Here is a 114,649-nt window from a genome sequence, read left to right as displayed (position 1 = left end):
GCAACTGCATATCCACGGCGCCAACGGATCTGCGCCGGAGCACAACAAGCGGGCGCTGCACTACATCTCGACCGGCCAGGTTCCCGTGAAGGACTTGATCACCCGGCACATCGCGCTCGACGAGGTTCTCGATGCGTTCTCGATCGTCCAGAACGGCGAGGCCATCAAGGTGACGGTGGAGCCCAGCGCGGTTCTCGTCTGAGTCTCAGCCGCCGACGGCAGCGATATAGCCGCCGATCGCCAGCCCGCACAGAACGGCACACAACCCCAGCGTGCCGACGGCAAATGGCCAGGCGCGCAGGCGCTTCACCAGCCGGATGACGGTGACGACCGTGCCGGCCAATGCCACCACAATGGCCGCGATGAATCCCGCTGCCATGGCGTTGATCCCGGCGTCGATGTGACACGTCGCCGGCGGACAGTAGTCGGTGAACGCCAGCGCGAACACCGCGAAGAATGCCGCCACGCCGCCGCCGACGTAGGTGAGCACCAGCGCGCTGATCGACGCGGCGAGGTCCCCGCTCGAGAGCGGGGGCTTGGCCGGTGGCGGCGCCGGATAGCCGTAGGTCATGGCGGGATGTTATCCGCGCCGAACGTGAGCGTGTGTGCGAAAAATCGGCAGAAGTTCGCACACACGCTCACGCTCGACGCTCGAATTTGACGCACATGCCAACCCCTGCGGGGCGGATGTGCGTAACCTTCGGAGCTATGCGGCACTACTACACCGCCGAGCAGATCCGCGCGGCCGAGGCGCCGCTGTTGGCTTCCCTACCCGATGGCGTGTTGATGCGCCGCGCGGCCTACGGGCTGGCGACGGCGATTGCCACAGAACTCAAAACCCGCACCGGCGGCGTGAGCGGGCGCAGCGTCTGTGCGGTGGTGGGCTCGGGGGACAACGGCGGCGACGCGCTGTGGGCGGCCACCTTCCTGCGCCGCCGCGGTGCGGCCGCAACAGCGGTGCTCCTGAACCCGGACCGCGCCCACCCGAAGGCGCTCGCAGCATTTCGGAAAGCCGGCGGCCGAGTAGTTGAAAGCATTCCGCCGTCAACCGTTTTGGTGATCGACGGCGTCGTCGGCATCGGCGCCAGCGGGCCGCTCCGGCCCAATGCCGCGGCGGTCTTCGACGCCAACACCGCGCCCGTTGTCGCCGTCGACCTCCCCAGTGGTGTCGACGTCCAGACCGGCGCCGCCGACGGCCCCCATGTGCACGCCGCGCTGACCGTCACCTTCGGCGGACTCAAACCCGTACACGGACTGGCCGACTGCGGACGCGTCGAACTCATCGACATCGGACTCGACCTGCCCGAACCGGCGTTCCTCGGATTCGACGCGCACGACGTCCGCGCCCGCTGGCCGGTGCCGCACCCGTCGGACGACAAGTACAGCCAGGGCGTCAAGGGCGTGCTCGCCGGGTCGGCGACCTATCCGGGTGCGGCGATCCTGAGCACCGGCGCCGCCGTCGCCGCGACCTCCGGCATGGTCCGGTACGCCGGCTCCGCACACGCCGAAGTGGTGTCGCACTGGCCGGAAGTCGTTGCGGCGCCGGATGTGACGGCTGCGGGGCGGGTCCAGGCGTGGGTGGTCGGCCCGGGCCTCGGCACCGACACCGCCGGCGACGATGCGCTGCGGTTCGCGCTGGACACCGACCTGCCGGTGATCGTCGACGCCGATGCGCTGACCTTGTTGGCCGCCGACCTCGACCTGGTCGCGGACCGCGCGGCACCGACGGTCTTGACCCCACATGCCGGTGAATTCGCCCGGCTTGCAGGACATCCGCCCGGAATCGACCGGGTAGCCGCTACCCGCGAACTGGCCGAACGGCTGGGCGCCACCGTCCTGCTGAAGGGCAACGTCACCATCATCGCCGACGCGGACGGCCCCACCTATCTCAATCCCGCCGGCCAATCCTGGGCTGCCACAGCCGGATCCGGCGACGTGCTGTCCGGCATCATCGGCGCGCTGCTGGCCTCGGGCATCGCACCGGGCGAGGCCGCCGCCATGGCGGCCTTCGTCCACGCCCGTGCAGCGGGCCTGTCTGCAGCGGACCCAGGCCCCAACCCCGCGCCCACATCGGCGCACCGCATCCTGGCCCATGTCCGGGCCGCCGTCGCATCGCTCTAACCAAGGGGGAATCAGTATGTCGCGCAAGCATGTTCATGGACCGACCATGAGCCCGGCCTACACCGGGCGGTTGTCCACCGCGCCGGTCCCGTCGCTGCGACTGCCCGACGACCCGCTGGACCCGCAGGCTGCCTACCGCTTCATCCACGACGAGCTCATGCTCGACGGCAGCTCCCGGCTGAACCTCGCGACGTTCGTCACCACGTGGATGGACCCCGAGGCCGAGAAGCTGATGGCCGAGACGTTCGACAAGAACATGATCGACAAGGACGAATACCCGGCGACCGCGGCCATCGAGTCCCGCTGCGTGTCCATGGTGGCCGACCTCTTCCACGCCGAAGACCTGCGCGACGATGACCCGGCGTCGGCCTGCGGGGTCTCGACCATCGGTTCCAGCGAGGCCGTCATGCTGGCCGGCCTGGCTCTCAAATGGCGGTGGCGCGAGAAGGTCGGCGACTGGAAAGGCCGCACCCCCAACCTCGTGATGGGCGCCAACGTCCAGGTGGTGTGGGAGAAGTTCTGCCGCTACTTCGACGTCGAGCCGCGGTACCTGCCGATGGCCGAGGACCGCTACGTCATCACCCCGGAGCAGGTGCTCGCCAATGTCGACGAGGACACCATCGGGGTGGTGGGCATCCTGGGGACCACGTTCACCGGTGAGCTCGAGCCCATCGCTGAGATCTGCGCGGCGCTCGATCAGCTCGCGCAGGAGAAGGGCCTGGACATCCCCGTCCACGTCGACGCCGCCAGCGGCGGTTTCGTGGTGCCGTTCCTGCACCCGGATCTGCACTGGGATTTCCGGCTGCCGCGGGTGGTCTCGATCAACGTCAGCGGCCACAAGTACGGGCTGACGTACCCCGGCATCGGCTTCGTGGTCTGGCGCAGCAAGGAGCACCTGCCCGAGGACCTCGTCTTCCGGGTGAACTACCTGGGCGGCGATATGCCGACCTTCACCCTGAACTTCTCTCGGCCCGGCAATCAGGTGGTCGGCCAGTACTACAACTTCCTGCGCCTCGGCCGGGCCGGCTACACGCAGATCATGCGCTGCCTGTCGGACACCGCCCGGTGGATCGGCGACGAGCTGCGGGGCAGCGAACACTTCGAGGTCATCACCGACGGCTCGGCGATCCCGGTGATCGCGTGCCGGCTCAAGGGCAAACGGCCCTACACCGAATTCGACGTGTCGCACGCGCTGCGTGCCTACGGCTGGCAGGTGCCGGCGTACACCATGCCCGAAGGTGCGACGGACATCGCAGTGCTGCGTGTGGTGGTGCGCGAGGGCTTCTCGGCGGACCTGGCCCGCGCCCTGCGCGACGACCTGATCACCGTGCTGAACAGCCTCGATGAGCTCAAGCCGAAAGGCCAGTTCGACGACGTGCAGCCGTTCGCCCACTAGCGGGCGAACCTGAGCTTGTGTTCCAGATCTCCCGAAATCGTGGTGCACAAGCTCAGGCTCGACGCGCACCGGAGCGCGTCTGGGAGAATCGGAGGCGATATGAGCTCGCCCGATCCTCAACCTGCTGCCCAGGCCGTCATCGACCTGGGCGCAATTGCGCATAACGTGCGGCTTCTGCGGGAACGCGCAAGCAGCGCCGCGGTGATGGCGGTGGTCAAGGCCGACGGTTACGGGCACGGTGCGCCGCAGGTGGCGCGTGCCGCCCTGGCGGCCGGGGCCGCCGAGCTCGGCGTCACCAACATCACCGAGGCACTGGCGCTGCGGCAGGCCGGCATCACGGCGCCCGTGTTGTCGTGGCTGAACCTGCCCGGCACCGACTTCGCCCCCGCGTTGGCCGCCGACGTGCAGGTGGCGGTGGCGTCGGTCCGCCAGTTCGACGACGTGCTCGACGGCGTGCGCCGCAGTGGTGCGCCGGCCACACTCACCGTCAAGGTCGACACCGGTCTGAGCCGCAACGGCGTCAGCCCCGCCGAGTACCCGGCCCTGCTCGACGCCATCGCCCGGGCCGCCGCCGACGGCGCGGTACGCCCCCGCGGCATCATGAGCCACCTCGCCTGCGGCGACGACCCGCAGCACCCGATGAACGACACTCAGGCCGAGCGCCTCACCGCGGCGCGGAAACAGGCTGCGGCGGCCGGCGTGCATTTCGAAGTGGCGCATCTGGCCAACTCGCCCGCGACCCTGACGCGGCCCGATCTGCATTTCGACGTGGTGCGGCCGGGTATCGCGGTCTACGGCCAGACGCCGATCCCCGCGCTCGGCGATTTCGGCCTGCGGCCCGTGATGACGCTGAAATGTCCTGTCACCGCGGTACGTTCGATCAAAGCCGGCGACGGAGTGTCCTACGGACACACGTGGATCGCCGACCGCGACACCACCGTCGGGCTGATCCCGCTCGGCTACGCCGACGGCGTGTTCCGCAACCTGAGCGGACGCATCGACGTCAGCATCAACGGCGCCCGGTACCGCAACATCGGCCGAATCTGTATGGACCAGTTCGTCGTTGACCTCGGACCCGACGGTGCCGGTGTCAAGGTCGGTGACGAGGCGGTGCTGTTCGGCTCGGGCGCCGCCGGTGAGCCGACGGCGCAGGACTGGGCCGAACTGCTGGGCACCATCAACTACGAGGTCGTCACCAGCCCGCGGGGCCGGATCGCCCGGACCTATCGCGAGTCGACGGGCTGACGTCCATGAGCGACAACAGGAATGCCCGGTGGCTGGCGGGCATGGCCGGGCTCACGGCCGTGGGGTCGGTCGCGGGGATCAGTGTCGCCCGCTCGTTGCGCCGCCGTGGTGGTGAAGACCCGTACGCGGGTGAGGATTTCACCACGCTCGACGCCGACCGCGGGTACGTGGTGACGGCCGCCGACGGCGTGCCGCTGGCGGTCCGCGAGGTCGGCCCGAAAGACGCCCGGCTGACGGTGCTCTTCGCGCATGGTTTCTGTAACAGCATGGGCTCCTTCCACTTTCAGCGGGCCCGGCTGGCCGAGCGGTGGGGCGATCAGGTCCGCATGGTGTTCTACGACCAGCGCGGGCACGGCCGGTCCTCGGCCGGTCCGGTCGATTCGTACACCGTCCCGCAACTGGGGCAGGATCTCGAATCGGTCATGCGGGTGATGGCGCCGCGTGGTCCCGTCGTGCTGGTCGGCCACTCGATGGGCGGCATGACGGTGCTGTCCCACGCCCGGCAGTTTCCGCACAACTACCCGGCCCGGGTGTGCGGCGTAGCGATCCTCGCCTCTGCGGCACAAGGGGTTACCCGTTCGCCGTTGGGCGAGGTGCTGCAGAATCCCGCGCTGGAGGCGGCGAAAGCGGCGGTGCGGTTCGCGCCCGGAGCGGTCAGTGCGGGCCGTGGTGCGGCGAAGGCCGTCATCGGCCCCGTGCTCAAGGCCGCGTCGTTCGGCGACGACGCAGTCAGCCCGTCGGTGGCGCGGTACGTCGAGAAGATGACGCACAACACGTCGATCCGCACGACCGTCGAATTCCTGCACGCACTCGAAACCCACGACGAGGCCGGTGCGCTGCCGGTCCTGCAGCACGTGCCGACCCTGATCGCCTGCGGCGACCACGATCTGCTCACCCCGCTGGCCAAGTCCCAGGCGATGGCCCGGCAGTTGCCGAAGTCCGAGCTGGTGATCGTCGAAGGCGCCGGGCACATGGTGCACATGGAGCAACCTGAACTGATCAACGAGGCGCTGGAGCGCTTCGTCGAGCACGCCACGCCGTCACGGCTGGTGGCGCTCACCCGTCATCTGCGTGGAAAGGCCAAGCGCAATGGATGATTCGCACGGCACCGTGCACCTGCCGACCGAGGCCGACACCATGGCCCTCGGCGCCCGGTTCGGCGCCGAGCTCAAGGTCGGTGACGTCGTGGTGCTGACGGGTCCGTTGGGCGCCGGGAAAACCATGCTGGCCAAGGGCATTGCGCAGGGCATGGATGTCGACGGCGCGGTGACGTCGCCGTCGTACGTGCTGGCCCGGGTGCATCCCGCCCGCCGCGCCGGACACCCCGCGATGGTGCACGTCGACATGTACCGACTGCTCGACTCGGGCAGTACCGACCTGCTCGGAGAACTCGACTCGCTCGACCTCGACACCGACCTCGACGACGCCGTGGTGGTCGTCGAGTGGGGCGAGGGTCTGGCCGAGCGACTGTCGGCCAGCCATCTGGACATCCGGTTGGAACGCGCCGACGACGACACCCGTACCGCTGTCTGGCATTGGAGCCGTGGATGATTCTCGCCATCGATACCGCCACCCCGGCCGTCACCGCCGGTGTGGCACGGCGTACCGCAGCCGGCGTCGAGGTGCTGGCCGAACGGATCACCATCGATGCCCGCGCGCACGCCGAGCAGTTGACGCCCAATGTGATTGCGGCCGTTGCCGATGCCGGTATCACGTTCGCCGACCTGGAAGCCGTGGTCGTCGGGTGCGGGCCTGGCCCGTTCACTGGGCTGCGCGTCGGGATGGCCACCGCGGCCGCGTATGGGCAGGCGCTCGGCATCCCCGTGTACGGCGTGTGCAGCCTGGATGCGATCGCCCCGGCCACTCCGGGAGAACTGTTGGTGGTCACCGATGCCCGTCGCCGCGAGGTCTACTGGGCGCGGTACCGCGACGGCGTGCGGGTCGACGGACCGGCGGTGAGCGCCGCCGCCGACGTCGAGCCCGGTTCGGGTTCGGTCGCCGGCCCGGCCGCGCAGGCCGCGCTTTTCCCGTTGCCGTCGCTCGAGGTCGAGTACCCGACGGTGACCGGACTCGTGACCGCCGCCGTCTGGGATCAGCCGCCCGCGGCGCTGGTGCCGCTGTACCTGCGCCGTCCCGACGCGAAAACCCTTGCCGAGCGGGGACTCTCGTGACCATCGAGTACGGGCCCCTGACGGTCGGCGACGCCGACCGGTGCGGCGAGCTGGAGGCGATCCTGTTTCCCGGCGACGACCCGTGGCCGGCAGTCGCCTTCATCCGCGAGCTCGACTCGGCACACAACCACTACGTCGCCGCGCGGGACGGCAAGCTCCTGGTGGGGTATGCCGGCATCAGCCGGCTGGGCCGTAAACCGCCGTTCGAGTACGAGGTACACACCATCGGGGTCGATCCGGCGTACCAGGGCCAGGGCATCGGCCGCGAGCTGCTGGACCGGCTGTTGACCATCGCCGACGGTGGCACCGTGTTCCTGGAGGTGCGCACCGACAACGAGCCGGCGATCGGCCTGTACGAAAGCGTCGGGTTCGTGAAAATGGGCGTGCGCAAACGGTATTACCGGATCAGTGGCGCGGACGCGTACACCATGCGGCGGGACGCACATGTGAGCAGCGTGTCAGGCGACGCGGACGTGAGGAGCGAGTCAGGCTCATGACAATCATCTTGGCCATCGAAAGTTCCTGTGACGAAACAGGTGTCGGCATCTGCGAATTGGCGGACGACGGCACTGTGACGCTGCTGGCCGACGAGGTCGCTTCCAGCGTCGACGAACACACCCGCTATGGCGGCGTGGTCCCCGAGATCGCCTCGCGCGCGCACCTGGAGTCGTTGGGGCCCACCATGAGCCGGGCGCTGGCGACCGCCGGCATCGAGCGGCCCGACGTCGTCGCGGCGACCATCGGGCCCGGCCTGGCCGGGGCGTTGTTGGTGGGGGTTGCTGCGGCCAAGGCGTATTCGGCCGCGTGGGGTGTGCCGTTCTACGGCGTCAACCACCTGGGCGGGCATCTGGCCGCCGACGTCTACGACCACGGCCCGCTGCCCGAGAGCGTCGGTCTTCTGGTGTCCGGTGGCCACACTCATCTGCTGCATGTGCGATCCCTGGGTGAGCCGATCGAGGAGCTCGGCAGCACCGTTGATGACGCGGCGGGCGAGGCCTACGACAAGGTGGCCCGGCTGCTCGGGCTCGGCTACCCCGGTGGCCGCGTGCTCGACGAACTGGCCCGCCAAGGCGATCGGAACGCCATCGCGTTCCCGCGCGGCATGACCGGCCCGCGAGATGACCCGTACGCCTTCAGCTTCTCCGGCCTCAAGACCGCCGTCGCCCGCCACATGGAGAAGCACCCCGACGCGTCGCATGCCGACGTCGCGGCCGGTTTCCAGGAAGCCGTCGCGGATGTGTTGACCCGCAAGGCCGTTGGCGCGGCCACCGACCTGGGCGTGTCCACGCTGCTGATCGCCGGGGGAGTGGCCGCCAATTCGCGGTTGCGTGAGCTGGCCGAAGAACGTTGCGCTGAAGCCGGTTTGACACTTCGGGTGCCGCGGCCGCGACTGTGTACCGACAATGGGGCCATGATCGCCTCGTTCGCGGCGCACCTGATCGCGGCGGGAGCCAAGCCGTCGCGTCTCGACGTGCCGAGCGACCCGGGGCTGCCGGTGGTGAAGGGCCAGATCGCGTGAGCCTGCAGGACGCCGCGGACAAACTGGAGATCACCGAGCTGCTGTACCGGTACGCCGAACTGATCGACGCCGGCGACTTCGACGGCGTGGGAAAACTGCTGGGGCGCGGGAACTTCATGGGCGTTGCCGGCGCCGAGGCCATCGCGGCGCTGTTCGCCAAGACCACCCGTCGTTTCCCTGAGCACGGGAACACCCCGCGCACACGGCATCTGGTGCTCAACCCGATCGTCGAGCTCGACGGCGACACTGCCCGCGCGCGGTCGACGTTCTGCGTGGTGCAGCAGACCGACACGGTGCCGCTGCAGCCCATCGTGGTTGGCCGCTACGCCGATACGTTCGCGCGCGACGAGACGGGTTGGCATTTCACCGAACGTGTTGCGGATGTGCAGATGGTCGGCGACGTGTCCGACCACCTGAACATCTCGCTGCAATGAGCCCCAACCTCACCCGGCATCTGGGCCTGCTGCAGATCTCTGCCGCGAGCGTGTTGTGGGGTACCGGTGGCTTGGTGGTCACCGTCATTCACGACCGGAGCGGCCTGGGCGCGATGACGGCCAGCGCCTGGCGAATGGCACTCGCGACGGTCGCGCTGGTGACTTTCATTGCGGTCACAGGCCTTGCCGGACAAGCGATCACGATGATGCGGTCGCGTCCGGTGGTGCCGATCGTCGTCGGCTGCGGTACCGCCCTTTATCAGGGCCTCTATTTCGCCTCGGTGCTGTCCATCGGGGTGGCGGTCGCCACCGTTGTCGCGCTGGGGCTGTCGCCGATCCTGGCCTCGATCTGGCAGCACATCCAGGCCCGGACCGCACCGTCGCTGCGCGAGATTGCGGTGCTCGCTGCCGCACTCGTCGGGTTGTGCCTGGTCACGTTCGGCGGCGCACCGCTTGAACGTGGCGGCGGTGCAACCAACTTCACGGCCGGGCTACTGCTCGCCATCGCCGCGGGCGCCACCTATGCGGCCACGACGATTCTCGGGCACCGGCTTGCCAGCCGGACCGACCCCGTCGTCATCGCCACGTGCACCACGACTGCCGGCGCGGTGGCGCTGGCACCTCTTTTCCTCGTGGCTTCTCTCAACGGCGAGCCGGTTGTCCCGTCGGACCCGACGTCCCTGGGGCTACTGGTCTATCTCGGCGTTTTCACGCTCGCGCTGTCGTATGGACTTCTCTACGCCGGTCTGCGCACCACGTCGGGGGCAGCCGCGACCGTGGTGACCCTCGTCGAGCCAATCTCGGCTGCGGTACTGGCGGCGGTGCTGCTGGGGCAGCAGCTCACCTGGATGTCGGTGGTCGGCGCGATTCTGATTCTGGGGGCCGTCGTTGGGCTGCCCGCAGGCCGGGACGTCCCTGATGGACGTCCCGACCCGGGCGTTTAGTCGGCCGCTAAGCGTCGTTCGCGGCCGGCGAGAGCGGGATGAGCGGCAGCCGCAGCGCCCCCGGAGCGCCTTCCGGCACAACCGGTTTGATCGGCGCGACAGCGTCCACCCGACGATAGGGCTGCCCCTGCTCGGGGCGCAGATCGTCCTCACCCTTGTTGGGCCACATGGCCGCCGCACGCTCGGCCTGGGCGGTGATGGTCAGCGACGGGTTCACCCCCAGGTTCGCCGATACCGCCGACCCGTCAACAACACTCAGCGTCGGGTAGCCGTAGACCCGGTGGTACGGATCGATCACCGCGTGCTCGGCGTCCGAGCCGATGGCGCAACCGCCGAGGAAATGCGCGGTCATCGGGATGTTGAACAGCTCGCCCCACGTACCGGCCGTCACGCCGTCGATCTTTTGGGCAACCCGGCGGGTCGCGTCGTTTCCGGCCGGGATCCACGTCGGGTTGGGCTCGCCGTGCCCCTGCTTGCTCGACAAGTGCCGGCCGCGCAAACCCCGTTTCGTGAACGTGGTGATCGAGTTGTCCAGGTTCTGCATCACCAGTGAAATCACCGTGCGCTCACTCCAATTGCCCACCGTCAGCACCCGCAGCAGCGCGCGCGGATGCGTCACGGCCAAGCCCAGGGCCTTCAGCCAGCGCGGCCACCGGCCACCGCCATCGGTCATGAGGGTCTGCAACAGGCCCATCGCGTTGGAGCCCTTGCCGTAGCGCACCGACTCGATATGGGTGTCGCTGGTCGGATGGAACGACGACGTGATCGCCACGCCGCGCGTGAGGTCCAGCGCCGGGTCGACCTTGTATTTCATTGCGCCGACGATGGATTCGGAATTGGTGCGGGTGAGCACACCGAGCCGGTCGGACAGTTGGGGCAGGGTGCCGCTGTCCTTCATCTTGTGCAGCAGGTTCTGGGTGCCCCAGGTGCCGGCGGCCAGGACGACGTGCCGCGCCGTGAAGGTACGACGGTTCTTGCGCAGGGTCCGGCCAGTGCGCACGGTGTCGATCTCCCAGATGCCGCTCGGACTCTGCCGCACGGAAGCGACCGTCGTCAGCGGATGCACTGTGGCGCCGGCATTCTCGGCCAGGCCGAGGTAGTTCTTCAGCAGGGTGTTCTTGGCGCCGTAGCGACAGCCCGTCATGCAGCTGCCGCATTCGATGCACCCGGTGCGGTCCGGTCCGACACCGCCGAAGAACGGGTCGGGCACGGTCTTGCCGGGTTCGCCGAAGAACACCCCGACCGGCGTCTGGACGAACGTGTCGCCCACGCCCATGTCCTCGGCGACCGCTTTCATGATCTCGTCGGCCGGGGTCATACTCGGGTTGATCACCACCCCGAGCATGCGCCTGGCCTGGTCGTAGAACGGCGAGAGTTCGTCGGACCAGTCGGTGATGTGGGCCCACTGCGGGTCGTTGAAGAACGTCGCCGGCGGCTTGTAGAGGGTGTTGGCGTAGTTCAGCGACCCGCCACCGACGCCCGCCCCGGCCAGGATGACGACGTCGCGCAGCATGTGGATGCGCTGCACGCCGAAGCACCCCAGCTTGGGCGCCCACACGAACTTCCGGACGTCCCAACTGGTTTTCGGGAACTGGTCGTCGGTGAACCGGCGGCCGGCCTCCAGAACGCCGACGCGGTAGCCCTTCTCGGTCAGACGCAAGGCGGTGACGCTGCCCCCGAACCCGGACCCGACGACGATCACGTCATAGTCGGTGTTGGACATGTACTTCTCCTCAGTTGAAACGGCTGGTTTCGTCGTCGACCATGTCCATCGCGATACGGCGGGCCCGGATCGCGGCCCGGTCGGCCTTGACGTTGATGTCGCGCCGGCGGCCGCCGGGTTCGTCGAGCCGCCGCTGGATCGTCTCCAGGATCGTGGCATTGCGGATGGCCCACTCGTGGAACATGATCCGCAGGTACTCGGTGATGGAGTCCTCGGCGCTGTCGTAGTTGCGGGCCAACTGCAGGAAGACGTGCGTCGCGCCGGGGGATTCGGGCGTGAATCCGTGAATTCGCAAGAGTTCGTACGACTTTCCATCGATGACGTCGATGGCGTAGTGCTGCGTATGCAGCGCGGGTGAGACGAACGTCCCCTCTTCACGCCGGACGGCGACCGTCTCTTCGGGCAATCCGGTGATCGCCGACTCCCACGGTGCCAGGCGACTCGGCTGAGTCACCCGGGTATAGGCCACGGAGCGTTCGGAGATTTCGACCTCGTTGAGCGGCGGCAGCTGCTGAATATCCGGCGGCACCATCTCCGGACGGGTGACGAAGACGTCGGTCAGGTCGAGGTAATGCTCATGCAGCAGAAGGTAATTTGCCTCGACGCGCAGGACCTCGGTGGAGCCGGTCCAGCCGGTCCCGTCCAGGTACCACGGCACGCGTGGCGGTGGACGCAGGGCCGCGGCGCGCGGCTCGCCGAGCCAGATCCAGACGAACGGCGCGGTCTCGACGACCGGGTACGCCGGCACCCGGGCCCCGGGCGGCACGTTCTCCTGCGAGGGCACGTCGGCCAGACAGCCGTCGGGGTTGTAGCTGAAGCCGTGATAGCCGCAGACCACTCGGTCGCCGTCCAGTCGGCCCTCCGACAGGGGATAGGCGCGGTGCACGCAGCGGTCCTCGAGGGCGACGACTTCGCCGGACGCGCGGCGGTACAGGACCACGTGCTTGTCCAGCAGACGCCGGGCGAGCAGTCCTTCGCCGACCTCATCGCTGAGCGCGGCCACGTACCAGCAGTTCAACGGGTAGTTGGTTCTCATAGGTCGAGCACCAGCCTTTCGGACCGGGAGCGCGAGACGCAGATCATGATGGTTTTGTTTTCCGCTTTCTCCGAGTCGTTGAGCACGGAGTCGCGATGATCGCCGATGCCGGCGATGATTTCGCATTCGCAAGTGCCGCAGACGCCTTCCATGCACGACCCCAGCACGTCGAGGCCCGCTTCTTCGGCGACGTCGTAGATCGTCTTGTCCGACGGCACGGTCAGGGTGATGCCGGACCGCTGGCATTCGATCTCGAACGTGTCGAGGGCGTCGGCCGGTTCCTCGATGGTCTTGGCCGAGAAGCGCTCGAGGTGCAGGCTGCCGTCGGGCCAGGACTGGCAGCCCTTCTCGACTGCGTCCAGCAGGCCCTCGGGCCCACAGCAGTAGACCAACGTCTCGTCCTGCGGCGCCGCCAGCACCGCCGCCAGCTTCGTCCGGAAAGCGTCGCCGTGCTCGTCACGCGCACAGACGGTCACGCGGTCGCCGAAGCGCTCCAGCGCATCCAGGTACGCCATCGACGAGCGGGAGCTGCCGCCGTAGATCAACTGCCAGTCGGCGCCCGTGGCCTCGGCGGTCTCGATCATCGGGAGCATCGGCGTGATGCCGATACCGCCCGCGACGAACTGGTAGCGCGGCGAATTCACAAGCGCGAAGTGGTTGCGCGGCCCGCGCACCCGGACCGTGGTGCCCTCGTGCAGCTTGTCGTGGACGTACTGCGAGCCACCTCGGCTGTTGGGGTCGAGCAGGATGCCCACCTGCCACTCGCTGCGGCTGGCGGTGCTGCCGCACAGGGAGTACTGCCGCGTCAGCGACGGCGACATGACCAGGTCGATGTGAGCGCCGGGGGTCCACTCGGGCAGGTCCGCGCCGGACGGGTCGGCGAGAGTCAGCGTGACGACACCGTCTGCTGACTGCTCGCGCCGACGCACCTCCAGGTCGACCTCGACTTCCCGGTATGCAGCGTTACTCACAGTGCCCTCTGTTCTTCGCCCGAGCGGCTCATCGCCGCGCGCCGGACGGGGATCGACTTGTACTGGTTCAGGAACAGCGCCCGCACTCGGGTGGGATCGCCGTCCAGTGTGAGGTCCGGGAACCGGCGGACGGTCTCCTGAATCCACAGCTTCAGTTCGAGGCGCGCCAGGTTGGCGCCGAGGCAGAAGTGCTTGCCGCGGCCGCCGAAGGCCTGGTGCGTGTCCGCCAGCCCCTCGCGGGTGATGTCGAACTCGTGCGGATTCTCGAAGACGGTCTCGTCCCGGTTGGACGCCAGGTACCACAGCAGCAGCCGGTCGCCTTCTTTGATCTGCTTGCCGTGCAGCTCGAAATCGGTGGTCGCGGCCCGGCCCATGAAGGCGAAGGCGGGCGCGTAGCGCAGGCCCTCCTCGACCGTGGGTTCGAGCAGCTCCGGGTTCTCCTGCAGCAGGATCAGCTGATCCGGGTTCTGCATCAGGGCCAGCATCGTCGCGCTGTAGGTGGCGCGCGTCGAGTCGTTGCCGGCGGTCATGAGCAGGGCGAAGAACGTGGCCATCTCGAGTTCCGTGAGCTTCTCGCCGTCCACTTCGGCGTTCATCACCGCGGTGATCAGGTCATCGCGCGGGTTGTCTCGCCGCTGAGCCATCTGGTCGTTGAGGTACGTGATGATCTCGCCGACGATGGCGCCGGCGTCATCCCACTGCTTGCGGATTTCCGGGTCCTCGAACGCGCTGAACACATTGGTCCAGTAGACGAGGCGCTCGTCGTCCTCGGCGGGCGTCCCGAGCATCGAGCCGATCACCCGGGCCGGCACCGGCCGGGCGACGTCGCGGACCAGGTCGAAGCTCTCACGGTCGGCCACGCTGTCGAGGACGTCGTTGATGATCTGCTTGATGGCCTCTTCGTGGGCCGCGACGCGTTCGGGCGTGAACGCCTTGATGACGAGGGCCTTGAGTCGGTCGTGTCGCGGCGGGTCCATCGAAATCAGCTGCAGGCGCTGGATATCCAGCGGTACCCCGATGTCGTCGACGTTGAAGATGCCGCGCTTCTCGGACGAGAACGTGCGATGGTCGCGGCTGACGGTGCGCACGTCGTCGAAGCGGGTGATGGACCAGAAGCCGCCTTCGCCGGGGACAGTGCGCTGCGGGCTGTAGTGCACGGGGTCTTCGCGTTGCATGCGGGCGAACAACTCGTACGGCGGACCGTCGTCCCACACCGCCGGGTCGGCAAGGTCGACGGCGGCGAGGTCCACTTCGGTTGCGGCGGCAGTAGTCACGTTGCCCTCCTCGTTGGTCTGATGTTTACGAAAGCTATTCATCGCGGCCGCCGCGATCGACGTCTCGGGACGACCAACTCTCGGGGCGTTTGCGGAGCGTCGTTGTCGTGCGGCGACAAAGCCCGATTTGCAGCAACTTCGGGGCCTCGTGATCTACGGTCAGTTCATGCCGGAAAGACGCGTCGATGAGGGGAGCGTCGTCGCACGCGCAGCACAGATCATTGGCGCGCTCGACGGCAAGTTGGGCGACATCACACAGTCGATCCAGAAGATTCTTCTGACCGAGATCGCAGAGCTCAGCGACGATGCGCAGCTGCTCGAATTGCAGGCGCACACCGTCGCGGCCAACGTCGAAACGGTCTTCGCCTCCATTCGGCACCGGATTCCGATCCAGGACGTCGTACCGCCGACGGAGTCGCTCGAACACGCGCGGCGGATGGCCCAGCGTGGGGTGTCCGCAAACGCGGTGGTGCGCGCCTACCGGCTGGGCCACCAGGAAGTGATGAACTTCGTGCTCGACGAGATCGCCGACTCGGACATGGATCCGCGGTGGGGCCTCGACGTTTTCAAGTACTTCCAGACCGTCGCGTTCGGTTACATCGACTGGATTTCGCAGCAGGTCCTCATCACCTACCAGCAGGAGTACGACCGCTGGGTGGAGAACCGGAACAGCATGCGGGCGCAGCGGGTTCGGGCCATTCTCACCGCGGCCAGCGGCGATGTCGACGAGCTCACCGAGGAGATCCGCTACCCGCTGCGGCGCGTGCACCTGGCGCTGGCGCTGTGGTACCCCGATGACAACGGCGGCGACGAGCTCGTCCGCATGGAGCGGTTCGCGAACCATCTCGCCACGTCGCTCGGCACCCATGAGCCGCCGTTGTTCCTGTCGGTCGACCACCTCACCGCGTGGGTCTGGCTGCCGTTGTCGGCGCAGGGCGCCGAGGGCGCGTCGGACCGGATCCGGGAATACGCCGCGACACAACAGGATTCGCCATGGATCGCGCTGGGCAATCCGTTGCCCGGCATCGAAGGGTTCCGGCGTTCGCACGAGCAGGCAGTGGACGCCCGCGCGGTCGCGGTCGTGTCGGGCTCGGCCGACCGGCGCATCACCGCGGCGAGCGACCCAGGGCTACCCGTCGCCACGCTGCTCGGCGACAACGTCGGATCCGTCGGCGCCTGGGTGGCCGAAATCCTGGGCCCGCTCGCGAGCGACACCGAGAACGACGAACGGCTGCGCGAGACATTGCGCGTGTTCCTGCGGACTGGGTCGAGTTTCAAGGCCGCCGCCGACGAAATGCACCTGCATTCGAATTCGATCAAGTACCGGGTGAACCGCGCGATCAGTCGCCGGGGCACGCCGATTGTCGACGATCGCATCGAGGTCGAGGTCGCATTGCTGCTCTGCCACTGGTTCGGTCAGGCCGTTCTGAACTGACAATTCGTCGTTGCGGGCCCATTTGTGGACCGTCGACAACGCGTGCCCCGGGTGCGGTACGAACTTTGGCTGTTTGCGACGTAGTTCGCTTGCGCTGCCGTCAGTAGTTTTTGGATCACTGCGAAACGCATATCAGCGAGCCGGTCCTTTGGATAATTACTCGCACAGTCCGACGGAGGCGAATAATGGGCGACGATCCAAAATCCGACAAAGCGCGTGGTGCATCGCCCTCCGACGATCACGGTCAAGATCAAAGCAGTAATCCCTTGGGCGCCATAGTCGATCCGCTCACCAAGCTGGGCATCGACACCGCCCGGGACATCGCGGCCGCCGTGCAATCGACCCGGGCTGCCGCCGGCGATCTGCTCAAGGTCGTCAATATTCTGAGTCGGCTGCCCGGACGCGAGACGCACCCGGCGCCGGCAGCCATTGCGTCGCCTTCGGAAGTCACCGAGGACAGCGACGATATTGACGATGATGACGAAAATGCCGCTGCCGCAACCGCAGTGCTGCCCGTCGTGGCGCCGGACGCAGCGCCGGCCGAGAACCCGGGACTCTTCGGCGGCCTCAAGCGCGCCGCGGAGTCGGCGCTGAATCCGGCCGCCGTCATCGGCGTTGCTGTCACGCCGGTGCGCCGCGTGATGGGCTCCGGCGACGCCGCCAAGAAGAAGCCCGAACACCGCGACGGGGACAAGAAGGCCGAGAAGCACGACAGCGACGCCGACCTGCGCCACTGGGGCGACGACCTGATTGCCAAGTCGCAGAAGCCGACACGTAAACAGGCGCACCGGCATCCGGCATTCGGCCAGATCCTCAGTGAGCTTGCGCCGGACGAGGTTCGGATGCTGCGCTTCCTGGCCGTCGCGGGCACCCAGCCGTCCATCGACATCCGGACGAAGACGATGTTCCAGGTCGGCTCCGAGCGGCTCGTCAGCGGCGTGAACATGATCGCGGACATGGCCGGGTGTCGTTGGCCGGAGTCCGACCAACGCTATCTCGCGAACCTCAATCGTCTTGGCCTGGTGCGCTTTTCGTCTGAGCCAGTGGCCGACTACCGGCGCTATGCGCTGCTCGAGGTGCAACCACGCGCACTCGAGGTGACCGAGGTGATACCCAAGACCATCAGCGTGTACCGCAGCATCTATCTGTCGGAATTCGGCGAACAGTTCTGCGAGGTCTGCATCGACACCGACGGCTACAACGCCGGGGGATGGGCCACTGATGAGCGCGGCGACAAGATCATCGGGAAAGGTCCGCCAGATCTCGCCGCGCACAAACCCAAGCACTGATCCGACCCCGACAAGCCCAGGGATATTTCATGACAACGCTCGCCGCCGGGCCCTTTCTTGATTGGGAGGAGCTCACCGGACAATCGAAATTCGTCGTCGACATCATCAGCGTGCCGATCTTCAGCGCGATCGCCGGCTTGATCACCAACTGGACCGGCGTCATCATGTTGTTCGCGCCCGTCCGGTTCACCGGCTTCTATGTGCCAGGCTTGAAACGGATATTTCCCTTTCTGCCCCGCAAGGTCCAGATTCTGCCGACCTTTGCACCCAACGGAATTCTGGGTTTTCAGGGATTCATCCCGTGTCGCGCCGAGAAGATGGCCAGCCTCATCGTCGACACCTCGATAGCCCGGATCGGCAAGATTTCGGACTTCTACGAACAACTCAATCCCGACAAACTCGCGAAAGCCATTGCGGTGGCAGCCAGGCCGGATATCGGCCGGCTGACCACCGAGATCATCGAGGCCCGACATCCGCAGATGTGGCGGTCGCTCCCGCAGCCGTTGAAGGACGAGGTGCTGCAGACCGTCGACGCCGAGTTGCCGACCATCTCCAAGCGGGCCTTCGCCAAGATCGGCGAGAACATCGACCAGCTGCTGAACGTCAAGCTGATGACCGTCAACTTCCTGCGTCGCAACCCGGAAGTGTTGCGGGACATCATCAAAGGCATGGCGGTGCCCGAGCTGCGCTTCATGGTGCGCGTCGGCGCGCTGGGCTTTCCGTTCGGTGTGCTGCTCGCGCTGTGGCTGTCGCTGATCTACTACTCCAGCGATGAGGCGCGCGAACACGCTGCGGCCCATGGCGGTTTCGCCATCCACCTGCCGGGGTTCCTCGACTCGATCCTGCATTTCCTGCCGACCTGGCTGTGGGTGCTCGGCGGGGCCGCGGTGATCGGCATCGTCGTCAACATCATCGCGATCAAGGTGGTGTTCGAGCCCGGCGAGCCACAGCCACGCTACAAATACCTCTGGAAGCAAGGGCTTTTCGCGAAGCGGCAGCACCAGGCCGCCCACGAACTCGCCACGATGCTGTCGTTACAGGTCCTGACGGTCAAGAACTTCGCGCACGAACTGCTCAACGGTGCCAGCGCGGACAAGACCCGCGCGCTGATCCAGTCCGCGGTCGGAGAAGAAGCCGAGCGCATCCTGGGTCCGTACCTGGTCGTCGCCCGCAACTCGTTCGGAGTCGTCGATGTCGAAGGACTGCAACGTGGCGCCGGGGACAAGCTGGTCGATTTCGCCCCGAGCGTCCTCTACGACCCCGGGTTCAACAAGACCCAGGCCAAGAAGATCGAGACGTTCGCGACGGAGAAGTTCCGGGCGCTGCCGCCGGACAAGTTCGGCGAGATGCTCTATTCGGCCATCGAGCAGGACGCCTGGCTGCTGTACGCCCACGGCGGACTCCTGGGCATCCTCGTCGGCGCCGTCCACATCCTCGTCTTCGGTGCCTGACACCCCGACCGAAAGGGCCGCCATGGCGTCCTATTCCAGAATCGTCGTCGGCACCGATGGGTCCGACGAGGCGACCGACGCGGTCAGCGTCGCCGGCGTGGTGGCGGCCGGCCTCGGTGCGCCGGTCACCGTCGTCACCGCGTGGAAGCCGAGCGTTTCGGTACCGGGCGGACGGGAACAGCCGTGGGCCGATCTGACGGCCGAGGGCGCCGACGTCGATCTCACCGCGCTGGGCGTCACGACGATCGAGAAGATTCCGGTGAAGGGCAGCGCGTTCGACGCCCTCGTCGACGCCGCCGCGCAGACCGAGCGGCCGCTGATCGTGGTCGGTGCGGCGGGTCTCGGCCACACGTCCAGCAGGTTCTGGGGGAGTACCTCGAACGAACTGTCGCACCACAGCCCCGTCGACGTGTTGTTCGTGCGCAAGCCGGTCGCGGCCGTACAGACGATCGCCCTGGCCACCGACGGCTCCGACACCTCGGTGCGTGCGGTCCGTGCCGGGTACGACCTGGCGGCCGCACTCGGCGCCCGGCCGATCCTGGTCACGGTCGCCGGCGACCCCGCTGCGGCCGAGGAGACGCTGAACGCCGTCGAAGGCCTACTGGGAATCACCGGCTCGTTGGAGCGGCTGGCGCTGGTCGGCGACCCGGCTGACGTGCTCGCGGCCGCCGAATACGACGTCGTCGTGATCGGGAACCGGGGCATGGCGGGCTTCGCCCGCGTTCTCGGATCGACGGCCAACACCATCACTCATCGGGCGACGTCCAACCTGCTCCTGGTCAACACGTCACCGGCGGCTGAGTAGCCTGCTGTTTCAGCCCACAGCGAGTTCGCCGAATCCGGCACTGCCCCACCCTTGAGCGCTAGCACTCGCGTGTATAGAGTGCTAGGTGGCACGCGGCCAACCGCGCTCCGGCACCCGCGACGACGGTGTGTGGTCAGGACGCTTGCCGAACAACCTGGCATCCGGGGATTGGCCCTGGATCGACATACCAACCAAGTGGAGGGCTTCCATCGTGGCAGTCAACATCAAGCCACTCGAGGACAAGATCCTCGTTCAGGCCAACGAGGCCGAGACCACGACCGCTTCCGGTCTGGTCATCCCTGACACCGCCAAGGAAAAGCCGCAGGAAGGCACCGTCGTCGCAGTTGGCCCCGGCCGCTGGGATGAGGACGGCGAGAAGCGGATCCCCCTGGACGTTGCCGAGGGCGACACCGTCATCTACAGCAAGTACGGCGGCACCGAGATCAAGTACAACGGCGAGGAGTACCTGATCCTCTCTGCCCGCGACGTGCTGGCTGTCGTTTCCAAGTAAGCATTCGTGTCCCGCCCCGGAAATCCCCGTGCCCGCACGGTGATATCCGGGGCGGTATGCGTATCAGCGAAAGGCTCTAATGAGCAAGCTCATTGAATTCAACGAAGCTGCGCGCCGGGCCATGGAAGCCGGTGTCGACAAGCTCGCCGACGCAGTCCGCGTGACCATCGGCCCGCGCGGCCGGAACGTCGTGCTGGCCAAGGCCTTCGGTGGCCCGCAGGTCACCAACGACGGCGTCACCATCGCCCGCGACATCGACCTGGAAGACCCGTTCGAGAACCTGGGCGCCCAGCTGGTCAAGTCCGTCGCGACCAAGACCAACGACGTCGCCGGCGACGGCACCACCACCGCCACCGTGCTGGCCCAGGCCATCGTGAAGGCCGGTCTGCGCAATGTCGCGGCCGGTGCCAACCCGATCGCGCTCGGCGCGGGCATCTCGAAGGCCGCCGACGCGGTGTCCGAGGCCCTGCTGGCCGCGGCCAAGCCGGTGTCCGACAAGACCGCCATCGCCCAGGTCGCGACCGTTTCGTCGCGCGACGAACTGATCGGTGAGCTGGTCGGTGAGGCCATGACCCGCGTCGGTGCCGACGGCGTCGTCACCGTCGAGGAGTCCTCGACCCTGAACACCGAGCTCGAGGTCACCGAGGGCGTCGGCTTCGACAAGGGCTTCCTTTCGGCGTACTTCGTCACCGACTTCGACTCCCAGGAAGCCGTCCTCGAGGACGCGCTGGTGCTGCTGCACCGCGACAAGATCAGCTCGCTGCCAGACCTGCTGCCGCTGCTGGAGAAGGTCGCTCAGGCCGGCAAGCCGCTGCTGATCATCGCCGAGGACATTGAGGGCGAGGCCCTGTCGACCCTGGTCGTCAACGCCATCCGCAAGACCCTCAAGGCCGTCGCGGTCAAGGCGCCGTTCTTCGGTGACCGCCGCAAGGCGTTCCTGGAGGACCTCGCCGTCGTCACCGGTGGCCAGGTCGTCAACCCCGACGTGGGTCTGACGCTCCGTGAGGCGGGCCTCGACGTGCTGGGCACCGCCCGCCGCGTCGTCGTCACCAAGGACAGCACCGTGATCGTCGACGGTGGCGGCACCGCCGAGGCCATCGACGGCCGCAAGGCGCAGCTGCGCAGCGAGATCGAGGCCTCGGACTCGGATTGGGACCGCGAGAAGCTCGAAGAGCGCCTCGCCAAGCTGGCCGGCGGCGTGGCCGTCATCAAGGTCGGCGCTGCCACCGAGACCGACCTGAAGAAGCGCAAGGAAGCCGTCGAGGACGCCGTCGCCGCCGCCAAGGCTGCGGTGGAAGAGGGCATCGTCACCGGTGGTGGCGCCGCTCTGGTCCAGGCTCGCACCGCTCTGGACGGCCTGCGTGGCTCGCTGTCCGGCGACGAGCTGATCGGCCTCGAGGTCTTCTCCTCGGCACTGTCGGCCCCGCTGTACTGGATCGCCACCAACGCCGGCCTGGACGGTTCGGTCGTGGTGAACAAGGTGTCCGAGCTGCCCCTCGGGCAGGGCTTCAACGCCGCCACCTTGACCTACGGTGACCTGCTGGCCGACGGCATCGTCGACCCGGCCAAGGTAACCCGGTCCGCGGTGCTCAACGCCGCTTCGGTGGCCCGGATGATCCTGACGACCGAGACGGCCGTCGTGGAGAAGCCGGCCGAGGAAGCCGATCACGGGCACGGCCACCACGGTCACGCCCACTAGGTAGTTGCAACGAAACGCCCCCGGTCCTGTTGGGCCGGGGGCGTTTTCGTGTTTTGGGGCGGTCTCTGCGAATAAGCCTCGCTCCGCACAACTTGCGCCGACCTTGAACGCCTCGGCTGCGTGATGCGGGTTGTAGGTCGACGCGAGCGTTTCGCCGGCCCACGCCGCCATCTCGTGGTTATTGCTGTACAGCCACCAGGACGGCTTCCCAGCCTGGGTGCTTGACAAGTAACCAAATCAACTGCGCTGCAAAAGGTTACGCACTTGGGCGACGCGGTCTGTTTTCAACAGGCGGAGCCGAATCGGCGGGCTGTGCGCCATAGCCTGGCAGGAGCGTCAGGGCGACGTCTATAGTCCCAATCGCGTCTCCTGTTGCGGCTTTTCCGCTTGTGCTGCAGGGCCTTCTGTTTGCCGGTAATTTCTGTGAAGTTCCGTGCCAGCCACTCGCGTGCCTGTCACAATCTCGTCGTGGCATGTGGGGGAGTGGCGCGTGGGTAGCTGGGAAGTACCGACGTTTGTGGTCACGACGGCGAGCGCCGTTATCGCGTACCTAGCTTGGCAGCACCCAGTTTCGCCGGAGAAGCCGACTCCGGCGGCTTCAAGCCAGACCGCGCAGGCCGCGCCAAATAGTTGGCCGGCGTCGCCTCCGCCGCTGGTAACGGGGGCGGACATTAGCCAATCTCACCAGACCTGCGACAACGGATATTCGAACGGCGGCGTGCGGGCTGGTCGAGGCACCGTCGAGACCTCGTGTCAGTTCGTCAGGAACGTACTCAACACGTATGTGTCGACGGGTGGGCTGTCGACGAGCTATCGAACGCTATCGGTACCGGGCGCCGTCAGCTGTACCACTGTTCCTGGCGCAGTGTGCGACGGTGAGAACTTCCGTATGAACTGCCAAAGTGACCAACAGTGGGTCTCGTGCAGGGGTGGGCGCAATGCGATCGTCTGGCTCTGGTGACCAGTCCCGGTTGCTGATCAGGTGATCGCAGTAGCTCCAGCTCACAGCGCACCACTTCGATGGCTTCCAACGCCTTCGGATCATCCGGGTCCATGCCTTAGGCGCGGATCGCTTCGCGTTCGATTTCGTCCGTGCGGATTTAGAAGAGGCCTGAGCGTCGTGGACAAGGCGGCTGAGGAAGCCGATCACGGGCACGGCCACCACGGTTACGCCCACTAGGTAGTTGCAACGAAACGCTTCCGGTCCTGTTGGGCCGGGGGCGTTTTCGTGCAAGCGCCGGCCGACGGAGCGCTGTCAGCCGAAGACAAGTTGTCGCTGCCCGAGCGCGGCGACGCCGTCATGTGCGAAACCCGCCCAGAGGAAACGCATCTGACGCCCGAGGTTCTCGTCGACGGTGCGCGGCTCAGGGCCGAGCATCGGAGCGTCCGTCCACGCGCCCACTGCGCCCAGGAGTAGCGGAAGCTCGATGCAATGGCAGGCGCCCAGTGGCGCTCGCGGTGGTGCCCAGTCGACTCGGAAGGTCGCCGATCGTCCACCCGCTCGCTGCCAGGTCTGCGCCAGATCGATTGCCGGCCTGCCGAATTCGGTGCGGGTCAGGTTGCGCGCGATCACCGCGGCGAGCGCCGTGCCGAGCGGTCCGAACCGTTGGAGGCGGGCGCCGCGCGGATCCATCGACACGAAAGGCCGGCCGTCGTCGCGGGTGTAGCCGACCAGGATTTCGACACGCCTAGCTGCGTCGGCGATCTGCGGTTCGAACTGTTCGGCGGAAACCAGCGGTGCGTGACCGAGAATCGGTGCGTAGGCCATCATGCCGAGCCGGCCGAACGGCTGGGCGGCCACCAGTGCGGCAACCTGCGCCTCGAGCAGCTGCTGAATGTCGGCCTCCATGGCCGGGACGCCCGCCAACGACGCCAGCGCCGCGTTCGTCATGGCAGCGGCCAGGGCGGACCGCTCACGCGGCAGGCCGAGCGGTGCGCTCTGCAGGATGGCCCGGGTGAACAGGCCGGCTGTCTCCGGGCACAACATCAGTGACATGACGGAATCTCCGCCGGCTGATTGGCCGAACACCGTGACGCGCTGGGGATCGCCGCCGAACGCCGAGACGTTGTCGCGAACCCATTGCAGCGCGCAGATCTGGTCACGCAGCCCGAGGTTCTGTGTGTGCGGGTCGTGGATGTTCAAGTACCCGAAGATGCCGAGCCGGTAGGTGACGGTCACGACGACGACCCGACCCTCGGCCACCAGCGCCAGCGGGTCGTACTTCGGGGATTCACCGCCTCCCGACACGTAGGCACCGCCGTGGAACCACACCATCACCGGCAGTCTTTCGGCATCCGCCGGTGCGAAGACGCTGAGCACTTGGCACTGCTCGCTGACCGGGAGGCAGTCGACCACAGGGCCGGTGACGGGCTGCAGACGCGATGGCAGTTGAGGACACGCGGGCCCGCGCTCGGTTCCGTCGATCACCTCCGCGCCGGGAGAGACCACTTCCGGGTCGGCGAACCGGTCGGCGCGGGCATAGGGGATGCCGCGCGCGACGACCATGCCGTCGTTTTCGATCGCCTGCAGGGTGGTGCCGCCGATGTCGATGCGCTTGGCCGCCATCGGCTCACAATATGAAGGACCCCCGATCCGTGCGGATCGGGGGTCCTTGGTCGGCCGGTCAGAACGCCTGGTCGACGAAACCGTTGCTGGTGTTGGCGTTGTCGTGGTTGTCGACGCTGTAGTGGGGACCGATCGGGGTTCCGGTGGTGGCCTGCGCGGGGACGGCCAGACCCAGGACGGCGGCGGTCATGCTGGATGCGATCAGAGTGGCAAAGCCGAACTTCTTCATTTTGAACCCCTTTTTCGGTTGTTGTGGTGCTCTGATGGTTGAAACCGGTTGTGCGGCAGTGCCATTCCGATCGGCAGGATTTGATGCACGGTTGGCAGAATTAAGTCTTTTGTGACGGACGCGGTAGCCGTAGAGAGAATATCTGCGATTTGCCTGCACCGTCCTCACCGCCGGCGCGATGCTCTGCGTCAGAGGAGGGCGACATGACCGAGACGCCGCCATCGCTGTACCGGCGGCTGGGCGGCTACGACGTGATCGCGGCGATTATCGACGACATGTTCGCCTTGTTGCGAGCGGACCCGGCATTCGCGCGTTTCGGGTCGGGCCGCAGTACCGATTCCCACCTGCGGACCCGGCAGTTGCTCGTTGATCAGATGTGCGAGCTGACCGGCGGGCCGTGCCACTACATCGGCCGTGACATGGTGACCTCCCATGCGGGACTGGCGATCTCGGCCGCGGAATGGGACGCCAACATGAAGCACGCCGACGCCGCGTTGCTCAAGAACGGCGTGCCCGACGCCGAAAGAGCGGAATTCCTGGCGCTTTTCGAGCGCTACCGCGGCGACATCGTCGAATAGCGACTGGGCGGCTGGGGTCGTCCGCGCATCCTGACACAGTGTCCTGCTGAGAGCGTCCTCGAGGCTATATACGCTCAGCGACGCTCTCAGAGTGACGTTGTGATCGAGCCACGATCTCCTTCCGGCGGAACTCAGTTACGGCAGGCCCGAGTCTCCGCTATTTTCGCCCAATGGACGCGCAAGTGGTGCGGTGCTGGGTGCAGCAGCGGCATGCCCAGCTTCATATGCGCAAGTGGATGCTGGAGTTCGACGACGCAGACTCCGAACGCGAATTTCGGGCACACGACGACGCGAACGGCCTGCGGGCGGCGACCTTCGCTCAAGTGGTCGGCGTCCTGTTCACCATCGTGTACGCGGGCGTGGACTTCCTTGTCCTGCACGGTTTCGTCCCAGGAGCCCTCATCGTCCGCGCGGTCACCATCGGCATCTTCCTGCTGGGGATCGTGGCGGTCCGCCGGATGCGGACGCTCCAGGACCATCTGCAGGTCGCCGCTGTCGTACAGCTGACGATCGTCCAGGTGCTGCTCGTACCGGTGCTCGCCAGTGTCGGAGATTTCCCGACCCAGTACCTGATGACCTCGGCCACCGTCACGCTGCTGGGCGCAGTCGGCCTGTTGCGGCTGCGGATGCACGCCGCGCTGGCCAACACCGTGGTGTTCGTCGTGGTGTGCCTGGAACTGCCGAGTGCCCGGGGGAACCTGGACGAGCTCGGCACGATGGCGCCGCAGATCGCCGGTCTGGCCGCGATCAGCGTGCTGATCGCCTTTGCGCTGGAGCGGCTGCGGCGCATCGACTTCCTCCGGCAGCGTGAGGTCGAACAGGAGCGAGCCCGGACCGAGGAGCTGCTCTACAACGTGCTGCCGGCACCGATCGCGGACCGGCTGCGCGACGGCGCGCTGACGATCGCCGACTCGGCGCCCAGTGTCAGCGTGTTGTTCTCCGACATCGTGGGCTTCACGCCGCTGTCCGAGACACTGACACCCGAGGCGCTGGTTCAGCTGCTGGACACGATGTTCCGTGCCTTCGACGAGCTCTGCGACCGCCGCGGCATCGAGAAGATCAAGACGGTCGGTGACGCCTACATGGCGGTGGCGGGCCTGCCCAATCCCGACGAGGACCACGCCGCCTCGATGGCCGAGCTGGCCCTCGATATGCAACGCACCGTCACGGGGCTGTCATCGAACTGGCCGAGTCCTATCTCGATGCGAATCGGCATCTCGTCGGGTCCGGTGGTCGCGGGCGTGATCGGGCAGCGCAAGTTCATCTACGACCTGTGGGGCGACACCGTGAACACGGCGAGCCGCATGGAGTCCAGTGGCCGCCCGCACCGCATCCAGGTATCCGCGTCCACGCACGCGCTGCTGGCGCACCGCTACGCATTCAGCGACCCGCAGGTGGTCGAGGTCAAGGGCAAGGGACGCATGACGACGTACTTTCTGGAGGGTGCTCGCTGATGAGTGAACCGCTGCTGCTTCACCACCGCGATGACCGTGGTGTCGTGACGCTGACGCTGAACCGTCCACAGGCCTTCAACGCCCTGTCCGAAGTGATGCTCACGGAACTGGGGGAGGCCTTCGCCGCGCTGGCAGGCGACGCGACGGTGCGGGCCGTCGTGCTCGGGGCATCCGGCAGGGCTTTCTGCGCCGGTCACGACCTCAAGGAAATGCGCGCCGAACCGTCGCTCGAGTACTACCAGGACCTGTTCGCCCAGTGCACGGCGGTGATGCTGGCGATCCAGCGGTTGCCGGTCCCGGTGATCGCGCGGGTTCAGGGCCTGGCGACCGCGGCCGGCTGTCAGCTCGTCGCGATGTGCGATCTCGCGGTGGCAAGCCACGACGCCCGCTTCGCCGTCAGCGGCATCAACGTCGGATTGTTCTGTGCCACACCGGGAGTCGCGCTGTCGCGCAACGTCCCGCGGAAGGCCGCCTTCGAGATGTTGGTGACCGGGGAGTTCATCTCGGCGGACGAAGCCAAAGTCCTCGGACTGGTCAACCGGGTGGCGGCCCCGGAGGCACTCGACGACGAGGTCGAGGCGATCGTCGCGAGCATTGTCGCCAAGCCTGCCGTTGCCGTCGCGATGGGCAAGTCGTTGTTCTACCGCCAGCTCGAAGTCGGGATCGAAGCCGCCTATACGGACGCCGGAAACACGATGGCCTGCAACATGATGGACCCGAGCGCACTCGAAGGCGTGCTGGCGTTCATCGAGAAACGCCCAACCAAGTAGTTGACGGCTCGGCCGCCCGCGGCGCACTGTGATGTGAGTCATATTTCTATCTGGACACATCGGGGCAGAGAGGCGGCCGCTCGTGACCACGAAGGACAAGTACACGGAAGTGCCCACGCCGTACTCCTGGGACGTCGCGAGCGGCGGGGACGCACGCTTCACCTGGGAATATGACGATGGCCGTGGGCGCCTGCTGAACCTGTACCAGAAGGGCAAGGACAAGCAGTGGGACGCGCAGTCGCGTATCGACTGGTCGCTGGATGTCGATCCGATGAACCCGATCGGCCTGCCCGACGAGTTCCATCCGCTGTTCGGCAGCCCGATGTGGGAAGCGGCCGACGAGAAACGCCGCGCCGAGATGAAGCGCCACTCGCAAGCCTGGCAGTTCTCGCAGTTCCTGCACGGCGAGCAGGGGGCGATGGTGTGTGCGGCGAAGATCGTCGAGGTCGTCCCCGATCTCGATGCGAAGTTCTACGCGGCCACGCAGACCATGGACGAGGCCCGGCACGTCGAGACGTTCTCCCGGTTCCTGCAGGAGAAGGTCGGTCTCGTCTACCCGATGAACAAGAATCTGAACCTACTGCTGGAGGACACCCTGCGGGATTCGCGCTGGGACATGCCCTACCTCGGTATGCAGGTGCTCATCGAAGGACTCGCGCTCGCCGCGTTCGGGGTACAGCGCGACTTGGCGGCGCCCGGGTCGTTGGCCAAGCAGGTACTGGCCTACGTGATGCAGGACGAGGCCCGGCATGTGGCGTTCGGCCGAATCTCGTTGAAGGACTACTACTCCGGGATCACCGAAGCGGAGCGGAGCGAACGCGAAGAGTTCGTCGTCGACGCCTGCTATCTGATGCGGGACCGGTTCCGCGGCGAAGAGGTCTTCGAGACCCTCGGGCTCGACGTCAAGGCGTGTGCCGAGTGGGTCGATACCTCGGCGCCCATGATGAAGCAGTTCCGCGCGCATCTGTTCAGCCGAATCGTGCCCATTGTCAAGGACATTGGGCTGTGGGGGCCTAAGGTGCAGCAGGCGTTCGCCGATATGGGCGTGCTGGACATGGCCGGCTTCGACATCGAGTCGATGATGAAGGCCGACGAGGATCAGGCCGAGGCGCTCGACAAGGCCCACGCCGAAATGGCTGTCCGGGCAGCCGAAGTCGACGAGATCATCACGCAGGCAGCGAGCTAGCCGGCCGCAACGACGTGGTGACGTGCACCGACGAGGTCAACGTCCGGTGCACGGGACAGCGTTCGGCGATGGCGAGCAGCTTCTCCCGCTGATCGTCGTCGAGGTCGCCGATCAACTGGATGTCACGATCGATGTGGTCGACCATGCCCTGTTGCGTCTCGCACTCGGCGCAGTCCTTGGCGTGAATTCGCGAGTGCTGCAACGACACCCGCACCTGCTCGAGCGGCAGTTCCTTCTTGTCGGCGTACATCCGGATGGTCATGGATGTGCACGCGCCCAGGGCGGACAGCAGGAGGTCATAGGGCGACGGTCCCGCGTCGTCACCGAACGGACGTGGCTCGTCGGCGATCAATCGGTGCCCGCCGGCGATGATCTCCTGCGTGTACTTCCCCGCGCCGCTCTCGGCGACGGTGACGGTGCCTTCGGGCGATGGTGTTGTCATGCCGACAAGGCTAACGGGCGGCCTCGGACAGCGGGGCCAGGATCAAGCGGCAGGCCAGCTGAATTTCGTCTTCGGTCTCGTCGGCGGAGATTCGCCCGTTCATGCTGGACTGCAGGATGCCGTGCCACGTGTGCTGGACCAGTCGCATCAACGAAATATCTTGTGGCCCTGGATCGTCCACGCCGCAGATGGTCAGCAGCATGCTGCGGACCTGGCGGTCGATGTGCCCCACCTCGGCCACGGCCGTCGCATCGGCGGTGTTCAGTGAATTGAGCATGGCTGCGGTCAGGTGCGGTTGGCGCAGCATCGGACGGGTGGCGCGCGACAGCACGTCGAACACGCGGTCGGCCGCGGTGCCGGCCGGGGCCTTCCGACGGTCGATACCCTCCTGCATCCGGTCCACCCGGTCGGCCATGAGGCCGACGAACAAGTGGGTCTTGGACGGGAAGTAGCGGTACAGCGTGCCGAGGGCGACCCCGGCCGCGCGGGCGACTTCGTTCATCTGAACCTGGTCGGCGGGCTTCTGCGCGGCCAGGGCCGCGGTGGCCTTGAGGATCGCGTCGCGCCGCTGCTGCTGCACGGCGGAGCTGGGCTCGGCGGCCGGGCGGGGTTCGGCGATTCTTGCCAAGGTGCAGCTCCTTTTTGGGTCTGGAGCGAATTCTAGTTGTTCGGTAGAGTCCCGAAACTGAAATTGATTCTAGTTATCTTGGAGGTCTGGACATGCCACGCTTCACCCGCGACGAGCTGATGGCCGCGCTCGATCGCTACACCAAGGTCGTCGAGGTCTGTTCGAGCACGGGGGACTGGGCGCCGTTCGCCGATCTGTTCACCGAGGACGTCCACTACATCGAGCACGCCTACGGCGAGATGCACGGCCGCGAGGCGGTGCGCGAATGGATCGTCGGTGTCATGAAGCCGTTCCCGCACATGCGATTCCCGCACACCTGGGTCGCGATCGATGAGGAGAACGGCGCGATCGTCACCGAGATCATCAACGCCCTCGACCACCCGACCGAGCCGGACAAGGTGTTCGGTTTCCCCAACATCACCCGCCTCGTCTACGCCGGGGACAACCTGTTCTCCTCGGAGGAGGACGTCTACAACCCGGTCCGGGACGCGCCGCGTGCCGTCGGCGAGTGGCTGCAGGCCGGCGGTGTCATGCAGGCCGAGCCGATGGCCGCCAAGCATGGCTGACGCCGTGAAGCTCATCTACGCCCTGTGGGGCTCGGGTCTGGACACCGCCCTGCATTCGACGCAATTGCACGTGCTGTTGCAGGCGGCGGGTGTGAACCGGTTGCAGATCAACGTCGACGATGCCGACGTGGAGGCCGCCATGTTGCGCATCACCACCTTCGACAACCCGGTCCCGGCGGTGGTCAGCGTGTGGACCGATGCCGGCGTCGATCCGGACCCCATCTCCGATCTGCTGGCCGCGATCTCTCAGCGCAGCGCCGGCTGGGAGGTCGAGGAGACGGTGCGGCTGGAACCGCCCGTCGTGGAAAACGGTGTCCGGACAACGGCCTTGGCGCAGCTCGGCTTCCTGCGCATCCCGGCGGACCTCGACCCGGCCGACTGGCTGCAGATCTGGCAGGGGCAGCACACCAGCGTCGCCATCGACACGCAGGACACGTTCGGCTACGTGCAGAACCGCGTCCTGCGGACGGTGCATGGCAGCGAGCGGGTCGACGCCGTCGTCGAGGAACTGTTCCACATGGCGGCCATGACGGATGTGCACGCGTTCTACGGCAGCGGGGGAGACGACGAGGAACTGCAGCGGCGGATGACGCTCATGGTCGAGAGCGTGATGCGCTTCGGCGCCCACACCAACCTCGACTCGGTGCCGACGAGCAGGTACTGCTACGCGCTCTAGGCGCCGTGTATGAGGTCGCGGATGTCGCCGTCGACGGATTCGTCTGCCACGAAAAGCAATTCGTCGCCGTCCTCGAAGTGATCGCCGGATTTGGGCACGATGATCCTGCTGCCGCGCTGCACCGTCACCAACAGTGTGTTCGGCGGCAGGGTCATGTCCCCGATGGTGCGTCCGATCAGCGGGCTGTCCGGCGGCAGCGTGAACTTCGTCAGGTTCGCGTGCCCCTGACGTAGCCCCATCAGCCGTACCAGGTGGCCGACGTCGATGGCGCCCTCGACGCCGGCGGCCATCGCGTGCGGTGTGGACACCGCGACGTCGACACCCCAGTCGTCGGTGAACAACCACTCGTTGGCGACGTTGTTCACGCGCGCCACCACCCGCGGGACGCTGAACTCGGTTTTCGCCAACAGCGCCATCGCGAGGTTCGCCTTGTCATCACCCGTCGCGGCGATCACGACGTCGCACATCTCGATGCCGCATTCCTCGAGCGAGGCCACCTCGCAGGCGTCGGCCCACAGCCAATCGGCCTCGGGCACCGTGTTCGGCTCGTATTTGCGGATATCGCGTTCGATCAGGAGAACCTTGTGCCCGTTCGCGACGAGTTCTTGTGCCACCGACCGGCCCACCGCGCCGGCGCCGCCGATCGCCACGCGCATGCCCCGGGTGCTCACGCAGTCATTGTCGCCTACCGTCGCCTCCAGCGAGTTCCCAGATACATTTGCTTCGGCCGCACACCGGAATGGGGGATTGATGACGCTCGAGCAGCTGAACCGGGTGCTGCTCGTCGGAGCGCTGGTGCTGTTGGCGAGCATCGTCGCCACGCGGCTTGCGACCCGCGTCGGCCTGCCCAGTCTGCTGCTGTTCCTCGGCCTCGGTGTGCTGGTCGGGGAAGACGGCATCGGGCTGCGATTCGACGACGTCGCCCTGGTCCGGGACCTCGGGACCGCGGCGCTGGCGATCATCCTCATCGAAGGTGGTCTGACCACCAAGTTCAGCGACGTCCGCAAGAGTTTGGCGCCGGCCGCGGTCATGGCCACCGTCGGCGTGGCCGTCAGCACGGCCGTCACCGCCGCCGGCGCGCATCTGCTGTTGGGCATGGACTGGCAGCTGGCGCTGCTGCTGGGGGCCATCGTGTCGTCGACCGACGCCGCCGCGGTGTTCTCCGTGCTGCGCGTGCTGCCGTTGCCCCGGCGGCTGGCGGGTCTCCTGGAAGCCGAGTCCGGTCTGAACGACGCACCCGCCGTCATCCTCGTCCTGATGTTCAGCGTGGTTCCGCTGGCCTTCCATCCGGTGCACGGGCTGCTCGATCTGGTCTACGAGCTGGCGGTCGGTGCGGCGATCGGCCTGCTGTGCGGCTACCTCGGGGCCGTCACACTGCGCCGCATCGCGCTCCCGGCGTCCGGGCTGTATCCGCTCGCCACGTTCGGGCTGGGCACGGTGGCCTTCGCGGCCTGCGGGGTTACGCACGCCAGCGGATTCCTCGCGGCCTACCTGACCGGCCTGGTGCTCGCGAATTCCGGGCTGCCGCACCGCGCGGCCACCCGGTCATTCGCCGAAGGGCTGGGTTGGCTGGCCCAGATCGGGCTGTTCGTCCTGCTCGGCCTGTTGGTCACGCCCAGCCAGCTCGGTGACGATCTGGTGCCGGCCGTCGTCATCGGCCTGGTTCTGCTGTTGTTGGCCCGGCCGTTGTCGGTGGTGTTGTCGCTGATCGGCTTCCGGGTGCCCTGGCGGGAACAGGCATTCCTGTCGTGGGCCGGGCTGCGCGGCGCCGTGCCGATCGTGCTGGCCACCTACCCGATCGTCACCGGAGTGCCGGACAGTCAGCGGCTGCTGAACATCGTGTTCGTGCTGGTGGTGGTGTTCACGCTGGTGCAGGGGCCGAGTCTGAAGCCGATCGCGCATCGGCTCGGGCTGATCCGTCGCGACGTCACCCGCGAGATTCAGGTGGAAGCGGCGCCGCTGGACGTGCTCGACGCGGAGCTGTTGACGCTCACGGTGCTGCCGCAGTCGCGGCTGCACAACGTGACGGTGCTGGAACTGCGGCTGCCTGATCCGAGCGTGATCACCCTGATCATCCGTAAGGGCAATACCTTTGTGCCGCAGCCCGACACGCGTCTGGAAGCCGGTGATGAGTTACTGATCGTCAGCACCAGCACAACGCGCGAGGCCACCGAGCGCAGACTGCGCGCGGTGAGCCGTCGCGGGAAACTTGCCTATTGGTTCGATGAATACGGTGAGCCGGACTGACGGCTGCGATTACTGCGCCGAAAACCGCATTCCAGCAGCGATAGTTCGGGGAACGCCCCGCTGGGATGCGGCTTCGGTGGATATGGACTACGACGCGCGGCGGATGCCCCGCTTCAGCAACAGTTCGCGCTCACCTTCGCTGAGCCCGCCCCAGATGCCATACGGTTCGCCGACGGCCAGGGCGTGCGACCGGCATTGAGTGATCACCGGGCAGGCCCGGCACATTTCCTTGGCGCGCATTTCACGCTGGGCCCGAGCCCGGCCACGCTCGCCATCGGGATGAAAAAACACCGCTGAGTCGACGCCACGGCAAACGCCGTGCATCTGCCAATCCCACATATCGGCGTTGGGTCCGGGAAGCTGCTGAGGCTGTGGCATTGGGAACGACTCCTCCCCGCGCATCCATTTTGGAAATCTGTGGATACGCGTTGATCTGCAAATGACCCGAGAACTTGTCGCCGATGACAACTCGTGCACACAAAGTAGAAGGATTCGGCAAATTCCGTCAATAGCCGCGCTCTGTGCGAAACCCCATAAGCGCAGGTCAAGAATTTACATCACGTTCATCTGCGCGATGCCTTGGAAACGAAACAGGTGGTGGCGATATTGGCGGAACCCACCTGTTTCGGCAGTTCGCGATAGTTCGCCACGTCTGTCAATATGTGGCGGAATTGGAAGTCGTTGACATGCTGTTAACACGGCCAGCATTAATTATTAACCAAAGCTCCCGAGCTCGCACGGCGAGAGAAGGCGGCCATGCGAAGGTGCGGCATTGATACCGTGCTGACTCGATGACCGCAACCGGTACCAGCACGGGCACTGTCGACCCGCCAGCCGTCCATCTGTATGACGCCGCTTTTGGCAACAACCTGCCGTGTTGGCCGCTGCCCGCGGCCCATTCGGCCGACGAACTGTGGCTGCGTGCCGTGGCCGCCGGCGGTCAGGGTCGGTACGCCGCCGCCACCGCCGATCTCGACGCCGTCGCGCGGCGCGGTCGCGGTCCGTTGCTGTCGCTGGCGCACAGCACCCGCGCGTCGTTTCTCCGGCAGCTCGGTTGGCATCGCGTCGCTCGGGTTGCCGACGGTCGGGCGTGGGCCCTGGTCGGCCATCAGCCCGATGCCGCCGAGGCACGGGCCGACGCCCTCGTCGGCCTGGCCGCCGACGCTCTTGGCATCGGCCGCTTCGCGGTGGCGCAGCGGTTGCTCGAGCGGGCCGCGGGTGACACCGACAACAGCGGGGTACCGCGTCAACGGGTTCGGCTGGCCTGGGTGAGCGCCGAGTTGGCCATGGTCAGTGGTCGGGGCGACGACTCCGTCGCCCACGCCGAACGTGCCCGCGAGCTCGTCGGCGACCTCGGCTCGCCGCGCCACGCCGTGAAAACCGACGTCGTGTATTCGGCGGCACTGTGCAGCGCCGGCCGGTTCGACGAGTCCCGCCGCATCGCCGACGCCGCCCTGGAACGCACCCAGCAGTTCGGGTTGGTGCCGCTGACCTGGGCATTGGGCTGTTTGTTGAGCGATATCGGGAGCGCCGGGCACAGCCCGGAGGCGATGGCAGAGATCCGTGACGCGGCGGCCGCCACCGTGCGCGACCGCGGCGGGCGATGGGCGGGATGAATCTGGTAGCCCACACCAGTCATTACTGTTGTCCTGACATACCAACCACGGCACTGCCTCGTCCGTAACGCTGGAGATTGCGCCCACGATGACATTTTCGGGAGATGGTCTCGATGCTGTCGTTGCTGATGCAGTTGCCGGCAATCGCGACGCGCTCCGCAAGGTGCTGGAAACCATCCGCCCGATCGTCGTTCGGTACTGCCGTGCGCGCTTCGGGGTCGGCGAGCGACAGGGTGTTTCCGCAGACGATGTGGCTCAGGAGGTGTGTTTAGCTGTGATCACGGCGCTGCCGCGGTACAAGGACCAGGGACGGCCGTTCCTGGCTTTCGTGTACGGCATTGCCGCTCACAAGGTTGCTGACGCGCATCGTGCCGCCGGCCGCAACCGCGCTGAAGCCACCGACAATCTGCCGGACCGCCCCTCGACCGAGCTGGGCCCCGAACAGCTGGCCATCGACGCCGACTCGGCGGCCCGGATGAACCGCCTGCTGGCCGTGCTGCCCGAGAAGCAGCGCGAAATCCTGATCCTGCGCGTCGTCGTCGGCATGAGCGCCGAGGAGACCGCCGAGGCCGTCGGCAGCACCGCCGGCGCGGTCCGCGTCGCGCAGCACCGCGCGTTGGCGCGGTTGAAGACCGAGATCGGTTCGACGGAGCGCGGCCATGCCTGACTCCGGACAATGGCCGCCGGGCGGCGGCGACCCCTCGCTCAACGAGATTCGACGCGTCGACCGATTCTTCGACGCGCTCGCCGCCGACCAGCACGCGTACTCGACGGATTCCACCGAAGCCGAGCTGGCGTTCCTGCTCGCCGACTGGCGCGACAGCATCCGCGAACCCGCGGTGACGACGCCCGTCACGGCCCGCGACGCGGTCGCGGCGCTGCAGAACGGGTTGCACCGCAAGGAATCTCGGACATCGCTGACGATCGTCGGCTCGGTCGCGGCCGCGCTGCTGTGCCTGGGTGGCTTCGGCACCGCGATCTACGCTGCCGGCCCGAACTCGTCGCTCTACGGCCTGCACACGGCGATGTTCGGCGCCGAAAAGGCCAGCCGCGACGACCAGGTGATGCTGGCCGCGCAGACCGAGATGCAGCAGGTGCAGCAGCTGATCGACAACGGCCAGTGGCAGCAGGCGCAGGAGAAGCTCCAGGCGCTGAGCCCGACCGTGCAGAGCGTCGACGCCCCGGAGCACAAGCAACAGCTGATCCAGCAGTGGAATGCCTTGACCTACAAGGTGGTCGAGCAGAACCCCGCGGCGACGCTGCCGCCGCCGGGAGAGCCGATGCCGGTCCTGCCGTCCTCGCCGCTGACCCTGTTGCCGGTGCCGGTGGTGGAGACGACGTCGTCTTCGACTTCGTCGTCCAGCACGTCGACGACCACCTCGTCGACCACTTCGTCCACGACGGCCACCTCGACCGACACGTCCACGACGTCGAGCAGTACGTCGACCTCGCCGTCGGAGTCGACGAGCACGTCTTCTTCTACGAGTGCGGCGTCCCCGACAGAGACGGCCGGTTCTTCGTCGGCGAGCAGCTCGTCCGTCACCTCGGCGACGTCGTCCTCGGTGTCGACGGCCACCTCGGCGTCGGTGCCGTCGTCGACCGCGACGGCGACAGCGACAGGGACTTCGCCCGCCACAGTGCCCTCGAGCGAGCCCGTCGTCACCAAGCCGCCCACGGCGACTGCCACACAGACGGCCACGGTCGCGCCGTCGACGCAGAACCCGGCGCCCGCGCAGACCGTCACGACCGTTGCCCCGACTGTCGAAGTGCCCTCGGTGACCACACCTGCACCGACAGCCCCAGCTGTGCAGCCCACCGTGGCGCCGACAACGAAGGAAGCGCAGCCCGAGCCGACGCGGGAGCGGTCCGTCGTGACGACGACGCAGGCCCCGTCAGGATCGGGACGCGGAGAGCACTGAGGTTGTTCGGCCGTTGACTCTGTAGTCACGGCTCTGTCTACTCGGCCTTTTGTGCCCTGAGTGCAGGGTCAACGGAATTCGGCCGGGTTCGGCTGTTGAGCCTGTAGTGGGGGTGCTGGTTACTCGGCCATTTGTGCCGTCAGCGCGGACTCAACGGAATTCGCCGGGCCTCGGCCGTTGACTCTGTAGCCACGGCTCCGCCTACTCGGCTTTTTCGCCCTCAGCGCAACTTCAACGTGGCCAGACGTGACATCCAGCACGTCAACAGAAAAAATCAGCGGTAGCCGTCGTGCTCCGAGGTCGCCTCGTTGAGCGAGGCATCGGCATAACCGCGGCAGTAGTCCCACGTCACGTAAGCATCAGGCTCGGGATCGTAGGCCGGCTCGTGGGGACGGACGGTGCCGTCGACCAGCAGCTGCAGCAGGTTCGCCCGCAGCATGTCCCAGTCGTGGTAATGGTCCTGCTGACACTCGTCGCAACAGACGACGAGGCCGCGAATGCCTTTGTGTGCCAACAGTGTTTCGTACACTGCCAGATCGGCGAGATCGGCCTCGACGGCCATGCGTTCCTGCGGGTCCAGGGGTTGTCCGGGCTCCAGCGCATCCAGAACGGCCGACGGGTCCATGGGATCGTCGGCGAACGGGTCGGGTGGCAAGCCCGGCGGCAGGTGGTCACGCACAGGTCCACCCTACTTATCACCCCCGACGATGCGCCAGCCGTTACCCCGGCGAGCCGCCACAGAGTGGAGTTCGTTGCACGCAGTCTGGGCCGATAGGATGGCTTTTTAGTTCCACGACTGTGTCTGCCCTGGAGGCCCCACCCATGTCGATCGCTGAAAGCAGCGTTCCCATCTCCGTTCCGGTGCCGACCGGCGGTGACGATCCGACCAAGGTCGCGATGCTCGGGCTGACCTTCGACGACGTCCTTCTGCTGCCCGCGGCGTCCGACATCATCCCGGCCACCGCCGATACGTCCAGCCAGTTGACGCGCAACATCCGGCTGCGGGTGCCGCTCGTCAGCTCGGCCATGGACACCGTTACCGAGTCGCGGATGGCCATCGCGATGGCTCGTGCCGGCGGCATGGGCGTGCTGCACCGCAACCTGCCGCTGAGCGAGCAGGCCGCACAGGTCGAGACCGTCAAGCGGTCCGAGGCCGGCATGGTCACCGACCCGGTCACCTGCTCGCCGAGCAACACCCTGGCCGAGGTCGACGCCATGTGCGCCCGCTTCCGGATCTCCGGCCTGCCCGTCGTGGACACGACAGGGCAGCTCGTCGGCATCATCACGAACCGCGACATGCGCTTCGAGGTCGACCAGGACAAGGCCGTCGCCGAGGTGATGACCAAGGCTCCGCTGATCACCGCCCAGGAGGGCGTCTCGGCCGAGGCCGCGCTGGGCCTGCTGCGCCGGCACAAGATCGAGAAGCTGCCGATCGTCGACGGACACGGCAAGCTCACCGGGCTGATCACCGTCAAGGACTTCGTCAAGACCGAGCAGTTCCCGCTGGCCACCAAGGACAGCGACGGCCGTCTGCTGGTCGGTGCCGCGGTCGGTGTCGGTGACGACGCCTGGACGCGCGCCATGACGCTGGCCGACGCCGGTGTCGACGTCCTGATCGTCGACACCGCGCACGCCCACAACCGTGGCGTGCTGGACATGGTCGCCCGCCTCAAGAAGGCCGTGGGCGAGAAGATCGAGGTCGTGGGCGGAAACGTCGCCACCCGGTCCGCCGCTGCCGCGCTGTGCGAGGCCGGCGCCGACGCCGTCAAGGTGGGCGTCGGGCCCGGCTCCATCTGCACCACCCGCGTCATCGCCGGTGTCGGCGCTCCGCAGATCACCGCGATCCTCGAGGCGACGGCCGCGTGCCGGCCCTACGGCGTGCCGGTGATCGCCGACGGCGGCCTGCAGTACTCGGGCGACATCGCCAAGGCCCTGGCCGCGGGCGCGTCGACCGCCATGCTCGGCTCGCTGTTGGCCGGTACCGCCGAATCGCCGGGTGACCTCATCTTCGTCAACGGCAAGCAGTTCAAGAGCTACCGCGGCATGGGGTCGCTCGGCGCCATGCAGGGCCGCGGTCAGGGCAAGTCCTACTCCAAGGACCGCTACTTCCAGGACGACGTGCTGTCCGAGGACAAGCTGGTGCCCGAGGGCATCGAGGGGCGGGTGCCGTTCCGCGGTCCGCTGTCCACCGTCATTCACCAGCTCACCGGCGGTCTGCGGGCTGCCATGGGCTACACCGGTTCGGCCACCATCGAGCAACTGCAGCAGGCGCAGTTCGTGCAGATCACGGCGGCGGGCTTGAAGGAAAGCCACCCGCACGACATCACGATGACCGTCGAAGCACCGAACTATTCCTCGCGCTAACTGACAGGGAAGTCAAAGAACACATGCGTGACATGGTCGAAATCGGCATGGGCCGGACCGCTCGTCGTACCTACGAGCTGGACGACATCAACATCGTGCCGTCTCGGCGCACCCGCTCCAGCCAGGACGTTTCGACGGCCTGGCAGCTGGACGCCTACCGGTTCGAGATTCCGGTCCTGGCGCACCCGACCGACTCGCTGGTGTCGCCCGAATTCGCCATCGAGATGGGCCGCCTCGGTGGCCTCGGCGTGCTCAACGGTGAAGGCCTGATCGGCCGTCACCGCGATGTCGAGGACAAGCTCGCTCAGGTGGTCGAACTGGCGGCCAAGGAAGACGACCCGTCGGCAGCCGTCCGGCTGCTGCAGCAGCTCCACGCGGCCCCGCTGGATCCGGAGCTGCTCGGCGCCGCCGTGGCGCGCGTCCGGGAAGCAGGCGTCACCACCGCGGTGCGGGTGAGCCCGCAGAACGCCCAGGCCCTGACGCCGACGCTGGTCGCGGCCGGGATCGACCTGCTGGTCATCCAAGGCACCATCATCTCGGCCGAGCGCGTCGCCTCCGACGGTGAGCCGCTCAACCTCAAGACCTTCATCTCCGAGCTGGACGTGCCGGTGGTCGCCGGCGGCGTGCTCGATCACCGCACCGCGCTGCACCTCATGCGCACCGGCGCGGCCGGCGTCATCGTCGGCTACGGCTCGACCTATGGCGCGACGACCAGCGACGAGGTCCTGGGCATCAGCGTGCCGATGGCGACCGCCATCGCCGACGCCGCCGCCGCGCGCCGCGAGTACCTCGACGAGACCGGCGGCCGCTACGTGCACGTGCTGGCCGACGGCGACATCCACACCTCGGGTGACCTGGCCAAGGCCATCGCCTGCGGCGCCGACGCCGTCCTGCTGGGCACCCCGTTGGCCGCTGCCGCCGAAGCGCCTGGTGACGGCTGGTTCTGGCCGGCCGCGGCGGCGCATCCGTCGCTGCCGCGCGGCGCGCTGCTGCAGGTCGCGCTGGGTGAGCGGCCGTCGCTCGACCAGGTCCTCAATGGCCCGTCCGACGACCCGTTCGGCTCGGTCAACCTGGTCGGTGGCCTGCGCCGTTCGATGGCCAAGGCCGGGTACTGCGACCTCAAGGAGTTCCAGAAGGTGGGCCTCACCGTCGGTAGCTAGTACCGGCGGTAGCGAGTTAGGCATACCTTGGTAGCTGGTTACCGAGCGGTAGGTCCATACTTCTGCCATGGAGCCTGACTACGACGTCTTGATCATCGGCTCGGGTTTCGGAGGCAGCGTCAGCGCCCTCCGGCTCACCGAGAAGGGTTACCGCGTTGGAGTGTTGGAAGCCGGCCCCCGGTATTCCGACGCCGACTTCGCAAAGACCTCGTGGGACCTGCGAAAGTTCTTGTGGGCCCCCAAGTTCGGTATGTACGGCATCCAGCGGATCCACCTCCTGCGCAACGTCATGATCCTGGCCGGTGCGGGTGTCGGCGGTGGTTCGCTGAACTACGCCAACACCCTCTACATCCCGCCGGACCCGTTCTTCAACGACCCGCAGTGGAAGAACATCACCGACTGGCGCGCCGAACTGATGCCGCACTACGAGCAGGCGCAGCGCATGCTCGGTGTGGTCAAGAACCCGACGTTCACCGACGCGGACAAGATCATCAAAGAGGTCGCCGAGGACATGGGGTGCGCCGACACCTTCGTCGCGACGCCCGTCGGTGTGTTCTTCGGACCGGACGGCGAGAAGACGCCCGGCAAGACGGTCCCGGATCCCTACTTCGGTGGGGCGGGCCCGGCCCGCACCGGCTGCATCGAGTGCGGTGAATGCATGACCGGCTGCCGGCACGGTGCCAAGAACACCCTGGTGAAGAACTACCTCGGCTTGGCGGAAAAGGCTGGGGCACAAGTACATCCGCTCACCACGGTCACCAGCTTCGAGCAGCGCGGCGACGGGCTGTGGGAGGTGTCGACCCGACGCACCAACGGCAAGGTGCGGCGCGGCAAGCGGACCTTCACCGCCAAGTACCTCATCGTGGCGGCCGGCACCTACAACACCCAGAAGCTGCTGTTCAAGGTGCGCGACACCGGCAAGCTGACCAAGCTGTCGGACAAGCTCGGCGTGCTGACCCGGACCAACTCCGAGTCGATCGTGGGCGCCCAGACCCGCGAAGTGCCCACGGACATGGATCTGACGCACGGCGTGGCCATCACGTCGTCGATCCACCCGACGCCCGACACCCACATCGAACCCGTGCGGTACGGCAAGGGCTCCAACGCCATGGGCATGCTGCAGACGCTCATGACGGACGGCGCCGGCCCGCAGGGCACCGACGTGCCGCGGTGGAAGCAGTTCCTGGACCAGGCCGGCGAGGACCCGCGTGAGCTGATCCGGCTGCTCAACCCCAAGCGGTGGAGCGAGCGCACCGTGATCGCGCTGGTGATGCAGCACCTCGACAACTCGATCACCACGTTCACCAAGCGCGGACCCGGTGGCATCCGCATCATGTCGTCCAAGCAGGGCCACGGCGAGCCCAACCCGACCTGGATCCCGGTCGGCAACGAGGCGACCCGGCGGATGGCCGAGAAGGTCGGCGGCATCGCCGGCGGCACCTGGGGCGAGCTGTTCAACATCCCGCTGACTGCCCACTTCCTGGGCGGCGCGGCGATCGGCGACAGCGCCCAGACGGGCGTCATCGATCCCTACCACCGCGTCTACAACTACCCGACGCTGTTCGTCACCGACGGTGCCGCGATTTCCGCGAATCTCGGTGTGAATCCATCACTTTCGATCGCGGCGCAGGCCGAGCGCGCGGCGTCGCTGTGGCCGAACAAGGGGCAGGACGACGCACGTCCGGCACAGGGTGAACCCTACCGGCGGATCGAACCGATCGTGCCGGACCGTCCCGTCGTCCCTGCCGATGCTCCCGGCGCGCTGCGCCGGCTCCCGATCACCCCGGTTTAGCAGGGATTTGTGCACGATTTTCCGCGCTGACCGCGGAAAATCGTGCACAAATCCCCGGGGCTCAGGCGGTGTTGAACCGCCGGTGTGTGGGCGCCCGGCCCGGTGGTTGCGGCGGTGGGGGCAGTAGCGACTGCCGCGGCGTGACGTCGACGACGGTCGGCTCGCGCGTACTCAGTGTGAGGTCGGCGCCGGCATGCCGGATGGCCAGGGTGGAGTCGGGGCCGTCGCGCAGGGTGTACGTCACCTCGCTGTGCGTCGCATCGACAGTGATCCGAAATTCCCTCCATCGCAACCGAAACCGGAGCCGGGCCAGGCTGTCCGGCAGCTGGGGGTCGAGGGCGAGGACGCCTTCGTCGTCGCGCAGACCACCGAAACCCGCGACCAGCGCGATCCAGGCACCGGCGAGCGACGCCATGTGCAGCCCGTCGCGGGTGTTGTGGTGCAGATCGCGGAGATCGATCAACGCCGCCTCGTAGGCATAGTCGTGCGCCAGTTCCAGGTGGCCGACCTCGGCGCACATCACCGCCTGCGTGCACGCGGAGAGCGACGAATCGCGGACCGTGCGCCGCTCGTAGTAGTCGACGTTGTGCGCCTTCTGCTGGGCGGTGAAGGCGTGGCCCTGCCACTGCATCGCCAGCACCAGGTCGGCCTGCTTGATCACCTGCGCCGGATACAGCCGCACGTACGGGTGGTGCAGAAAGAGGGGATAGGCAGTGTCGGACGAGAACTCCCATTCGGCGAAGGTGGTGAAGCCCTCGCACTGCGGATGCACGGCGAGCTCGTCGTCGTACGGGATGTGCGCGGCGGCTGCGGCGTCACGCCAGGCGGCGGTCTCCTCGTTGGTCACGCCCATGGCGTAGGCGTTGTCGGGGTGCCGCGTGCATGCATCGGCGGCGACTCGCAAGTTGTGCGCCGCCATCAGATTGGTGAAGACGTTGTCGCGCACCATCGCGGTGTATTCGTCGGGACCGGTGACGCCGTCGAGATGCCAGATGCCGTGTCGGTCGTGGTGTCCCAACGACATCCACAATCGCGCCGTCTCGACCAGCACGGTCAGGCCGCAGTCGAGTTCAAGGGATTCGTCCCCGGTGGCGTTGCGGTAGCGCTCGAACGCCATCGCGATGTCGGCGTTGACGTGCCACGCCGCGGTACCAGCCGGCCAGTAGGCCGAGCACTCGGGCCCGGATATGGTGCGCCACGGGAAGCTCGCGCCGCGCAAACCCAGTTCGGCCGCACGGCTTTTCGCCAACTCCAGGGTCGAGGCGCGCCAGCGCAGCGCGTCGGCGACGGTATGCGGTTTCGTGTACGTGAGCACCGGGAGCACGAAACCTTCGGTGTCCCAGAAGGCGTGACCGTCATAGCCGGTTCCGGTCAGCCCCTTGCCGGCGATGCCGCGGCATTCGGCGCGCGCACTGGCCTGCAGCACGTGGAACAGCCCGAACCGCACGGCCTGCTGGCAGTCGGGGTCACCGTCGACCTCGACGTCGGCGCTGTCCCAGAAATCGTCGAGGTAGGCGCGCTGCAGATCCAGCAGACCCTGCCACCCGCTGTAGTGCGCGCCGGCCAGCGCACCGGCGACCTGGTCGCGCAGCGCGGGCCGGGACCGCAGACTGGACCAGCCGTACGCCAGGTATTTCACGATGCGCAGTTGTTGCCCCGGTCGCAGCCCGCAGATCACGGTGGTACGCGCCAGATCTGGGCGTGCGTCGGTGCTCACCTCGACACGGCCCGGGACCTCGATCTCGTGGTCCATCGCGGCGGCCATCATCAGGCCGCTGCGCTTGGTCTGGTGGATCAGCAGGGCGCTGTGTTGGTTGTGCTCGTGGTGGATCGGCTGCAGTGGATTGGCAAGGGCCGACGCGACGCGGGGATCCCCGGACGTCTGCGGCTGGTCCTCATTGGCGACCAACTCCGATTGCACTGTGACACGGGCGAATTCGTCGATGGCCTCGACGATGTACTCGATGGCCGCGACGCTGCGCTGGGCCAGTGAGACCAGCCGAACCGACGTGACCCGCACCTGTTTTCCGGCCGGTGACCGCCAGTGCACGGTGCGTGAGAGAGTGCCGGCACGCAGATCCAGGATTCTCTCGTGGTCGATGAGTTCGCCGTATCGGACGTCGAATGGCTCGTCGTCGACCAGCAGGCGGATGATCTTGCCGTTGGTGACGTCGACGATGGTCTCACCGCCCTGCGGGTAGCCGAATCCGCTTTCGGCGTACGGCAGCGGCCGGGTTTCGTAGAACGAGTTGAGGTAGGTGCCGGGCAGTCCGTGCGGTTCCCCTTCGTCGAGATTTCCGCGAAAGCCGATGTGCCCGTTGGACAATGCGAACACCGACTCCGACTGCGCCAGCAGGTCGAGGTCCAGTTGGGTCTCGCGGACCTGCCATGGCTCGACGGGAAATGATTCCTGGGTGATCATCGGCGGCCTACAGCAGCTCGGCCAGGTCGCGGACCACGACGTCTGCGCCGCTGCTGCGTAGCTGCGCGGCTTGATCGGCTCTGTCCACTCCGACGACGTAGCCGAATCGGCCGTTTCTGCCCGCCGCGACACCGGCCAGCGCGTCTTCGAAGACGGCGGCCGCCGCCGGTTCGACGCCCAATAGTTGTGCCGCCCGCAGGAACGAGTCCGGTGCCGGTTTTCCTGCGATGTGCTCGTCGCGCAGGGTCACGCCGTCGACCCGCTGCTGGACGAACCGGGACAGGCCGGTGACGTCGAGCACCTGACGGGTGTTGGCGCTCGACGACACGACCGCGACGCCGAGCCCGGCGGCGGCAACCGCCTCCAGATATCGCCGGGACCCGCTGAACGCCTCGATACCGTCGTCGTGCAGGACCTTTTGGAACATCTCGTTCTTGCGGTTGCCCAGACCGGCGACGGTCTCGGCGTCCGGCGGGTCGTCCGGGTTGCCGTCGGGGAGGTCGATGCCGCGGCTGCGCAGGAACGAGCGGACGCCGTCCTGGCGCGGCTTGCCGTCGACGTACTGCAGGTAGTCGTCGTGGCTGTCGAACGGGACGAACGGTTCGCCGTCACGTTCGGCGCGGTGCCGCAGGTAGTCGTCGAACATCGAGTTCCAGGCCTTTTTGTGCACGCTCGCGGTGTCGGTCAGGACGCCGTCGAGGTCGAACAGGCAGGCGTGCACGGCGTCGGGGAGACCCAGCATGGTTGCTCTTTCGGTCGGGAGCGGTTCTGCTGTGTCCTTTCCCGCTTTTCGGCGCGGTTATGCCTCGTCGCTATGCCGCACTGATGATGCGGCTGGGCGTGCCGTGGATGTCGACAGGGACGTCGCCGGTCAGCGTGACGCGGTGCATCAGCCGGTGCTGGCCGTCGTAGTCGTCGACGGCGCGGTGCTGGGTGGCCCGGTTGTCCCACATCGCGACGTCGCCGGGCTGCCAGTTCCAGCGAACGGTGTTCTCTGTCATGGTGATTCGTCGCTGCAGCAGTTCCAGCAGGGCAGCCGACTCGTAGCTGTCCAGGCCGACGAAGCCGCGCACGAACTGCCCGGCCACCAGGGCGCGTTCACCTGTCTCCGGGTGGACGCGCACCACCGGGTGCTCGGTGCGGAAGTCGGGCTTCTGGAACTCGGCCTGGTAGCCCTTCTGCTCGTCGGTCAGGTGGGTCGTATCCACGGTGACGTCCTTGAGGTAGTCGAACCGGTTGGAGTGCACGGCCCGCAGGTTCTCCACCAGCGCCTTGAGCGGCGCGGGCAACGCCTCGTAGGCCGCGACGGTGGAGGCCCACAGGGTGGAACCGCCGTAGGTCGGCAGCGTGACGGCCCGGAGCACCGATGCCGAGGGGTAGTCGGGCATGAACGTCACGTCGGTGTGCCACCGGTTGGCCTTGCCGTACTCCGAGTCGATCGGGGTGATCTTGGGTGCACCGGCGCGCTTCATCGAATGATGGCCGACCAGATCACCCATCAGTTCCCCGAAGGCCTGCTGCTGCGCGTCGTCGAGGTGGTCCTGGCCACGGAAGAAGATGACCTTGTGTTCCAGCAGCGCGGCGCGAATCTCGGCGACGGTCTCGGGGGACAGGTCACCGCCCAGCCGCACGCCGTCGATGACGGCACCGATCTTGCTGGTCAGTTTGGTGGCGTTGAGCATGACGTTCCTTTCGGGCAAGACGGCTGTAGTCAACTGACTACAGCACGTGGACGCTAGTGTAGCCACATGACTACAGGTGTGCCAGTGGGTCGCGACGAGGTTGTCGCGGCCGTTCTCGAGGCCGCATCGGAGCTGTTCGCCGCGCGCGGTCCCGCGGCCACGTCGATCCGGGACATCGCCGCGAAGTCGAACGTCAACCACGGGCTGGTGTTCCGGCACCTCGGCTCCAAGGAAAAGCTGGTCGGAGCGGTGCTGGACCACCTGGGGCAACGGCTCAAAGAGCTGATCGACACCGATGCACCGGCCGACGTGATCGACGCGGCGGTGGACCGGCAGCTGCGGGTGATCGCCCGGGCCGCGCTCGACGGGTACCCGGTCGGGGAGCTGCAGACCACGTTTCCGAACATGGCGCGCCTGCTCGACGAATTTCTGCCCCGGTACGCCGACGAGAATCAGGCCCGGCTCGCGGTGGGCAACATCATCGCGCTGCAACTCGGATGGCGCCTGCTCGGGCCATTCCTGCGGTCCGCGCTGGGGCTCGGCGAGATGACCGACGACGACGTCCGCACCGCGGTCGGCGCGGCCGCCGAGCGGCTGGCAGAGCCGCCGGCCGCCCACCACTAGACTGAGCGGGTGCAAACACCAGCTTCACAGCCCGTTCTGGTCATCGACTTCGGTGCGCAGTACGCGCAGCTGATCGCCCGCCGGGTCCGCGAGGCTCGGGTGTTCTCCGAGGTGCTGCCGCATACCGCGACGGTCGAGGACATCAAGGCCAAGAACCCGCAGGCCATCGTGCTGTCCGGTGGCCCGTCCAGCGTCTACGAGGAAGGTGCGCCGCAACTGGACGCGGCGATCTTCGATCTCGGCGTTCCGGTGTTCGGCATCTGCTACGGGTTCCAGGCCATGGCGCAGGCGCTCGGCGGCACCGTCGCGCACACCGGCACCAGTGAGTACGGCCGGACCGAACTGAAAGTCGCCGGCGGCGAACTGCATTCGGGCCTGCCCGCCACGCAGCCGGTGTGGATGAGCCACGGCGACGCGGTCACCGCGGCGCCCGCCGGTTTCGACGTCGTGGCCACCAGCCCGGGCGCGCCGGTCGCCGCCTTCGAGGACCGGGCCCGCAAGCTCGCCGGCGTCCAGTACCACCCCGAGGTGATGCACTCCCCGCACGGCCAGCAGGTGCTCAGCCGGTTCCTGCACGACTTCGCCGGCATTGGCGCGACCTGGACCGCGGCCAACATCGCCGACCAGCTGGTCGAGCAGGTGCGCGAGCAGATCGGCGACGGCCAGGCCATCTGCGGCCTGTCCGGCGGCGTCGACTCGGCGGTGGCGGCCGCGCTGGTGCAGCGCGCCATCGGTGACCGGCTGACCTGTGTGTTCGTGGACCACGGCCTGCTGCGCGCCGGCGAGCGGGAGCAGGTCGAACGCGACTTCGTCGCCGCGACCGGTGCCAAGCTCGTCACCGTCGACGAAGCCGACCGCTTCCTCGACGCCCTGTCCGGGGTGACCAACCCCGAAGGCAAGCGCAAGATCATCGGCCGCGAGTTCATCCGGGCGTTCGAGGGCGCGGTGCGCGACACCCTGGGATCCAGCGAGTCCGAGATCGAATTCCTGGTGCAGGGCACGCTCTACCCGGACGTCGTCGAATCCGGGGGCGGCACTGGTACCGCCAACATCAAGAGCCACCACAACGTCGGCGGCCTGCCCGAGGACCTGAAGTTCAAGCTTGTCGAGCCGCTGCGCCTGCTGTTCAAGGATGAGGTGCGTGCCGTCGGCCGCGAGCTCGGCCTGCCCGAGGAAATCGTTGGGCGCCAACCCTTCCCGGGGCCGGGTCTGGGTATCCGGATCGTCGGCGAGGTGACGGGTTCGCGGCTGGACACGCTGCGCCGCGCCGACTCGATCGCCCGCGAGGAGCTCACCGCGGCCGGTCAGGATCAGAGCATCTGGCAGTGCCCCGTGGTGCTGCTCGCCGATGTGCGCTCGGTGGGTGTGCAGGGTGACGGGCGGACCTACGGGCACCCGATCGTGCTGCGTCCGGTGTCCAGCGAGGACGCCATGACGGCCGACTGGACCCGCGTGCCTTACGAAGTGCTGGAACGCATTTCGACCCGCATCACCAACGAGGTGCCCGAGGTGAACCGCGTGGTGCTGGACATCACCAGCAAGCCGCCGGGCACCATCGAGTGGGAGTGATCTCCCTCCGCTGACGGGTGAGGCTCAGCGCGCCGGGTCGCCCCGCCACGCGAAGCTGTTGACGTACTGGCCCATGTCGAGGGCCAGCTGCAGGCCGACCGCGGACGGCTTCCCGGAGCCGAAGTCCGGTCCGAAGCGGTGGTACGGACCTGAGGCCGCGGCGATCAGTGCCAGGTCGTTCTTGACGGCGACGAGCACCAGCAGCCGCATCCGGGAGTACTGGCGGCTCGCGCCCTGCGGATACCAGTCGGCGACGATGCCGTAGCCCGTCTGGTAGCCGACCATGGCGTTCGGAATCTCGTACGCGGTCTTGGCATCCGGATAGGTCGCCTTGACCAGTTCGGCCGCAATGTCTTTCGGTTGACGTCCGGTCGCGGGCCGGCTGAACAGCTGCAGCATCCCGCCGTCGCCGGCGAGCAGTTTGGCCAGCACGCCGTGGTCGTCCTTGGTCACTTCGTACGCCGATCCGGTCGCCGGGTAGGCGACGCTGAACGAGCCGTCGGGTGCGGTGAACCGGGGGTTGATGGTCACCGGCTGGCCCATGGGCGGATGGCCGCATTCCGGCGGGCACACGTACCGTACGGCCGGCTTCTCCAAGAGCCCGGACACCCCGACCAAGAGTGCGGCCACCACCACCGCGGCGAGGACGAAGATCAGTGTCACCTGAACGCGTTTCGTGGTCCGGGTCGGCGTCGTCGCGTAGGCAGGGGCGTGCAGCGAGTAGCCGGGGAGGAGTCCCACCGTCAAGCTGTCGGCGGGTGCCGGGCGGTCGGTGCGCTGGCTCTGCCGCGCGGCCCGTGACGATGCCCGGGTGGCGGCGCCGCAGGCCGCACAGAACGGGGCGTCGGGCACCACGTGGCCGCACTGGGTGCACAGCAGCGGCTCGTCCATGTTGTAGTCGTCGTGGGCCTCGTGCAGCAGCGCCAGGTGCAAACCGACGCGCAACGCCAGCAGCGCCACGAGGGTGAGCCCGAAATACATTGCCAGCTGGACGAACTGGGGCAGCTGGACCGCGTCGATCAGGCCGAGCAGGGCATAGACCACGGCGACGATCACCGCGATCAGGGTCAGCGTCAGCCGGACGTAGCCGCGATGTTGGTGCGCCTTGTTCGGTGGCCGGGTGAACCACAGCGCCGCACCGATGAGGCCGCCGACGGTGGCGGCGATGATGGGGGTGGCCAGGCCGCGGATGCCGGCCTCGACCAACAGGCCCTGCAGCGGGCGGTCGCGGTTGACCATGCCGGTGCCGAACTGTGGGGCCAGCCGGGTAAGGGTTGCCGCCGCGGTGAAATAGATGGCTGCGTGGGCGCCAATGGCATAGCCGTGCAAGGCTTCTCGATGGCCGGGCCGGACCAGGCGGATCACCAGTGTGGGCACCTGCATCAGCAGTAGGCCACCGAGCGTGGCGCCGAGGCCGGTCCGCAGCATGCGGGCCGCCGCGATACCCGCGCCAAGTGGGATGCCGTACGACCGGGCGGCCACCGCTCCGGTGAGTAGCGCCCACCCGACGCCCAGGGCGACGGCGAGACCGGCGGTCAGCCAGAGGTTGCCCCGCGGTGCGTCCTGGTTGAATTCGGATTCCCGGAGATAGATTCCGAAGATCACGGGCAGCCCGAGGACGGCGACCGCGACGAGCGCGCCGGGCAGGCGGAGCATCGCGGTGGCGACCAGGGCGAGCACCAGGGCGACGAGCCCGAGCATGAACGACGTGCGCGACCGCGGGGACAGGTGCGGGAACAGCGAGCTGGTGATCGACAGGCGAAGCAGATGCTGGCCGGGGGCGGCGCTGAACGACCGCGCGCGCAACCAATGCGGTCCGTCGTGGCGGTGTTCGCTCAGCGGCGCGCCGCACAGCCCGCAGTACTCGCCGGCCGGGACGTCCAGCTGGCAGACCTCGCACTCCATCATCGGCCGGTCTTCGAGCTGGGTGGTCATTGCGTCACCTTCTGCAGCAACAACAGGTTTTCCGCCAGGTTCTCCACGTTCGGGGTGCCGAGGCCGCTGACCAGGTCGTAGCCCGGGCCCGCGGTGTCAACGGCGTTGCCGCCCAAGGTGATATCGCGGAATGCCGGTCGTGGGGCGCCGGTGGCGATCCGATACAGCAGCGGGTTGAGCGCACCGATCGGACGTCCGCCGTTGGCGGTGAGGTATTGCGTCATGACGGCCGTCAGCCCGGCCCAGATCGGTGCGGACTGCGAGGTGCCGCCGCCGACGACCACCTCCTTGTCCACCACGATCCGTACGCCGGTGTAGGGATCGGCGACGGCCGAGATGTCCGGCGTCATGCGCTTTCCGGCGCTGCGCTTCGGGTCGACCTGGTTCGCCGCGGCCGCCTGCCAGCGTGGCTGCTCGAACAGTGTGGAAACCCCGCCGCCGGTGCCCTGGGAGAGCGGGACGTTGAACCAGGCCTGTTCGTCCACCCACCTGCCGTCGGCGTCGGTGGACAGGGTGCTGCCGCCGACGTTGGTCATCTCGGGCAGCGACGCCACCGAATCCAGCCCGATGTCGGCCGGGCCGGGAGGAGAGTCCCAGTCGTCGCCGCCCTTGCACTCCAGTCCGGCCAGGTCGCCGCTGGCGTCAAATGCCGAGGTGCCGTGCGATTCTGCGGCGGCCAACGCCGAGCGGACGGGTGCGAGGTCGGCCGCGGTGGTCAGTTTGTCGCAGCCCCAGCCGATCGACAGGCTCCAGATCGCGCCGGGGAAATCACGGTCGGTCTGCTCGAACAGCTCACCGATCTTCACGTACGCGCCGTCGCCGGTGACCGTCGGACGGGCGTTGACCACGACCAGTCGGGCGTCGGGGGCGATGGCATGGATCACCTCGAGGTCCATGGTGGTCTCGCCGCGCTCGTCGCCGGGTTGCCCGCCGATGAGGGTCGGAGTGAACTTGGGTAGGCCGAAGGTGGTGGAGAACTGGTCCAGGTCGGCTTGGTCGTAGCCGTTGAAGGCGAAGACCACCACCGTGGTGCCCTTGCCCGTGTGGCCGGCGGCGCTCAACTTGTCGGCGTGGTAGGCGCTGAGCAGGTGGCTCGGGGTCAGGCCGCGTTCCGGGACACCCTGCGGCGGGTCCTGCGGTGCCGAATCGTGGTGCGGGGTGTAGCTGAGGATCCGGCCCAATTCGGCGACCGTGCCTTGTAGTTCGGTGGGGAGCTGGGGTTGCTGCGGCGCGGCGTAGAACTCCTGTCCACGCCGGCCGCGATAGTCGTGCACCTCGACCCCGAAAGCGGCGCCCATCCGGTCGGGGGCGCCTTCGACGACGGCCCAGTTGTCGCCGGGGCGCCAGCGCACCGAAAGGCGTTGCAGCTCAGCCCAATTGATCAGCGCGTCCGGTCGATGGTTCGCATCGAGCGTGGCGGTGAGCTGGACGCGCTGCGGATGGGCGGGCCCAAGATCTGTCGAGGAGGCGAGCAGCGACGCAAAGGGACCGTCGATGGTGCCCGACGGTTGGTCCGGCGCCGCGGTCGGCCGGCCCGGGGTGGGCAGGTTGATGACCACCAGCGTCAGCGTGGCGGCAAGTACCAGGGCAACCAGCCATCGCCGGTGTGGTGTCCGATTCGGCGGTGGCATGTACCAACGGTAGCGCGAACTCGGATTCTGCTGGGCCGGTAGGCAACCCGGGCCAGTTGTCAGTTGCGGTGCGTGCCCGGTGTGGCGGTGGGCGCCGGGTTGGCGGTGACCGACGGGGTGAACAGGTTGCCGCCGCCCGGGCTGATCGACTTCTCGGTCGGGGTGACCGCCGATGTGGTCGTGGTGGTGGTGGTGGTCGACGACGGCGTCTCGGGGGCCTTCTTCTCCTCGCCGCAGCCGGCGGTGAGGCCGATCATCGCGATGAGTGCGGTGCCTCCCGCTGCGGCGGTGACGCGGTGGACCAGACGATTCGAACGCATGATGCATGCCTTCCACTAGCGCAGCGGTCCACCAAGCCCCGAGCGGGATTTCCGGACCTATTCCAGTTACGAGCGTACAGGTCAGAACGCTGCGATGGCGGTGTTGTGGGTCACCGGCGGCTTGACCGTGTCGGTGGGTGGGTGTTTACTCACGGTATCGAACAAATATTCGAATATTGACAGTGTCCGATGGTGCGGGAGGTGTTGTTGTGGCGGCTGTGACCAGTCTGGCGAATAGCCGGATTGACCGCGCTGACCAGCTGGAACAACTCCGGCGCAAGATCGCCGAGATGTCGGGACCGGCGGGTTTGCGCGGCCGGGACCGGGGGCGGACCGAGCCGGCTCCGAAGGTTCCCGAAAGTTTGCTGGAACCATCGGATCCGCAGTCTGAGCTGCTGCCTGACGTGTTGCCCCGCGGCACGGTCGCGGTGCTCTCGGGGGCCCGCTCGCTGCCGTTGCGGATGGTGGCCACGGTGACGGCGGCCGGTGGGTATGCGGCCATCGTCGGTCAGCCCAAGGTCGGGCTGCTGGCCGCGGTGGAGATGGGGGCCGACCTGGAACGCATCGCGCTCATCCCGGACCCGGGGCCGGACCCGGTGGAGGTGGCCGCGGTGCTCATGGACGGGCTCGACCTGGTGCTGCTCGGCCTGGGCGGCAAGTCCGTTCCGGCCGGCCGGGCGCGGGTGGTGGCGTCCCGGGCCCGGCAGCGCGAGTGCACCCTGCTGGTCACCGACGGCGACTGGCCCGGGGCGACGGCCCGGCTGGAGGCCAGGGTCCGCGGGTACGAGGTGGTCGGCGCGGGCGCCGGGGATCCGGTGCCGGGGTGCGGACGGATCGGCCGGGTGCGGCTGGACACCCGGGCCCGCGGCCGCCCGCTGCGAGCGGTGGGTGGCTGAGATGTCCCGGGTACTGGCCATCTGGTGCATGGACTGGCCCGCCGTGGCGGCGGCAGTGGCGGCCGGGTTGCCGGTGACCGAACCGGTGGCCGTCACTCTGGCGAACCGGGTGGCGGCCTGTTCGGCGTCGGCCCGGGCATCGGGCGTCCGAAGGGGATTGCGGCGCAGGGAGGCTCAGGCCCGCTGCCCCCAATTGCACGTCGCCACCGCCGATCCGGCGCGGGACGCCCGTCATTTCGAGGGGGTGACGGCCGCGGTCGACGAGGTCGTGCCGCGCGCGGAGGTGCTGCGGCCGGGGCTGCTGGTGTTGCCGGTGCGTGGCGCGGCCCGGTATTTCGGATCGGAGCAGACCGCGGCCGAGCGATTGGTCGACGCGGTGGGTGCAGCGGGGGTCGAATGCCAGGTGGGCATCGCCGACCAGCTGCCCACGGCGGTCTTCGCGGCCCGGGCGGGACGCATTCTCGCGCCGGGTGAGGATGCGCAGTTTCTCGCCGGATTGTCCATCCGGCAGCTGGCCACCGAACCGAGCCTGTCCGGCGAGGGCCGGGAAGAACTGGCGGACTTGTTGTGGCGCATGGGTATCCGAACCATCGGGCATTTCGCCGCGCTGTCGCGGACCGACGTGGCGTCCCGGTTCGGTACCGATGCCGTGGTCGCGCACCGGTTTTCGCGGGGTGAACCGGCGCGCCGCCCGTCCGGGCCGGAGACACCGGCGGATCTCGATGCCGTGATGGACTGCGACCCGCCGATCGACCGGGTGGACGCGGCGGCATTCGCCGGACGCTCGCTGGCGGGCCAGTTGCACCGCAGCCTGGAGTCCGCCGGGGTGGGGTGCACCCGGCTGGCCATCGATGCGGTGACCGCCAACGGTGAGGAACTGCAACGGGTCTGGCGGTGCGCCGAACCGCTGACCGAGGACGCCACCGCGGACCGGGTGCGGTGGCAGCTGGACGGTTGGCTGACCAGGCGGGGACTGGGCGGCGTCGGACCCACCGGTCCCATCACGGTGTTGCGGCTGCATCCGGTCGAGGTGGTCTCCGCCGCGGCGTTGCAGTTGCCGTTGTGGGGATCGTCCGGGGATGACGACCGGATGCGCGCCCGGCGGGCGCTGGTGCGGGTCCAGGGTCTGCTCGGGCCGGAGGCGGTGCAGGTGCCGGTGCTCAGTGGTGGGCGAGGGCCGGCCGAGCGCATCACGCTGACCCCGCTGGGGGATGAGGTGGTGCCGCTGAATGATCCGACCCAGCCGTGGCCGGGGCGCCTGCCGGAGCCGGCTCCGGTGGTCCTGCTGGATGATCCGGTGGAACTTGTTGACGTACGCGGTGATTCGGTTCGGGTGACGGACCGGGGCATGTTCTCCACCGATCCGGTGGGGCTGACGGGTTCGGGGTATCGCGGGGCGCTGCGCTGGTGGGCGGGGCCGTGGCCGGTCGACGAACGCTGGTGGGACCCGGAGCGGGGGAAGGGCCGCACGGCACGGGCTCAGGTGTTGATCGGGGACGACGGGGAGAGTCGTGCGCTGCTGCTGTGCTACCGGCAGCGGCGGTGGTACGTGGAGGGGGTTTATGAATAGGCCGCGCTGCAGTTCGAACCATGGAGTTCCTGGGCGGGGCAGCACCCAGTGGTCGCCGATCGCTTCCTATGACGAATGTGCAGGTTTCGTTCGATATTTCGCAGGTCCACCGTCCGAAGCTGCACATTCGCCGTAGCACCCCTCAGGGACGGGTGGACTGTGGCGCCGCCGGAAGTACCCGAACCAAGCGGCATCTTCGAGGCCTGCTGGAAGAACAAAAAAATTATGGTTGTGCACAACTGAATTGTGGGCTACAGTTCTTCACGTGGACGCACTCACCTTGGATCGCCAACTCTGCTTCGCCTTGTACTCGGCGTCGCGAGCGATGACGGCGGCCTACCGGCCGATCCTGACCGAGCTGAACCTCACCTACCCGCAGTACCTCGTGCTGCTAGTGCTGTGGGAAGAGGATCGGGTCACGGTCGGGCGCCTGGGTGAGCGGCTGCAGCTGGATTCGGGGACTCTCTCACCGCTATTGAAACGGTTGGAAGCCAATGGATTCATCCGTCGTGAACGGTCGCTGCAGGACGAGCGTCAGGTCGAGGTGACCCTGACTCCGGCCGGCCGCAAGCTCGAAGGAAAGGCCCAGTGCATTCCCCAACAGCTGGGCGCCCGGATGGGCATCACCGAGCGGGAAGCAACAGACCTGCGCGATGCGATTCACCGATTGACCGATGCGCTCACCGCATCGCACTGATTTGCCGACGCAACCCGCGTCACTGGCACCAACCACCACAAGGAGATCGACATGAAGACGCTGTACACCGCAGAAGCCCTGGCCACCGGCGAAGGTCGCGACGGCCACGGCCGCACCTCCGACGGCAAGCTGGACCTGGACCTGGCCATCCCGAAGGAGATGGGTGGCAGCGGCAACGGCACCAACCCCGAGCAGCTGTTCGCCATCGGCTACGCCGCCTGCTACCACTCGGCGCTGCGTCTGGTCGCCCGCGAAGCCAAGGCTGATGTCACCGATTCGTCTGTGGGGGCCCGGGTTTCGCTCGGACAGCTGGACAACGGCGGATTCGGCCTGGCGGTCGAGCTGGAGATCACCCTGCCCAACCTGGAGCACGACGCCGCGCAGGAGCTGGCGGACAAGGCCCACCAGGTCTGCCCCTACTCCAACGCCACCCGCGGCAACATCGACGTCAAGATCACCGTCACGGACGACTGAACTTCCGCCGCCGACACATTCGCGAGCAGACGTAAAACTGTCGAATTCCGTTGGAAAATGACAGTTTTACGTCTGCTCGCGGAGTCGTCTGAACACCCCTCATAGCTTGGACGCGAAGGCCCCGACCCGCTCGATGAACCGATCGAAGAACGCCACCGGGTCGACCTCGATGCCGATGTGGGCATTGGGCTGGCGTCCCCAGTGCCCGCGCCAGTCGGCGACCGTCATGCCGCGCGTCAGCGTGCCCAGCAGTTCCACATCGACCGTCGCCTGCTGGTACCGGACGATGTCCGGGTCCAGCGCGACGGCCGCCGCGAGCGGATCGTGCAGGTGTGCCAGATAACCCTCGCCCTGGTCGAAATGGAACTCGAAGTAGAACCGCATGGCGTCTTCCAGCACCCGGATCAACGGGTTGGACGACGATGACCGCGTCCCACGATCGTCCAGCACGCTCATCGGGGACGACGGTCCGCCCGCTGCGGTCGCCAGCCGGCTCAGCAGTGACGGCGTCATCGCAACGTTCTCGGTCAGGTTGAGCCCCAGCACAATTGGCAGGTGGGCCGGGTCCTCCAGACCCCACGCCGCGCCCCAGACCGAGAACACCTCAGCCGCGGCCTCCGGGTCGACGCTGATGTTCCACTCGGACACCGGCGTGGTGTTGCCGCGGTAGTCGAAGGCCCCGCCCATGATCACCAGGCGTCGCAGCAGCCGGGGGAGCGACGGTTCCTGCCGCAGCGCCAGCGCGAAGTTGGTCAGCGGGCCCGTGACGAGACCGATCAACTCGCCGGGGTATTCGCGGGCGGCCTGAATCCAGGCCTTGGCGGCGTCGTACTCGGTGAGCACGCCACCGGTCTCGGACTCGGCACTGGGCTCGGGCAGTTCCGCATAGCCCAGCCCCTGCGGACCGTGGGTGTCCTCGGCGGTGCGCAACGGCGCGACCAGCGGGACGCTCGAGCCCCTGGAAACCGGGATGGGGCCGACACCGCACAGCTGCAGCAACCCCAGGTTGTTGACGCATACCTGGTCGACGGGGACGTTGCCCGCGGTGGACGCAATGCCCACCAGCTCGGCGTCGGCGCTGGCCAGCAGGTAGGCCAGTGCCATCGCGTCGTCTACGCCGGTGTCGACATCGGCAAAAACCGGCTGCACCCTGGCCTGGCCGGCGGGTAGTAAGCCCCCTGTCATGTCGCCAACCCTAAATGGCCGCGCGGGAACGGGCAGTCCGATCGCGGGCTCAGGGACTGTTATCTATATCGCGCCATCGGGGAATGCGATGACCGACACAAAACGGATCGGCAGCCGGATCAGCCGGGTCGGTCCGTGGACGCCCTCGCCGTCGAACTGCAGTGAATCGCCGGGCTCGAGCCGGTACTCGGAATGGCCATGGCCGTAGTCCATGACGCCGTCGAGCATGTAGATGAATTCGGTCCCGGGATGCTGGAACAGCGGGTAGACCTCACTGTCCTCGTTGAGCGTCACCATCAGGCATTCCAGGCGCTTGTGCTCGCCGCGCAGCCCGCCCAGCAGTTCGTATTCGTGGCCGGCCTGTGAGCCGCTGCGGACGATCGGGGTGCCCTTGCCGGCTTTGACGAACGACGCGGGCCGTTCGGTGTCGGCGCCGCGGAACAGGTATGTCACCGGTACGTCGAAACCCTTCGACAGCAGCGCAAGGGTGCTCAGCGAGCAGGATGTCTGGGCGTTCTCCACCTTGGAGAGCATGGCCTTGGAGATGCCGATGCGGGCCGCCATCTCGCCGACCGACAGACCCGAATTGTGGCGCAGCTGACGAACATTGCGCGCGATGGCGACCTCGAGCTCGAGTTCTTCGACCTTGTCGTCGGGCCGTCGGTTACGGGTGGTGCCCGCATTGCGAAGTAGCGTTTCGTCGTTCTCCACCTGTCAACCGTAACGCATCAACGTCCACTGTCAGTAGACGACGCGCGTTGGGATCCGTCCGCGCCGACTGGGTCTGGAGGAGATGCTGCAGGCTGTCGGCCAGGGCGACCGAGCCGGCCTCGGCGTCGGTGCTCTCGACAGCTTCGGAGGGCGCGTGGGAGACGCCGGTTGGGTTGCGCACGAACAACATTGCGGTGCTCACATGGTCCTTCAAGACCCCGGCATCATGCCCCGCGCCGGTGCCCAGTATCGGTGCGTCATCGAGCGTGGCGCTCAACCCGTCACGCAACGATGAATCGAAATCAACAGTGGCGCTGAATGATTCCTCGGTCATGGTGACACTGCAGCCTTCGCCGAGGGCGGCGGCGTTGGCGGCCTCCGCGATCTCGTGCACCAGGAACTTGGTCACCGCGTCCTCTGGGTGACGTACGTCCAGCCAGAGGTCCACGCGGGAGGCGATGACGTTGGTACCACCGGGCACCGGGACGATCCGGCCGACGGTGGCGCGAGCGCCGTTGATGGCCCGCGCCTGTGTCTGGACTGCCGTGATCAGCCGGGCGGCGGCCACCATGGGGTCGGCCCGGTCCGCCATGAGCGTCGTGCCGGCGTGGTTGCCCTCGCCGGTGAACGACAGCCGCCACCGGCCGTGGCCGAGGATGGACGACGCGACGGCCACCGGCCTGCCCAGGTCGATCAGCCCGCGGCCCTGTTCGACGTGGAGTTCGATGAATGTTCTGATCCGCCCGAGCGACTCGGGGTCGGGCCCGAGATGCGCCGGATCGATTCCGGCGCAACGACTTGCCTCGGCGAATGTGGTTCCGCTGCTGTCGGTCAGTGATCGGGCCCGGTCCGGGTCGATCGCTCCGGTCAGCAGCCGCGAGCCCAGGCACGCGACGCCGAACCGGGAACCCTCCTCCTCGGGGAACACCGCGATGGCCCGCCGCCCGCCGACACCGCGGGCGGCCAGTAGATCGAAGGCGACCAACGCCGACGCCACCCCGAGCGGCCCGTCGTAGGCGCCGCCGCCGGGCACGGAATCCAGGTGACTGCCGGTGACGACGGCGTCGTCCCCGACGCCGCCCGACCAGGCCCAGATGATCCCGTTGCGGTCGGTCTCGATGTCCAGGCCGCGCTTCGCCGCGTGCGCGATAAACCACGACCGCAGGTCGAGCTCGGCGGTCGAATAGACGGGCCGGGTGTAGCCGCCGCGCTGGTTGTCGACGCCGGTGCCGGCGATCTCGGCAAGCAACGAGGTGACGGTGTCAGGCATGAAAGATCCTTCTTGACAGAGAGATTCAGGGTGACGTGATCAGCGCATCTCGCCCGCACCGACGTACGGGTGCAGGCTGTTGAGCGGCTTGCCTTCGGCGAACCGTTCCAGCCGGAAGTCCGTGGCCGGGATGTCGGGATCGGTGCTGTCACCCTCGAACACCAGGTCCGCAACCAGCTCGCCGACCGCCGGGCTGATCTTGAATCCGTGGCCGGCGAAACCGGCCGCCAGGAGCAACCCGTCGACCCCGCCGATCGGCGCGATCACCGGATTCCAGTCCGGCGGAACGTCATACACGCCGGCGTACGTGTGGGTCACCGCCGGCTCGGGGAAGCCGGGGAACCGGTGCATCACCTTCTCGCCGTAGGCCAGGACGGATGCCTCAGCCGCGACATTCGAGTAGTTGTCCGGGTCGACGAACTTCTTCTGAAAGTCAGCGTGGTCGCTGTTGCCGACCAGGAACTGGCCGGAGCCTTCGACGCGGCAGTACTGCAGGCTGATCAGGTCGGAGATCACCGGCAGGTCCGGCAGTGGTGTGCCGGCGTCGACGATCAGCAGTTCCGATCGATACGCCTCGATGGGAAAGTCGATGCCCATGGCGGCCAACAGCTTTGCCGACCACCAGCCGTTGGCCACGATCACCAGATCGGCGTCGATGAGGTCACCGTTCTCCAGCATGACCCCGGTGACCTTGTCGCCGGCTGTCACGACGCGGGCGACGGGCGTGTTCTGCCGAATCCTGGCGCCCGCCGCGCGGGCCGTCTGTCCGAAGTGCAGTGCCAGCTGGGTGGCGTCGGCGAATCCGCCACGTGGCTCGTAGGAGGCCAGTGCCACATCGGAGGTTTCGAGCATCGGCCACAGCTTCTGCAGGGTGTCGGTGTCGATCAGTTCGACCTCGACGCCCAGCGATTGGTGCATGGCCGTGTTCGCACTCAGCGCATCGACGTTGTCCTCACCGACCAGCACCGCGTAGCCGACCTGACGGAACCCGACGGCGTCTCCCATCTGTTCGATCACCGGCAGGCTGCGCCAGGCCATTGCGGCGATCGATGGCACACCGTAGTGGGCGCGAACGATGCCCGATGATTTTCCGGTTCCGCCGCTGGCCAGCTGATGCCGTTCCAGCACAAGGACATCCGTGAGCCCGCGCTGGGTGAGGGAGTTCGCGATGGACAGACCGATGAGGCCGCCGCCGATGATCACGGCTTTCGACGCCATCAGAAACCACCTGCCGCGGAGTGGCCCGGAATCCACGACGTCCCGGCCAGCGGCACCCGTGCCATGGCGGCGGCTTCGATGGACACGGCGACCATGTCTTCGGGCTCCAGGTGGGTGACGTGCGCCTTGCCGCAGGCGCGTGCGATGGTCTGTGCCTCCATGGTCAGCACCCGCAGGTAGTTGGCGACGCGGCGGCCGCCGTCGACCGGATCCAGTGCCTGCTGCAGCACCGGGTCCTGCGTCGTGATGCCGGCCGGGTCCTGGCCATCCTGGAAATCGTCGAAAAAGCCTGCCGCCGAGCCGAGTTGGGCGTACGCGGCCTCGTACCTGGGGTGGTTGTCGCCGAGCGCGATCAGTGCGGCGGTGCCGATCGCGACGGCGTCGGCGCCGAGCGCCAGCGCTTTCGCGACGTCGGCGCCGGTGCGGATACCGCCCGAGACGATCAATTGCACGCCGTCGGGCTTGCGGTGCACGCCGAGCTCCTGCAGGGCCTGCACCGCTTGCGGTACCGCGGCCAGGGTCGGGATGCCGACGTGTTCGATGAAGACCTCCTGGGTGGCCGCGGTGCCGCCCTGCATCCCGTCGACCACCACGACGTCCGCGCCGGCGTGTACCGCGAGTTTGACGTCGTAGTACGTGCGCGACGCGCCGACCTTCACGTAGATCGGCTTCTCCCAGTCGGTGATCTCACGGAGCTCGTTGATCTTGATGGTCAGGTCATCGGGGCCGGTCCAGTCGGGGTGCCGCGACGCCGAGCGCTGGTCGATGCCCTGCGGCAGATCGCGCATCCCGGCGACGCGTTCGGAGACCTTCTGGCCCAACAGCATTCCGCCACCGCCGGGCTTTGCGCCCTGGCCGAGCACCACCTCGATGGCGTCGGCGCGGCGTAGGTCATCCGGATTCATCCCGTACCGGTTCGGCAGGTATTGGTAGACAAGGTGTTTGGAGTGGCCGCGTTCCTCAGGCGTCATGCCGCCGTCGCCTGTGGTGGTGGACGTACCCACTTCTGAGGCACCGCGCCCGAGCGCCTCCTTGGCCCGTCCGGACAGCGCCCCGAACGACATGCCGGCGATGGTGACCGGGATATCCAGGTGCAGTGGGTATTTGGCATTCCGTGCGCCCAGCACCACGTCGGTACCGCACTTCTCCCGATAGCCCTCGAGGGGGTAGCGCGACATCGAGGCGCCGAGGAAGAGGAGGTCGTCGAAGTGGGGGAGTGCGCGCTTGGCGCCCCAGCCGCGGATGTCGTAGATGCCGGTCTCCGCTGCCCGGTGGATGGCGGCGATGGTGGCGCGGTCGAAGGTCGCGGACTCACGTAGACCGCGGTTGGCGCGGTCGTCTGCCGAGAAGGTCATGAGCTGGCCTCAATCAGTAGGAGTTGTGTACTTGGAAGTGATAGAGGTTGCGTGCCGAGCCGTAGCGCCGGTACGTGGCCGGGTCGTCGTCGTAGCCGGCCGCCTTGAGCAGGCCCGCGAGCTCCTCGAGGTGTTCGGCCTCCATCGGCTTCTCGATGCAGTCCGCACCAAGGGATTTCACTTCTCCTCGGACGTACAGCCGGGCCTCGTAGATCGAGTCACCGAGGGCGTCACCGGCATCACCGCGGATGACGATGCGGCCCTTCTGCGCCATGAACGCGCTCATATGGCCCACCGAGCCACCGACGACGATGTCCAGCCCCTTCAGCGAGATGCCGCACCGGGCGGCGGCATTGCCGTCGATGACGAGCAGGCCGCCACGCCCCGTGGCGCCCGCCGATTGCGATGCGTCGCCGGTGACGTGGACGACACCGCTCATCATGTTCTCGGCCAGACCTTGTCCGGCATTGCCGTTGACGGTGATCTCGGCCTTCTGGTTCATGCCGGCGGCGTAGTAACCGACGTGGCCGTGGACCGTGATCTCGACCGGCGAGTTGACCCCGACGGCGACGTTGTGGGCGCCCTGGGGATTGGTGATGACGAACTGGCCGTCGATGCCGTCGGCGTGCAGGGCCGCATTCACGTCACGCAGACTCACGGCCGAAAGGTCGAAAGTTGTTGGTGCGTCGCTCATGCCGGCACCGCCTCTCGGCTCCAGGCGTAGACCACTTCGGGTTCGGGCTCCCAGATGCGGGCGTCCTCGATCCCCGGAAGATGCGCCAGGGCGCGGAATTCCGATGCCATGGCCACCCAGTCCGTGGTTTCGGCGATCACCGCGGGCTTGCACGCGATGGCGTCGCGCACGATGGCGAAGCTGTCGCTGTTCGAGACCAGCAGCGTGTAGAAGCCGTCGAATGTTGTTGTCAGATCGGTCAGTGCCTGCTCGACATCGGAGCCCGCGGCCAGCTCGTGGGCCACGAAGCGGGCACCGACCTCGGTGTCGTTCTCGGAATCGAATTCGACGCCGGCGGCGCGCAGGTCGCGCCGGATACCGGCATGGTTGGCGAACGAACCGTTGTGCACCAGGCACTGATCCGGGCCCACCGCGTACGGATGTGCCCCACTGGGCGTCACCGCCGATTCGGTGGCCATCCGGGTATGACCGACGCCCTGCCAGCCCTGTGCACCGGCCAGCCCCCAATTCCCGACCAGCGAGGTGGGCGTGCCGACGCCCTTGAGCACCGCCACATCGGTGCCGAATCCCCCGACGAGGGCATGCGGGTACACCGCCTTGGCCGCCGCGAGTAGTGCCTCGGGTGTCGTGGACGCCGACACCAGATACGTCACATCGCGCGCGATGACGGTGATTTCGGCGCCCAGGCGGGCGCCGAGTGCTTCCGCGACCTGTTCGCGTGACTCGCCGACCTCGATCAGCGAGATGGTGCTCTGCCCCGGCGGTGACCACTGGGGGTCGCCATACACGGCGATCCCCGCGGAGTCGGCGCCGCGCGCCTCCATGGCGGTCAGCATGCCGGCCAACAGTTCACCCAGCCTGGGATAGAGCTCGGGGTTGCGCAGGTGCAACCCGACGATTCCGCACATGGTTGTACTGGTCCTTTCTCGTCGCGGCCCGATGTTGTTGGCCGACAGAGGTTTTGTTGCCGTGCTCAGAAAGCGGTGAGGTAACGCTCGTGTTCCCACGCGCCGACCGCGGAATGCCAGTCCCAGAACTCGGTCTTCTTCAGACGGGCGAAATAGGCGGCGACACTGGGGATATCGGTGTTGGGCGGGATGGCGGCATCCAGCGCGCCGGTCATCACCTCGTCGGTCTCCAGGCGTTCGATCGCGTGCAACAGGGTGGCGGGGAGGCGTTCCTGTTTGGGTCCCGTGCCCAGGGCGCCGGGGTCGGCGGCCCGTTTGATGCCGTCCAGTCCGGCGGCGAGTGCGACGGCCGCCGCCAGGTACGGGTTGGCCGAACCGTCGGCTCCGCGCATTTCGATGCGACTGCTGTCCGGGACGCGCACGTAGTGGGTGCGGTCGTTGCCGCCATAGGTCGGAAAGCGCGGCGCCCAGGACGCACCCGACGCCGTCGAGATGGCGCCGGTTCGCTTGTAGGAGTTGACCGTTGGCGCGATCACCGCTTGCATGGCGCATGCGTGATCGAGGATGCCGGCGATGAACGAGTACGCGGTCGCGGACATCGCGAGGCCGCGGTCGTCCTCGTGGGGCTCCGTGGGGAACACCGGGGTGCCGCCACTGGTGAGTGACATGTGCATGTGCAGGCCGGATCCGGTCTTGTTCGCGAACGGTTTCGGCATGAACGTGGCGATCATGCCGCGCTCAGCGGCCATCACGTTGAGCAGGTAACGCAGGGTGATGACGCGGTCACAGGTGGTCAGCGCCTCGGCGTAATTGAAGTTCTGTTCGAACTGGCCGGACCCGTCCTCGTGGTCGTTGGCATAGTTGCCCCAGCCCAGACCGTTGATGGCAGTGCTGATCGATGACAGGTGGTCGTACATCCGGGTGACACTGCGGGCGTCGTAACACGGTTGGGCCGCGGTGTCCTGGTCATCGGCCGGAACCAACGCGCCGTCGGCGTTCCGCTTGAGTAGGAAGTACTCGACCTCGGCGCCGATCCACGGTTCGAATCCGGCGTCGGCGGCCTGCTGGATCATGGCCTTGAGGATGTTGCGCGGCGCGAACGGCCACGGCTCGCCGTTGACATGCGGATCGCAATGCACAAGGGCCAGGCCCTCTTTGACGAAGGGGATCGGCGTGAACGACGCAGGATCGGGCATGGCGACCAGATCGGGGTCCTTCGGCTCCTGGCCGATCGCGCCGACCGCGTAGCCGGCGAACCCGACTCCGTCGGCGGCGAGTTCGTCGACCGCTTCGACCGGCACCAGCTTGGCGCACGGCTTGCCGTTCAGGTCGACGAAGAGCGCGAGGATGAACTTGGTTCCCGCCTCTGCGGCCAATTCCGCAAGTGTGTTGGGCTTCGTCATGCCAACTCCCGACTACTGATAGGAATCATCGTTTCTTAATAGTAGACACGGCGGCGTTGGGGATTGCAACAGCAGCTACGTAACTTCGGCGTTACGAGGTCGTTCACAAGTTTGTTACCCGCACCATATCGTCTACGCAAAGAAAACATTGTCTACTGAGCAGAGACGGGCATAGCGTGTGCCCACGAACCTGCGAGGAGGCGAAATGGACACCGGAACAACAGCATTCATGCTCTGTTGCATCATTGGGCTCACGATCATGATCCCTGGGCTGGCCCTGTTCTACGGCGGCATGGTCAGTGTGAAGAGCTCGACCAACATGATGATGATGACGTACGGCGCCGTGGCGGTCGTCGGAGTGCTGTGGGTGTTGTTCGGCTTCTCGATGACATTCGGTACTTCCTACGGTGGATTCGTCGGGAGCTTCACCGAATTCGCGGGGATGAAGAACCTCCTGGACCCGATGACCACCATCAACGGGCTGCCCGTCAGCTTGTTCGCGCTGTTCCAGGCGCTCTTCGCGGCGCTGACCGTGGCCATCGTCTCGGGTGCCGCGGCCGACCGGATGAAGTTCGCCGCCTGGATGACCTTCGCGACGGCGTGGGCGATTCTGGTCTATTTCCCGGTCGCCCATTGGGTTTTCGCGGTCGACGGCGTCGTCACGAGTGACGCCAAGGGTGGCTGGATCGCCAACAAGCTGCACGCCATCGACTTCGCCGGCGGCACGGCGGTCCACATCAACGCGGGCGCGGCCGCGCTCGCGGTCGCGCTGGTGCTCGGCCGGTCGGCCACCTGGTCGTCACGTAAGCCCCACAACGTGCCGCTCATCCTGCTCGGTGCAGGTCTGCTGTGGGCCGGTTGGTACGCGTTCAACGGTGGATCGGCGCTGTCCGCCGGCAAGCCGGCGGCGATCGTGATGGTCACGTCGTTCGTCGCGACGTGCGCGGCCACGCTGGGCTGGCTCCTGGTGGAGAAGTTCAAGGACGGCCACGTCACCGGCATCGGCGCTGCCTCCGGCGCCATCACCGGTCTGGTCGCCATCACTCCCGCGTGTGGCGCCGTCACCCCGGTCGGCGCCATCTTCGTCGGCTTCATCCCGGCGGTGATCTGCCCGTTCGCCATCGGGCTCAAGCACAAGTTCGGCTATGACGACTCGACCGACGTCGTCGGTGTCCACCTCGTCGGTGGCATCGTCGGCACGCTGCTGATCGGCTTCTTCGCCAGCTCGGGTATGCCCAACGGCGTCAACGGACTGCTGTACGGCGGCGGCGCAGACCTGCTGCTCAAGCAGGCCGTCGCCGCGGGGTCGGTCCTGGCCTACTCGTTCACGGTGGCCCTCGTCATCGCGCTTGTCATCAAGAAGATGATGGGGCTGCGTATCTCGGCGGAAGAGGAGGAAGAGGGCATCGACTCGACGCTGCACCGGGACCCGGCGTACGAATTGGTCTGACCTCGATACCGCGACACCTGGTCCGAGCCCCGTTGCTGGGACCAGGTGTCGCTGTCTGTGCGGTACCTACCAATGCACACCCGGGATCAGCCGCACCGCGGTCTTGACCGGCCGGGGCACCCGGACCTTGCCGGCCGCGAGGGGCCGCTTGGGCCGGCGCGGGTTGCGTGGGCGTTCCGGACGATCAACCGGCGGCGGGGTCTCGGTGACACCGCGGGCCGCCGCCGAATCCGGGTAGCCCAGGTACAACTGGTGCAGCACGCGGCGAGACAGCTTGGGCGTGAAGTAGTTTCCGAGATCGCCCAGTGTGCCCATCGGGGTGTCGATGCGGGCCGGCTTGTCCACCAAACCGCGCACCACCATCGCCGCCGCGTGTTCGGCGGTGATCGGCGGCACGGGATTAAGCCGCTTCGACGGCGCGATCATCGGAGTCTGGACCAACGGCATGTGGATGTTGGTGAACGTGATGTGGTCCGAAAGAGTCTCGGTGCCAACGACTTCCGAGAACGCGTCCAGAGCTGCCTTGCTCGGCAGGTACGCGCTGTACTTCGGGCTGTTGGCCTGCACCCCGGCGCTCGACACGTTGACCACGTGACCGAACCGGCGTTCGCGCCAGTGCGGCAGCAGAGCCAGCGTCATCCGGACCGCGCCGAAGTAGTTGACCGCCATCACGCGCTCGTAGTCGTGGAAGCGGTCGGTCGAGTTGACCACCGAACGACGGATCGAGCGGCCGGCGTTGTTCACCAGATAGTCGACGTGGCCGAACTGGCCGAGGATGTCCTTGACGGTGTGCTCCACCGAACTGCCGTCGGCGACATCGCACGTGAAAGCGTAGGCCTCGCCGCCGAATTGGCGAATCTCCGTAACCAGCTCGTCGAGGGCGTCAGCGCTACGGGCCAAGGCGAACACCCGCCCACCGCGCTCGGCGACCGCGACGGCCGAGGCCCGGCCGATACCGCTCGAGGCACCCGTGATGATCACGTTGCGCCCGACCAGCGGGCCGCGCGGATCGTCCCGGCGAGCCCGGTCCGGGTCCAGGTGCTCGGCCCAGTAACGCCACAGCTTCGGTGCGTACGAAGCGAATTCGGGCAGCACGATGCCGGTGCCCTGCAATGCCGCCACAGTGGCTTCGGAGGCGAACGACGGCGCCAGATCGACGACGTCGAGCACCTCACCCGGGATGCCCAACTGGATGGCCGCCATGTTGCGCAGGACCTTGGCCCGCCCAGTGGCCTTGAGCACCGGGGCGGCCGTCGCCTTCGGCAACGTGCCGCGCAGCGGTGGCAGCCCGGCTTCACGCGCGACGCCGCGATAGATGTCTTTGAGCCCAATGGGATTCGGAGACGTCAGATGGAACGTCTGACCGTCGCGGCCGTCCGCATGCATCAGCGCCACCAGGGCGTCGACGACGTAGTCCACCGGCACGATGTTGGTGCGGCCGGTGTCGGGCACCATCATCGGCGTGAACCTCGGCAGCGCCGCCAGTCGCGACAGCACGCCGAAGAAGTAGTACGGCCCGTCGACCTTGTCCATCTCGCCGGTCTGGGAGTCGCCGACCACGACGGCCGGCCGGTAGATCCGGTGCCGCAGCCCGGGGGTGGTGCGCACCAGCTGCTCGGCTTCGAACTTGGTCTGGTGGTAGGGCGTCGGCAGCTCCTGAGAGACGTCGAAGTCATCCTCCGTGAAAATCCCCCGGTAGTTGCCGGCCACCGCGATCGACGACACGTGGTGCAGCGTGGCACCGAGACCGCGCGCCAACTCGATCACCGCGCGGGTGCCTTCGACGTTGGCGGCCTGCTGGGTAGCGGCGTCGACGGTCATGTCATAGATCGCGGCGCAGTGCACCACGTGGTCGATCGGACCCAGATCGGCCAGATCGGCCAGGCCCAGACCCGCGGAGGTGAGGTCGCCGACCAGGGGTTTTGCCCGGTCACCCCAGTCCGCGGCCAGTTCTTCGAAGCGGGCCAACGACGCCCGACGGACGAGAACGAACACTTCGGCTTCGTCGTACTGAGCCAGAATCCGGCTGACGACGCGGCGGCCAATAAACCCGGTACCGCCGGTAACGACATATCGCATGCGAGTCATCGTGACCCTCTCGCGGGCCGAGGTCAATAGCGCGTATGGTCCGAATTTGTCACACCCACCTCTGAGGGAGAACCGCCGAATGCCGATCAACCCCAATGCCATCGGAGCCAAGACCGCACCGCAGCCCTTCGAATGGACCGAACGCGACACCCTGCTCTATGCGCTCGGAGTGGGTTGCGGGACGAAGGATTTGGCGTTCACCACGGAGAACAGCCATGGCATCGACCAGCAGGTGTTGCCCACCTACGCGGTGATCTGCTGCCCGGCCTGGGGTGCCGTCGGGGAGGTCGGCAGCTTCAACTTCGGCAAGCTGCTGCACGGCAGCCAGCAGATTCGGCTGCACGCGCCGCTGCCGCCTTCGGGCCGACTCAACGTCAGCTCCGAGGTGGTCGACATCCAGGACAAGGGCGAGGGCAAGAACGCCATCCTGACGTTCAAGGGCACCGCCACCGACGACAGCGGGAACGTGATCGCCGAATCCTGGTCGACCGCGGTGATCCGCGGCGAGGGCGGCTTCGGCGGGCAGCCAGGGGAGCGGGCGGCGGCGCCGGAGATCCCAGATCGTCCGGCCGACGCCGTCGTCGCGCTACCCACCACCGAGGATCAGCCGCTGATCTACCGGCTCTCCGGCGACCGAAACCCGCTGCACAGCGACCCGTGGTTCGCGCAGACCCTCGCCGGCTTCCCGAAGCCGATCCTGCACGGCCTGTGCACCTACGGCGTCGCCGGCCGCGTCCTGGTCGCCGAGCTCGCCGGCGGTGACGCCGCCAAGATCAAGGCCGTCGGGGCGCGCTTCACATCTCCGGTGTTCCCCGGCGAGACGTTGACGACCTCGGTGTGGCGCACCGAGCCGGGGCGCGCGGTGTTCCGTACCGAGGCCGCCGGGGCCGACGGCAGCAACGCCCGGCTGGTGCTCGAAGACGGCACCGCGGAGTACAGCGACTGACGGTTGCGAGGCGCGTCAGCCGCACATGCGGCGTAGCGTCATGGGTAGAGCCGCGTCAGATGTTGCTTGGCGGCTCCGCTCGAAGTCATTGGCAGCGTGGTCTCTACGTGATTCTGCCGGTGGGTGATCGCGGCACCGACCGTTAGGACTTTTCATGGGATGGCGCACCAGTCGGCTTCAGCACGTAGTGGCGACCTGATGGCGTACATCGCGCAACGAACCCGCGTCGACAAACCCGTTCGGCTGTGCCTGTCCGACACGCTCGGTCGCCGAATCGACGGGGCCTGGTGGCCGTACACGGGAGTCCTGGCCGACGAATTCGCGGGCCTGATAGCGGTTCTGGATGACCGTCTCGGGAAGATCGTGGAGGTCGGCATCAACTGGTCGCCCCTGCACAATCCGCCGAACCTCAATTGGCAAGCGTGGCGTGGACGTGCGCAGCACATCATGACCGTGGAAGGGTGTGACGCCACCGCGACCCTGTTGATCGTGCCCAGCACGACCAACAACACGCTCGCCGGCATGGTGCTGCGCCGCGCCGCTGGTCAGTCCGTGGACCCACGTCGCGGCGAGGACGCGATGCTGGAGACCGCCGAAGAAATCTTGACAGCCGCTCGGCGGCAACGTGTTTCGGGAAAGGTTCTGGACTGACGCGGATCGCGTCAGTCCAGAATTTCCGCGGGATCAGAGCGTGGTGACGCCGACGGCCTGCGGGCCTTTGTTGCCCTGGGTGACATCGAACTTCACTCGCTGATTCTCCTCGAGCGAGCGGAAGCCGGCGCCCAGGATTTCGGTGTGGTGCACGAAAACATCGGGCGCACCGCCGTCGGGGGAGATGAAGCCGAAGCCCTTAGCGTCGTTGAACCACTTCACGGTTCCTTCGGTCATGTGACTACTACTTTCTTTTTGAACATGGATGCGAACGTCCGCATCCAAATCTGTTGTGATTCAGCGCAAGAAGCGAAGAATCGCTAGTCCGCGTGCTGCGCTGCCGCGAGAATGCCCGACACCGTCGTGTGGTCGTTGGGCTGTGCGGCGTTCATGAGTGCGCAATGGGCTTCTGCCGGGTCCGTGTTGACGGGCACCGTCAGGAGCACGATCCGGTCGCGGTCGAGTCCAACCACTTCAACGGTGTTGATCGGCTGGCGCTGGTAACCGTCGAGGCGTACCCGCCGTCCGCCTGCCGCGAGTTTGGTGGGGGCGGAGGACCACTCGTGCACGTTGTAGAGCACCCGGTCGATCCGTCCGAGGCGCACCGACAGCACGGCCAACAGGTCGGGCAGTTCGGTGCTCAGGTTGCTGCTGTGCGGCCACCACGCCCCGTCGACGTATCCGCTGTGGGGAGCCTTGGGCTTCAACCGCAATCGTGGAGTCTGCGTCGGCGACGTGCGTTGAATTGGGGACGTGCGGTCATGTTGCGGCGTCATTGCGACGCTCCTGCCTTGACCGCGAATCGGTCAAACTACTTCGAATCGGCGACGGCGTGGCTTTGAACCGCCACGCGACGAAGTACCGCCGATGGATCAAGCATACGCGGGAAACGCGCAGGACCAAATCAGACAGGAGGTGCCCCGTCGAGCCGACGCAATGAACAGCACGCTACGCAGGTGACACCCGCGAGTCGAAACCGGGGTCGGCGAGCCGACGACCGCCCCGCCCTCTGCGCGACAAATACGTTGCTGTGCAACATTTTCTCGCGCAGAGGGAGTGGCGTGCGTCTTAGCCGGTGACGGCGCGGTCGAGAGCGGCGAGCGACTCCTCGATGAACCCGAGCGGGAACGGCGGCATGCCGCCGATCTGATCGCGGAAGGCCTGCGGTGTCTCGGTCCAGTCGTACGTGAGGGTGACATCGGTGCCGTCGCTGTTCGGGGCCAGGTCGTAGCGCCACCACCAACCGCCGGGGAGGTGCTGTCCCGACTCGTCCAGACTGCCGGTCGCCCAGCCGACGGTCTTATCAGGCTCGAAATCCGTCACCAGGTTGTACGTGACGTAGTCGCCGCCGGCCTGGTCCAGGTACATGTTCATGGCGAAGACCTGGCCGGTACCGGTGATCGGTGCGGTGTCCACGGCGTCGCGAACCCAGTCCCCGGGCTCGGTTTCCTTGTGCCGCGCCGGGTTGGCCAGCACCGCGAAGACCGCGGCGGGCGGCGCGGCGATGGTGCGGGTGGCGACGAAGCGTTCCTGGGCAACTGAGCTGCTGGTCATCGGTTTTGTCCCTTCTGTCCGTTGGTTCCGTATGCGCGGGCAATGTCCTGCGAACTGGCCCATTTGGAGTACGTCGGCGACTGCGGCCAGCCTTCAGGCGAATCCTGCCACTGCTCCTGGCGGCCGTAGGGCAGAACGTCGATCAACGCGAAACTGTGGCCCAGCTGTTCGCAGCCGCGACCGTCGGTATGCCAGGTGCGGTAGACCGTATCGCCATGTCGCAGAAACACATTGACGGCAAAGCCGGCGCCGGGCGGGGCGCCCATGTCCGACCCGAAACTGCTCTCCGACGACGAGTACCAATCCATCTTGTTGCCCACTTTGGCCTTGTAGGCCAGGGCTTCCTCGATGGGCCCGTTGGTGACGATGACGAACCGGGCGTCGTAGTTGGCCAGGAAATCCAGGCGCGTGAATTGAGAGGTGAAGCCGGTGCATCCGGGGCACTGCCACTCGGCGCCGTCGGTCCACATGTGGTTGTAGACGATCAGTTGCGACCGGCCGTCGAAGATGTCGGTCAAGCGGGTCGGACCATCGGCGCCGATCAAGGTGTATTCGGGCAGCTCGACCATCGGCAGCCGGCGCCGTTGTGCGGCGATGGCGTCGAGTTCGCGCGTCGCGGCCTTTTCGCGGCGGCGCAGGTCGTCGAGGGCGGTCCGCCAGGTGTCCTGGTCGACCACCGGCGGCAGGGCGGTCTGCTCGGTCATAGTGCCTCCTGAAAGTTGCGTCCATTGGATAGACCGATGCGGGCGCGAATACTCATCGCGGATCGCCGAACCAATACGTCAGCGCCTCCCTCAGCCCCGCATCCGAGGCGCCGGCCCACGCGATGTGTGCGTCCGGGCGGATCAGCAGAGCGTCGGTTTGGCGACTGATGATGTCGACGCGGTCCGCCCACGGCGCCGCGACATCGCACAGCTCCGCCGGCCCGACGAACACGGCTCGCGCCGCGCGCAGCGGTGCCGCGACGTCGTCGGACAGGTGCGAGGCGAACGTCCCGGCCAGCGGGTGTGACTCCGCGCCGGGCATCGGATACCGGACGTCGGACGCGGCGATCATCGCGCCGACACGCGCGAGAGCAGGCGCGTCGGAGAGCAGCTCGCTGAACACTTTTCGCAGCGCCTCATCTGCGGGGTCGTAGCCGCGCCGCAACGACACCTGGGCCTGCGCGTGCAGCAGCAGGCGTTCGCCGGCGAGGTGCCGTTCGGAGTGGTAGGTCTCGAGCAGGCAGGGCGGTGCCCAGCCCCGGAGTGTCGCGGCGAGCTTCCAGGCCACGTTCACCCCGTCGAGCATCCCGGCCGATACCGCGACACCGCCCGTCGGAATCTGATGCGCCGTGTCACCGGCCAGCAGCACCCGTCCCGCCACGTAGCGCTCGGTGTGCCGGGCCGCGTACGTGAACCGGGTGAGCCGTCGCGGTTCGCCGAGCGGGAGATCCACCCCGAGCACGCGGCGGACGCTGGCGCGGAATTCGTCCAACGTCATCGGGTCGTCGTCGTCGTAGTCGTGATCGGGCGCCTCGCTGGTGTACAGGCCCAGCCATCCGGGCTCCGACGACGCGATGGCGAAGATGCCGCCCTCGGTCTGGCTGTAGCCCCACGGCAGGCGGCCATAGCCCGGCGCGTCGTAGTCGCCGTTGTCGCGGACGGTGATCTCGCGCGGCCACGTGACGGTGGCCATCCGGTGGATCTCGGGGTAAACGATGCCCGGGAAGCCGATTCCGGCCAGCTCCCGCACCCGGCTGCGCACGCCGTCGCAGCCCACGACGTACTGGGCGCTGATGCGGTACGGGCCGTCCGGACCGCGGACCTCGAGGTGCACAGCGTCGTCGTCCTGCTGTAGACCGGTCACCTCGTGGCCGCGCCGGACCTCGACGCCGAGGCTGCGTGCGTAGTGCTGCAGGAGTGCTTCGAGCTGAGGCTGGGGGAGCCGCTGCACCTGCATCGGCGACTCGTCCAGCTGAGTGAGATCGACGTGGATGCCGCCGAACGGAAGTTTGGCGGTGACGGGCGGGCCGGCAGCGTCGTCGAGCAGGTCACCGAGTTCCCGGTAGCGCAGCAGGTTGAGGATCTGGCCGCCGATGCCGCCGGCTTTGGCGACCTCGCGGATGTCGGTGAGCCGTTCCAGGACAAGCGGTTTGATCCCGGTCAGGCAGAGTTCAGTGGCGAGCGTCAGGCCGGTCGGTCCCGCGCCCACGATGATCACGTCAATATTCGTCATGCGTCCCCCTCAAGACGATCCAGCTGCAGTTACGTTGCAGCCCAGCGATTCTGGAGCGTGAGGGGGGTCTTGCCACAAGCCCCCAGGTGCGCTATATGTTGAAAGTGGAGGGTGTCACTTCTCAATCTGCGTGGCAAATTCTCATTTGAGATGGCACAACTTGGCAAAATTGCCAACTCGATGAGAGGTCGCGTTGGCCCGGCGCCCGGCCCGCGCTGGATTTCTGGCTGCGGAACGCATACGGCCCCACGTTCTCGACAGCTTGGATGTCGCAGAATGAGGCTCTTCGTCGTCTAGCGCGACCGGACCGGCGGCCTGCCGATACCTCGGCAGCTATGAATATCCCAGTGTGGCAGCGCTATTGGTGCTGACTCTGACTGCGTGTTCAGGTTATCGATACCCGACATAGGTGGCCGTTATCGGCGTGGTGAGTGGACGTATCGTATAACGCCGGATCTTGTCCAGGGGTGCTGTGGTTCACGTGTGCCGGCGTTAGACGACGGAGAGTCGGTGTGCGTGGCGCTGGCGGCAAGACCGCGTGGTCAAGGTTCGCAGAATTCCGCCACCTCGTCGAATCCGCATCTCTGCGTTGGGGAACGCCGAAATGCGCGGGCGGCAACGCGGTAGTGATGCCCCGCGCTGCCGCACCAGTTCGCCGCTAGCCGATGACGACGAGGCCTTCTGTGGGCACAATTCCGAAAGTGCTTATCGAACAGGCGATTTGGGCATTCGCAGCAGTTCGGCGAGCCTGGCGACGCCGAGGGTGCCGACGACATCGCGCCCTTCGACATGCCGGAAGTCAGCGATATCGCCGATAGCGTCTTCGATCTGGCGCAGTGCGGCCGACGGGACACTGCCGCGCCGCTCAGAGTCCCAGCTCCAGTGTGGATCACACCACGCCAACGGGTCTGTGGTCTGGGCCTGGTGGGAGAGGATTTCACCGGTGCCGTCCCAACGTAGCCACGGTCCAGTGTTGTTGAGAAACGGTGCGATTCGCTCTGCGGGGCTATCCTCGCCGATCACGTTGTCGCAGAGCTGAGCGGCACTTAGCAGGAACTTGCGGTACGACGAATCAAACATCGGCGGCCAGGGCACCTCGGCGCGATTGCGGGTGATTCTCCCGAGAAGAGGGGAACGCACCGCAGCAATATCGGGGTGGTAGCCGAGAAGGTTGCTTAGCCCATCGAGCAGTTCAGGTGACTCGCCGTGCTCAGCCGAGCCCAACCTCACCAATTGCTGCGCCGTGACCGCCAGCATTGGGTTGATCTCGAACTTTGTCCGGGCAAGCCCCAGCACGCTGGGAGCCACGTCGAGCTCGCCCGCGCTGATGCCCGCAAAGAGCGCTTCGACCACACGTGCGTCCCTGGCATCGGACTGCCATGGTCGCGACAACGGACTCATCTGAACCGCCATCTGACAGGCGCGTGCCCCGGCGTCGCCGTTCGGCAGAAAAGCCAACGTCTGCCAGCCCGGCGAGAGCCAAATGGTCTGGTCGGTCAGCACGATGTCTTCACGACCCGGCTCCTGGTGGGGCTGTGTACGCAGGATTTACAGGCCTGGCGCTAACAGAGTCGCTTTGCCGGCGATGTCGTTACCGCCGAGAACCCAGCGCGAATCCCATTCGTGCACTCGCTCAAGGCGGCTGTCGAGGAGTTCGATGCTGTCGACAAGAAGTTTCGGGCCGTCATCATTGTTGCGCAGGACCACTACCAGCCCGGCTGCATCGCGGTCAGACCGGATAGCGCCGCTGAGCCATTCGGCGAATGTACTGTGGTCGGGTGGCGAGCTCGCTGCTAGTGGCGCCACGGTCGGGAAATCTACGCTGATCTCGCGGTGGACTTCTTCGTCAGGCCCAATGGTGAGCATTACTGATTCCTCTTCGCCGCCGGCCGACGCGTGGACTTCGTAAACTCCTTCGGCACAGTGATATTCAGGTAGTCCCAGCCGGCGCAAATGGAACGCACCTGGCTATCGATCACCTCGAGCCAGGTGCCGGGAAGCGCGCCGGTCAGCACGAGCAGGCTGGTGCCCGCAGTCGATGGCTCAAAGCTGGACATGGGTGTCTCCGATTACGGCGAACCGTCCGTCGTCCTGGAATGCGGAGCCGCTCATTGTTGAGACCTCGACCACGCCATAGAGGCCATCGGGCCCCGTCATCGGCCAGGGCGTGGGGCCGTTCGCCCACTTATGACGCTTTCCGGTAGGGTCGCGCAGCTCCACCTCGCGGGCAAACGCCGGAGGAATACTAATCGTCGCCTGATTCATTGGAATTGTGGTTGGCGCGCCGAAACGGATCGGGTACCCCTGATCGGAGGTCGGTGTCGTTACGTGCTGAGGTATGGGTTTGTGGCTGGTGGTGTGCCGGACCGCGAACTGCACGTACGTCGCCAAGGTCTGTCCGGTGATGACGCCTTCGGCTAGGTCGATCTGTGCGCCACCACGTAGGCCTCGCAGCAGCGCCTGAGTGAAATACCCGCGCCGCTCGTTTGCGGGGGTCTGAGCTTCTTTTTGGTCATAGGCGGGAGTGCCTGGGGCACAGGCATATCCACCCATGGTGAACACTGTCGGACATGTCCCATCAGTCAAGTCGAAGGGCGGAACACTGGGCGGGGTTTTATCGAATCGGTTTCGGCAGCAGTCAGTGAAGAAGACGATCTCCTTGAAAATGCCGCCGTGATAGTGATACCAATTCACGTACTGGCTGACTTCGAAATTCTCGTGACGCCCTTGGCGCGTGTTGGCCAGCAACAGTGCGCTTTCGCCGCCTCGGGGAATGATGCCGTGCCCTGCCAAGAAGACATAGAGACGCGACTGGTGCCACAGCGCGGGGTCGTGTGCGGTGTCGGCCTCAATTTTGTCGTGAAGGCGCTCCATTGCGTCATCGAGCTGGCCTTTGACCGGTTGGGCAGCGCCAGGAGTCGGCGCGCCGATCGGGGTCGTCAGCTGTTCAATGTTCTTTACAGGAACACCGCCCTCGTTTTCGAGCCAGTCGCGAAAGGCGTTGGCATCGTTTACCGGACCGGCAAGGGCCTTGAGGCTCGAGTAGTTCGGGTAGTTGGTGATTCCGACCCCGATCGCGTAGTGATAGCGGTTCATCGCCACTCCCTGATCATTTCTTGTACGCTGTTTAACACGAGTGCGTCGTCGTCGAAATCGCCATGTGTGTTGGCGGCGGCGGCGCGACCGGGCGCAGCGCCAGCGGCGGTCGGCGAGAGCACAACGCGGCCCGCCAAATAGTCGCGCGTTCCAACGAGCGACCTCGGCTTTTTAGACGTTGCATCGAGGTAGCGCGCAAGGCCGGTCAATGGCGCCACGATCGAGCCGCCCGATTGGTCGCGTTCGAGCACGCCCGAGACAAAGTAAAGCAACGAACGCGGGTAAAACGCGCCGGCGAGCCGGTCCTGTTGTTCAGCATCATCGGGCATTGTGAACATCCGCAGGTATTCGATATACCGGTCAGCGGTGGCCAGCGTCGACGCGAAAGAGGTGTAGGTGTTGGCAGGCGCGAGCAGCGCTACCCGGAACCGCGGCGACTCGGGCCACTGCCGGTAGCCACGGGTGTGCCCGCGCGCTAGTTCAGCGATGAAGTTGTCGATGAATACGCCGCCGGCGCTGTGCCCGACGAGCATGATCCGCGGATAGCTCGAGTCGTCCTCCGCGGCGGCGATGCCGTCGAAGAGCAGCCGCGCGCCGCGATCCTCGCCTAACGCCGCGGCCGTCTGATCCTTCATCGCCGCCCAGATGGATCCGTCGACGTTGCCCAGATAGAACGCGCGCAGAATTTCCTCGACAACTGTCGGATAGACGCCGTGGTCGGTCTTTCGGCGGAATCGCGTGACGACCTGCGCGAGAATGTCGACGAGCTTGTTTGCGAACAGCAGCGTCGAGACGATCCCGCGCTCGTCAGGATCGACGGTGTCTGCATCGATTTCGGACAGCACTGCGGGATCGATCAGGCTGGGTGTTGGCGTCGTTGTCGGCGCCGCGCCGCGGGCGCCGTCGGTTGCCACGTGCTGATCGGGCAGGACGGATTCGACCGCCACGCGCAAGTTAGAGTCCTTTTAGGCTCAAAATGCCATAAAGACAAGGTGTTTGGGGTTGACGGTAGGCCCGCCGGCCGGGCAGGTGACCTCGGGTCTGCACAACCGTACCGTTACGGCTTTTTGCCAGCTGGATGAGAAAAACCTACTTGCCGACTCGATGAGACGTCACGTCGGCAGCCTGCCTACCCGCATACCCGACTGAGCGCCGGTGCCTGTTGCCTCGGTGTAGCCGGCCCGGGCATCGCGTAGGGGCTTCCGCATAATGTGGTGCAACAACGGGCCTGGACGTTGCTGTCTTGGGCTATGAATAGCTCAGTGCATCAGCATTATTGGCATTGACGCGGCTTGTCTTGATCAAGCCGCGAGGGCGGCCGGCCGGGTTAATGGATACTCGTCGGTTAGGCTCGGTGGTGCCCGATCATGTCGGCACAGGAGCGTCGCCGTCGACAATGGCCATGGCAGCGGAAAGTCCCGCCTGCAGTGCTTGTTGTTGTGAATGGCTGCCGGGAACCATCGCGCGCGCCACTGTTACCGCGCCGACCATCAGGGCGACGAGGCTCCATGCGCTTTGTTGAGCCTGCTGACGTTCGCCGCCGAGGGCGTTGGCGATTCGAGTGGCAAAGGCGGTGGCCTGGCGATCGTAGACTTCTTGGGCGGCTGGGTGTCTGGCCACGTCTTCGCTCAATGCTGGCATTACGCAACCTCTTTCGACATCCATACAGTGCGTGTTGCCGATGTAGTAGGCCAGGAAGTCCTTCAACCCGTCTATGTCGTCCTGCGGCGAGTCGGGTGCGTCTGAGAACTGGCCGAGGTACGTCTCGATGATCGCGGTGAGCAACCCAGCCTTGTTGGTGAAGTTTGAGTAGACGGCCCCAGAGGTGACGCCGGCGGCGCTGGCGATGCCGTCAACGCCGATCCCCATGAAGCCGTTGACCTTCATCTGTTCAACTGCGGCTTCCAGCAGCGCAGCGCGGAGCTTCTCTTTGTGGTCCGGTGGATACCGCACAATCAGCACCTCTTTGTCGATTGACATGCCGTCTTCACTAGCATAACGTACGTTACCATAACGATCGCTATTGAAGCGGCGCGGGACGGATCTTCGCCCGTTCCCTGACCTGTCGACGTGTCGACGAGAGAAGAGATTGAAAAATGCCTTCTGTTTTGGTTACCGGCGCCGGGAGAGGCATCGGGTTGGCGATCGCCGAGAGCATGAGTTCGCGTGGCTGGGACGTATATGCCACCGCTCGCTCTGATGCTGCGCTGCACAGCCTGAGTCGATTGCCGAATGTGCATCCGATCCCGCTGGACATCACAGACCGTTCCGATATCGCCGCGCTGCCCGCTCGGCTGCCGGCGGGTCTGGATGGCCTGGTCAACAACGCGGGGATCATCGTGAACGGGCCGGTGGAGGGGCTGTCGCTGGATGACCTGACTGGTCAGCTCGACGTCAACGTGATCTCCCAGATCGCGGTGACCCAGGCGGTGCTGCCGAAAATCCGTGAAGCCGGTGGGCGGTTGGTGTTCATGTCTTCGGTTAGCGGGCTCATCACAACTCCGGGCACCGGCGCGTACAACGCGTCGAAGTATGCGATCGAATCGTTGGCTGATGCGCTGCGAATGGAGTTGCGCCCGTGGAAGATTCCGGTCTCGCTTATCGAGCCCGGCCCGATCCGCACCGATATGTGGGGCAGCGCACTCGACGACTACGACCGCATGACCAATCAGCTGTCCGAGGCGAATCGCCAGCTATACGCGGCGCATCTGGCCGGTAGCCGGAAGCTGATGGGCCGTATGCAGAAACTTGCCGCCGACCCCAAGCGAGTCACCAAGGCGGTCCATCACGCGCTGACATCCAGGCATCCCAAACGTCGCTACCTGCTCGACACCCTCAGTCGCACTCAGAAGCTCACCTTCGCGGTCACCCCGGCCGCGGTCACCGACGCGATCCTGGCCGCCGCAACGACATCGAAATGAGGAACATGAACATGGAGTACCCGCGCGCGGTGTCGCAACCTGGCAATGGTCGGAGTCGTCGTGGGCTGCAGTGGACTCTCGCGGCGCTGACGGTGATACCGATGGCCAGCGCGGTCGGTGAGATCGCTCGTGGCGCTCAGGGTGTGCCAGGGGGATCTCCGGAAGTGCCGCCCACAGTGGACAGTTCGCTTCGATATGCCAATGTGTTCAAGTTCGCGATGGCGCTCATGATGTGGCCCCAGCTCGGACGTGTCGAGCGGTCGCGGACAGTGACGTTCTCGTTGTCAACCACGTTCATTGGTGGCCTGGCCCGAATCCGTTCGTGGCAACAACGCGGACGACCGCACCCGGTTGCGGTGGCAGCGATAGCACTGGAGACCATCGGGGTGGCGAGTCTCCTGGCGTGGCAGCGGTCGCTGTCTTCCAGCAGCGCCTGATTCGCTTGCGCGGCTGGCGAAGTCATTTGATCCCGAGGTGCTGTTGAAGGGGATTCCGATCAACGAGTTCGCGCATCTTCGGCAGACGGCTCCGGTCTGGTGGAACGAGCAGCCTGAATCGATCTTTGACGATGGCGGCTACTGGGTGGTGAGCCGGCACGAGCACATCAAGGCGATCTCCCGCGACGGCGACCTGTGGTCAACCAACCGCAAGGGAGCGGTGATGCGCCTGCCTGATGGCGTGACTGCCGATCAACTGGAACTCACCAAAGCGCTGTTGATCAATCACGATGCACCCGAGCACACACGGCTGCGCAAGTTGGTCTCACGGCTGTTCACTCCGCGCGCTATCGTGACGCTGGAAAGCAAGCTCGCCGCCGCCGCGCACGACATAGTCGCCGAGGCCGCTGCGAAGGACACCGGTGATTTCGTCCATGACATCGCGATGAAGTTGCCGCTCTTGGCAATTGCGGATCTCATCGGGGTGCCCGAGGCTGACCGCGAGAAGCTGTTCGACTGGACCAACGCGATCATGAACACCGATGACCCGGAGTTCGCCGGCGATCCGACGGCCGCAAACGCCGAGATCATGGGTTACGCATACAGCATGGCTGAAGACCGCCGTCGGTGCCCGGCCGACGACATCGTCACACGGCTGATCGAAGCCGACGTTGACGGCGAGGCGTTGGGCGAGGTCGAGTTCGCTTTCTTCGTCATCTTGCTTGCCGTCGCCGGCAACGAAACCACCCGAAATGCCATGACGCACGGCATCAATGCCTTCTTCGAGCACCCGGATCAGTGGGAGCTGTTCAAAGAACAGCGCCCCGACACCGCCGTTGACGAGATCATCCGATGGGCGACGCCGGTGCACTGCTTCCAGCGCACGGCCAGTGCGGACGTCGAACTCGGCGGCGCACACATCAAGGCGGGTCAGCGGGTCGGTCTGTTCTACAGTTCTGCGAACTTCGACGAGGACGTCTTCGACAAGCCGTTCGAGTTCAACATTCTCCGTAACCCCAATCCACACTTGGCATTCGGAGGAAACGGCGCGCATTACTGCATCGGCGCGAACCTTGCCCGGATGGAAATCAAGCTCATCTTCGACGAGATCGCCAACCAGATTCCCAACATCGCCAAGCTCGGCGAGCCCGAACGGTTGCGCTCGGGCTGGATCAACGGCGTCAAGCGACTCGACGTCACCTACTCGTAGCCCCCGGCATCCTCAAACCGTTTCGGTCAAATCGGTCGGGCCGCACGCACGTCTACAGCGACGTGCGTGCGGCCCACCGTCGAGCTCAATCGCGAGCCAATGCGGCGGCAATCAGCTCGTGGCGCGACACCAGCTTCGAACGGTGACGGCCGGCGGCTCGGCCCCGCTCGCACTCCGACGCGTCGATGGCACGCCAGCCGTCCCAATCGAGTCGTATCACACCGCGCTCGGTCAGCAGGCTGCGTAACACGTCCCGCTGCAGGACATCTCGACCCAGAGTGCCGGAATCGAAGTCGTCCCACAGCGATGCCACCGTCTCCGCCGCGCATACGCGATTGCTACCGATCACGCCGCGCGGACCCCGCTTGATCCAGCCGGTGACATACACCCCGGGAACCGGCGCATCCGAATCGTCGACAACCCGACCCTGGTTGTTGGGCACCACGCCCCGTGCCGGGTCGAAGGGCACACCGTCAATCGGGATGCCGCGATAGCCGATCGACCGCAGCAGCAGCGACGTCTCCAGGACCTCCCCGTCATCGAGGACCAGCGCCGTAACGTGCTGGGAACCAACGATTTCAACCGGTCTGGCGCCGAATCTGAACACGATCCGCTTATGTCCCGGGGTGATGGGACACGCTGCGTACTCGCGGGCGATGGCAATCTTGTTCGCGGAATCGAAGTCAACTGCGGCATCCTCATCAATGGGGTCGCCTTCAATGACAACGTCCACGTCTGGCAGATGGCCCAGAGCCAGGAACTCGCTGACCGAGAACGCGGCATCGGCAAGCCCGCGACGCGCCAGGATCACCACCTCGTCGATGCTGCTGGCATGCAGGGCGTCGAGCGCATGTTCCGCAATATCGGTGCCGGCAAGCTCGACCGGACCCATCGTGAGTACGCGAGCGACATCCAGCGCGACGTTTCCGTTGCCGATCACCACCGCGCGCCGGCCGGTCAGCTCGAAGTGGTGGGACGAATGGTCGGGGTGGCCGTTGTACCAACCGACGAAGTCCGCGGCCGGGTGGCTGCCGGCAAGGTCCTCGCCGGGGAGCCCGAGGGCACGGGTGTCCGATGCGCCCACCGCATAGATGACCGCATGGTGTGAGGCCAAGAGTTCGTCGTGAGTGACATCCCGTTCGACTTCAACATTGAAGTGGCAGCTCACGCGGTCGTTGGCGAGAACCGAATCAAACAGGCGCACTACCGATTTCGTGCGCTGGTGATCGGGCGCGACGCCGGCCCGGATCAGTCCGAATGGTGTGGGCAACCGCTCGAACATGTCAATTTCCACGCCGTCGGTGCCGATCAGTTCGGCTGCGGCGTAGCAGGCCGCCGGGCCGGCGCCAACTACTGCCACACGCAACGCGCCCGGTCGCACCGGCGAGTGGCGCGCCGGTTCGGGTGTGGGATCGGCCTGTAGCGGGTGCAGGGCGAAATAGTCGGCACTGAGCTGCTTGAAGCGCTCCAGGTGCGGCGGCAGATCGTCGTCGTAATGGATTGCGTCGACCGGGCATTCGTCAAAGCAGGCGCCGCAGTCGATGCAGCTGTCCGGGTCGATGTACAGCATCTCGGCGGCGTCGAATCCTCCGCCGCTGGGCGCCGGGCGGATGCAGTCGACCGGGCACACCGGAATGCAGCTCGCGTCCTTGCAGCAGTTCTGCGTGATGACGTATGCCACGATCCCACCTCTCCAGACCAGCTCAGTGAACGAAGACAATGATACTGGACAAGTGTCTGATTTGGTGAGGCTGTGTCGGCACCTAATTGACAGCGCCTGTGGATATTGATTGCCGCCTCCGCGTGAAAGAGTCAGCTGTATCGCCGTTTTTCCGCAGCTGTTGCCGCTTCTGGTTCCGTCGGATAGGCTGGACACATGTCCAGTATCGCGGTGCTACCCGGAGTGTTCCGGCGGGATCCGGATCGGCAGCGAGTCCTGACGCGGCGTCGTGTGTTGGGTGCGGCCACCGCCTTGGCCGATCAGGCTTCGGGGTCCGAGGGCGCCCCTACAGTGCCGGAACTGGCGACGCACGCGCGGATCACACCGACGGCACTGCGCGCACACTTTCCGTCGATCGACGCGGTGTTTGCCAATGTCTATCTGGACCGCATTAGACACCTGCCGCTGAACGTGGACCCGTCGATTCCCGCAGCCAGCCGCGTCAGTGAACAGCTGCGATTGATCACCGAGATTTTCGACGACGAAGCCCAGTTGGCAGTCGTGTGCACCCGCGCCCTGCTGGGGGAGGACGGCAACGTGGCCGAAATCCGGACGCGCATCGGCGAGGAACTGCACCGGCGCGTCACCGCGTCGCTGGGCGCGGGCGCCTGGCCGGAAGTTGTCACCACCCTGGAGACCGTGTTCTGGGGTGCGCTACTTCAAATGAAGACTGGAACGCTGGGCCGCCGAACGATGGCCGCACACCTAGAAACGATGGCCGCGGTCATCATTGCTGACAGCTGAGCTGTCCGAGGTCCTACAGCACAAGTGTGAGTTGGGAGCTGGAATTGATTTCGCCACAAGAAAGTTCGTGGCAGCACCGATGATCACCTGGGCGTTAACCGGTGGGCTGTGCGCCGCCGTCGTTACGCAGCGACAGGTTGGTGCAGAACGGCTCTGGATCGAAGAGCGTGTCGCATCCTGTTAGCGAGGGCGGTCGGCACGCCGACGCCGCGGTGCGCTGTCATGCTGTGCGGCACGCAGATGATCGGACATCAGTTGTGCCATGGCCTGTCGTTGCGGTTCTGTGGGTAGGGGCACCTCGGTTACCATTTGGCCGACCATGAGGCCGACCGGCGCCGCCCACAGGAGGTCTGCGATCGCGCTGGCGTGGGGCGAGCGTGCGCCGATAAGTTGTGCGATGCGTTGCAGTCCCGGTTGAAGCTTCGCGAGTTGTTCTATGCCCAGGGTCGACCGCAGTGATCTGGTGGCGATGAGGATTTCCATGGCCGTCATGCTGGCCGGGTTGAGGAAGGTCTTCCAGGCAGCGTCGGCGAGCGCAATCATGCGTTCGTCGGTTTCGGCAATTCCTTCGACTTCGTCAGCGAGATCGTTCACCGAGCTCACGAGGGAGGTGATGGCGTGGTCAACGACGGCGGTAAGCAGCCCGTCCCGATCGCCAAAGTGATATTGGACGACCCCGGTGCTCACCCCGGCTCGTTCGATGATGTGCCTGGTGCTGGCAGCGGCAAATCCTTCTTCGCGGATGCACCGGATCGTCTCTTCAATGACGAGTTCCCGCGTGCGCTCGGCACGTTCTTGACTGCGATGTCGGGATTGCCGTGGCGTGATGCGGTTTTGGGGTCCGGCTGTCATCGGTGCGCAATCCCGGGTATCCGACTGCTGGGGGAGCAGTGTCGGTGCATGGCGACGTGGGGTTCTGTCACGTTGCGCCGTGATCGTCGAGACGGCGCAACACCTGCGGTGATCGGTGGCTGCACACGTCGATCCTATGCGGGTGCCGCAATGCGATGACTGAACGTCGTGGCAGTGCATTCATGTTTGTTGCCGCGGTGCCCGCATGAGGTCAATCCAACTCTCAGTGGGCAGGCGCTTGCTGTCGTCGACAACAAATACGCCGATGCCCCCGGTGTGGTCTTGGAAGAGCCCGTTCGCCGAGTCGTACGTGGCGAGTTGAGGCCGCATGGGATCGGGCGATCGACCTTCCCCCGAATTCGGCACCCCGGCGGGCCGCCAGCCTGTCGGGGCGTTGGCGTTCGGTTCTTGTTGAGTCTGCGGCGGTTGCTGACCGTACGGCGGAACGTGTTGATCTGCTGGAGGGTCGTAGGGCAGTGGCACGGGCGGAGGGCCGGGTGTGGCCGGGGGAACCGGTAGGGGGTAGGGAGCGTACTCGGCGGGCCCAGGCCCCGGCGCCACCCCGGGTGGCAGCTGTGTGACGGGAGGACCCGGGTCGTAGTCGGCGCCGGGCGGAATATTCGGATATTTATTGGGGGGCAATATGTTCCGCGGGTCGGTGATCGGTGTGTCTTCGGGTACGGCCGGTCCACGCCAGGCTTGATTGCCGATCGGTACGTAGCCCTGAGGATCGCGGCAGAGAGCTATCGTGGGCGCGCGTTTGCCGGGGAATTCTTGGCAAGGGTAGTTGCGGGCGCCGCGCACCACCACCGACGAGCTCTGGGGCACTTTGCAGTAGAGATCTTTTGGTAGGTCGCGCAGAGTCTGATCCCCGGGGGATCGGATGAGCGTCGGTGGGATGAAGCCGACGTTGCACGGCGGCGGGTCGCCCAGTCCCAGTTTGAAGTCGACTTTGACGCCTTCATCGGCGGGTAGCTGTTCTGCGGCGCTGATGAGTACGGCGGTAACGGCGGGAAGGACGACCAGTGTCTGCTCGATCGATTTGTGGTAGATGACCCCGATGCGGCCGAAGTTGGCGAGGTTGGCTGCCAGCATGGGGAACGACGGCCGGATGCCGTCAAATGTGCTTGTGGCCGCAGTTGCGGCTGCCGGCGCGATGTCGAGCAATGATCGCAGTTGCGGGTCGGCCGTGCGCACGTTGGTGGTGAAGCGGGCCAACCGGTCGGCTAGCGCTGTGATGTTTGCGCCGCTGCGGATCTGAGCGTCAAGGAACGGGCCCATGCGGTCGATCAGGACGGTGGTGTCCTCGCCGTGGGCGCTGAGCTGATCGAGCAGAGTGCTGGCGGTATTGACGAGGCGTGCGAGGTCGGGGCCGGCGCCGTTGAACGCGGCGGCGGTTTCGCGCAGCAGGTCCTTGAGTTTGCTTTGGTCCAGGGAGTCGACCAGACCCTGTGCTTGGCGGAGCAGTCCCGCAATGTCGCCGCTGAGCGCGGTGTGAGAACGGTCGATGATCGATCCGTCGTGCAGTACCGAGCCGAGCGGGCTGCCGGATACCGGCATGAGATCGACGTATTGTTCGCCGATCGCCGAGACGCTCTTGGCTGAAGCGGTGACATTGGCAGGTATGGCGATACCGGAGTTGAGACGCATGTGCACGTCGACGCTGAGTTTGTCGGTCAGGTCTACCGAGGTGACGCGGCCGACGGTGGTTCCGCGGTAGGTGACGTTGGCGTTGGGATACAGTCCGCCGCTGGCTGCGAAGTCTGCCGTGACGTCGTAGTGTCCGATGCCCAGCGCCTCGGGCACGCGCAGGTAAAAGATGGCCACCGCGCCGACCGCGAAGATCGAAACGACGACAAAGATGGTCAATTGCCATCGAATGAGCCGGGTGAGCATCAGCGCGTGCCGGCCGTGGCGGGATCGGGTGCGGCGGGTATGGCGAAAGGGTCAGCGGCCTGTCCGGACAGGTTGGCTTGTTCGCCCATCAAAAAGTCAGGGGCATTGAGGATTTCGTCCAGGTGCTTCATGTTCGGGTCCAGCGGCGAGGTGGTGAAGATGTTCTCGCCCATGCGTCGTTGGGTCAGGTCCAACGTGGCGATCGCGTTGAGGTAGTCCCCGCGCACCGCTTGCTTGATGCCGGTCTGCGGAAACGGGTAGGTCGCGGTGATGGGTAGGGCGTCGATGAGTTCCTGCGCATGGTCAGCAAGCGGCTTGATCACGGCGTAGGAGTGGGTGAGGTCGGCGGTGATGTCGGCTTTGGTTTGGGTCAGGATTTGCGAGGCGGACTCGCTGAAACGCCGCAGCGCGGCGAAGGTGTCGATGATCCGCCCAGCGTTGGCGTTGAGGGTCTGGGTTGCTTCGGGCAGGGCCGCCAATGCGGCGGTCACCGTCGGCGCGTTGGCAGCGAATTTGGCTGCCACCCTGTTGGTCGATTCGATCGCGTCGACGATGTTGTGTCGTTGTCGGTCGACGGCGGCGGTGAGTGTCGCCAGTTGTGGGAGCAGGTTGGCGAATTGGCCGGCATGCCCGGCGACTGCGGCGTAGGCCTCGTCAGTGATGTCTTGTAGTGCACCGAGATTGCCCTTGTTGACGACCACGCCCAGGGTGGAAAGTACTTCTTCGGTGCTGGGGTAACGACCGGCCCGTTGCGCCGGGATGGTGGCGCCGTTGCTGAGCACGCCCACCGGTGGCTCAGTCGATGGCGCGGCAAGTTCGACGTGTTGAGATCCCAGCAGTGAGGTTTGACCGAGGGTAACGGTCGCGTTGGCCGGCAGGTGCACCGCCGAGCTCAGCGATAGCTGTAGAGCGGCGTAGAACGTGCCGTCGGGCCGTTGCGCGACGCGTTGTCCGGAGACGCTGCCGATGGTGACGTCATCGACGAGGACGGGCGAGTTCTGCGGGAGGGCGGACACGTCGGGCAGCTCGACGGTGACGGTGAATGATCCGGCGTCGTGGCCGAGTGTTCCCGGCATGTCGAGCGAGTTGAGCCCTCCGAATTCGCATCCGCTGACCGCAAGGACGATGGATCCGAGTGCCGCGAGCAGCCGCACCGGGCGGCGTCGGGCCGCGGCGGTGCTCATTGGTGCGGTCCCGGTACCGGCGGGGTGGCGGAGAACGGCTGATCGGGTACCGCCGGCATGGCCGCGCCGCCGGGGGCGGCGGTGGTCATGTCGCCACCTGGCGCTGGAGGTGCCGTTGGGTTGGGCAGGAGCAGGGTGGAGAGGTCGGTCGCCGCGGACGTGGTCGGCATGGTCGGGCCGGGTAGCGGCTGCCATTGCAATTGCGATACTGGCGTTTGGGCCTTGGCTTCGGTGGCTGGGGTGTCGTAGGTGATTTGGCCCTTGTACGCGGTGATGGTGTTGATCGGATGGAACAGCACGGGCGGGAAGTTCATCATGATCCGTCTCAGAACCGGGGCCATGCGTTGCCGGCAGATCTCGGTGCGCTTGTAGTAGTCGGGTGTCCCGCCGGCGTCGAAAACCCCGGCGCACAGGAACTGGACGGGATTGGCGAAGTTCGGCAGGGACAAAATGGCGCCGATCGAGCCTTGTGCGGGGTTGTAGATGTTGTAGAAGTTCGCCAGTGCGTTGGGCGCGACATGCAGCACCTGTTCGATGTCTTGGTCGTGTTGGGTCAGCAGTGAGGTGAAGTCGGTCAACTTGGCCACCTGGCCGCTGATGGCCGAATTATTCTTGGCCAGAAAGGATTTGACCTGGGTGAGGGCGCCGCTGAGTGCGTCCAGCGATCGGGCGACATCGGTAGAGCTGTCGGCGAAAACCTGTGACAGGGAGGCGACGTGGTCGGTGAACTGCACGATCTGTTCGTTGCTGCCTGACAATGCGTCGACCAGCGTGCGCAGATTCTTGATGGTGCCGACGAGATCGAAACGCGAATCGCCCAGGCGCCCTGCCGTTTGGGACAGTTCGCGCACCGCGTTGCGAAACGATAGGCCGTTGTCATCGAAGGTGTTCGCAGCCTGGTCGATCGCTTCACGCAGCGGCCCTTGCAGGGTGCCGTTTTCTGGGCCCAGCCGCGACGCCAGTTGGGTCAGTTGATCTTTGACATCGTCCCATTCGACTGGGACCGCGGTGCGCGCGATAGGAATGGTGGTCCGGTCGGCCAGTTTCGGGCCGGTGGTGTAGACGGGCGCCAACTCGAGTGTGCGTGCTGACAGCAGATTTGGCGCCATGATCACCGCGGTGACGTCGGCGGGCACGGGAACGCCGGCACGGACGGTGAATGTCACCACCGCGTGGTCGGGCCCGGGTTCGATGCTGGTGACCGATCCTACTGGCACGCCGAGGATTTCGACCTCGTCGCCGGGATACAGGCCCACCGTCGATGCGAAGTAGCCGGTGATGGTCAGCGGTGCGGTCCTGGAGCACTGCATCGCCAGCGCGCCTGTGGCCGAGCCGAGCAGCACGACGACCAGAGCGATCACCGCAGAGCGACGGCGCAGGGCGGCATTGAGTCTGCTCACGGTGATTTCGGCCTCACGATAGTGCGGTCGGTGATGAATCCACGCAAGAAGTCGGCCAAGCTGGCGGGGAGTTTTCCGGGTTGGAAGTAGGAGTCCAACAAGACGGCACCGAGTGTGGGGGCGGAACACCAAAGACGTTGGCTTGAAAGCCGGGACCGGATCCGACCACTTCCCCCAGCGCGGTGGCGTAAGCGGGCAGCCGCGTCAACGCCTGGGAGATGTGTTGGCGCCGCTCGTTGAGATTGTCCAGAACAAGGTTCAGCTTGACCAAAGCGGGCCCCAGGGACTGTTGGTTGTCTTTGACGAAGCCGGACAGTTGGTCAGCAAGACTTTTGATGCCCGAGATGAGCTGGTCGATGGCGTCGCGCCGGCTGGCCAGTTCCGCGAATAGGGCGTTGCCGTCGGTGATCAGCTGGTTGATTTGGCCCGCGCGTTCGGCCACCACGTGGGACAGGGACACGGCATGGCGCAGCAGCTGTTGCACCTTGTCGTCTCGCGCGTTGACGCTGCTGGCGAGGGCGGTGATGCCTTCGAGTGCGGCATGGACCTGGGGGGTGGCGTCGCGCATGGCGGCGGTCAAGGTGTGCAGTGCTTCAACGAATTTGGGTTGGTCGAGCTCGCCGACGTTGTGCCCAAGGTCTTGTAAGGCGTTGTTGAGGGTGTAGGGCGTGTTGGTGCGCGCCAGCGGGATAAGGGTCATGAGTCCCGAGCCGCGGGGCGTCAGCTCGATCGAGCGTTGCCCGAGCACCGTGTCGGTCTTGATGGCAACCAAGGATTGATCACCGACGCGGATTTTGCGGTCCACGGTGAAACCGACCTTGGCGGCCTGGCCGGCAACGTCGAGTTCAATGGCATCCACGTGTCCCACGGTGTATCCGTAGACCTGTACCGGATTGCCGTCCGCGATGCCGGCGGCATGAGCGAAGTAGGCGGTGTAGTGACGGCCTTGGGGCCAGAACGGCAGCCCGGTGTAACCGAAGGACACCAGCACCAAGCACGTGACGATAGCGATGCCGAAAACGCCGGTACGCAACGGATCTCGGCCACCGGGATCATTTGGCAAAGTCACACCTTCCGTGATCCGATGCTGGTGGTTTGACGGCGGGCAGCAGAATGTCGCTGCCTGCCGGGCCATTGATCTTGATCTTGACCGAACAGAAGTAGATGTTGAAGAACGAGCCGTAGGCGCCTAATGCGCTGAGTCGCAGATAGTCTTCAGCCAGCGGTTCAATGGTGGCATTGACGTCCTTCTTGCGGTCATCGAGTGCCGTTGCCAGTGGACCGGAGGCATCGATGATGGCCCGGAAAGGGCGCCTTGCAGTGCTGAGCACATCGGTGAGGTCGCGTTGGGCATCGGCCAACGGCGGCAATGCGTTTGTGATTGGGTCGCGCCCGCGGTTGAGTGCGGTGATCAGCTGCTGAAGCTGGTCGACACTGGTGCTCAGTTCGTTGCTTTTCTGATCAGCGGCCGACAGCACAGAGGTTAGGTTGTCGATGGCCTGCTCGATGAGCTGATCGTGGCTCGTGATGGTCTGGGTGAATTCGGCGGTGTTGGCCAGCACGGTCGACAGCGTCGCGCCCTTGCCCTGAAGCAGTTCGATCAGTGCGTTACTGACTTGGTTGAGCTTGGCTCCGTTGAGGCCTTTGAGCACGGGGCGCAGACCGCCGAGCAATGCGTCAAGGTCCAGTGCTGGTTCGGTGTTGCTCCGCGGGATCGTTCCTCCGGCACGCAGCTTCCGTAGTTCTCCCGGGCCGGCGAGGACCTCGAGATATCGGTCACCGGTCAAGTTCTGGTAGCGGATCGCTGCGCGCGTGGAGCTGTACAGCTGTTGCCGCCTGTCCACGGTAAAGGTGACGGTGGCGTGGTCGCCGTCGATCGCGATGTTCTTGACCGTGCCCACGGCGATGCCGGCGATACGCACGTCTTGACCGGTCTTGAGGCGCGACACCGACGCAAACTCTGCGTGAAAGGTGTTGGCGGAGCCGAATCGAAACTGGCCGAAGGTGACAATCAGACCGGCCATCACCAGCAGCATGACGGCGGTGAAGATGCCGACTTTCAGAGCGGTTCGTTGCGTAGTCATCAGTACCGGTCTCGTTCGGCGTAGGCACCATTGAACAGAAACTGCAGCGTGGAGGGAGCGTCAAACTGCAGCTCGGTGTTGGGTTGATAGGGAACGTAGGCGTTGTCCGTCACCAGGAACGGTGGTCGATACCAGGATCCAGCTCCCTGTTTGGTCGGAAGATCAGGCAGGCCACGGCAGTTGGGGCCTCCCGAGGCATTGACCAGCGGCAGACTCTCCGGATACGTGTAGGCCGGTGACCCCGGGATGAAACCGGCGTTGACGAACAGGGCTGGTTGAGTGCCGCCGATGTAGGGACCGAATTTCTTGTATGCCTTGGCCAAAGAGGTTATGAGGCATCCATATTCGGGTGAGTACTGGCTCATGACCCCCAGCGGAGCGCGCAGCCGCTGAATAGCAGCGATCAGGTCGGCCGCGGCAGGGGTGAGGGTGTCCGCGCCGGCATCCGCCAGGCCGGTGGCCGCAAGCAACGTGGCGCTGAGTTGGTCGCGCTCGTCGGCGATGGTGTGGCTGATCGGCGCAATGTTGCCCAGGGTGGATACCAGATCGTTAGCTGCCGCGTTGTAGACGTCGCCCACGGTGCTCGCCTTCGGCACGTCGTCTTCGAGTGTCGGCAGGTGTGGATTGATCGTCCCTAGGTATTGGTCGAGAGTCGCGACGGCGTCACCGATGCGCTTGCCGTTGCCGCGCAGGCCATTTCCGAGCGCGGTCAGTGTTGTGTTGAGTTGAACCGGATCGATCTTGTCGAGGGTGTTGACCAGTGTTTGAAACAGGGTGTTGACCTCAACGCTGACGTCGGCGGCCTGCAAATGCGCTTGCGGCGCGAGTCGGCTTCTTGCCGGTTGAGCCGGTGGAAGCAGTTCGACCGACTTGGCGCCGAAGATCGTGCTGCTGGCAATCCGGGCGGTGACGTTGGCTGGAACTTTGGACAACTCGTCGGTCCGGATGGCAAGGGTCAGTTGAGCCGACGCGCCGTCGTACGAGATCTGGGAGACCTTGCCGATCTGTACGCCGAGGAACTTCACCTTGGCGTCACGGTCCATCACCAAGCCGGCTCGCGGTGATGTCAAGGTCACGTTGACGGTGGGTGTGAATGTTCCCCGGTACGACAGGTAGGTGATGCCTACGGTTGCCACGAAAGAGGCCGCCAAGGCCGCTGCGGCCAATCGCACCTTCGCTCGTCGACCGAACGAAATCTGCACTTCGAGCCCCCTTTCGAGGTAGGTCGGTCCACGTAGCAGGCCGTGCGGTCGCCGGCAATCAGCGTTGTCACCCAGACGCCCGAACCGGCAGGAAAACCCTAACACGTGTTATAACATCACGGATGATATAAAACTAGAGTCGGGTGCCTCTGTAAGTCACGCAAGGTTTTTCACACGGCGGCGACGGCAGCCCACGGCGCCGGGTTCACATCGTCTACCGTCCCCTCAACGTGGAGGCCCGTTCATGACAGACACGATCCGACACCATGGCATCCGACGCGCATCCAGCCACCGCGGCTTCTCGTCGCTGCAGAAGGCGTTGTTCGGAGTACTGGCGTTCTTCTTCGCCGTACACCCGGTGTTCTGGTACTTGGAATTTCACGCCGGATTGCCGCATGAGGTCGCTTCGACGGCGATGGTGCTCGTCGTCATCGGCTGCTTCGTGACCGCGCTGGTCCTGCCGTGGATCGCCTTCGCCGACCAGCGGGCGCGGACACGAGCTGAACGATTCGGCGCCATGGTGATCGTGTGGGTGTTCATCGCCCTGATCCCACGCTTCATTTGGGAACTGCCGTGGCTACTGCTCTTCGACCAGATCCGGGCAGGAGTAGAGAACGGATCAATCTGGACCTACATGTGGTCGCCCATCCTGCTCGGGGGTGACGCACGCTACCTCAACGCAGATCCGCTGATCGTCTGCCTGGAATGGATCGCCCTATTCGTCGGGCTGTTCGAAGCCTATGCGCTCCTCCAGTTTTTCCGAAATGGCAAGCGGTTCAGCAGCATCCAATTGTCGTTGATCATGGCCGGCATGATCGTGGAGGTCACGCTTCCAGCGGTCTACTTCGGCGTCGAGATCGCGCACAACTTCCAAAGTATGTCGTCGCCATTGCAGATGTGGGTGAAATTCGTCCTGATCAACGTCCTGTGGTGCACCATGCCCCTAGTGACCTACTTCTGGGGCGTCCGCAGACTAGTCGCCCAAGACCTCGCAGTGCGCTTCTGACGCGTCCGCGACTCGCTAGGCTGACCTGGCGTTACGTCAGTAGGCATGAACATATGTCAGCAACGCTATTGGCGTTGGAATTGCGCGGTTTCTGGCTGCACGTCGCGCTAACCGGCTGTCGGCAGCCCTAGGGAGAAGCCGTCCCATGCTTGGCGGCGCACGGCATGCGGGTTGTGGTCGACGCGTGATTCGCGGTCGAAGACCATGGCGGCACGCTCATCTGCGCGATAGTGAGGCCAGTCGTGGCCCGGAACTCCTGACCGACTGAAGGCCAGCCACCGTCGTTGCATCTCGTCGCTGACACGAAGCGCTGCGGATCGGTCGGCCCCCGCGGTCAGTAGTTTGCCGACGGGGCTGCGGTACGCGTCGAAAACCGCGAACAGCTCGGTGGCATGTGTGGCACCTAGACCCGTCCAGCGGAGCACCCGGGGTGCGTAGTCGAACTGATATAGGAAGGTGGGGGCGTGGCTGCTGTGTGCCTCAGCGATCTGCCAGGCGGCTGAGCCGAAGACCAGGTCGCCTCCAAGCTGGACGCACGCCGCCGGATGGGGATAGTCGGGATAGGCCGCAGTGATCCTTTCTTTGTGATCGGGTTCGATGTCGGAAAGTAGCTGTTCGATCGAATTTGGTTTCAGCGGAAGGAGTTTGACGATCCGGTCGAACAACTTCCCCTCCTCGGCATTGGTGCCGACAATCAGTGGTACGCGCGACGCAATGCCAGATCGCATGGCCTCGACCGGTTCGACGGGCAGGAAGTCGGTGCCGTAAGTGGGACCAAACGGGAACGCACCCAACTCGGTGGTCTGGTCGGTCAACGACAGTTGTGCGGCCACCAGCTGATCGGGTCCGGCGTCCATGAGTGCAGGAGCCGCATCGGTAACCCGTAGGCCCAACGATTCCGCATAGCGCGAGGCGAACTCAGCGGCGACGGCCGGCGTTCGGCTCAGCACACTTGCCGGACTCTCAGAAATGGCCCGCGCAAATAGCCCGTGTGCAGCAGGGACGGCGAGCAGCGTGGCGACGGTATGTGCGCCCGCACTTTCGCCGAAGATGGTCACGTTGCCCGCGTCGCCCCCGAACTCCGCAATGTTGTCGCGCACCCAGGTCAATGCCAACACCACGTCGCGCAGGTACAGGTTGTCCTCGATGGTGATATCGGCAGTCGACAAGGACGACAGATCGAGGCAGCCCAGCGCGCCGAGGCGGTAATTGACCGACACAAAGACGCATCCTTGGCGCGCGAGGGCGGCGCCGTCGTAGAGCGGTGTGGCGGAACTGCCGAGCATGTAAGCGCCGCCGTGGATGAAGACCATCACCGGTAGCGGCTGGTCGCCCGACCCCTCCGGGGCCGTCACGTTGAGCGTCAGACAGTCCTCGCTCATCGACTGGTATCTGCCGAGTCCCACCATCGTGTACTTGCGCTCTTGATATGCACAGTGTCGAAACTCGTGGCACTCGCGAACTCCGCGCCACGATTCCGCCGGCTGTGGAGCACGCCATCGCAGTGGGCCGATGGGTGGGCGGGCGTACGGGATCGACCGCCAGCGGTGCACCCCATCTTGAGTGAAGCCTTCGACGGTCCCGGAGGTGATCGTGGTTGTGACGGTGCTTTTCGCCATAACTTGACGCTAGTCAAAAATGGCCTCTTGGGCTGAGTGCACCCGGGAGGAGATGGCTCATGCCCGCGCAGCGGGTGGCGGGGAACGGCATCGGCAACTCCATCGACGTCAGCGGGAATTATGGAGATCGGCCCCTTCGCGCCTGCAAACCGCCAGGTCATGTGGTCGATGAGGCGATCCAGTGTGCCCATGTGATCCCAGCACTCCGGGAGTCGGAAGTGGGAGCTACCGCGCATCGCGGCGGTGGGGTCGCGTTCACCACAGCCATCGCGCGGCGCCATGAATGTCGAATGGCAGCGGGGGAGTACTCGGGATATCAATGCGATCGGACTGATGATCACCCCAGAGGCACTCCACTCGCTCCGATTGGAAGCGTTCAAGCCTGCTATTGCTCGCCACACCGCCGTGCTGTGCGTGGTCACGGCCGGGGGAGGGAGCGGTCGTTTAGCGGTACCGCTTGAGCCGTCTGAAATCGCATGCAGCGCTGACTTAGTGATTGCCTTGGGCCGGATCGCTGGCTGCGGGTGGCCGACGGAACTCCTTCTCGACGGCAGGGAGACCACAAAAGGTCGTTCGTTCGCGGTCAGACGCAACCCGAGATTGACCTGGGTTTGCCTAGGCTGCACTGATGTCCCAGTGCAGCAATATCATTCGCTACCACTAGTGGCGTTGTGATCAGGGCTAGGATTGGACTGACTCGTCGTGGGCATTATCGGCAGTAGCCCACGGTGGTCGGCGGCTCTGGGGCGAGAACAGATTGCGTTCTAACGGCGACCATCGATTTGTCTGTCAGCAGCCGGCCCTCTTTAGCTCTTCAAGGTACTGTCCAGCCTGCGTCACAAGCTTTTCCATGATGTCGAGGCACGGACGTCGCTCGCCGGTGTTTGGTATCTCGATCTCCTCCAGGAATGCCGCACTAGCCCATATCGATCCAATTCTGTGTCTGAGGGGCTGTCCGGGTGGAGTCATCCTGCGGCGAATGGTGATGTCTTTCTCGATGATTCCACCGGGGAGAACCCGGATTTCGCCTTCGGCCGTGATGTCGAGGTTGTTATCGCCGAGTGCCAGGCCGGCAATGTTGATTGGGATATCGAGCACCGCGCGGTGTTTATCGCGATTCGCCAAACCGCTGAGGACGGACAGGCCGTGCCAACCGGGGGCTTCGGTTCCGTTGAAAGGTTGGTTCTTCTCAATCACGTCCAGCACGGCAGGGGCCAAAAGGTCCTGCAGCACTTCACGTATTCCCTTCCGCGATGGCTTTACGTTGCCATCGGGGGTCGTGGTTTCCGGGGTGCTTTCCCACTCAGCGCTCGACGTGCTCATGGGGTGATACAGATTTTTGCGTCGCTCTGAGTTGAGCGTCTGTCGGCTCATCGCGTGGCCGTAGACCGCGTGGTCGAGCGCAGCCCGCAGGTTGGTCAGAATGTCTCCAATTATGAGGCTCCACTCCGAGGGTGCGCGCATCTGTACGCGCAGTGTCAGTATGCCCCGAGGGTCGCGATCCCCGAAGGGATAGGACATCCGAAACGACAGTTCATTGTCCAGATCGGCGCCGCGGAACCTGTCGACCGATGCGCGCAGCTCATCCAATTGCACTTGGGCGCGTTCATATTTGGCATAGGCACTTTCCATACTTGTGCATGGTATGGCCGCAAGGCCGAGGAAGACGGTATTGCGGATTCGTCAGCTGTATGCACCGCGATCCAGCGCACCTACGGTCAGCTCAACGGTCCGTCGTGAACGACTCTCATCAGTTTGGCACGCGTATATTACTGACAAGCCACTGAATCGATTAAATGTCAATAGTGTTGCACGGCAGTGTGAATCGTTCGATCGGTCTGGCTCGGTACCGCAGTAGCAGCGAAGAATGGCCAGTCGGTGCTGCCTGGGCGGGGCACCCTAATGAACTGGACAACCGTACCGTTACCGTTTTGCCAGCTGGATGAGAAAAACCTGCTTGCCAACTCGATGAGAATCCCTCGAAACCCCAGATAGGGGAGTCGCGGTTTGCCACGCAGTTTGAGAAGTGACAGGAGGGTGTCACTTCTCAATCTGGGTGGCAAATTCTCATTTGAGATGGCACAACTTGGCAAAATTGCCAACTCGATGAGAGGCCGCGTTGGCCCGGCGCCCGGCGCGCGCTGGATTTCTGGCTGCGGAACGCATACGGTCCCACGTTCTCGACAGCTTGGATGTCGCAGAATGAGGCTCTTCGTCGTCTAGCGCGACTGACCCGGGCGGCCTGCCGATACCTCGGCAGCTATGAATATTCCAGTGCGGCAGCGCTATTGGTGCTGACTCTGACGGTGTGTTCAGGTTATCGATACCCGACATAGGTGGCCATGATCGGCGGTTGACCGATGATCTCTGCTAGCCGCTGCCAGACTTGAGGGCGGAGTCGATGTCGACGACGAACGGCGATGCCCCGGATGAGATCTAACGGCCGAACGGAGTGAAGTAGCCCGAACCGACGATCAAATGCACGTCGTGCTCTGGTCTCGCTATCGCGACGTAGCGGGGTCCACCGAGGCTCCTCCGTCTCCTTTGGGGTCGGATCACGAAAGCCATTGGCGCCTTTCACTTGACGCGGGACAATGCCTTTCACCAACCCCGCGAGGACGACCGTATGGAATTCCCGACCCGTGCGCTGTGATGGGTCGTGACACCACATCTCGAGCGACTACCGCGTATCGAGCCACGTCGACCATCACAAGTTGTTCTCCGCAACGACTCGCGACACCTCACCAGTCGCCGTGGTGTTGTCTTCGTCCGGGTGCCGCGCAGCGATGGCGCCAAGTTCGTGGTTGTTCGCTAGGTTATCGGGCTATTCGGTCGCTGAACTTTCTGGCTCGTAGACGACATCGGGTGGGTCGAGCGCCGCTTGTAGCGTGCGTACCAGTGAGAACCGTGTTGTAGGCGGAGTCACCCGAGTGCGGTGAGTACGCGCGGCCCCGCCTCGGTGATGGCGACGGTGTGCTCGGAATGTGCGGTGTTGGAGCCGTCGGCTGACCGCAAGGTCCAGCCGTCGGCGTCTTTGACCAACCGGTTCGATCCGCGCGACCACCACGGTTCGAGCGCGAGGCACATGCCCGGTTGAAGCCGGAGCCCGCGACCGCGCTTACCGCGATTGGGCACGTGCGGGTCCTCGTGCATGGTGCGACCGATGCCGTGGCCGCCGTAATCGGTGTTGACGGCGTATCCGCAGGCAGAGGCGACATCGGAGATGGCCGCCGAGATGTCGCCGAGGTGGCCACCGGGAACCGCGGCCGCGACAGCCGCGCTGAGGGCCCGTCTCGTGGATTCCACAAGTGCGGTGTCGGCGTCGTCGGCGTTGTCACCGACGATGACAGTGACGGCGGAGTCAGCGGCCCACCCGTCGATGGACACTGCGAAGTCCATCTTGAGCAGATCGCCATCACGCAGCACGTAGTCGTGCGGAAGTCCGTGCAGCACACCGTCATTGACCGACAGGCAGATCACGTTGCGGAACGGGCCGCGGCCGAACGACGGTGCGTAGTCCCAATAGCAACTCGTCGCGCCGCGGTCGGCGACCAGCGCTCTGGCCCGACGCTCGAGCTGCATCAGATTCACGCCAGGTTCGGCTGCGCGCGCCAGCGTCGCGAGTGTCTGCGCGACGAATTCACCGGTGACCGCCATCTTGTCGATCTCGTTGGCGGTCTTCAGTTCGATCATGCGTGGACTCCATCTCGACGCGGTATTTTTATACCATGCGCGACGGTACCAGCAGTGGTATTTGAATACCACTATGCTGTCCACATGGTGCGTATACCGCTCAGTCCCGAACAGATCCGAGCCGGGCAGCGCCTCGGTGCGTTGATCAGGACTGCGCGCGCCGGCCGTGCGCCCGAGGTGATCGCCCGGAACGCGGGCATCTCACCGGAGACGCTGCGCAAGATCGAAGTCGGCAGGCTGCCCAGCCCCAGCTTCGGTACGGTGGTCGGCCTGTGCGATGCGCTGGGCTTGTCACTGGATAAGGCCGTGGCGGTCTGGCGCGGTGACGGTGACAATCAGATCGCGATCTGAAGCGGTCGGCGACGATCAGAGTTTCGTCGCGCACCGATTCACGCCATTGTCGCCTGCTGCGTGTCACCGACCTGATCGCACACCATCACTGTCACAGCGCGAGCAGGTGGTCTGTCATGCGAGTGGGAACGTCGTCATCTGCCCAGTTCAGATGATCAGGGCTGACAAGCATTTCAAGAACTGACCACCGCCTCGCTGTCGCTGGAGAGATTGGCGAGGCGCTCTGGCGCCAAGATCTGCCGGAGCTGCTGTTCGCCGAGGTAGCCGCGCTCGAGGACGATGTCGGCGACGCTGCGGTGGCTGTCCAGTGCTTCGCGCGCTACGTCGGTGGTCTTCGCGTAGCCGAGGTAGGGGTTGAGCGCGGTGGCAAGGCCGATCGAGTGGTGCACGTGTGCGGCCATCGTGGAGACGTTGGCGGTGATGCCCCGCACGCATCGGGTGGTCAGCGTCTGGCACGCCGCGGTGAGTTGGGCGATGCTCTCGAACAGCGATCGGGCGATGATCGGCTCGAACGCGTTGAGCTGCAGTTGGCCTGCCTCGGCGGCCATGGTGATCGTCAGGTCGTTGCCGATCACCGAATAGCACACCTGAGTGACGACCTCGGGGATGACGGGGTTTACTTTTCCGGGCATGATGCTCGAACCGGCTTGGACTGCAGGCAGATTGATCTCGTGGAGGCCGGCACGAGGGCCTGAGGACAGCAGCCGCAGATCGTTGCAGATTTTGGACAGCTTGACCGCGATCCGCCTGAGTATGCCCGACACATGGACGAACGCGCCGGGGTCCTGTGTCGCCTCGATCAGATTCTCGGCAGTCGCCAAAGGGAGTTCAGTCAGTGCGCGCAGGTGCTTACACACCGCGTCGACGTAGCCTGGCGGCGCGTTGAGCCGGGTTCCGATGGCCGTTGCGCCCATATTGATTTCGTGCAGCAGCGCAGTCGACTCGGCCAGCCGCTGGCGGTCCTCACTGATGGTGACCGCATAGCCGCGCATCTCCTGGCCCAGCGTCATCGGCACGGCGTCCTGCAGCTGCGTCCGGCCCATCTTTATGACCCGATCGAACTCCGTGGCTTTGTCGTCAAACGCCGAAATCAGCTGCGCCATTGCGGCATCCAGGCCGTCACACGAGGTAATCGTGGCGATGTTGAGCGCTGTCGGATAGACATCGTTGGTGGATTGGCTCATGTTCACATGGTCAGCGGGATGCAGGTACTGATACTGGCCGATTTCGTGGCCCATGATCTGCAGCGCACGGTTGCCGATCACCTCGTTGGCGTTCATGTTCGTCGACGTCCCGGCTCCGCCCTGGATGACGTCGACGATGAATTGGTCGGCCAACTGGCCTGCGCGGATCTCGTTGCAGGCCTGGTCGATGGCCGCGGCCCGTTCGTCGCTGAGCAATCCGAGGTCGGCGTTGGTGCGTGCCGCGGCTTGTTTCACCACGGCAAGCGCGCAGATCAGGTGCTCGTACCGGCCGATGGTGGTACCGGTGATCGGGAAGTTTTCGACCGCGCGTGCGGTGTGTACGCCCCAATAGGCCTGGGCCGGTACCTCTTTGGCGCCCAGAAGGTCATGTTCGATGCGGGTATTCATTTCTCTCAATCCACTTGTGGGTTGGCGATGACGGGGAACTCGCCGGTATAGCCGAGGCGTTCTTGCGCGACGGCTCGCACGCGCCCTCGCACCAGATACCAGCCGGCGATCAGCATTGGGATGAGCACAACGAGTGTCCCGACCGTCCAGGTGCCCACCGGTGCGTCGCAGGCCATCAAGACCAGCACGGCGACGAGGAACGCCAGGGTGAGGTAGCCGCTGTAGGGGGTGAATGGCATCCGGAACTTTGGTCGTTTCATGGTGCCGGCGTTGGCCATCTTGACCAGTCGCAGTTGGCACAACACGATCGTGCCCCACGAGGCGATGATGCCCAGAGCGGCCATATTCAGGACGATCTCGAAGGCTTGACCGGGGTTGAACGCGTTGAGCACCACACCGAAAAGGCAGATCGCACAGGTCAACAGGATGCCGCCGTAGGGTACGCCCCGTTTGGACATCCGTGCGGTGAACTTCGGGGCGCTGCCATTCATTGCCATGGACCGCAGGATGCGGCCGGTTGAGTAGAGGCCGGCGTTGAGGCTGGAGAACGCGGCGGTGAGCACGACGATGTTCATGATGTCGCCGGCGCCGCCGAAGCCAATCTTGGAAAAGAACGTCACGAAAGGACTTTCGCCGGCCTTATAGGCGGTGTAAGGCAGCAGTAATGCCAGCAGCGACACCGATCCGACGTAGAAGATCGCGATACGAGCGACGACTGAGTTGATGGCGCGCGGCATGATCTTCTCGGGCTCAGCTGTCTCACCGGCGGCGGTGCCCACCAATTCAACTGCGGCATAGGCGAATACCACCCCCGAGGTGACAATGAGCAGTGGGAGCGCGCCGGTGGGAAACAGCCCGCCTTGATGTGACCAGATGCTGAATCCCGTGCTCTGGCCGTCGATCTTGAAGCGTCCGGCCAGGAAGATGGTTCCTGCGACCAGGAACGCCATCAGCGCTATCACCTTGATCAGCGCCGCCCAGAATTCCATCTCGCCGAACCATTTGACCGAAATCATGTTGACCGACAGCACGATCACGAGCGCGATTAGCGCCACCGCCCATTGCGGCACGACGTCGAACGCCTTCCAGAAATGGAAATACGTGGCGATCGCGGTGGTGTCGACGATGGCGGTCATCGCCCAGTTGAGGAAATACATCCAGCCGACGACGTAGGCGGCTTTCTCGCCGAAGAATTCACGCGCATAGGAGACGAACGAGCCCGATGACGGCCGATGCAACACCAGTTCGCCGAGGGCGCGCAGGATCAGGAACACGAAGATGCCGCACACCCCGTATGCCAGGAAGAGGCCCGGTCCTGCGGAGTGCAGTCGGCCGCCCGCCCCGAGGAACAGGCCAGTCCCGATGGCGCCGCCTATCGCGATCATTTGCAGCTGCCGCGGCTTGAGGCCCTTGTGATAGCCCTCATCCTCGCGGGTCAGGTTGACAGCTTTTCGGCGCGCTGTCGGGTCGGTGGTGGTTGGCACCGTCGCCATCGGACTCCCATTCGATATGTGGTCCAGCTGCCAGGCTGTCAGACAGCTTTCCAGCTGAGTGTGGCATGGGTCACTGTCCGCGTCAATAGGAAGTCAGCGGTCGCGACGGCCGTGACTTGGAGGACTCAGGCGGGCGTGTCTCCGGCGAGTTCGGTGACGGCTTGCTCCACCTTGTCGAGATGCCGGCGCATGCATTCGCTGGCGTCGGCGTAGTCACCAGCGGCGATGGCCTGGAGGATCCTGCCGTGTTCGGCGTTGGATGCAGATCTGCGTTCAGCGAAGGCGGCGTTGAGGATGCGGGACTGCTGGCCAAGTGCGTCACGGATCGCTGCGACGACGGTGGTGAACACTTCGTTGCCCGAGGTCTGGGCGATGGCGAGGTGGAATTCGGTGTCGAGCTGAACCCACAGCGCTGGGTCGGTCTCGGCTTGCATCGCGTCGTTGATGCGCGTCAGGTTGGCCAGTTGGGCGTCGGTGCGCCGACGCGCGGCCCAGCCGGCGGCGGGCACTTCGATGTAGGGACGCGCTTCGATGAGGTCCCGTGCCGAGAACTTGCCGTAACGCGGTGAGGCCGCATGCGACGCTACGACCACGGTTCCGGAGCCGGTCTTCGTCGAGGTCAAGCCCAGGGTTTGGCAGGAGCGCAACGCTTCGCGGATTACAGAGCGGCTGACCCCGTAGCGCTCGGCGAGCGCGGCTTCCGGTGGCAGCTTGGCTCCGATGGGCAGGTCGCCGGCTTCGATGGCCGTGCACAGATCCTCGAGCACTGCTTCGGTTGCGTTGCGCCGCACGATCGTCGCGGGCCGATCTGTCCAGCTATAAGGCAGATTCACGCCTCTTAGGGTGCGCGCGCTGATCGGACGCTGTCAACGCGGCGCGACGGGGTCGCGGGCTTCGGCGAAGGCGTCGACCATCTGGTCTCGCTCGGCGCCGCAGGCCAGCAGCGCGGCCAGCTGGATGCGAGCCTGCGCTGCCCGTAGCCACGGAGAGGCGATTGCGCCGGCGGCAATCAGGTCGTGACCGCCACCGCTACCCCCGTAGACGGGTTCGACGACACCATCGGGCACCCGACTGGTGACCACGACGGCGACACCACGCAGGATGCAATCGCTCACGGCGCCAAGGATATTCGGGTTGGCATTGCCTGAACCCATCGAATCGAGGACGATCCCACGCGCGCCGGCCGACACGCTGGCATCGATGTGCGTTCGGTCGACGCCCGGATACAGGGCGACGATGTCGACGCGTTGTTGGCCGATTGTTGGGTGCCAAGGTAACGCCGCGGGACGCTGAGCGGCCGGTGCGTACTGCCGATAGGCATCGAGCTGGGTGGTGTGAGCCTTGCGCGCGCCCCGGGCGGCTAGAAGCTGGCCACCAAACGCAATCAGCACTCCTTGCTCGCGCGAGTCGGCGCTGCGCGCAGCCTGTATTGCAAACGAGATGTTGTGCGGCCCGTCGGGGTCGGGATGGTCGGCAGGCCGCTGCGCGCCGGTCACCACCACCGGACGGGGATCGTCGTGGAAGAGATCGAGGAACATTGCGGTCTCCTCGAGGGTGTCAGTGCCATGCAAAATCACCACCGCATCGGTGTCCGGATCATCGAGCACCTCGGTAACGGCGTTGCGGAGGGAGGTCATCCGCTGTAACGACATCGTCGAGGAGTCGATCGCCATGACGTCGCGCACCAAAACATCCGGACCGATGAGGTGGCTGATCGCGCCCCGCGCCAACGGAGAGATACGGCCATCACAGCTGCGACCGCTGGCGATTGTGCCACCGGTGGTCAGCACTGCAACTGGCACTGTCGTCTCCTCCAGATCCGGCCCAAAGCGCCATTTGTACCACGAGCATGCCAAATCTGTCAGACAGATTATTGCGGAGGTGGGAATCCTCCTCGACGGCGGTGGCTGCCGTCAGGCAAGACGGGGACTCAGCCCGCTAGAGCACGCAGGGTCCGCTGGGGACTGACCAGTCTCACGAACGTGTCTGTCGTGTAACGGAATAACCGCTCACAGTTGTCGTCGGGGTCACGCGGGCACCTCGGCGTCGATCGTGCCGGGCGCGTGCTGGGCGATGGCATGGGCGGCGATGAGGTCGGCGACCCGACGGTGCGCGACTTCGTTGAGCACGTCGTGCGCGGCACCCTCGATGACCTCGACCCGCAGCCGCAGCAGTCGGTCGCGCCAGCCCAGGATTGCGGTCGGCGGCGCGATGGTGTCGTGCTCGCCGTGTACAGCGAGGATTGGTAGCTGTAGCTCCGGCAGCTCGGCCTCGAGGCGCCGCCACGCTGGCGGGAAGAGCCGGGATAGGAGGCCCACTACGTCGGCACCGGTGAATGCCAGCGGGTCGTTGACGAGTTCGTCGCGGTAGGTGGGGTCGGCGGACAGCGCGTCGAGTTCCAACTCGAACGGCTGCGCCGAGTCGGCCTCGTTGAGCCACTGCAGTGGATCGAGTGCCGCTCCACTGACCACCACGGCGCGGTACCGGTTGGTGTCCTCGAGTGCGGTGAGCAGCGCGCCTACGCTGCCGAGCGAGTGCCCGGCGATCACCAACGGGACGTCGGGGCCCTGTTGGACGGCCAGTGCGGTGAGCGTGCGGGCGTTGGAGACCACGTCGGTGAAGTCGCCGACGTCGCCCCGGGTGCCGTCGGACAGTCCGTGGCCGGGCTGGTCGAGTGCCCATAGATCGATGCCGTGGCGGCCGAGCTCGGCGGCGAACCGGTGGTAGAGACCGGAGTGCTCGCCGAACCCGTGCAAGAAGACCAGTGCTGCGGCTGGCTCTTCGGTGAAGGTCCAGTGTCGGTAGAAGACCCGTCCGGCGGCGCCGTCGAAGAAGGGCATGTGGGCTCCGTATCGGTGGTGAATTGTGTATTCGATTGCCACCGTGGCCGATTCGCCGCCGCCGGCCCACCGTTTGAACCTGCTGGATTCGAAAGTCGCCGTGCGCGACGTGTCGGGCCGGTGCCCTAAAGGCGGCGCCCGGCCTCGTCGAGAACGTTGCGCAGGATGTCGTAGATCGCGTCGAACTCCTTCTGCCCGCTGATCAGCGGCGGAGCCAGCTGGATCACTGGGTCGCCACGATCGTCCGCGCGGCAGTACAGACCCGCCTCCCACAGTGCGGGGGTGAGGAAGCCGCGCAGCAGGCGCTCAGACTCTTCTGCGTTGAAGGTCTCCCTGGTGGCCTTTTCTTTCACGAGTTCGATGCCGTAGAAGAATCCCTCGCCGCGGACATCGCCGACGATGGGCAGGTCGTACAGCTTCTCCAGGGTGGCCCGGAACGCCGGCGCGGTCTCCTTGACGTGAGTGTTGATGCCCTCACGCTCGAAGATATCGAGGTTGGCCAGCGCCACCGCGGACGACACCGGGTGTCCGCCGAAGGTATAGCCGTGCGCGAACATCGTCTTGCCGTCGTTGAAGGGTTCGAACAGGCGATCGCTGGCGATCATCGCGCCGATCGGGGAGTAGCCGGACGTCAAACCCTTTGCGCTGGTGATGATGTCGGGAATGTAGCCGAAATCGTCGCAGGCGAACATCGAGCCGATGCGGCCGTAGGCGCAGATCACCTCGTCGGACACCAGGAGTACGTCGTACTGGTCGCAGATCTCACGCACGCGCTGGAAGTATCCCGGCGGCGGTGGGAAGCACCCGCCGGCGTTCTGCACTGGCTCGAGGAACACGGCGGCGACGGTATCGGGACCCTCGAATTCGATGGCCTCGGCGATGCGGTCGGCGCAGTACCGGCCGAATGCCTCCGGGTCGTGTGCATAGGCATCGGGCGCCCGGTAGAAGTTGGTGTTCGGTGCGCGAAAGCCGCCAGGGGTGAGCGGTTCGAACGGCGCCTTGAAAGCCGGGATACCGGTGATCGCCAGTGCGCCCTGAGGGGTTCCGTGATACGCGATGGAACGCGAAATCACCTTGTGCTTACCGGGTTTTCCGGTCAACTTGAAGAACTGCTTGGCCAGCTTCCACGCACTCTCGACCGCTTCGCCGCCGCCGGTGGTGAAGAAGACCCGGTTCAGGTCGCCCGGCGCATAGTTGGCGATACGCTCGGCCAGTTCGATCGCGGTCGGCGTTGCGTAGGACCACAACGGGAAGAAGGACAGCTGCTCGGCCTGGCGGGCAGCTGCCGCCGCGAGTTCTTCGCGGCCGTGCCCGACCTGCACGACGAACAGGCCCGAAAGCCCGTCGATGTAGCTCTTGCCCCGATCATCGAAGATGGTGACACCCTCGCCGCGGGTGATGATGGGCGGGGTGATGTCGGCGCCGTGGCGGGCGAAGTGCCCCCACAGGTGCCGCTTGGCCTTGGCGGCCAGGTCGGTTGAAAGTGTTTGTGCTGCATTGATTGTTGTCATCGCGTGCCCCAGTTGTATTGCTGTTTGACGAGTTTGAGATAGACGAGCGTTTCGGTGGACAGCACCCCCGGCACCGCTCGAATCTTGCTGTTGAGCAGGTCGAGCAGGTGGCTGTCGTCTTCGCAGACGACTTCGATGATGATGTCGAAGGTTCCGGCGGTCAGCACGACGTAGTCGACGGACGCAATGGCGGCAAGTTCGTCGGCGACCTTGGTGGTGTCGCCCGTGCAGCGAACGCCGATCAAGGCCTGGCGTCCGAAGCCCATTTGAACGGGGTCCGTCACGGCGACGATCTGCATGACGCCGCAGTCGATCATGCGCTGGACCCGTTGTCGCACGGCCGCTTCCGACAGCTCGACCGCTTTACCGATGGCGGCGTAGGACTGCCTGCCATCCTGCTGCAGTTGCTCGATGATCTCTTTCGAGAGTTCGTCGAGCTGGAATGCGGTGCCGCCCCGAGATTGGCCGCTGCGCGTAGGCATCGCAGCGGCATCGGGCGGTGCATCTGGGATGGCCATGGCGTCAATTGTGCACGGATTTCGTCGTCTTGCACAACATGTTCGACGGAATCAGTCGAAGAACACGTGATTTCAAGTGGAATCCGCAGCAGTGTTGAGGTAGCGTTCAGGATCGTGAGCGCAGGTGTAGGCCAGGTCGTCGCAGGTAGCTTCATCAACGGAAAGACTGTGACGACGGACGGGAGTCCGTTCGAGATCGTCAATCCGGCGACGGGTGCTGTCGTGGCGTCGTACGCGCTGGCGACGCCCGCCGATGTAGACGCCGCAGTGGCCGCGGCCCGCGCCGCACAGCCGAGCTGGGCCCGGGCCACTCCGGCCGAACGGGCCACGGTTCTGGCACGGTTGGCCCGACTGGCCGCCGAGAACGCTGACGAGCTGGTAGATCAGGAGGTCAGCCAGACCGGTAAACCGGTCCGGCTGGCGGCAAACTTCGACGTCCCCGGCAGCGTCGACAACATCGACTTTTTCGCCGGTGCCGCCCGACACCTCGAGGGCAAGGCCACTGCCGAGTACTCGGCCGACCACACGTCGAGCATCCGGCGCGAGGCGGTCGGCGTGGTCGCCACCATCACGCCGTGGAACTACCCGCTGCAGATGGCGGTCTGGAAGGCGTTGCCCGCGTTGGCGGCTGGTTGTGCCGTGGTGATCAAGCCTGCCGAGATCACCCCGCTGACCACGCTCACGCTGGCCCGGTTGGCGGCCGAAGCGGGGCTGCCCGAAGGTGTGTTCAATGTCGTGACCGGTCTGGGCGCGGACGTCGGCGCGGCCCTTGCCGGGCATCGTGACGTCGACATGGTGACGTTCACCGGCTCGACGGCGGTCGGGCGACGGGTGATGACAGCTGCGGCGGTCCACGGCCACCGCACGCAACTCGAACTCGGCGGCAAGGCTCCGTTCGTGGTCTTCGATGACGCCGACTTGGATGCCGCGATCCATGGTGCGGTGGCGGCATCCCTGATCAACACCGGCCAGGATTGCACTGCGGCGACCCGCGCCATCGTGGCGCAACCGTTGTACGACGACTTTGTTGCCGGCGTTGCCGAACTGTTCGGCAAGGTCGTCACCGGAGACCCGCATGACCCGAATACCGATCTGGGACCGGTGATCTCGACGCCACACCGGATCAAGGTCGCCGGCATGGTGGAACGGGCGCAGCAGCACGGTGGGAGGATCGTGACGGGCGGCACACTGCCCGAGGGTTCCGGCACGTTCTACCCGCCGACACTGATTGCGGATGTAGCGGAAGACTCCGAGATCTACCGTGATGAGATTTTCGGTCCCGTGCTGACCGTGCGGCCCTTCGTTGACGACGACGACGCACTGCGGCAGGCCAACGACACCGAGTACGGCCTGGCGGCCTCGGCATGGACTCGCGACGTGTATCGAGCTCAGCGGGCATCGCGCGAAATCCAGGCCGGCTGCGTGTGGATCAATGACCACATTCCGATCATCTCCGAAATGCCACATGGCGGTTTCGGTGCTTCCGGGTTCGGTAAAGACATGAGCGCCTATTCGTTCGAGGAATACCTGACCATCAAACATGTGATGAGCGATATCACCTCGGTTGCCGAGAAAGACTGGCATCGAATCATCTTCGCCAAGAGGTAATAGTCCGCGGGATCGCAGATGTTGATCCCAGGTGTCAAAGCCCTGTGAAGTGCTCAATTCGGCACTGTCGAAGAAATTCAGGGCTCGCCAAACCAACGTCGACCATGTTCCACGCAGATTCACGTTGCATGCGCGTATAAGTTTGTGCTGCAACACTATTCAGTGCAACGGTCCCTCATCGCCGACCGGCTCCCGAATTCCAGAACCCAGGCTTTCTTTCAAGATTTCGCGACGCGAGCGTATATCGACGACGCTGATCTCTGGCTCTGATTCCGCGTTCCCTGGTGTGGGGATATGTGGACTCATGGTGTGAGCGGTGGCACCTTCGGTAATGCTTCGTTTCAGGAAACGCGGCGGCCGAAATAATGACGAATGCACTCAATGCTGACCAGACATGACTGGCTTCTGTGACGACCGTCATGGCTGACAGTGGATTTTGTTGGCGCTTTTAACATTCGTTGTCACTACCGGTAACAAGCCGACCCTAAAGTTGGCCGCGGATGGTGGACCGAAAGCGGTTGTCCCGCTGGGTCAATTCACCCAATACACACGTCAGCCGCCGGCACCGCAGCCGGCAGGCGGTCCGCGCCGTGGTCGCGGGCCGACCAATCGCCATTGAGGAGACCGATCAATGCCGTCTATATCCAATGTCGAGCGGCTCGAGGAAGTCAGAGATGCCCAGGAGAACGCGGGCACCGGACTCGCGGCCGCCAGCATGAGCGGTGTCGAGCTCGTCGCGCAGTCGACCGCCGGCATCGCGCCAAGTGCCGTGATGGTTTCCGGCGCAACGCTTGTGGCGGCCAGCGCCAGCGCAGGCACCTTGTATTCCTACGCCGTCTCCTTGTGCGTGCTGCTCTTGGTGGGCTGGTGCGTGTCCCGGGCGGCACGGTTGCGGCCGGGAGAGGACCTGCTCTCACATATCACCGCCGCGTTCGGTAGAGCGGTCGGGTTCGTCGGGTCGACCGGTCTCGCCTTCGGGTACCTGCTCATCTCCGTCGGCTGCGTCGCCCAGTTCTCGCAGTACGCCAAACCCCTTCTCGGAGTGGCTCCACCGGCGAGCGCCGGCGCGCCCGCTACTTCGATCTCGGTAATGGTGATCCTCGAAGTTGTGTGCGTGGTCTGCGCAGCATGGATGATGATCCGCGGCGTCCGGATCTCCGCCTGGACCGGTGTGGTACTCGAGGTGCTCTCTATCGGAGCAATTCTGTTGGTGCTCACCATGGTTTTGATTCGGCATGGGGTCAGTCTCGCGCCGCTGATGCCCACGGGAATCACGGTGCAACAGGTGGTCAGCGGCATGGTGCTGGCGACCCTGGGTTTCGTCGGGTTCGAGTCAGCCGCTTGTTTGTCGGTCGAGGCCAAGGACCCACAACGGACAATCCCACGTGCCGTCACGGGCAGTGCGCTACTGGCCGGCGCGCTCTACCTGTATGGGTCTTACGCGCAGATCGTCGGTTTCGGTGGTGCCGACAACCTGGCCGCCGACGCAACGCCTTTGAACACATTGGCCGACGGCCTTGGCATGCACTGGCTTGGGCTGTCCATCGATCTGGGTGCGGTGGCTTCCAACTTCGCCTGTGTGGCCGGCTCACTGACAGCGGCCAGCCGCGTACTGCGCTCGATGGGTGAGTCGCAGTTGGTGCACAGCAAGCTCGCCGCGACGCATCCCATCCGCAAGACGCCGCATGTGGCGATCATCTTGCTCAGTGCGGCCGCCCTGGTCGCGGCACTCGGATTGGGACTCAGCGGAATCAACGAGCTCGACGTGTACTCCTACACCGGCACCATGGGAACCTTCGGCTACATGATCGCCTACATGCTGATGGGGCTGGGTATCCCGATTCTGGTGCGGCGCCTGGCGCCACAGACCAGCGTTGGCATCGCCGCCATCATTGGGCTGACCGTCACGTGCTGCCTCGCGTACGTCTTCTACCGCAACGTGTATCCGGTCCCGGCCTGGCCGACAGCCGTGATCCCGTGGATCTTCCTGGCAGTGCTGCTCGCCGCGGCGGCGTGGTATGTCGCGGGACCGGCCCGCGTCGCACGCAGGCAGACCCGCGAATCGTCGGTGGCCGCGGAGCCGGCGCCCGAGCCGGCGAGGTGAGGGTGAGGGCGCCCGCATCGGCACGTAACCAAGCGGGCGTCATGCCACCGGCTTAACCCACTCCAAAGCCCCGGAACGGACCGGAGTCAAGGCGGCGAAGCCGCAACCGATGTCCGCCAACTCAGCGCTACACCTTTTGGTGTGGCGCTGTTTTGGCGTTCATCGGGTAACGAGCGTGACGATGGTCTGTTCCGTGGCGTGGTTACCTTCGCCCATCGACCTCGCGCAATTTCCCATGCCGTGCCGGGCTTACGGCGAGGACAAGTCAATTCGGAAACCAGGGATAGCCATAGTCGGCTCTCATTACGTCGATACGGATTTCCCAGAGTGGACGGCTACCTTTTGCCAAAGGCAGCAGTCAATCGAGGGAGGTCCGCGCCACATGACGCTCACACTGATCACACGAGGCGCCATCATTTCAGCCACTGCGCTTGCGGTTTCGGTGGCTGGCGCCGGCGTTGCGCAGGCGTCTCCCGACACCGTCAACCAGGACAATCACGCCGGCCAGTCGCGTTCGGGCAAGACCGCACGCAACAACACCAACGGCCTTGACTGGGGCGACGATTGGAGTCTGGGCGGCTTTCCGCCGATCAACCTGTCGAGCTTGCCGGCGCCCAACGTGAACCTGTCGGTTCCGCTGTCTTTGGGCTTGCCCGGCTTGTCCCTACCAAGCCTCAACCTCAATCTTTTTCACTGACTTCGCCGCGCCTCTGAGCCCGTCAGACCGCAGGCCTGCGGAGCAAGGGGTGGGCTTGTGTTTGCAGCGACTGCACTCGTCTGACCCGGTGGCACCCGGATGAGTCACCTGCGAGCGTCAGATCCCTTGTCAAATCGAGGATTCCGCGATTGCCTGTCAGCCGGCAAGTAGTCTGTCTGTAATCAGCAGCTCGAAAGCACTCACGATGGCCGGGAGATTCTCGGCAGGGCCAACTGCCGTCGGATAAGAGGCGATACCGCACAGAACCGCGACCATCGCTTCGGCGGCGTCCGCGATATTGGTTTCAGAGCTGAGTTCGTCGCGGTCGACAGCCTCGCGCATTGCCGACGAGATGAACGTCCGGGCAGCACGCAGCACCGAGTGGTCGGTGACGATCAACTTTGCGTCGCGTACCGATTCACGCACTGCGGCGGCGACGAGCTGGGCGTTGCACTGGTCGGGATTGTCGGCGCCCAGTGCCGCTGAAAAGAAGCTCACGAGCTGGGAAGTCAAGGTTTCCGAGTTTCGGGCCGTAGCGGCCGCTTCTGCAATCACAGCGGCCGCCGGACGGTCGATGGCGTCGCGGTACAACTGTGGCTTGTTGGCAAAATGATAATGAAGTGCCGGTCGGGACAAGCCTGCCCGGGCTGCGATGACCTCGAACGTCGTTGTTGTGTAACCGAATTCAATGAACGACTCGCGCGCCGCACGCAGGATGCGCTGGCGGTTGGCAGTAGTTGTTTCCGCCGACGGGCGGCCCGGCTTGCGACGCGCTATCGGTGCCATCGCTCCATTATGTGTTGATACAACCGCTGTCACGCCTCGCCGGCAATATGCGTTTTCTGTCAATTGCCACTGTGGTAACTATTAGCCCGAAGGCGACATGCGGAGGCGAGCGTCACGTGAAGCAGGCTCGAATGAAATATCCATATTCCCAATCGAACTGCAGCTCCGAATGCATATGGATATCACAGGACAGTGAAGCGTTACGCATTGCATGTTGGATTACAGTCGTTGCAGGACAACATAATTGATGCAAGAAGGGAGCTACATGTCCAGCTCAGTCACACGCCGGCCCAAATTCGTCGGCGCCGCCATTTTCGTCACCGGACTTGGATTGACCGCCAGCCTGCTGGGTGCCGGGGTCGCCAACGCTGATCCGCCCCCGCCGCCGCCAGGACAGTGCGCACCGCCCCCTGCTCCATGCCCTCCTCCGCCGCCCCCTCCGCGGTGATCAAGAAGGGTCGCTGACCAAATCCAGGCGGCGCGGCGTGCGATCAATTGCGCGCCGCGCCGTCGCCATTTTCTTCACGTCCCACCTTAAGACGTTGTCCTACAAATTGATTGCTGCATCCGACAAGCATTGCGATCGCGGTCGTCCGGTGGCACAGATAATCCCGGAGCTCGTTCCGAAGAGTGCCGCGCGGAGAGGCCGCCCTGGCATATGGTGCATGTGAGTGCGGCGCTCGGACACGTCACATACGCAGTTCCTAGCCGCGCGACAGTTTGCTCATAACGGGTGGGCATACGCTCGAAAAGCCAGCGGCCCCGCGACAGCCAGTTGGTAACGATGATGTCCGACGACATCGTCTCAGTTATGCGACACGCGAGCGATCACTCCTCCCGATCGCTCGCGTGTCGCGCCTGTGCGGAGGCCAGGAATGCTGTGCGGCAGCCATTTTCACTAGTTCAGCAGACCGGAACACTCTGGGATATGGTCTGCTGCTGTGGGGTTGTTCCACGGCGAAGAAGCGGTTACCGGGCGCGAGACGGAGACGGGTTGCGCCCGCCGCGGGTCGGTCACTGCGGACCGCGTATGAGCGGTCTTGGGCGCGGCTATGTCTGTATTTCGCGTGCCGGGAGCGTCACTGTGAATGCAGACCCATTCGGGCTGCTGTCGACTGCGATGGTGCCGCGATGTGCCTTGGCGACGGCTTGCGCGATGGCCAAACCGAGGCCGGTGCTGCCGGCAGCACGCGATCGGGATTCGTCTCCTCGCGCGAAGCGTTCGAAAATGTCCGGCAGCACATCGGCGGGGATGCCGGGCCCGTTGTCGGACACCGTCAACGAGATGGCACCGTCGGCGGTATCGGTGAGCGCAGTGACCACTGTGGTGCCGGCGGGGGTGTGGACGCGGGCGTTCGAGAGCAGGTTGGTCAGTACCTGTTGCAGCCGCGGCCGGTCGCCGACGGCGATCACCGGGTGATCCGGCAGGTCCAGGGCCCACCGATGTTCGGGGCCGGCCATGTGGGCGTCGCTCACCGCGTCGATCACCATCTGGGACAGGTCGACTTCGTCATGGGCCAAGGGCCGGCCGGCGTCGAGTCGGGCCAGCAGCAGCATGTCCTCGACCAGTTGACTCATTCGGCGGGACTCGGCATGGACGCGGGTCAGCGCATAGACCAGATCGTCGCGTGACGCATCGGTCGCGTCCCCGGGTATTCCCGTGACCAGGCGGCGGGCCACCTCGGTGTATCCCTGTATCGAGGCCAGCGGGGTGCGCAACTCGTGGCTCGCGTCGGCGACGAACTGGCGTACCCGGGTCTCGCTGGCATGGCGGGTGGCCAGCCCGTCGGCGACGCGGTCGACCATGCTGTTGAGAGCGGTGCCGAGCCGGCCCACCTCGGTATGCGCGGTATCGGCGGACACCGGCTCGATCTGCGCCGGCAATCGCACCTCGCCTTCGTGCAGCGGCAGCCCGGCAACGTGTTGCGCCGCTTCGGACATCCGTGACAGCGGAACGAGTTCCCTGCGGATCATCACGGTGCCCGCGGCAATCGCCGCGGCCAGCGCCAGCGCGGAGAACCCGCCGATCATCCAGGTGACGGATCGCAGCGTCTGTTGCACCCCGGACAGCGGCAGACCCGCCACCACGACCCCGTCATTCGATGACTCCGCCACGAGCCGGTAGGGCCCCAGGCCGTCGAGGTCGACACTGACGGTACGTTCCTCGGGAACCTGCTCCAGCTGTTTCAGTGCCGCAGAACTGACCGACCGGCGGTCGCCACTGGTCAGGATGACTGCCGCCTGGCTCTGCCCGGGCTGCGCGACAACCGCGCCGACGGTGCCCGCTGATTGGCCTGGCCCATCGAGGAACATCGGTCCGGGGCCGGAGAATCGCACGAACGGTGGTGGTCCGATCTCGTAGAACGCCATGGACCGGGATTGGGCATCGAACACCTGG

At 65.8% G+C, this 114,649-nt stretch carries 105 protein-coding genes and 1 pseudogene (1 of these 106 cut by a window edge); 48 read left to right on the top strand and 58 right to left on the bottom strand.

Going from position 1 to position 114,649, the window contains the following annotated elements; all coding sequences use genetic code 11:
- Window positions 1–202, top strand: partial view of a zinc-dependent dehydrogenase gene (locus H289_RS0119610; RefSeq protein WP_020102520.1) — the end only. The gene continues 872 nt to the left of window position 1, outside the view; the window shows 202 of its 1,074 coding nt (coding positions 873–1,074); the start codon falls outside the window, past its left edge; it ends in the stop codon at window positions 200–202.
- A 3-nt stretch (window positions 203–205) separates the two neighbouring features.
- On the opposite strand, the gene H289_RS0119605 is transcribed toward H289_RS0119610, so the two are convergent.
- Window positions 206–571 carry a hypothetical protein gene (locus H289_RS0119605; RefSeq protein ID WP_020102519.1) on the bottom strand — a complete coding sequence of 122 codons (366 nt, stop codon included), beginning with the start codon at window positions 569–571 and terminating at the stop codon, window positions 206–208.
- Window positions 572–708: 137 nt separating this feature from the next.
- On the opposite strand from H289_RS0119605, the gene H289_RS0119600 reads away from it, so the two are divergent.
- From H289_RS0119600 to H289_RS0119555, 10 genes are all read left to right on the top strand, one after another.
- Window positions 709–2,121: an NAD(P)H-hydrate dehydratase gene (locus H289_RS0119600; RefSeq protein ID WP_020102518.1), complete on the top strand. Its 1,413-nt coding sequence runs from the start codon at window positions 709–711 to the stop codon at window positions 2,119–2,121.
- Between the two features lie 16 nt (window positions 2,122–2,137).
- On the top strand, window positions 2,138–3,517 hold the full coding sequence (gene gad / locus H289_RS0119595; protein ID WP_029105469.1) for a glutamate decarboxylase: 1,380 nt from the start codon (window positions 2,138–2,140) through the stop codon (window positions 3,515–3,517).
- 99 nt (window positions 3,518–3,616) lie between these two features.
- Window positions 3,617–4,762 carry an alanine racemase gene (alr, locus tag H289_RS0119590; protein WP_029105468.1) on the top strand — a complete coding sequence of 382 codons (1,146 nt, stop codon included), beginning with the start codon at window positions 3,617–3,619 and terminating at the stop codon, window positions 4,760–4,762.
- Window positions 4,763–4,767: 5 nt separating this feature from the next.
- Window positions 4,768–5,859, top strand: a complete 1,092-nt coding sequence (locus tag H289_RS0119585; RefSeq protein ID WP_020102515.1) for an alpha/beta fold hydrolase — start codon at window positions 4,768–4,770, stop codon at window positions 5,857–5,859.
- The gene (gene tsaE / locus H289_RS0119580; protein WP_020102514.1) at window positions 5,852–6,313 is read left to right on the top strand and encodes a tRNA (adenosine(37)-N6)-threonylcarbamoyltransferase complex ATPase subunit type 1 TsaE; all 462 of its coding nucleotides are present in this window, start codon (window positions 5,852–5,854) and stop codon (window positions 6,311–6,313) included. The genes H289_RS0119585 and tsaE overlap by 8 nt, the downstream gene beginning before the upstream one ends.
- Window positions 6,310–6,933 (top strand): tRNA (adenosine(37)-N6)-threonylcarbamoyltransferase complex dimerization subunit type 1 TsaB, encoded by a 624-nt coding sequence (tsaB, locus tag H289_RS0119575; RefSeq protein WP_020102513.1) that lies wholly within the window; start codon window positions 6,310–6,312, stop codon window positions 6,931–6,933. The genes tsaE and tsaB overlap by 4 nt, the downstream gene beginning before the upstream one ends.
- Entirely contained in the window at window positions 6,930–7,430 is a 501-nt protein-coding gene (gene rimI, locus H289_RS0119570; protein ID WP_020102512.1) for a ribosomal protein S18-alanine N-acetyltransferase, read from the top strand. Before tsaB ends, rimI begins: the two co-directional genes overlap by 4 nt.
- Window positions 7,427–8,452, top strand: a complete 1,026-nt coding sequence (gene tsaD, locus H289_RS0119565; protein ID WP_020102511.1) for a tRNA (adenosine(37)-N6)-threonylcarbamoyltransferase complex transferase subunit TsaD — start codon at window positions 7,427–7,429, stop codon at window positions 8,450–8,452. The genes rimI and tsaD overlap by 4 nt, the downstream gene beginning before the upstream one ends.
- A complete protein-coding gene (locus H289_RS0119560) occupies window positions 8,449–8,886 on the top strand; it encodes a nuclear transport factor 2 family protein (protein ID WP_020102510.1) in 438 nt (145 codons plus the stop codon). The genes tsaD and H289_RS0119560 overlap by 4 nt, the downstream gene beginning before the upstream one ends.
- A complete protein-coding gene (locus H289_RS0119555) occupies window positions 8,883–9,830 on the top strand; it encodes a DMT family transporter (protein WP_020102509.1) in 948 nt (315 codons plus the stop codon). The genes H289_RS0119560 and H289_RS0119555 overlap by 4 nt, the downstream gene beginning before the upstream one ends.
- A gap of 7 nt (window positions 9,831–9,837) precedes the next feature.
- Here H289_RS0119555 and H289_RS0119550 read toward each other — a convergent pair whose 3' ends face one another.
- The 4 genes from H289_RS0119550 to H289_RS0119535 are packed head-to-tail and all read right to left on the bottom strand — an operon-like array spanning window position 9,838 to window position 14,834.
- Window positions 9,838–11,553: a GMC oxidoreductase gene (locus H289_RS0119550; protein ID WP_020102508.1), complete on the bottom strand. Its 1,716-nt coding sequence runs from the start codon at window positions 11,551–11,553 to the stop codon at window positions 9,838–9,840.
- Between the two features lie 10 nt (window positions 11,554–11,563).
- A complete protein-coding gene (locus H289_RS0119545; RefSeq protein WP_020102507.1) occupies window positions 11,564–12,589 on the bottom strand; it encodes a Rieske 2Fe-2S domain-containing protein in 1,026 nt (341 codons plus the stop codon).
- On the bottom strand, window positions 12,586–13,560 hold the full coding sequence (locus tag H289_RS0119540) for a PDR/VanB family oxidoreductase (protein WP_020102506.1): 975 nt from the start codon (window positions 13,558–13,560) through the stop codon (window positions 12,586–12,588). The genes H289_RS0119545 and H289_RS0119540 overlap by 4 nt, the downstream gene beginning before the upstream one ends.
- Window positions 13,557–14,834, bottom strand: a complete 1,278-nt coding sequence (locus H289_RS0119535; RefSeq protein ID WP_029105467.1) for a cytochrome P450 — start codon at window positions 14,832–14,834, stop codon at window positions 13,557–13,559. Before H289_RS0119535 ends, H289_RS0119540 begins: the two co-directional genes overlap by 4 nt.
- A 166-nt stretch (window positions 14,835–15,000) precedes the next feature.
- Here H289_RS0119535 and H289_RS0119530 point away from each other — a divergent pair, with 166 nt between their 5' ends.
- The 6 genes from H289_RS0119530 (at window position 15,001) to groL (ending at window position 22,024) form a co-directional block, all read left to right on the top strand.
- Entirely contained in the window at window positions 15,001–16,269 is a 1,269-nt protein-coding gene (locus H289_RS0119530) for a PucR family transcriptional regulator (protein ID WP_029105466.1), read from the top strand.
- 185 nt (window positions 16,270–16,454) lie between these two features.
- Complete coding sequence (locus H289_RS31960; protein ID WP_081633476.1) at window positions 16,455–17,558, top strand: Abi-alpha family protein; 1,104 nt, start codon at window positions 16,455–16,457, stop codon at window positions 17,556–17,558.
- Between the two features lie 29 nt (window positions 17,559–17,587).
- Window positions 17,588–19,009 (top strand): DUF445 domain-containing protein, encoded by a 1,422-nt coding sequence (locus H289_RS0119520; protein ID WP_020102502.1) that lies wholly within the window; start codon window positions 17,588–17,590, stop codon window positions 19,007–19,009.
- On the top strand, window positions 19,002–19,814 hold the full coding sequence (locus tag H289_RS0119515) for a universal stress protein (protein ID WP_231388080.1): 813 nt from the start codon (window positions 19,002–19,004) through the stop codon (window positions 19,812–19,814). The genes H289_RS0119520 and H289_RS0119515 overlap by 8 nt, the downstream gene beginning before the upstream one ends.
- A gap of 208 nt (window positions 19,815–20,022) precedes the next feature.
- Window positions 20,023–20,325, top strand: a complete 303-nt coding sequence (gene groES / locus H289_RS0119510) for a co-chaperone GroES (RefSeq protein ID WP_029367666.1) — start codon at window positions 20,023–20,025, stop codon at window positions 20,323–20,325.
- A 79-nt stretch (window positions 20,326–20,404) separates the two neighbouring features.
- The gene (gene groL / locus H289_RS0119505; protein WP_020102500.1) at window positions 20,405–22,024 is read left to right on the top strand and encodes a chaperonin GroEL; all 1,620 of its coding nucleotides are present in this window, start codon (window positions 20,405–20,407) and stop codon (window positions 22,022–22,024) included.
- A gap of 1,255 nt (window positions 22,025–23,279) precedes the next feature.
- Here the strand turns inward: groL and H289_RS0119500 are convergent.
- Complete coding sequence (locus H289_RS0119500) at window positions 23,280–24,590, bottom strand: carboxylesterase family protein (protein WP_020102499.1); 1,311 nt, start codon at window positions 24,588–24,590, stop codon at window positions 23,280–23,282.
- Between the two features lie 58 nt (window positions 24,591–24,648).
- A complete protein-coding gene (locus H289_RS33445; protein WP_020102498.1) occupies window positions 24,649–24,819 on the bottom strand; it encodes a hypothetical protein in 171 nt (56 codons plus the stop codon).
- A 203-nt stretch (window positions 24,820–25,022) separates the two neighbouring features.
- Between H289_RS33445 and H289_RS0119490 the strand changes: the two genes are divergently transcribed.
- From H289_RS0119490 to H289_RS0119475, 4 genes are all read left to right on the top strand, one after another.
- A complete protein-coding gene (locus H289_RS0119490; RefSeq protein ID WP_020102497.1) occupies window positions 25,023–25,397 on the top strand; it encodes a group I truncated hemoglobin in 375 nt (124 codons plus the stop codon).
- A gap of 170 nt (window positions 25,398–25,567) precedes the next feature.
- Window positions 25,568–26,851, top strand: coding sequence for an adenylate/guanylate cyclase domain-containing protein (locus H289_RS31955; protein ID WP_020102496.1), 1,284 nt, complete (start codon window positions 25,568–25,570; stop codon window positions 26,849–26,851).
- A complete protein-coding gene (locus tag H289_RS0119480) occupies window positions 26,851–27,621 on the top strand; it encodes an enoyl-CoA hydratase (protein WP_020102495.1) in 771 nt (256 codons plus the stop codon). The genes H289_RS31955 and H289_RS0119480 overlap by 1 nt, the downstream gene beginning before the upstream one ends.
- A gap of 82 nt (window positions 27,622–27,703) precedes the next feature.
- Window positions 27,704–28,807, top strand: coding sequence for a ferritin-like domain-containing protein (locus H289_RS0119475; protein ID WP_020102494.1), 1,104 nt, complete (start codon window positions 27,704–27,706; stop codon window positions 28,805–28,807).
- Here the strand turns inward: H289_RS0119475 and H289_RS0119470 are convergent.
- Window positions 28,788–29,249: an OsmC family protein gene (locus H289_RS0119470; protein ID WP_020102493.1), complete on the bottom strand. Its 462-nt coding sequence runs from the start codon at window positions 29,247–29,249 to the stop codon at window positions 28,788–28,790. The genes H289_RS0119475 and H289_RS0119470 overlap by 20 nt on opposite strands.
- A gap of 10 nt (window positions 29,250–29,259) precedes the next feature.
- Window positions 29,260–29,877, bottom strand: coding sequence for a TetR/AcrR family transcriptional regulator (locus H289_RS0119465; protein ID WP_029105465.1), 618 nt, complete (start codon window positions 29,875–29,877; stop codon window positions 29,260–29,262).
- Window positions 29,878–29,969: 92 nt separating this feature from the next.
- Here H289_RS0119465 and H289_RS0119460 point away from each other — a divergent pair, with 92 nt between their 5' ends.
- Entirely contained in the window at window positions 29,970–30,443 is a 474-nt protein-coding gene (locus H289_RS0119460; protein WP_020102491.1) for a nuclear transport factor 2 family protein, read from the top strand.
- Window positions 30,436–31,119, top strand: a complete 684-nt coding sequence (locus H289_RS0119455; RefSeq protein ID WP_020102490.1) for a hypothetical protein — start codon at window positions 30,436–30,438, stop codon at window positions 31,117–31,119. The genes H289_RS0119460 and H289_RS0119455 overlap by 8 nt, the downstream gene beginning before the upstream one ends.
- Here the strand turns inward: H289_RS0119455 and H289_RS0119450 are convergent.
- Window positions 31,116–31,775 (bottom strand): potassium channel family protein, encoded by a 660-nt coding sequence (locus tag H289_RS0119450; protein WP_020102489.1) that lies wholly within the window; start codon window positions 31,773–31,775, stop codon window positions 31,116–31,118. The two genes, H289_RS0119455 and H289_RS0119450, sit on opposite strands and share 4 nt — an antisense overlap.
- 94 nt (window positions 31,776–31,869) lie before the next feature.
- Between H289_RS0119450 and H289_RS0119445 the strand changes: the two genes are divergently transcribed.
- Window positions 31,870–33,366 (top strand): potassium/proton antiporter, encoded by a 1,497-nt coding sequence (locus tag H289_RS0119445; RefSeq protein WP_020102488.1) that lies wholly within the window; start codon window positions 31,870–31,872, stop codon window positions 33,364–33,366.
- Between the two features lie 87 nt (window positions 33,367–33,453).
- Here the strand turns inward: H289_RS0119445 and H289_RS0119440 are convergent, their stop codons facing one another.
- Complete coding sequence (locus H289_RS0119440; protein ID WP_029105464.1) at window positions 33,454–33,744, bottom strand: WhiB family transcriptional regulator; 291 nt, start codon at window positions 33,742–33,744, stop codon at window positions 33,454–33,456.
- A gap of 413 nt (window positions 33,745–34,157) precedes the next feature.
- Between H289_RS0119440 and H289_RS0119435 the strand changes: the two genes are divergently transcribed.
- From H289_RS0119435 to H289_RS30860, 3 genes are all read left to right on the top strand, one after another.
- Window positions 34,158–34,982, top strand: coding sequence for a tetratricopeptide repeat protein (locus H289_RS0119435; protein WP_020102486.1), 825 nt, complete (start codon window positions 34,158–34,160; stop codon window positions 34,980–34,982).
- 88 nt (window positions 34,983–35,070) lie between these two features.
- Window positions 35,071–35,649 carry a sigma-70 family RNA polymerase sigma factor gene (locus tag H289_RS0119430; protein ID WP_020102485.1) on the top strand — a complete coding sequence of 193 codons (579 nt, stop codon included), beginning with the start codon at window positions 35,071–35,073 and terminating at the stop codon, window positions 35,647–35,649.
- Window positions 35,642–36,901, top strand: a complete 1,260-nt coding sequence (locus tag H289_RS30860) for an anti-sigma-D factor RsdA (RefSeq protein WP_020102484.1) — start codon at window positions 35,642–35,644, stop codon at window positions 36,899–36,901. Before H289_RS0119430 ends, H289_RS30860 begins: the two co-directional genes overlap by 8 nt.
- A gap of 274 nt (window positions 36,902–37,175) precedes the next feature.
- On the opposite strand, the gene H289_RS0119420 is transcribed toward H289_RS30860, so the two are convergent.
- Window positions 37,176–37,580 (bottom strand): DUF5319 domain-containing protein, encoded by a 405-nt coding sequence (locus H289_RS0119420; protein ID WP_020102483.1) that lies wholly within the window; start codon window positions 37,578–37,580, stop codon window positions 37,176–37,178.
- A gap of 143 nt (window positions 37,581–37,723) precedes the next feature.
- On the opposite strand from H289_RS0119420, the gene guaB reads away from it, so the two are divergent.
- From guaB to H289_RS0119405, 3 genes are all read left to right on the top strand, one after another.
- Window positions 37,724–39,265 (top strand): IMP dehydrogenase, encoded by a 1,542-nt coding sequence (gene guaB / locus H289_RS0119415; protein WP_020102482.1) that lies wholly within the window; start codon window positions 37,724–37,726, stop codon window positions 39,263–39,265.
- A gap of 32 nt (window positions 39,266–39,297) precedes the next feature.
- Window positions 39,298–40,425 (top strand): GuaB3 family IMP dehydrogenase-related protein, encoded by a 1,128-nt coding sequence (locus tag H289_RS0119410; protein ID WP_029120956.1) that lies wholly within the window; start codon window positions 39,298–39,300, stop codon window positions 40,423–40,425.
- Between the two features lie 67 nt (window positions 40,426–40,492).
- On the top strand, window positions 40,493–42,217 hold the full coding sequence (locus tag H289_RS0119405) for a GMC family oxidoreductase (RefSeq protein WP_020102480.1): 1,725 nt from the start codon (window positions 40,493–40,495) through the stop codon (window positions 42,215–42,217).
- A 61-nt stretch (window positions 42,218–42,278) separates the two neighbouring features.
- Here H289_RS0119405 and H289_RS0119400 read toward each other — a convergent pair whose 3' ends face one another.
- From H289_RS0119400 to H289_RS0119390, 3 genes are all read right to left on the bottom strand, one after another.
- The gene (locus H289_RS0119400; protein ID WP_020102479.1) at window positions 42,279–44,639 is read right to left on the bottom strand and encodes a glycoside hydrolase family 65 protein; all 2,361 of its coding nucleotides are present in this window, start codon (window positions 44,637–44,639) and stop codon (window positions 42,279–42,281) included.
- 7 nt (window positions 44,640–44,646) lie between these two features.
- A complete protein-coding gene (locus tag H289_RS0119395) occupies window positions 44,647–45,381 on the bottom strand; it encodes a beta-phosphoglucomutase family hydrolase (RefSeq protein WP_020102478.1) in 735 nt (244 codons plus the stop codon).
- 70 nt (window positions 45,382–45,451) lie between these two features.
- Window positions 45,452–46,321, bottom strand: a complete 870-nt coding sequence (locus H289_RS0119390) for a TauD/TfdA dioxygenase family protein (protein ID WP_020102477.1) — start codon at window positions 46,319–46,321, stop codon at window positions 45,452–45,454.
- A 66-nt stretch (window positions 46,322–46,387) separates the two neighbouring features.
- On the opposite strand from H289_RS0119390, the gene H289_RS0119385 reads away from it, so the two are divergent.
- Both H289_RS0119385 and guaA read left to right on the top strand, forming a co-directional pair.
- Window positions 46,388–46,945, top strand: a complete 558-nt coding sequence (locus H289_RS0119385; protein ID WP_029105462.1) for a TetR/AcrR family transcriptional regulator — start codon at window positions 46,388–46,390, stop codon at window positions 46,943–46,945.
- Between the two features lie 9 nt (window positions 46,946–46,954).
- Window positions 46,955–48,514 (top strand): glutamine-hydrolyzing GMP synthase, encoded by a 1,560-nt coding sequence (guaA, locus tag H289_RS0119380; RefSeq protein ID WP_020102475.1) that lies wholly within the window; start codon window positions 46,955–46,957, stop codon window positions 48,512–48,514.
- A 24-nt stretch (window positions 48,515–48,538) separates the two neighbouring features.
- Here guaA and H289_RS0119375 read toward each other — a convergent pair whose 3' ends face one another.
- The 3 genes from H289_RS0119375 to H289_RS0119365 are packed head-to-tail and all read right to left on the bottom strand — an operon-like array spanning window position 48,539 to window position 52,400.
- Window positions 48,539–50,449, bottom strand: a complete 1,911-nt coding sequence (locus H289_RS0119375) for a hypothetical protein (protein WP_020102474.1) — start codon at window positions 50,447–50,449, stop codon at window positions 48,539–48,541.
- Window positions 50,446–52,080, bottom strand: a complete 1,635-nt coding sequence (locus H289_RS0119370; protein ID WP_020102473.1) for a S53 family peptidase — start codon at window positions 52,078–52,080, stop codon at window positions 50,446–50,448. Before H289_RS0119370 ends, H289_RS0119375 begins: the two co-directional genes overlap by 4 nt.
- A 59-nt stretch (window positions 52,081–52,139) precedes the next feature.
- Window positions 52,140–52,400 carry a hypothetical protein gene (locus tag H289_RS0119365; protein ID WP_020102472.1) on the bottom strand — a complete coding sequence of 87 codons (261 nt, stop codon included), beginning with the start codon at window positions 52,398–52,400 and terminating at the stop codon, window positions 52,140–52,142.
- A gap of 209 nt (window positions 52,401–52,609) precedes the next feature.
- Here H289_RS0119365 and imuA' point away from each other — a divergent pair, with 209 nt between their 5' ends.
- From imuA' to H289_RS0119340, 4 genes are all read left to right on the top strand, one after another.
- Window positions 52,610–53,296 (top strand): DnaE2-dependent mutagenesis accessory factor ImuA', encoded by a 687-nt coding sequence (imuA', locus tag H289_RS0119355; RefSeq protein ID WP_020102471.1) that lies wholly within the window; start codon window positions 52,610–52,612, stop codon window positions 53,294–53,296.
- A gap of 1 nt (window position 53,297) precedes the next feature.
- Window positions 53,298–54,866 carry a Y-family DNA polymerase gene (locus H289_RS0119350; RefSeq protein ID WP_036420915.1) on the top strand — a complete coding sequence of 523 codons (1,569 nt, stop codon included), beginning with the start codon at window positions 53,298–53,300 and terminating at the stop codon, window positions 54,864–54,866.
- A 265-nt stretch (window positions 54,867–55,131) separates the two neighbouring features.
- Window positions 55,132–55,563, top strand: coding sequence for a MarR family winged helix-turn-helix transcriptional regulator (locus H289_RS0119345; RefSeq protein WP_020102469.1), 432 nt, complete (start codon window positions 55,132–55,134; stop codon window positions 55,561–55,563).
- A 51-nt stretch (window positions 55,564–55,614) separates the two neighbouring features.
- Entirely contained in the window at window positions 55,615–56,037 is a 423-nt protein-coding gene (locus H289_RS0119340) for an organic hydroperoxide resistance protein (RefSeq protein WP_020102468.1), read from the top strand.
- Window positions 56,038–56,136: 99 nt separating this feature from the next.
- Here H289_RS0119340 and H289_RS0119335 read toward each other — a convergent pair whose 3' ends face one another.
- From H289_RS0119335 to glnT, 8 genes are all read right to left on the bottom strand, one after another.
- Window positions 56,137–57,222 (bottom strand): nucleoside hydrolase, encoded by a 1,086-nt coding sequence (locus H289_RS0119335; RefSeq protein WP_051128538.1) that lies wholly within the window; start codon window positions 57,220–57,222, stop codon window positions 56,137–56,139.
- A gap of 63 nt (window positions 57,223–57,285) precedes the next feature.
- Complete coding sequence (locus H289_RS0119330; protein ID WP_020102466.1) at window positions 57,286–57,933, bottom strand: helix-turn-helix domain-containing protein; 648 nt, start codon at window positions 57,931–57,933, stop codon at window positions 57,286–57,288.
- The gene (locus H289_RS30855; protein WP_020102465.1) at window positions 57,887–59,203 is read right to left on the bottom strand and encodes an allantoate amidohydrolase; all 1,317 of its coding nucleotides are present in this window, start codon (window positions 59,201–59,203) and stop codon (window positions 57,887–57,889) included. Before H289_RS30855 ends, H289_RS0119330 begins: the two co-directional genes overlap by 47 nt.
- A 39-nt stretch (window positions 59,204–59,242) precedes the next feature.
- On the bottom strand, window positions 59,243–60,421 hold the full coding sequence (locus H289_RS0119320; RefSeq protein ID WP_020102464.1) for an NAD(P)/FAD-dependent oxidoreductase: 1,179 nt from the start codon (window positions 60,419–60,421) through the stop codon (window positions 59,243–59,245).
- Window positions 60,421–61,776: an FMN-binding glutamate synthase family protein gene (locus H289_RS0119315; protein ID WP_020102463.1), complete on the bottom strand. Its 1,356-nt coding sequence runs from the start codon at window positions 61,774–61,776 to the stop codon at window positions 60,421–60,423. Before H289_RS0119315 ends, H289_RS0119320 begins: the two co-directional genes overlap by 1 nt.
- Before the next feature lie 13 nt (window positions 61,777–61,789).
- Window positions 61,790–62,470, bottom strand: a complete 681-nt coding sequence (locus H289_RS0119310; protein ID WP_029105460.1) for a protein glxC — start codon at window positions 62,468–62,470, stop codon at window positions 61,790–61,792.
- Complete coding sequence (locus H289_RS0119305; protein WP_020102461.1) at window positions 62,467–63,378, bottom strand: class II glutamine amidotransferase domain-containing protein; 912 nt, start codon at window positions 63,376–63,378, stop codon at window positions 62,467–62,469. The genes H289_RS0119310 and H289_RS0119305 overlap by 4 nt, the downstream gene beginning before the upstream one ends.
- A gap of 65 nt (window positions 63,379–63,443) precedes the next feature.
- Window positions 63,444–64,781, bottom strand: a complete 1,338-nt coding sequence (gene glnT, locus H289_RS0119300) for a type III glutamate--ammonia ligase (RefSeq protein ID WP_020102460.1) — start codon at window positions 64,779–64,781, stop codon at window positions 63,444–63,446.
- 205 nt (window positions 64,782–64,986) lie between these two features.
- Here glnT and H289_RS0119295 point away from each other — a divergent pair, with 205 nt between their 5' ends.
- Window positions 64,987–66,231, top strand: coding sequence for an ammonium transporter (locus H289_RS0119295; protein ID WP_029105459.1), 1,245 nt, complete (start codon window positions 64,987–64,989; stop codon window positions 66,229–66,231).
- A gap of 66 nt (window positions 66,232–66,297) precedes the next feature.
- Here H289_RS0119295 and H289_RS0119290 read toward each other — a convergent pair whose 3' ends face one another.
- On the bottom strand, window positions 66,298–68,310 hold the full coding sequence (locus tag H289_RS0119290) for an SDR family oxidoreductase (protein WP_020102458.1): 2,013 nt from the start codon (window positions 68,308–68,310) through the stop codon (window positions 66,298–66,300).
- Window positions 68,311–68,398: 88 nt separating this feature from the next.
- Here H289_RS0119290 and H289_RS0119285 point away from each other — a divergent pair, with 88 nt between their 5' ends.
- Complete coding sequence (locus H289_RS0119285) at window positions 68,399–69,265, top strand: MaoC family dehydratase (protein ID WP_020102457.1); 867 nt, start codon at window positions 68,399–68,401, stop codon at window positions 69,263–69,265.
- Between the two features lie 159 nt (window positions 69,266–69,424).
- Window positions 69,425–69,916 carry a DUF5994 family protein gene (locus tag H289_RS0119280; RefSeq protein WP_231388079.1) on the top strand — a complete coding sequence of 164 codons (492 nt, stop codon included), beginning with the start codon at window positions 69,425–69,427 and terminating at the stop codon, window positions 69,914–69,916.
- Between the two features lie 33 nt (window positions 69,917–69,949).
- On the opposite strand, the gene H289_RS0119275 is transcribed toward H289_RS0119280, so the two are convergent.
- The 11 genes from H289_RS0119275 to H289_RS0119225 form a co-directional block, all read right to left on the bottom strand.
- Window positions 69,950–70,153, bottom strand: a complete 204-nt coding sequence (locus tag H289_RS0119275) for a cold-shock protein (RefSeq protein ID WP_020102455.1) — start codon at window positions 70,151–70,153, stop codon at window positions 69,950–69,952.
- A gap of 83 nt (window positions 70,154–70,236) precedes the next feature.
- Window positions 70,237–70,692: a DUF5994 family protein gene (locus H289_RS0119270; protein ID WP_029105458.1), complete on the bottom strand. Its 456-nt coding sequence runs from the start codon at window positions 70,690–70,692 to the stop codon at window positions 70,237–70,239.
- A gap of 292 nt (window positions 70,693–70,984) precedes the next feature.
- A complete protein-coding gene (locus tag H289_RS0119265; RefSeq protein ID WP_020102453.1) occupies window positions 70,985–71,470 on the bottom strand; it encodes an SRPBCC family protein in 486 nt (161 codons plus the stop codon).
- Entirely contained in the window at window positions 71,467–72,174 is a 708-nt protein-coding gene (locus tag H289_RS0119260) for a DUF899 family protein (protein ID WP_020102452.1), read from the bottom strand. Before H289_RS0119260 ends, H289_RS0119265 begins: the two co-directional genes overlap by 4 nt.
- Before the next feature lie 52 nt (window positions 72,175–72,226).
- The gene (locus H289_RS0119255; protein WP_029105457.1) at window positions 72,227–73,687 is read right to left on the bottom strand and encodes an FAD-dependent monooxygenase; all 1,461 of its coding nucleotides are present in this window, start codon (window positions 73,685–73,687) and stop codon (window positions 72,227–72,229) included.
- Window positions 73,688–74,392: 705 nt separating this feature from the next.
- Entirely contained in the window at window positions 74,393–75,190 is a 798-nt protein-coding gene (locus tag H289_RS0119250; protein WP_020102450.1) for a hypothetical protein, read from the bottom strand.
- Between the two features lie 45 nt (window positions 75,191–75,235).
- On the bottom strand, window positions 75,236–75,553 hold the full coding sequence (locus H289_RS0119245) for a hypothetical protein (RefSeq protein ID WP_020102449.1): 318 nt from the start codon (window positions 75,551–75,553) through the stop codon (window positions 75,236–75,238).
- Window positions 75,553–75,744, bottom strand: a complete 192-nt coding sequence (locus H289_RS33105; RefSeq protein ID WP_155944183.1) for a hypothetical protein — start codon at window positions 75,742–75,744, stop codon at window positions 75,553–75,555. Before H289_RS33105 ends, H289_RS0119245 begins: the two co-directional genes overlap by 1 nt.
- Entirely contained in the window at window positions 75,731–76,783 is a 1,053-nt protein-coding gene (locus H289_RS0119235) for a caspase family protein (RefSeq protein WP_155944182.1), read from the bottom strand. Before H289_RS0119235 ends, H289_RS33105 begins: the two co-directional genes overlap by 14 nt.
- Window positions 76,780–77,730 (bottom strand): hypothetical protein, encoded by a 951-nt coding sequence (locus H289_RS0119230; protein WP_020102446.1) that lies wholly within the window; start codon window positions 77,728–77,730, stop codon window positions 76,780–76,782. The genes H289_RS0119235 and H289_RS0119230 overlap by 4 nt, the downstream gene beginning before the upstream one ends.
- Before the next feature lie 418 nt (window positions 77,731–78,148).
- Window positions 78,149–78,763 carry a TetR/AcrR family transcriptional regulator gene (locus tag H289_RS0119225; protein WP_020102445.1) on the bottom strand — a complete coding sequence of 205 codons (615 nt, stop codon included), beginning with the start codon at window positions 78,761–78,763 and terminating at the stop codon, window positions 78,149–78,151.
- A 116-nt stretch (window positions 78,764–78,879) separates the two neighbouring features.
- Here H289_RS0119225 and H289_RS0119220 point away from each other — a divergent pair, with 116 nt between their 5' ends.
- Genes H289_RS0119220 through H289_RS0119210 form a run of 3 tightly spaced genes read left to right on the top strand, consistent with a single transcriptional unit; the run spans window position 78,880 to window position 81,351 of the window.
- Complete coding sequence (locus H289_RS0119220) at window positions 78,880–79,704, top strand: SDR family oxidoreductase (protein ID WP_029105456.1); 825 nt, start codon at window positions 78,880–78,882, stop codon at window positions 79,702–79,704.
- Complete coding sequence (locus H289_RS32530) at window positions 79,701–80,141, top strand: DUF4345 domain-containing protein (RefSeq protein ID WP_231388077.1); 441 nt, start codon at window positions 79,701–79,703, stop codon at window positions 80,139–80,141. Before H289_RS0119220 ends, H289_RS32530 begins: the two co-directional genes overlap by 4 nt.
- 37 nt (window positions 80,142–80,178) lie before the next feature.
- Window positions 80,179–81,351: a cytochrome P450 gene (locus H289_RS0119210; protein WP_020102442.1), complete on the top strand. Its 1,173-nt coding sequence runs from the start codon at window positions 80,179–80,181 to the stop codon at window positions 81,349–81,351.
- Window positions 81,352–81,436: 85 nt separating this feature from the next.
- On the opposite strand, the gene H289_RS0119205 is transcribed toward H289_RS0119210, so the two are convergent.
- The gene (locus H289_RS0119205) at window positions 81,437–83,032 is read right to left on the bottom strand and encodes an FAD-dependent oxidoreductase (protein WP_020102441.1); all 1,596 of its coding nucleotides are present in this window, start codon (window positions 83,030–83,032) and stop codon (window positions 81,437–81,439) included.
- A 330-nt stretch (window positions 83,033–83,362) separates the two neighbouring features.
- On the opposite strand from H289_RS0119205, the gene H289_RS0119200 reads away from it, so the two are divergent.
- Window positions 83,363–83,815 (top strand): hypothetical protein, encoded by a 453-nt coding sequence (locus H289_RS0119200; protein WP_020102440.1) that lies wholly within the window; start codon window positions 83,363–83,365, stop codon window positions 83,813–83,815.
- Window positions 83,816–83,995: 180 nt separating this feature from the next.
- Here H289_RS0119200 and H289_RS0119195 read toward each other — a convergent pair whose 3' ends face one another.
- From H289_RS0119195 to H289_RS0119165, 7 genes and pseudogenes are all read right to left on the bottom strand, one after another.
- Window positions 83,996–84,667: a TetR/AcrR family transcriptional regulator gene (locus tag H289_RS0119195; RefSeq protein WP_029105452.1), complete on the bottom strand. Its 672-nt coding sequence runs from the start codon at window positions 84,665–84,667 to the stop codon at window positions 83,996–83,998.
- Window positions 84,668–84,847: 180 nt separating this feature from the next.
- Window positions 84,848–86,563 carry an MCE family protein gene (locus H289_RS0119190; RefSeq protein ID WP_020102438.1) on the bottom strand — a complete coding sequence of 572 codons (1,716 nt, stop codon included), beginning with the start codon at window positions 86,561–86,563 and terminating at the stop codon, window positions 84,848–84,850.
- Window positions 86,563–87,747: an MCE family protein gene (locus H289_RS0119185; RefSeq protein WP_020102437.1), complete on the bottom strand. Its 1,185-nt coding sequence runs from the start codon at window positions 87,745–87,747 to the stop codon at window positions 86,563–86,565. The genes H289_RS0119190 and H289_RS0119185 overlap by 1 nt, the downstream gene beginning before the upstream one ends.
- Complete coding sequence (locus H289_RS0119180) at window positions 87,744–89,147, bottom strand: MCE family protein (RefSeq protein ID WP_029105451.1); 1,404 nt, start codon at window positions 89,145–89,147, stop codon at window positions 87,744–87,746. The genes H289_RS0119185 and H289_RS0119180 overlap by 4 nt, the downstream gene beginning before the upstream one ends.
- Window positions 89,144–90,210, bottom strand: a pseudogene (locus tag H289_RS30850) (MCE family protein). The gene H289_RS0119180 and the pseudogene H289_RS30850 overlap by 4 nt, the downstream one beginning before the upstream one ends.
- Window positions 90,200–91,231 carry an MCE family protein gene (locus H289_RS0119170; RefSeq protein ID WP_020102435.1) on the bottom strand — a complete coding sequence of 344 codons (1,032 nt, stop codon included), beginning with the start codon at window positions 91,229–91,231 and terminating at the stop codon, window positions 90,200–90,202. Before H289_RS0119170 ends, H289_RS30850 begins: the two are co-directional and overlap by 11 nt.
- Window positions 91,231–92,433 (bottom strand): MCE family protein, encoded by a 1,203-nt coding sequence (locus H289_RS0119165; protein WP_020102434.1) that lies wholly within the window; start codon window positions 92,431–92,433, stop codon window positions 91,231–91,233. The genes H289_RS0119170 and H289_RS0119165 overlap by 1 nt, the downstream gene beginning before the upstream one ends.
- A 244-nt stretch (window positions 92,434–92,677) precedes the next feature.
- Between H289_RS0119165 and H289_RS0119160 the strand changes: the two genes are divergently transcribed.
- A complete protein-coding gene (locus H289_RS0119160; RefSeq protein WP_020102433.1) occupies window positions 92,678–93,439 on the top strand; it encodes a membrane protein in 762 nt (253 codons plus the stop codon).
- A gap of 107 nt (window positions 93,440–93,546) precedes the next feature.
- Here the strand turns inward: H289_RS0119160 and H289_RS0119155 are convergent, their stop codons facing one another.
- The 3 genes from H289_RS0119155 to map form a co-directional block, all read right to left on the bottom strand.
- The gene (locus tag H289_RS0119155; RefSeq protein ID WP_029105449.1) at window positions 93,547–95,058 is read right to left on the bottom strand and encodes a carboxylesterase/lipase family protein; all 1,512 of its coding nucleotides are present in this window, start codon (window positions 95,056–95,058) and stop codon (window positions 93,547–93,549) included.
- Window positions 95,059–95,847: 789 nt separating this feature from the next.
- Complete coding sequence (locus H289_RS0119150) at window positions 95,848–96,690, bottom strand: hypothetical protein (RefSeq protein WP_020102431.1); 843 nt, start codon at window positions 96,688–96,690, stop codon at window positions 95,848–95,850.
- 1,290 nt (window positions 96,691–97,980) lie between these two features.
- Window positions 97,981–98,751 carry a type I methionyl aminopeptidase gene (gene map, locus H289_RS0119145; RefSeq protein ID WP_020102430.1) on the bottom strand — a complete coding sequence of 257 codons (771 nt, stop codon included), beginning with the start codon at window positions 98,749–98,751 and terminating at the stop codon, window positions 97,981–97,983.
- An 84-nt stretch (window positions 98,752–98,835) separates the two neighbouring features.
- Here map and H289_RS0119140 point away from each other — a divergent pair, with 84 nt between their 5' ends.
- Window positions 98,836–99,102: a helix-turn-helix domain-containing protein gene (locus H289_RS0119140; protein ID WP_020102429.1), complete on the top strand. Its 267-nt coding sequence runs from the start codon at window positions 98,836–98,838 to the stop codon at window positions 99,100–99,102.
- 173 nt (window positions 99,103–99,275) lie between these two features.
- Here the strand turns inward: H289_RS0119140 and H289_RS0119135 are convergent, their stop codons facing one another.
- The 7 genes from H289_RS0119135 to H289_RS0119105 all read right to left on the bottom strand — a co-directional run bounded on the left by H289_RS0119135 (window position 99,276) and on the right by H289_RS0119105 (window position 107,056).
- Window positions 99,276–100,694 (bottom strand): aspartate ammonia-lyase, encoded by a 1,419-nt coding sequence (locus H289_RS0119135; RefSeq protein ID WP_020102428.1) that lies wholly within the window; start codon window positions 100,692–100,694, stop codon window positions 99,276–99,278.
- 5 nt (window positions 100,695–100,699) lie between these two features.
- Window positions 100,700–102,187, bottom strand: a complete 1,488-nt coding sequence (locus H289_RS0119130; RefSeq protein WP_020102427.1) for an amino acid permease — start codon at window positions 102,185–102,187, stop codon at window positions 100,700–100,702.
- 125 nt (window positions 102,188–102,312) lie between these two features.
- Complete coding sequence (locus H289_RS0119125; protein ID WP_051128537.1) at window positions 102,313–103,020, bottom strand: FadR/GntR family transcriptional regulator; 708 nt, start codon at window positions 103,018–103,020, stop codon at window positions 102,313–102,315.
- Window positions 103,021–103,053: 33 nt separating this feature from the next.
- Window positions 103,054–103,989, bottom strand: a complete 936-nt coding sequence (locus H289_RS0119120; RefSeq protein ID WP_029105446.1) for an asparaginase — start codon at window positions 103,987–103,989, stop codon at window positions 103,054–103,056.
- 225 nt (window positions 103,990–104,214) lie between these two features.
- Entirely contained in the window at window positions 104,215–105,027 is an 813-nt protein-coding gene (locus H289_RS0119115) for an alpha/beta fold hydrolase (RefSeq protein WP_020102424.1), read from the bottom strand.
- A 125-nt stretch (window positions 105,028–105,152) separates the two neighbouring features.
- Window positions 105,153–106,538 carry an aspartate aminotransferase family protein gene (locus H289_RS0119110; RefSeq protein ID WP_020102423.1) on the bottom strand — a complete coding sequence of 462 codons (1,386 nt, stop codon included), beginning with the start codon at window positions 106,536–106,538 and terminating at the stop codon, window positions 105,153–105,155.
- Entirely contained in the window at window positions 106,535–107,056 is a 522-nt protein-coding gene (locus H289_RS0119105) for an Lrp/AsnC family transcriptional regulator (protein WP_020102422.1), read from the bottom strand. Before H289_RS0119105 ends, H289_RS0119110 begins: the two co-directional genes overlap by 4 nt.
- Before the next feature lie 114 nt (window positions 107,057–107,170).
- Between H289_RS0119105 and H289_RS0119100 the strand changes: the two genes are divergently transcribed.
- From H289_RS0119100 to H289_RS0119090, 3 genes are all read left to right on the top strand, one after another.
- Entirely contained in the window at window positions 107,171–108,664 is a 1,494-nt protein-coding gene (locus tag H289_RS0119100; protein WP_029105445.1) for a gamma-aminobutyraldehyde dehydrogenase, read from the top strand.
- 631 nt (window positions 108,665–109,295) lie between these two features.
- Complete coding sequence (locus tag H289_RS0119095) at window positions 109,296–110,768, top strand: APC family permease (protein ID WP_020102420.1); 1,473 nt, start codon at window positions 109,296–109,298, stop codon at window positions 110,766–110,768.
- A gap of 382 nt (window positions 110,769–111,150) precedes the next feature.
- Window positions 111,151–111,465, top strand: a complete 315-nt coding sequence (locus H289_RS0119090) for a hypothetical protein (RefSeq protein WP_020102419.1) — start codon at window positions 111,151–111,153, stop codon at window positions 111,463–111,465.
- 156 nt (window positions 111,466–111,621) lie between these two features.
- On the opposite strand, the gene H289_RS0119085 is transcribed toward H289_RS0119090, so the two are convergent.
- Window positions 111,622–112,251, bottom strand: coding sequence for a TetR/AcrR family transcriptional regulator (locus tag H289_RS0119085; RefSeq protein ID WP_020102418.1), 630 nt, complete (start codon window positions 112,249–112,251; stop codon window positions 111,622–111,624).
- Window positions 112,252–113,301: 1,050 nt separating this feature from the next.
- The coding region (locus H289_RS30845; protein ID WP_020102417.1) for a HAMP domain-containing sensor histidine kinase at window positions 113,302–114,649 on the bottom strand (1,348 nt) is incomplete at its 5' end.

It is taken from the genome of Mycobacterium sp. 360MFTsu5.1 (genome assembly GCF_000383495.1).
Classification (GTDB): domain Bacteria; phylum Actinomycetota; class Actinomycetes; order Mycobacteriales; family Mycobacteriaceae; genus Mycobacterium; species Mycobacterium mucogenicum_B.
This window is presented reverse-complemented; position numbering and strand designations above follow the sequence as displayed.

Excerpts from the sequence above, each read along its gene's own strand:
- H289_RS0119605 (WP_020102519.1), bottom strand. The coding sequence starts at position 571 with ATGACCTACGGCTATCCGGCGCCGCCACCGGCCAAGCCCCCGCTCTCG.
- H289_RS0119600 (WP_020102518.1), top strand. The coding sequence starts at position 709 with ATGCGGCACTACTACACCGCCGAGCAGATCCGCGCGGCCGAGGCGCCG.
- gad (WP_029105469.1), top strand. The coding sequence starts at position 2,138 with ATGTCGCGCAAGCATGTTCATGGACCGACCATGAGCCCGGCCTACACC.
- alr (WP_029105468.1), top strand. The coding sequence starts at position 3,617 with ATGAGCTCGCCCGATCCTCAACCTGCTGCCCAGGCCGTCATCGACCTG.
- H289_RS0119585 (WP_020102515.1), top strand. The coding sequence starts at position 4,768 with ATGAGCGACAACAGGAATGCCCGGTGGCTGGCGGGCATGGCCGGGCTC.
- tsaE (WP_020102514.1), top strand. The coding sequence starts at position 5,852 with ATGGATGATTCGCACGGCACCGTGCACCTGCCGACCGAGGCCGACACC.
- tsaB (WP_020102513.1), top strand. The coding sequence starts at position 6,310 with ATGATTCTCGCCATCGATACCGCCACCCCGGCCGTCACCGCCGGTGTG.
- tsaD (WP_020102511.1), top strand. The coding sequence starts at position 7,427 with ATGACAATCATCTTGGCCATCGAAAGTTCCTGTGACGAAACAGGTGTC.
- H289_RS0119555 (WP_020102509.1), top strand. The coding sequence starts at position 8,883 with ATGAGCCCCAACCTCACCCGGCATCTGGGCCTGCTGCAGATCTCTGCC.
- H289_RS0119550 (WP_020102508.1), bottom strand. The coding sequence starts at position 11,553 with ATGTCCAACACCGACTATGACGTGATCGTCGTCGGGTCCGGGTTCGGG.
- H289_RS0119545 (WP_020102507.1), bottom strand. The coding sequence starts at position 12,589 with ATGAGAACCAACTACCCGTTGAACTGCTGGTACGTGGCCGCGCTCAGC.
- H289_RS0119530 (WP_029105466.1), top strand. The coding sequence starts at position 15,001 with ATGCCGGAAAGACGCGTCGATGAGGGGAGCGTCGTCGCACGCGCAGCA.
- H289_RS31960 (WP_081633476.1), top strand. The coding sequence starts at position 16,455 with ATGGGCGACGATCCAAAATCCGACAAAGCGCGTGGTGCATCGCCCTCC.
- H289_RS0119520 (WP_020102502.1), top strand. The coding sequence starts at position 17,588 with ATGACAACGCTCGCCGCCGGGCCCTTTCTTGATTGGGAGGAGCTCACC.
- groL (WP_020102500.1), top strand. The coding sequence starts at position 20,405 with ATGAGCAAGCTCATTGAATTCAACGAAGCTGCGCGCCGGGCCATGGAA.
- H289_RS0119500 (WP_020102499.1), bottom strand. The coding sequence starts at position 24,590 with ATGGCGGCCAAGCGCATCGACATCGGCGGCACCACCCTGCAGGCGATC.
- H289_RS33445 (WP_020102498.1), bottom strand. The coding sequence starts at position 24,819 with ATGAAGAAGTTCGGCTTTGCCACTCTGATCGCATCCAGCATGACCGCC.
- H289_RS0119490 (WP_020102497.1), top strand. The coding sequence starts at position 25,023 with ATGACCGAGACGCCGCCATCGCTGTACCGGCGGCTGGGCGGCTACGAC.
- H289_RS31955 (WP_020102496.1), top strand. The coding sequence starts at position 25,568 with ATGGACGCGCAAGTGGTGCGGTGCTGGGTGCAGCAGCGGCATGCCCAG.
- H289_RS0119480 (WP_020102495.1), top strand. The coding sequence starts at position 26,851 with ATGAGTGAACCGCTGCTGCTTCACCACCGCGATGACCGTGGTGTCGTG.
- H289_RS0119470 (WP_020102493.1), bottom strand. The coding sequence starts at position 29,249 with ATGACAACACCATCGCCCGAAGGCACCGTCACCGTCGCCGAGAGCGGC.
- H289_RS0119460 (WP_020102491.1), top strand. The coding sequence starts at position 29,970 with ATGCCACGCTTCACCCGCGACGAGCTGATGGCCGCGCTCGATCGCTAC.
- H289_RS0119455 (WP_020102490.1), top strand. The coding sequence starts at position 30,436 with ATGGCTGACGCCGTGAAGCTCATCTACGCCCTGTGGGGCTCGGGTCTG.
- H289_RS0119450 (WP_020102489.1), bottom strand. The coding sequence starts at position 31,775 with ATGCGCGTGGCGATCGGCGGCGCCGGCGCGGTGGGCCGGTCGGTGGCA.
- H289_RS0119445 (WP_020102488.1), top strand. The coding sequence starts at position 31,870 with ATGACGCTCGAGCAGCTGAACCGGGTGCTGCTCGTCGGAGCGCTGGTG.
- H289_RS0119440 (WP_029105464.1), bottom strand. The coding sequence starts at position 33,744 with ATGCCACAGCCTCAGCAGCTTCCCGGACCCAACGCCGATATGTGGGAT.
- H289_RS0119435 (WP_020102486.1), top strand. The coding sequence starts at position 34,158 with ATGACCGCAACCGGTACCAGCACGGGCACTGTCGACCCGCCAGCCGTC.
- H289_RS0119430 (WP_020102485.1), top strand. The coding sequence starts at position 35,071 with ATGACATTTTCGGGAGATGGTCTCGATGCTGTCGTTGCTGATGCAGTT.
- H289_RS30860 (WP_020102484.1), top strand. The coding sequence starts at position 35,642 with ATGCCTGACTCCGGACAATGGCCGCCGGGCGGCGGCGACCCCTCGCTC.
- guaB (WP_020102482.1), top strand. The coding sequence starts at position 37,724 with ATGTCGATCGCTGAAAGCAGCGTTCCCATCTCCGTTCCGGTGCCGACC.
- H289_RS0119410 (WP_029120956.1), top strand. The coding sequence starts at position 39,298 with ATGGTCGAAATCGGCATGGGCCGGACCGCTCGTCGTACCTACGAGCTG.
- H289_RS0119405 (WP_020102480.1), top strand. The coding sequence starts at position 40,493 with ATGGAGCCTGACTACGACGTCTTGATCATCGGCTCGGGTTTCGGAGGC.
- H289_RS0119400 (WP_020102479.1), bottom strand. The coding sequence starts at position 44,639 with ATGATCACCCAGGAATCATTTCCCGTCGAGCCATGGCAGGTCCGCGAG.
- H289_RS0119395 (WP_020102478.1), bottom strand. The coding sequence starts at position 45,381 with ATGCTGGGTCTCCCCGACGCCGTGCACGCCTGCCTGTTCGACCTCGAC.
- H289_RS0119390 (WP_020102477.1), bottom strand. The coding sequence starts at position 46,321 with ATGCTCAACGCCACCAAACTGACCAGCAAGATCGGTGCCGTCATCGAC.
- H289_RS0119385 (WP_029105462.1), top strand. The coding sequence starts at position 46,388 with ATGACTACAGGTGTGCCAGTGGGTCGCGACGAGGTTGTCGCGGCCGTT.
- H289_RS0119375 (WP_020102474.1), bottom strand. The coding sequence starts at position 50,449 with ATGACCACCCAGCTCGAAGACCGGCCGATGATGGAGTGCGAGGTCTGC.
- H289_RS0119370 (WP_020102473.1), bottom strand. The coding sequence starts at position 52,080 with ATGCCACCGCCGAATCGGACACCACACCGGCGATGGCTGGTTGCCCTG.
- H289_RS0119365 (WP_020102472.1), bottom strand. The coding sequence starts at position 52,400 with ATGCGTTCGAATCGTCTGGTCCACCGCGTCACCGCCGCAGCGGGAGGC.
- H289_RS0119350 (WP_036420915.1), top strand. The coding sequence starts at position 53,298 with ATGTCCCGGGTACTGGCCATCTGGTGCATGGACTGGCCCGCCGTGGCG.
- H289_RS0119340 (WP_020102468.1), top strand. The coding sequence starts at position 55,615 with ATGAAGACGCTGTACACCGCAGAAGCCCTGGCCACCGGCGAAGGTCGC.
- H289_RS0119335 (WP_051128538.1), bottom strand. The coding sequence starts at position 57,222 with ATGACAGGGGGCTTACTACCCGCCGGCCAGGCCAGGGTGCAGCCGGTT.
- H289_RS30855 (WP_020102465.1), bottom strand. The coding sequence starts at position 59,203 with ATGCCTGACACCGTCACCTCGTTGCTTGCCGAGATCGCCGGCACCGGC.
- H289_RS0119320 (WP_020102464.1), bottom strand. The coding sequence starts at position 60,421 with ATGGCGTCGAAAGCCGTGATCATCGGCGGCGGCCTCATCGGTCTGTCC.
- H289_RS0119315 (WP_020102463.1), bottom strand. The coding sequence starts at position 61,776 with ATGACCTTCTCGGCAGACGACCGCGCCAACCGCGGTCTACGTGAGTCC.
- H289_RS0119310 (WP_029105460.1), bottom strand. The coding sequence starts at position 62,470 with ATGAGCGACGCACCAACAACTTTCGACCTTTCGGCCGTGAGTCTGCGT.
- H289_RS0119305 (WP_020102461.1), bottom strand. The coding sequence starts at position 63,378 with ATGTGCGGAATCGTCGGGTTGCACCTGCGCAACCCCGAGCTCTATCCC.
- glnT (WP_020102460.1), bottom strand. The coding sequence starts at position 64,781 with ATGACGAAGCCCAACACACTTGCGGAATTGGCCGCAGAGGCGGGAACC.
- H289_RS0119295 (WP_029105459.1), top strand. The coding sequence starts at position 64,987 with ATGGACACCGGAACAACAGCATTCATGCTCTGTTGCATCATTGGGCTC.
- H289_RS0119290 (WP_020102458.1), bottom strand. The coding sequence starts at position 68,310 with ATGCGATATGTCGTTACCGGCGGTACCGGGTTTATTGGCCGCCGCGTC.
- H289_RS0119285 (WP_020102457.1), top strand. The coding sequence starts at position 68,399 with ATGCCGATCAACCCCAATGCCATCGGAGCCAAGACCGCACCGCAGCCC.
- H289_RS0119280 (WP_231388079.1), top strand. The coding sequence starts at position 69,425 with ATGGCGCACCAGTCGGCTTCAGCACGTAGTGGCGACCTGATGGCGTAC.
- H289_RS0119275 (WP_020102455.1), bottom strand. The coding sequence starts at position 70,153 with ATGACCGAAGGAACCGTGAAGTGGTTCAACGACGCTAAGGGCTTCGGC.
- H289_RS0119270 (WP_029105458.1), bottom strand. The coding sequence starts at position 70,692 with ATGACGCCGCAACATGACCGCACGTCCCCAATTCAACGCACGTCGCCG.
- H289_RS0119265 (WP_020102453.1), bottom strand. The coding sequence starts at position 71,470 with ATGACCAGCAGCTCAGTTGCCCAGGAACGCTTCGTCGCCACCCGCACC.
- H289_RS0119260 (WP_020102452.1), bottom strand. The coding sequence starts at position 72,174 with ATGACCGAGCAGACCGCCCTGCCGCCGGTGGTCGACCAGGACACCTGG.
- H289_RS0119255 (WP_029105457.1), bottom strand. The coding sequence starts at position 73,687 with ATGACGAATATTGACGTGATCATCGTGGGCGCGGGACCGACCGGCCTG.
- H289_RS0119245 (WP_020102449.1), bottom strand. The coding sequence starts at position 75,553 with ATGCTCACCATTGGGCCTGACGAAGAAGTCCACCGCGAGATCAGCGTA.
- H289_RS33105 (WP_155944183.1), bottom strand. The coding sequence starts at position 75,744 with ATGTCCAGCTTTGAGCCATCGACTGCGGGCACCAGCCTGCTCGTGCTG.
- H289_RS0119235 (WP_155944182.1), bottom strand. The coding sequence starts at position 76,783 with ATGAACCGCTATCACTACGCGATCGGGGTCGGAATCACCAACTACCCG.
- H289_RS0119225 (WP_020102445.1), bottom strand. The coding sequence starts at position 78,763 with ATGTCAATCGACAAAGAGGTGCTGATTGTGCGGTATCCACCGGACCAC.
- H289_RS0119220 (WP_029105456.1), top strand. The coding sequence starts at position 78,880 with ATGCCTTCTGTTTTGGTTACCGGCGCCGGGAGAGGCATCGGGTTGGCG.
- H289_RS32530 (WP_231388077.1), top strand. The coding sequence starts at position 79,701 with ATGAGGAACATGAACATGGAGTACCCGCGCGCGGTGTCGCAACCTGGC.
- H289_RS0119195 (WP_029105452.1), bottom strand. The coding sequence starts at position 84,667 with ATGACAGCCGGACCCCAAAACCGCATCACGCCACGGCAATCCCGACAT.
- H289_RS0119190 (WP_020102438.1), bottom strand. The coding sequence starts at position 86,563 with ATGCTCACCCGGCTCATTCGATGGCAATTGACCATCTTTGTCGTCGTT.
- H289_RS0119185 (WP_020102437.1), bottom strand. The coding sequence starts at position 87,747 with ATGAGCACCGCCGCGGCCCGACGCCGCCCGGTGCGGCTGCTCGCGGCA.
- H289_RS0119170 (WP_020102435.1), bottom strand. The coding sequence starts at position 91,231 with ATGACTACGCAACGAACCGCTCTGAAAGTCGGCATCTTCACCGCCGTC.
- H289_RS0119160 (WP_020102433.1), top strand. The coding sequence starts at position 92,678 with ATGACAGACACGATCCGACACCATGGCATCCGACGCGCATCCAGCCAC.
- H289_RS0119155 (WP_029105449.1), bottom strand. The coding sequence starts at position 95,058 with ATGGCGAAAAGCACCGTCACAACCACGATCACCTCCGGGACCGTCGAA.
- H289_RS0119150 (WP_020102431.1), bottom strand. The coding sequence starts at position 96,690 with ATGGAAAGTGCCTATGCCAAATATGAACGCGCCCAAGTGCAATTGGAT.
- map (WP_020102430.1), bottom strand. The coding sequence starts at position 98,751 with ATGATCGAACTGAAGACCGCCAACGAGATCGACAAGATGGCGGTCACC.
- H289_RS0119140 (WP_020102429.1), top strand. The coding sequence starts at position 98,836 with ATGGTGCGTATACCGCTCAGTCCCGAACAGATCCGAGCCGGGCAGCGC.
- H289_RS0119135 (WP_020102428.1), bottom strand. The coding sequence starts at position 100,694 with ATGAATACCCGCATCGAACATGACCTTCTGGGCGCCAAAGAGGTACCG.
- H289_RS0119130 (WP_020102427.1), bottom strand. The coding sequence starts at position 102,187 with ATGGCGACGGTGCCAACCACCACCGACCCGACAGCGCGCCGAAAAGCT.
- H289_RS0119115 (WP_020102424.1), bottom strand. The coding sequence starts at position 105,027 with ATGCCCTTCTTCGACGGCGCCGCCGGACGGGTCTTCTACCGACACTGG.
- H289_RS0119110 (WP_020102423.1), bottom strand. The coding sequence starts at position 106,538 with ATGACAACAATCAATGCAGCACAAACACTTTCAACCGACCTGGCCGCC.
- H289_RS0119105 (WP_020102422.1), bottom strand. The coding sequence starts at position 107,056 with ATGGCCATCCCAGATGCACCGCCCGATGCCGCTGCGATGCCTACGCGC.
- H289_RS0119095 (WP_020102420.1), top strand. The coding sequence starts at position 109,296 with ATGCCGTCTATATCCAATGTCGAGCGGCTCGAGGAAGTCAGAGATGCC.
- H289_RS0119090 (WP_020102419.1), top strand. The coding sequence starts at position 111,151 with ATGACGCTCACACTGATCACACGAGGCGCCATCATTTCAGCCACTGCG.
- H289_RS0119085 (WP_020102418.1), bottom strand. The coding sequence starts at position 112,251 with ATGGCACCGATAGCGCGTCGCAAGCCGGGCCGCCCGTCGGCGGAAACA.